The organism is Adhaeribacter aerolatus (genome assembly GCF_007991635.1).
GTDB classification, from domain to species: domain Bacteria; phylum Bacteroidota; class Bacteroidia; order Cytophagales; family Hymenobacteraceae; genus Adhaeribacter; species Adhaeribacter aerolatus.
In genome coordinates, this window is record NZ_BJYS01000031.1 from 1 (window position 1) to 101,723 (window position 101,723).

The window sequence follows — 101,723 nt, forward strand, 5'->3', positions numbered from 1 at the left end:
TATTAAAAAGATAACCCTGTACTTTACTAGTACAGGGTTATCTTTTTATTTTTAAGGCTGAAATTAAATAAACAGGATTAACCACTTATCATAAGAACCTTATGCACAAAGGAATGTATAATAAAAGCGGGTACTCTTAGGTAATATTCTTTAATATGTTAGGCTATATTGAGTTAGATATTCCTATTGGCTTCTAAAATACACCTCCGTCATTCAGGAATTAACTATTTGGCAATCTGCCACATAGATTCCTTCTGAATAACAGCGGTGAGCTACTTACATCTATCCGGCTTTTACAGCTTATCAGTTATTAAATAAGTCTGGATAGGGATACCTCATTTTTAAATATAGAACGGATAGCAATATTTTTAAACGATTAAGTAAAATGAAAAAAATAGGTTTCGTATTAATCATTTCTATTCTTTCGGCGATTTTAGCCATTGCCGGATACCGGTACCTGGATAACCGGGAGCCCCAAAACTTTTACACCGAGGGCGATAACCAGCGCGTACGCTTTGTTAATAATGTTACCGACTCAAACGGGACCGTGATTACCCCGGACTTTGTAAAAGCATCGGCCATGGTTTCGCCGGCAGTGGTGCATATTAAAACAACTTACAACAACGTGGCGGCCGGCCCGCGCAATCCCCTCGAAGAACTTTTTGGCGCTCCGCAATCGGGCGGTCAGGCCCGGGCTTCCGGCTCCGGGGTCCTCATTACTCCCGATGGCTATATTGTTACAAACAACCACGTTATCGAAAATGCCTCCGAAATAGAAGTGGTATTACCGGACAAACGGGCTTTTAAAGGCAAGCTAATTGGCCGCGATCCCAGCACCGACCTGGCGCTGGTAAAAGTAGCGGGTACTAACCTGCCAATTGTGGCAATGGGCAACTCCGATAACGTACAGGTTGGCGAATGGGTATTGGCCGTGGGCTATCCTTTGTCTTTAAACTCCACTGTTACGGCGGGTATTGTTAGCGCCAAAGGCCGCAGCATCGGTATTCTCGACCGCCCTAGTCAGGAGAATTATGGCCAGGGCGCTCAACCTCCTGCCGGTTCGGCCATAGAATCATTTATCCAGACGGATGCCGCCATTAACCCCGGCAACAGCGGCGGGGCCCTGGTTAATAGCGCCGGCCTGTTAATTGGTATAAATGCCGCTATTGCCTCCCAAACGGGTAGCTATGCTGGCTACGGCTTTGCCATACCCGTAAACCTAGTAAAGAAAATAGTAACCGATTTTAGAAAATATGGCGAGGTAAAACGTGGTTATCTGGGCGTGAGTTTCCCGGCACCTACCGTAGAAGACCAGATGCTTCGCGAACAGGGCATTAACCCGGCCAACATAGAAGGGGTTTATATTACCGGTATTCAGCCGGGTAGTGGCGCGGAGTCGGCCGGTTTAAAAGCCGGCGATATTATTCAAAGCATCAACGGGGTGCCGGTAACCTCTTCGGCAGAATTTTCGGAGCGGATTGCACGGCAACGGCCCGGCGACAAGGTAGAGTTAACTTACTTGCGAAATAAAAAATCCGGTCAGGTTACGGTAACCCTGCAAGGCGAAGAAGCTACCCGCGTAGCCTCCGGCACTACCCCTTCCGGTCAGGGCTTACACACCAAGCTCGGAGCGGCCTTTGCACCGCTCCCCGCCGATGTAAAACAACGCTATCGCCTCAGATCCGGGGTGGTGGTAACCGATGTGGCAGATGGCGGCTTTTTTGATATGGCCGGCGTACCCCGCGGCACCATTATTATCAGCGTAAATGGCCGTCCGGTTAACACCCTGCAGGAGTTGGATCAGGCGCTGGGCTCCTCTAAAACCAGTATGGCCCGCATCGATGGTATTACGCCGGACGGTACCGGCTTTGTGTTTAATTTCCCGCTGGGCGCATAATCCAATAGGAGTAAGTAAACCCACGACGATTAAAACGGCTTTCTCTTAAGTAAAAAGAGGAGGCCGTTTTATTTTATACACTTATACAGAAGCAGGCGCCCTGAAGCGTACACGTTTATATTATCCAGAACTTACTATTACAGTTGAATAAAGTTAGTTTGATATCAGTAGAAATGGATCAAGGCACTAAAAAGCAGCTACCAGCTGTACCCACCTTTGCTGTCCTTTTGTAGTATTCTAGCAATTCCGAAAGAAATTGCTGCTTTTAGGAGTAACCCAAGGTAATACACCAGGAATTTAGTTATGGGTAAGTTGTTCTCAACAGAAGCTGCCTGCTGGGAATGAAAAAGAAGATTGTAAATTTTACTTCTGCGGAGCAATTTCAGGCAAATTGCCGAGTTTTAACACTTTAAACCAGGTAGCTTTAAAAATAAAAGTAAATACCCAAGGCTATCAGCAAAAGAAAAATTACGGTAATTGCCAGGTAAGTCAGAAACCGGGATTTGGTATGAGATTCTTTTCGCATAAAATAAAGCTAAAATTAAACCAGAACAGCAGGATTTAACTTTTAATTGTGGCCAAAACATGCAGGATTTTCTGCGCCGCAAATACCACCAACTATTATTGAACAAAAAAGACTGGCAGCAAAACGCTACCAGCCTGTATTTCTAATATTACTTTTTGTTTAAGATCCGATAATTCAGTATGTCAGGTTTCCAAAGTAATTTGGTTTACGAGAATTAACTAATTGCAGACAAACTATTTAAGAGAAAACACCTAAACTTAATGAGCCGCAGTGTTTTTATGAATAAAGTTTTTGCCGCTGTTGGTTAACAAATAAGCTTTGTGATCGGGTGTATTACTAATATAAATCAGGTTTTGCTTTAACGCATACGCAATTAACTCTCCAAAATCTTCGGCTTTAATTTTCTCGGTAAGTTGTTCGCGCAAAACCAAATTATTATGCGGTGCAGGCTCGTTTAATAAGTGGGATAATAAAATACAGGTAAGGTCGAGGTAATTTTCCGGTAATTTCATGGAGGTAATATTTAAGTTAAATTTCAGTTAGGTATATCCCAAACTTTGGCTCTAAAAAAGAAGAAGTAAGGGCTTATGGCTACTTAAGCTTAACTTAAAACATTCCAGATTAAATGGTTAAAACCAAATCACCAGCACTAGAGTGAAGCGGCTTTGCCAGGCTTTTGCAAGGAACAGTCTGCTAATCTAGCAAAATTTATCTAAAAAAGGTCATTCTTTTTCCAATACCTACCGGAAGGTAACCCACAGTTTGTTCTTACGACTTACTTTGGTAGAACTTAAATTCTTAATTTTAATCGGGTAAGAACATAAAAAAATTATGATGCAGTTGCAAACAGTTGATACGGAATAATACATACGCCAAGTGCTTGAGATCTCCGCTTGCTGGGTCTTTTGCCCACCCAGGTGCGAGTTAGCACAGGTCGGTACTGCAACCAGAGTATGGGTAGTTATATCAGAAGGCGTGTAAGCTTCGGTAGAAAAAATCCAGGATGTTAATTTGGCGGCTTTTCCGTAATGAAAAGATTTATGCTGGTTAATACCTATTGATAATTTAGGTTCAGGATTATTTCGAGGCCGGCATGGGCAGGCGCACAAATATCTTTTAAAGCGTTGCGGGTTTTGCGGGCCTTGTTATAGGACGCATAAAAAATATCTATCTCGGTTAGCGCCTTGTGTAAATACTGGATGCTGTGCCGGGTAGCTAATTGCACGTGTGGCGAACTATCGTTAAAGCTTAACTGCTTTATTAACACCAAGGCTTCCAAACATTTATCTTTAACGCTTTCTACCCCATTCGGACCATCGTTTACTTCGCAATCCAGCGTATTTTTCAGAGCTCTTAAATTTGTAAATATTTCACTATTCATAGTAGCGCTTTTCCGATACGGAGTTAAGACTATAGCCCGGGGGCATTTTCCGGCAAACATTACAGGCAATATACAACCGCCACCAATGCTAATAAGTTTAATAATTATGAGTAATCATACTGAATCTTGGTTAATTAGGTAGATTATTTAGGCAATGAATGAACTGTTGTAGTCGATTATATGTAGAAGGTATATAACAAATTACAAAATGATAAAAGGAACAGTAAAATTCTTTAATGATCTGAAAGGATTCGGTTTTATTAAAGAAACAAATTCAGAAAACGAATACTTTGTGCATGTATCTGGCTTAGTTGATGAAATCAGACAAAATGATGAAGTATCGTTTGATGTTAAACAAGGACAAAAAGGACCGAATGCAGTTAATGTTAAGCTAGTTTAGTTTTAATATCTATATAAGCAATTTTTTACTTTTAAGCCTTACCCTCGGTAAGGCTTTTTTGTTTTGTCCGGTCATTTTGTCTTAAATACCGTAATTATTAAAATTAACGAAAACACTCCGCTGCATAGAATCCTATTTTAGGTCGGGCTAATCCGGATAAATGAAAAAGCAGATTTTTCCGGACCTGATTATTAACCTTAAATTTACCTGATATGGCAAGATCACAAAACAGTTTCCTAAAAAAACAACTCCAACAAGTAAAACAAAAAAAGAAAAAAGATAAAGAAGAACGCAAACAGCAACGTCACGAACAGGCATCAACTGGTAAACTAGAAGACATGCTGGCTTACGTGAATGCCGACGGCAGTATTTCTACCACACCTCCTAAATCAGAAGATGAAGCGGCAGATAAAGAAGAAAAATCTTAAGCGCACTTCTCTATTTTATTTGTAACCAGGGTATAATCTAAAATTAGTCATTATTTAATATTGCTAAAGTGAATATTAGATAATGACTCCTAACCGGTCCTACGTTTGTATAAATACAAAACTCCCACAAGAGCGGAATATTATCAGCAAAATTTGGTTTTAGGATTATAACTTAAACCATAATTTAACTCTCCCCGCCAACTGGTATAAACCAATATTTATACAAGAGATAATATTCTCTGGATAAGGCTTATACCTGCTGCTAAACCGCCATCAATACTTATTTTTTCCTGCACCTCTATTTACACCTGCCGCAGCCAGGCTAAAAAATAAATCAAGGAATATTTGTTCCGAATTAGAATCTAATCTTATATTTATAAGTGTATTTTATACATCTATTAAATACCTAAGTTTTATTTGCTGCATCTATTTAGAAGAAAACCTGTATTAAAGAATATTACCAATCCAACCACCCCATGAAAATAAAATTTCTACTGTCCCTGTTCCTGGTTTGCAGTTTTACCTCCTTTGCCCAAAATACCGGTGAATTGTCGGTACAAACCAGTCCCAGCAAAACTATTAACCGCCATATTTATGGTCACTTTGCCGAACATTTGGGCCGTTGTATTTACGGCGGCTTTTACGTGGGCGAAAACAATTCCAAAATACCCAATACCCAAGGTATTCGGAACGACGTGGTAGACGCTCTTAAAAAATTAAAAATACCCAACCTGCGCTGGCCGGGTGGCTGCTTTGCCGATACCTACCACTGGAAAGACGGCATTGGGCCGAAAAATCAGCGGCCAACTATTGTAAATAGCTGGTGGGGCGGCGTTACCGAAAACAACAGCTTTGGTACGCATGATTTCCTGAATATGTGCGAACTGCTGGGCACAGAACCCTACCTGGCGGGCAATATGGGCAGCGGTGCGGTGCAGGAACTAGCCGATTGGGTACAATATGTAAACTTCAGCGGCGAAGGTCCCATGTCGAAACTGCGGCGGCAGCACGGCCGCCAGGAACCCTGGAAAGTTAAATTCTGGGGTATCGGCAACGAAGCCTGGGGCTGCGGCGGTAACATGACTGCGGATTATTACGCCAACGAATACCGTAAATACGCCACCTTTGTATCGGACTGGAACAATTCCGGCGGGCTTTTCCGGATTGCTTCCGGCGCCAACTCCGCCGATTATAACTGGACTGAGGTGCTCATGAAAAATATTCCTAAAAACCTAATCGAAGGCGTGGCGCTGCACCACTATTCCGTAATTGACTGGGATAAAAAAGGCCCTTCTACCACTTTTAACGAGCAGCAATATTTTACCACCATGCAGCGCGCTTTGTTTATGGATGAACTGATTCAGAAGCATACCGCCATTATGGACAAGTACGACCCGCAGAAAAAAGTGGCTTTGGTAGTAGACGAATGGGGCGGCTGGTACGAAGTAGAGCCAGGTACCAACCCAGGATTTTTGTATCAGCAAAACACCATGCGCGATGCCATGATTGCCGGCACCACCTTGAATATTTTCCATAAATACTGCGACCGCGTGCGGATGGCGAACCTGGCCCAGGCTGTAAACGTGCTGCAAGCAGTTATTTTAACCGAAGACGAAAAAATGCTCCTGACGCCTACTTACCACGTGATGGAAATGTATAACGTACACCAGGATGCATCTTTGCTGCCTTTAACCCTAAAAAGCAACGATTATAATGTAGGGAATGCCAAATTGCCGGCGGTTTCGGCTTCCGCTTCCCGCGATAAAAACGGGCTGGTACATGTTTCGCTCGTAAATATCGATGCTAAAAAAGACCAGGAAGTAACTTTAGATATTAAAGACGCTAAGTTTAAATCAGTATCGGGCCGCATACTTTCTTCAAAAACGTTGCAGGACCACAATACCTTCGATAATCCGAATAAAATTAAGCCGGCCAACTTTAAAGGTGCTAACCTCCGAGGTAACTCGCTAAAAGTGAAAATCCCACCTTTTTCGGTAGTTGTACTGGAACTGAAATCGTAATAATATAAAAACGGCCCTGGCCTTAACTACTAAAAAGCCTCGCAGAATCTTATTCGGCGAGGCTTTTTAGTAGTTAAGACAAGCTTCCCTGAAAGCTTATATTTAAATAAAGTCTTCATAAACCTATTTATATCCGGAATACTAAACGTACCAAATGAAAATATTTAAGCTAAACGGCAAAAAATACCCTCGCTGTTGTGGCTGATTTTAGTTTTAGCGGCGGCTACCGTGCAGGCCAGGCTATACCCAAACCAGCCGGTTGAAACTACTTCCGGTTTACTGTTTACCACCACGACGGTTTGACGATCCTTCTGCCTCGATTACCAACTATCCTAACAGCGGCACCCCGAAGCGGGTACAAACGCCCTCAATGGCATTAAACCGGCTAAAAAAATATGTCCTTCTAAGTTCGAGATTGTCATTTTTCGAAGTTGATATTTAGACTTTTGCCCATTAAGCCATTATTCATTTTTCAAGCAACGGTTTCTTTATTATTTATCTAAAATATTTTATATTTACCCTTCATAAAACACAGAAAATCCTTCACTACAAGGGCGGGTAGAGCGAAAAACCCGGAATTTGCAAGAATTTTGCTGCGCAATATCAGCTATCGGTAGTGATTAAAGTCATTAACCATTTACCCTTGTTTATCTACTTTTGTTAAAAATCGCGCAAGATTGAAAAGTGGTATAACCATATTGCTCCTGTTTGTGATGCTGATGCAAATTCTCAGCCGGGCATTTATTGTACTCGATTACCAACTGAATAAAGATTATATCGGGGAATTTCTTTGCATTAACCAAAGTAAACCCGAGCTAAACTGCGAAGGACATTGTTACCTGCAAAAAAACTTAAAAAAAGCAGAGCAGTCCGAAAACAAATCTACCCAGCAAACCTTGAAAATAGATTTCCCGCTGTCTTTGCCGGTTAATTTCACCTGTAGCTTTAGCCAGGTAACCCCAATTCAAACCTTTATTTTCCGGTATCTGGTTGGGCATCCTGTTCGCTATTTAGCGGCCATCTTTCACCCGCCCTCTTACAGTTAAGCTAATCTTTTTTGCCGCAAGCTTTAGTTATTCTGGCGGCAACGGCAGCCTTACGCAAGCTTTCCGGGCTGCCCGGTAGTTCTAACTGTTATTTCAATTTTTATGAAAAATATATTCATGAGCATCCTGCTGGTGCTGATGTTCAGCGTTGTTACCTATGCCCAGATGCCGGTAAAAGGCCAGGTGGTTGATGCTTTAACCAAAGAAGCATTGCCTGGTGTTAACTTACGCTTTGCCGGTTCGCCGGCGGGTGGCACTTCCAACGCCGATGGCAGCTTTGCCTTATCGGCCACTTCTCCGGGCGATTCTATTACGGTGTCTTTTATTGGGTATAACAGCCAGAAGGTGGCGGTAAAGCGCGATATGCTTTTAATTCAGCTTCATCCGGCTTTCAGTGAGTTAAACCAGGTAATTGTATCGGCTAGCCGCGAGGCACAGAGTCGCACCGAAGCACCCATTGCCATCAGCACTATTTCTAAACAGGTACTACTCGAAACCAAGGCCGTAACCCTGGACCAGGTATTAAATAAAGTAAGCGGCGTTTACATGGTGAACCTGGGCAACGAGCAGCATACCATGGCCATCCGGCAACCCATTGGGTACCGCAGTCTTTTTCTGTACCTCGAAGACGGCATTCCGATCCGGCCAACCGGCGACTTTAACCACAATGCCCTGATTGAAATAAACATGGCGGCCCTGAAAACCATGGAAATAATCCGGGGTCCCTCTTCCTCGCTTTACGGCAGCGAAGCCATTGGCGGCGCAATAAATTTTATTACGCAGGCTCCTTCCCAAATATTAACCGCCAAATTACAAGCCGAAAGCAGTAACCTGGGTTACAAAAGAACCGACTTCGCGGTTTCGAACACCTTTGGAAAATTGGGAATATTTGCCGGCGGCTATTACGCCAACCAGCGTAATGGTATCATCAGCCACAGCGATTTTAATAAATTGGCCTTTACCCTGCGGGGCGATTATAATATTAGCGATAAAAGCAAGCTCATTACTACCGCCAGCTTAATCGACTACCACACCGACCAGACCGGTGGCCTGGACAGCACCAAGTTTTACGGAAAAAAATACGAAAGCCTGCAAACCTTTACTTATCGCAAAGTAAATGCGCTGCGGGTCCGGAGCACGCTCGATCACCAATGGAATGCCAAGAATAATACCACGGTAAATGCATTTTTCCGGCGCAATGCCATTGGCCAGAACCCGTTTTATGCCATAAGAAATATGGCCGGCAACGCTGCTAAAGCCAGCGGCGAAATGAACACCGATGCTTTTAAAAGTTACGGGTTAGTAGCGCAACACAAAAAAGACTTTAATTTTCTGGATGCCCGCATCATCGGCGGCCTCAGCCTGGATTACAGCCCCGCCACTTACGAAGCTTATTTTATAAACATAGATCGGAACCAGGCCGGCGTATACACCAATTTTACCCGTACCGATTCGCTGCTAACCGATTATTCGGTAAACCTGCTGAACACGGCTGCTTACGGACAACTGGAAATATCGCCGTTGCCGAAGGCCAAAGTAGTAGCGGCGCTGCGTTACGATCGGCTGGATTTCAATTTCGATAATAAATTAACCCCCAATGCTTTTACCGGCGCCCCCGATGAACGGAATAATTTTACAAGTTTATCGCCCAAATTGGGTTTTACCTATTTCATAAACACCAACATGGGTACGTATGCCAACTACAGCGTGGGTTTTGCGCCGCCCCAAATTACCGATTTGTACCGGGGGGTGAAAGTACCGACTTTAAAGCCATCTACCTATGGCAATTACGAAGCCGGTGGCTGGCTCAGCTTTAACCAGAACAAAGGCTACCTGGATGTGAGTATTTACCAGCTTAACGGCACCAACGAAATCATTTCGGTGCGTTTGCCCGACGGCTCCTACCAAAACCAGAATGCCGGTAAAACCAAACACCAGGGCGTAGAATATACCCTAAAATATGCGCCTGTTAAAAGCCTGAACCTGCGGATAAGCGGCACCAACGCCCGCCACGTTTTTACCGATTATGTGGAAAGAGGCAATATTTATAACCATAACGAAATGGCTACCGCGCCGCGGTTTATTTCGAACTCCGAAGTTACCTACAAACCCGATTTTTTACCGGGCCTGCGCCTGGGTCTGGAATGGCAGCACCTGGGCAAATATTACATGGATGCCGGCAACACCGAATATTACGAAGGTTATAACTTGTTTAACTTCCGGACCGGCTATACCATAAAAGGCGTTGAAGTTTGGCTGAATGCCCTGAACCTGACAGATAAGCTATATGCCACCACCGTAGATAAATTTAGTTACGGCAAAAGTTACCGCCAGGGCATACCCCGCACCTTTAACCTCGGCATTGCCTATAATTTTTCGGCCAAAGCCCCGCAATAACTTACATAAAGGCTTTTTTGGTTTTAACTTTTGCCATTTTGCTCCGATATGAAACCCTTTTTAAAATATTCTTTTTTCGTTCTTCTCAGCGTTTATGTTTTGGGTTGTATTCAAAGGCCCCAACCCCAGGAGCCGGCCGCAGCCAGCATATCTTCGCCAGGATTAAAAAGCGCCTGCCCCTACTTAACGTTGGATAACGAAGGCCGGGCCGTGCTTTGCTGGGTGCAGGCCCAGGATACGGCCGATAATTTTTTAATGGCTTATGCGGTGTCGCCGGACGGAGGCAAAACTTTTAACAAAACCAGATTTATTCCCACTACCGCCGGCGTATACCCGCACGACGAAAATCTATCGAAAATACTTTTCCGGAAAAACGGCGACATTATAGCTATGTTCGCCGTGAGCAATCCGAATCCCGAAAACGACTACGCCGGGTTGGTAAAGTACACGCAGTCTTTTGATGGTGGCAAAACCTGGACCGCTGCCAAACAAATAGCCGAAGATATAACCGGCAGCATAGATGAACGCTATTTTGATATGACATTATTACCCAACGGCGAAGTAGCGGCTATCTGGCTCGACTCCCGGAAAGAAATGCCCGCCGAAGGCTCCTCTTTGTACTACGCCAGCACCCAGGGCCGCGCAGGATTTAAGAACGAGAAAATAATAGACCGGCAGCTTTGCCAGTGCTGCCGCACCAAATTATTTGTAGATGAAGCCGGCAATCTGCATGCCGTTTACCGGGCTATTCTCAACGGCACTGTCCGCGACATGATGCACCTGGTATCGGGTGATAATGGTAAAAGCTTTTCAAAACCCGAACGTATCAGCGCCGATAACTGGGCCATAGACGGCTGTCCGCATACCGGTCCGGCCATGACTGCTACAGGCACCGGCCTGCATTTTGTGTGGTATACCATGGGCGGCGGCAGCGGGGTTTATTATTGTCGCAAACCCAATAACCAAGGCTTCTCCCAACGCGAAACCGTCAGCAATTTGCCTTCGGCCCGGCACCCCCAGCTTTGCACCATAAAAAACGGAGAACTGGTTATCGTGTGGGATGAGCAGGCGCAGCAGGCCGGTAACCTGAATAACCGCATTGGTCTGCAAATCCGCGACAACAATGGACAAATTACCCAGAATACGCATCTTTCTCCGGATAGTATTTCGGCCACGCACCCGGTAATTATAAAAGTAGCCGAATCGGCAGTACTGGTAGCTTATACCAACAAATCTGCCAAAGACAGCCAGGTATGGTACAAACACATTAATCTGTAAATCACTTCCACAATATTTATTCCGTCCTTGCTATAAATTATTTAGAAGAATTCTTGATAAGTAAATTTAGGCTTGTAGCTTTGTGCTTATTTATAAAAATTCTAAATAATGAAAGAATATTTACTGACCTTCCATGTTGTTTGCTGTTTTAGTTTTTCGGTATTGGCTCAGGGTACCAATATTATCAGTGGCCAGGTTCTCGACGAAAAAGGTACACCTCTGGAAGGCAGTGTAGTCAGAATATTAAATTCTTCGATAGTAGCACCGGCTGCGAAGAACGGTGATTATAATATTTTCAACCTGCAAGACGGCACCTATACCCTACAGGCAAATGCAGTAGGCTACGAAACTGCCTCGGCCCAGGTAACGGTAAGCAACAATGCCAGCGTTACCCAGGTTTTTAATCTAAAACCCGGTTACAGCCAGTTAAACGAAGTTATTATTTCGTCGAGCCGCGCCAAAGAAACGTTAGGCGAAACACCCGTATCGGTTACCATTTTAAATTCCCGCGAAATTCAAACGCAGGCCAGTATTAACCCCAACCTCAGCAATATGCTTACGTGGGCGGTACCAGGGTTGGGCTTTGCGAATAATACTACTTCCAATGTGGGCCAGACCTTAAGAGGCCGTAACCTGCTGGTGTTAATCGATGGCATTCCGCAATCAACGCCGTTGCGGGCCGGCAGCCGCGATATCCGGAGCATCGACCCAGCTGTAATCGACCGCATTGAAGTTATAAAAGGCTCGACCTCTATCTTCGGGAACGGAGCCGATGGTGGTTTAATTAACTACATTACCAAACGGCCCGAAACCGGTAAAAAATTCGGTTCAACCACTACCGTCGGCAGTACGGGCAATCTGGTGGGCATGAAAAACTCGTTGGGTGGCCGGTTTTCGCAGCAGTTTTACGGGCAGGTAAATAAAGTTGATTACATAGTTTCGGGCTTGTACGACAAAACCGGGGTGTTTAAAGATGCCGCCGGCGAAGTAATCTCGCCGTATTACGGCCTCGGCGAAACCAAAACGTATAACGGCTTCGCCAAAGTAGGTTACAACATCAACCCGGATCACCGTCTTGAAGTGATGTACAATTATTTCAGCTCCCGGCAGAATTCCGATTACATAGCCCAGGTTGGTAAATACGGCGAAACACCAACCATTGGGATAAAAGGCGAGGTACTGGGCGAAAAACAGGGCACCCGCTACAACCACAACGGCCGGCTGGCCTACACCGCCAAAGGTATTTTCGGAAAAACCGACTTGGAAGCCAATGCTTACTTCCAGAAATTTAAAACCATTTACGACTTTGTCGACTCTTTTTACGAAGGCGGCCAATCCGTAATAGAATCCGATAAAAAAGGCTTACGCGCTAATTTTATTACGCCCCTTACCCTGCCCAACGTAGATGCCACTATTACTTACGGCGTGGATATACTAAATGATATTACCGCCCAATCTCTGGTAGATGGCCGGGTGTGGGTGCCCGAGATGAATATGCAGAACCAGGCCCCGTATGCGCAACTAAATACTACATTGTTTAACAATTTAGTATTTAAAGGCGGCGTGCGTTACGAAAATATTTCGATTGATGTGGACGATTACCGGACCCTGGCCACCGGTCCGAATAATAAAGGTTCGATTGCGGTAAAAGGCGGCGAACTGAATTACAATGCTTTAACTTTTAATTCGGGTCTGCGCTACATCAAATACAATTATTTTAAACCATATGTGAGTTACTCCCAAGGGTTCTCGGTATTTGAACTGGGCCGCATTTTAAGAACCGCCAAAGAAAATACCATTCAACAGTTAAATCTTGAACCGGTAATTGTAAACAACTACGAAGCCGGCTTTAATACCGATATTCAAAAACTTAATTTTGAAGCAGTATATTACCTAAGTACGTCGCGGCTGGGTGCCAATTTAGTAGAGCAGGATGGCATTTTTGTTACCCAACGCCTGCCCGAACGCATCCACGGCTACGAACTGGCCTTGAATTATAATGCGCTGTCGTTTTTATCGGTGGGCGGTAGCTACACTTTTGTAGAAGGCAAAACCGACAGCAACAACGATGGCGATACCCAGGACGGTGAAGACAAATATTTAAATTCTACCCGTATTGCACCGCCCAAACTTACATCCTACATCAAAATAACACCTTTAAAACCGCTCGATTTGCGGGTAGATTATATATTCTCCGGCACCCGCGACCGGTTTAATCCGGGTACCAATGGCCGCTATGCTTTCGGCGAAGGTAAGATAACTGGCTTTAATTTATTTAATCTAAGTTCGGCTTACCGCTTAAGCGAAACTACCCGCCTGAACCTGGGTATTGAGAACTTATTTAACACCCGTTACTACAACCCGGTGGCGCAGTTTTACGGTCGCGATAGAGATTATACCCGGGGCAATGGTATCCGGTACAATTTAAGCTTCACTTTTAGTTTATAATATTTTAGCCAGCCGCTGCTGGTTCGGCAGCGGCTTTTACCTTATGCGGAACCCCATCGGCAAAAAAGTTTACAAAATACACAAGTGGTGCGGCCTGCTGGCCGGACTATTCATTTTGGTGATGGGGCTTACCGGATCCGTACTGGTTTTTAACCACGAATTGGAAGCCTGGGAACACCGCGCCTACTGGGAAGTAAATAACCAGGCACCCGTAAATATTGATAAAGCTTACCGCACTATCACCAGCCAATATCAGAACTGGGAAATCCGGCTGCAACGCTTTTCAGATAATCCGCAGGAGACTCTAATATTCAGTTTACGCCGGCCAGAAGAGCGTTTAATGGTGTTCGCCCATCCAGCCAACGGCACTATTCTGACCGCCTTAGATTCGCATAAAACCATTACCACCTGGCTCCTGACACTGCATTATTCATTACACGCTGATCTTACGGGTAAAATTCTGGTATTTATTACGGGCCTGATATTTCTGATTTCGCTCCTAACCGGCGTGATTACCTACCGGAAAGTGATCTTTAGAATGCTGTTATTCCGGGTAAGTTTCAGTCGTAAAACCAAAAGGTCTTTTGCTTCTTCGCTGCACCGGTTTGTGGGCGTATGGGCCTTGCTCCTGAATTTACTCATGGTTATCACGGGTGCCTGGATCAGCTACGGTATTATGGTTAACGGGTTTAAAGCTGTTGGTGCCCCTAATAAGCCAATTGCCAGTCCGCCCCTGGCTATTTCCATTGATCAGGCTTTAAGCACTTTAAGAGAGCAGCATCCGGATTTCCAGCCAACCTACATGCGTTTCCCCAAAGCGGAAGACCAGCCATTAACCATTAACGGCTTTGTAACCGGACAGCCTTTTTACTACAGCCAATTTTATAATGCGGTTACTTTTGATGCAAAAACCGGTGCATTACTGGATGTTAAGTTAAACCCTGCCGCTGAAACCACTACCAAACTCGACAGCATCTCCCATTCTATTCATTTCCTGGAATTTGGCAATTGGTTAATTAAATTATTGTTCTGCTTTGTCGGTATCAGCGCGCCCCTGCTTTCGATTACCGGTTTCCTGCTCTGGAAGTGGAAAATAAAAGCGACCAAAGAAACCCACCAGCGCCTCCGGCCAGGTTCTCCCAAAATGGTGAGCGCAAAATAAAACTCCCACCATTAGCCTAGGTTGCTTTTCCTGAATTTATCTGAATAATATTCAGTTTTGTAAACCTTGCCGCTCTAAAAACCTGTGAGTTTTGAGAATGTCCGCCTTTATAAGTGCAGGCTCTAAACTATACCATTTCTCGTAAGGCTTAGTCCCTAGAAAATTCTGCATAAGCGTACGTAGGGAGTTTTATAACATCTGCTACTTAAAACAATCCGTTCTTCTAACTGAATGGTAGATGAGCCGACAGCCCTAACTTATTATTTCGCTGCCATATTTCTACTCCTGTAATATTCATTTATAGAACGCTCCTTTTTATCTTCCACTGCTTTGTGGAACTTGCTTATCAGTTTATTTCCCTGCTAATACTCATTGCTCAACTTACTAAAATTAATTTTTATACTGATAAACAGGACACTACAGGATAGTTCTAACCAGAATCATTAGTATATTACGTGAATGTGCAGTTGTATTTTAGACACTTTTAAATACATCTGGCGGTTCACCCATTATTTCTTTAATAAAGTTTCCATTTATTTATGAATTTAATTTACTCTTATGCACAAAAAAATTAACCGGTATTATTGGGGCGCATTTTTATCCTTAATCATGCTGTTATTAGCAGCACCTTTTGTCTTCGCCCAGACACCTATTACAGGTAAAGTTTCCGATGAGCAAGGCGGTGGCCTGCCCGGCGTTACGGTTTTGGTAAAAGGTACTTCTACCGGTACGGCTACCGATGCCGAAGGCAATTATTCGTTGAACGTGCCTAACGGTAGTGCCTCGCTGGTTTTTTCTTTTATTGGTTTCCAGACCAAAGAAGTGGCCATTAACAACCGCACCACCGTTAACGTAACACTCGCCACAGATGCCAAAGCTTTAGAAGAAGTGGTAGTGGTGGGTTACGGTACCATGAAAAAGAGCGATGTAACCGGCGCCATTACTTCGGTAAAAACCGAAGAGTTACTCGCTATTCCTTCCACCAATGCCCTTCGTTCGTTACAGGGTAAAGTTTCGGGGCTCGATGTAACCCAGAGTTCGGGGCAGCCGGGCGCCAACGTAAATATTGTTTTGCGGGGCAACCGGTCTTTACGCGCCGATAACCAGCCCCTGGTGCTGGTAGATGGTATCCAATACGGATCGTTTGTAGATATTAACCCCAGCGATATTGCTTCGGTAGAAGTTTTAAAAGATGTAGCCTCCACGGCCATTTATGGTACCCGGGGAGCCAACGGTGTTATTATCATTACCACCAAAAGAGGTAGTGCCGGCCGCACCAGCATTACTTTTAACTCTTATGTATCGAGCTACCAGAAGGGCAAATACCCGCGCATGATGAACGGCGACGAGTATGCCCAGTTGAAACGCGAAGCCTACCGCACCACCAACAACGGCGTTTACCGCGACGATAAAGATATTTTTCAGGTAACGGAGCTGGAATATTTACAGAACAAGCAGTTTGAGGACTGGCAAAGCTATATTTTCCACAACGGCTTGCTGCAAAACTACGAGCTGAACCTGACCGGCGGCAACGAGAAAACTTCTTTCTCGGTGTCGGGTGGCTACCAGCGCGACCGGGGCTTACTGCTGGACGATATTTTCCGGCGGGTAAACGGTAAAGTAAGCGTCGATCACAAAATATCAAATGTTTTCAGGGTAGGCGTATCGGCTATTTACACGTTCAAAAACCAGGATAAGCGCGACAACCCGCTGAACATGGCCAACAAAATATTACCCATTGCCAAAGCTTTCGACGAAACCGGTAAATTAATCTTGAACCCGGCGCCGGGTTACAGCGCTCAGTTTAACCCGTTGGCCGACGAGCAACCTGGCGTTTTCGAAAACAATATTCTGGATAAGCGCCTTTTTTCTTCGGCTTACCTCGATGTACAACTGCACAAAGATTTATTATTTAAATCTACGATTGGCCTCGATATCCGGGACTATCGGAACGGCTTTTACCGCGGCCACAACACCATTGCCAACGTAGGTCGTAATTCCAGATCCGGCGTTAACATCAGCAATACTTTTAATTACACCTGGGAAAACACCTTAAATTATAACAAAACTTTTGGCGAACACGCTTTTCAGGGATTATTAGGAACCAGTTCTATTGGTACCAACTACGAAGAATATGATGCTTCCGGCAACAACCAGGCCTCTCCTATTACTTCGTTTTACGACATTAATTCCAACACGGCTTCTAAAGCCATCGGCAGCCGCCTGCGCGAAACCCAGATTGCCTCTTTCTTCGGCCGTATCAATTATAAGTTTAAAGACCGTTATATTCTGCAAGGTTCGCTGCGGGCCGATGGTTCGTCGGTGTTAGCGAAAGGAAGCAAATGGGGCTATTTCCCATCGGCCTCTGTGGCGTGGCGTGTAATTGAAGAGCCGTTTATGAAAGATATTACCGCACTGGATAACCTGAAACTGCGGGTTAGCTGGGGTAAATCCGGTAACAGCGCTATCGATCCGTACGCAACTTTAGGCGGTTTATCTTTATCGGCGTATGCTTTTGGTACCACGGCGGCTTACGGCTACTGGCCCAGCGTTATTCCTAACCCCAACCTTACCTGGGAAACAACGGCCACTTACAATGCCGGGGTAGATTTTGGATTCCTAGGTAACCGGATTGCTGGTAGCGTTGATGCGTACCTGTCGCGTACTTCCGATTTATTGTTGCCTAGCCTCTTGCCGCCGGCCACCGGTTATTCCGAAATAATGGAAAATATTGGCCAAACCGAAAATAAAGGCGTGGAGCTTTCCTTAAATACGCAAAATATTACCGGCCCGGGCTTTAACTGGTCTACCGATTATACCTTCCAGTTGAACCGCGAAAAAATTGTAGCTCTGAATAACGGCGTAACCCGCAACGAAGCCAACAGTTGGTTTGTTGGCTCGCCAACCCGGGTATTTTACGACTATAAAAAAATTGGTATCTGGCAATTAGGTGAAGAAGATGCGGCTACCGCTATGGGCGGGTACAAGCCCGGCGACGTAAAAGTGGCCGACTTAAACAACAACGGCAAAATTGACCCCGCCGACCGGACTACTTTTTCGCGGGTACCTAAATATTCGTTCGGGTTTAACAACAACTTTTCGTACCGAAATTTTGATTTAGGCGTGTTTGTGTACGGCCGCGTGGGGCAATTTATTAATTACGAGTACAATGCCGGCGGTTACAAACCGAGTGCCCTCGAAAACGGTTCCAATATTGATTACTGGACCCCCGAAAACCCCACCAACGCTTTTCCGCGGCCCAACAGCTCTTACTCTACCACCAATTATTTGTTCCAGTCAACGCTGGGTTATGTAGATGGCTCTTTTGTGAAAATCCGGGATGTTTCGCTGGGTTATAATTTACCGGCGGCGCTGCTGAAAAGAGCCGGCGTGGGCAAAATACGGGTGTACAGCACTTTGCAAAACTACTTTGTTTTCAGCAACATGAAAGATTACGATCCGGAACGCGGTGGTGATTTAAGTTTTCCGTTGCCGAAGCAAATAATATTTGGGGTTAATGTTGGCTTATAATAAGCCGCATATTCCCCTGTTTATTACCTATTAATTTTAATCAGAAATAAAATGAAAAATAAAATATTAGCTTTAATGCTGGCGGTAGCAAGCTTAGGTTTAACTTCCTGTGAAGATTATCTGGCGGAAGAAAACAAAAGCGGTTTAACCCAGGACCCTTATTTTAATACCGAATTAGGCATTACCAGCGCCGTAAATGCATGCTATTCCGGCACCCGCCTGTGGTACGGCAAAGAACATGGCTTTGGCTTAACCGAATCCGGCACCGACCTGTTTTTGCGCGGGGGCGATAACAAAGCCAACCAGATTTCCGATTATTCCGTGGATTTAAACGGGGCCCAGCCGAATGTAAAAGATTACTGGGGCCATTTGTACAAAGCCCTGAATACCACCAACACGGCTTTATCCTTGCTGCCCAGCAATATATTAAGCGAAAGCCAGAATAAACAATACGAAGGCGAAGTGAGATTTTTGCGGGCTTTGTATTTATCGCTGATAACCGAAACCTGGGGCGATGCGGTTTTATACACCGAGCCAACCGTAGGGGCCGTAACCACCGCCCAGCGAACACCGTCCGAAGAATTTTACAAAACCATATTCGCTGATTTAGATGTGGCCATTGCCAATTTAGCCGCTAAAAAATCGACGGATGGTCGGATTACGCAGGATGTGGTCAAAGCTTTTAAAGCGCGCATGTGCCTGACCCGCGCCAGCGAAACCAAAAATGCTGCCCTTTACGCCGAAGCTGCCACCTTGGCCAAAGATTTAATTAACAGCGGCCGTTACACCTTGTTTAGCGATTACGCCTCGTTGTGGGACATGAAAAACAGCGAAGGCGGTACTAATTCCGAAGTGGTGTACTACGTAAATTACACCAACGACGATACCATGAACGGTGATTACGATGCCACCGCCGGCAAAGGCAATAACGGTCATTTGTTTTATATTATGGTGTACGACAAGCAGCCCGGTATGGAACGTTCGATTGCCTACGGCCGCCCTTACCAGCGATTTATGCCTACTTTGCATTTGCTGGATTTATACAACGAAAAAGCCGATCAGCGGTATAACGGCAGCTTCCAGACCGCCTGGATTGCTAATATTCCGAACCTGAAAGATGGCGCGGTTAACGGCTATCCGCAGATGAGCGTGGGCGATACATCCATGGTATTTTACAAAAATGCCGCGACCGCCAGCCAAACTGCCCGGGCCGCCGGCCGCTACAAAATATTCGACCGGAATTTGATGTACCGGGCCGATGGTTCGCCGTTGCTGCGGTCGCAGTTTATTCAGTTAAAGAAATTCATGGACCCTACCCGCCTGACGGCTAACCAGGAATGGAGTGCGCGCGATGCTTTTGTAATTAGGTTAGCAGAACTTTACCTGATTGCCGCCGAAGCCCAGATGCAAACCAACCCGGCCGAAGCCGTACAGCTCATCAATACTTTACGTACCAAACGCGCCATTGCCGGCAAAGAAGCGGAAATGAGAATTACCACCGCCGACCTGAACCTGGATTTTATACTGGATGAACGGGCGCGGGAGTTTGCCGGCGAACAAATGCGGTGGTACGATCTGAAACGGACTGGCAAACTGGTAGAATACGTGCAGAAATATAACCCGGATGCCAAAAACAATATCAAGGCTTTCCATACCGTACGCCCCATTCCGCAGGTACAACTAGATGCGATTACCAACAAAGCCGAGTTTACCCAGAATCCTGGTTATAATTAATCCTGACACCAATTAGGACCTAAAAAAACGCCTGCTGATTGTGTTCAGCAGGCGTTTTCTTTTGGTTTTATTAATTAATGTTATCAAAAGTTTAGCTAAGCGGCGACATCTAATTAAAAGCTGTTACTCAGGAGGAACCTTGTTAGCAGGTCACGAACAAGTTTCCTTCTGAATGACAATAATTTACCGCTATATAAGCTTCTTTTATTAGCTTCATTCAACCAGAACTTCGTTTTGCGTTACAGTAGCAAGTTTTATTAACGGGTGGCAGCTTTTAGTTGCAAGGAGCTGTCGTTTATTTCAAAAGCTTCTTTTTTCAACAGATTAATTACTTCGGCACCGGCCAGCAGTACGGGACCATAGCCGTGGGCCGCGTATACATTAATAGGGCGGTAATAATAAAAAGCCGGGTCGAAACCCATGCCGGTTCCTACGCAGGTTCCTTCTACCCCTCCGCTTTGGTTTACTTTCGTAGCCACGGCGTTCCAGGCCAGTAGCGTCATGGGGGCATAAGCTAGTTTATCTACGTAGCCTTGGTTAATGGCCCGCGCAATAGAATAAGCGTAAATGGCCGTAGCCGAAGTTTCGAGGTAAGTATCGTTGCGGTCGAGGAGCTGGTGCCAGAAACCAGTGCCATCCTGGTAAGCTGCTAACCCTTTTATATGCGCCTGCAGTTGTGCTAATACGCCTTGGTAACCCGGATGGTCTTTCGGCAGCACGTCCAATAACTCTACCATTGTCATAACGCCCCAGCCATTGGCCCGTGCCCAATGAAACTGCGGGTGTTCGTCCATGGCCTGAACCCAACCGTGCATATACACCCCTTTCTCTTTGTTAAACATGCGCTGCGAAAACTGCTGTACCTGCTTCACGGCATCGTCGTAATATTTCCGCTCGCCGGTGAGTTTGCCCATCTGGGCCAGCGCCGGCACGCTCATAAATAAATCGTCGAGCCAGAGGGTATTGGGTTGCGGCCGGTTGCGGGCCAGCGTACCATCGGGTAAGCGAAATTCTTTGTTGCTGATATAGTTAATATAATTATCAATCACCGGCCGTAAATCGGCTTTTAAACCAGACCGCGAAGCTTTGATCATAGCAGCACAAACGGCTCCGGCATCGTCGAGGGCGTCCGGGGTCAGCACCGATTTAATGGGCGAAGGTGCCTGGGGATTAGTTTTCAGTTGGGCCAGGTAATGGGGCGCCAAATCGGCTATTAGTTTCAGGCGTTTGTTGGTGTATTCGGTAAAGCGCTTATCGCCGGTAGCTTCGCCGGCCAGCAGCATACCCGCATACGTTACACCCCATTCGTAACTCGTCAGCCGGAAATCGCCCGGCGCAAAAATAGCATCAGCGTTTAGCTTTTTAAAATCTATTATTTCGGCTTTGGTTTTGCTGTTTATTACTTTGGCGGGCGTGACCGCTTCCAAATAGGTATACACCCGGTTCAGCACTTTGGTCACTTCCTCTACCGCCGGTTTGCCGTAGGGTGTAGGGTATTCGGGTTGAAGCAAGTGCAGCGGGGTGGTTATATCGTTGGCCTTAGCCGGCTTGGTTTGAGCCATTGCCGGTAAGCTCGCACTCAACAATAAGCCCATGGTTAGTACTTTTAATTTATTCCCCAAATATTCTTTTTTAGTCACGATGGCTATTTCTCGCATAGGCTTTTCCGGCAAATTGTTTTGGTTATAATACTTACTTAAACAATATTAAAGATAGCTTGTCAGAAATAAGAAATTATCCTGTTGTGTCATGCTGAGAGCAGCTATTTTTTATAACCTTCACCGGGCCGCACGTTAAATATTACGGAAATTATAATCCCGGACTTTGTGCCAAGGCCCGCCGCGGTATTCCCACAAACTTAACCCAACTCCTTTTGCAGTGAATGGGCTGAATGCGGCCGCAAGCTCTTCGTATAATTGATTAGCAGTTTCGACTTCCACTTTGTTCTGGATGGTAATGTGCGGACGAAAACCTTGCCTGTTTTGTGGGGTAAGCCACGGCTGCCATTGCTGCTTCAAATATTCCTGCAAAGCCGTTAAAGCCGGACTCTGCATTTTATAAGCGACGCCCCGTCCCAATTTTATTACTGCCGATACTTCCAGCGAAATAATAGATTGCCTAACTGCTACCTCCTCCAGCAAACCGGATACCGCCGGGGTATTAGGCAGATGATGAAACAGGGTTAAATGCGCGTCCAGGTAATTTATATTTGCCGGAAAATGCGCTTGGCGTAAGGCGTTGAAATAAGCGAAAGCCGGCTCATCTAGTTGTAAAGTCAAAATTAAGGGTGGTTGTTCGGCCATGCCCGTTTCTACGCACTTTACTGCGTTAAGATAAAGTACAGCTTATTTCCAGACCTTATCTAAAGGAAATATCCGGAAATTTGGCTTCGGGTTTATTATTGGAGGAACACAGAACTTAAAGGACAGCGGGTAATTCAGGTGAAAAGGAAATAATTTAAGCCGGTAGTTAACGTATTAAATGCAACTACTTGCTCTCATTCAGGGTCATGATTTTGAACGCGGATAACCCGAAAATTATTCCGGGCCGCTTAAAAGGAGTATTTTATTATTAAAAGACCATGAAAAATACCACCCTCAAAACTGCATTATTAGGTATGACAGCAGCATTTTTGTTTCTTTCCTGCCAGAAAGATTTAACCAACAGCCCAAAATATAACACGACTGACTTGCGACCTTTAACGGCCCAGGAAGCAAAAACTGTTAGTAGTTCTAACGATTTTGCGTTCCGGCTTTTGCAAAAGCTGCAGCCGCAACAGCCAAACCAGAACCTGTTTGTTTCGCCTTTGAGCATATCATCGGCCCTGACGATGGCCCTGAACGGTGCCGACGGCACCACCAAAGAAGCCATGCAGCAAACCTTGGGATTTGCGCTCCAAACCGACAAAGAAATTAATCAATCGTTTAAGAGCCTGCAGGATCTGTTGACTGGTTTAGATAACCAGGTTAACTTTACTACAGCCAATTCCATCTGGTATGCCCAGCAATACGAATTACAGGCTCCTTTTGTGCAGCAAAACCAAACCTACTTCAATGCTACGGTACAAAAGCTAAATTTCAGTTCGCCCACGGCTAAAAACACGATTAACGATTGGGTAAAGGAAAAGACCCAGGGTAAAATTCCCGACATCGTGCAGGAAATCAGGCCCGACCATGTGCTGTTTCTGGTGAATGCCCTTTATTTTAAAGGCACTTGGACTTACCCGTTCGATAAAAAGTTAACCCAAAAAGCGCCGTTCCGCCAGGAAGATGGCAGCACCGCCCAGGTAGATTTCATGACCCTGAAAAATGGCGAATACCTCTATTTTAACGATGCCAGCAAGCAAGTAATTGATTTACCTTACGGCAACCGGCAGTTCAGTATGACCATAATTGTACCCAATGGGCAGGAAACGGTAAGCAACTTAACCCGGCAACTAAATGCCGACCAGTTAGCCACCTGGCTGGGCAAAGCCAATACCACCAAATTAGACCTGCGCCTACCTAAGTTTAAGCTGGAATATAAAAAAGAGCTTAAGGAAACGCTGAAACAATTGGGTATGGGAGAAGCTTTTTCTAACCAGGCCAACTTCAGCCGGATGGTGGCCGGCAGTACTGGTGGTTTAGCCATTAGTGAAGTGATGCACAAAACGTTTGTGGAAGTTAACGAAGAAGGTACCGAAGCCGCAGCGGCTACTTCGGTTGGGGTGGTATTAACCTCCTTGCCCCCCACTATTCAGGTAGATCGTCCTTTTATATTTCTTATCCGCGAGAAATCTTCCAACGCCATCTTATTTATTGGCCAGTTAATGAACCCCTGATAAAGCAGAACAGATTAATTTAAACCCAAAGCGCCTGCTCTATAAATACTGGCGCAGGCGCTTTGGGTTCAAGACGAAATCTTTTGCTATTCCGCTGCGGTTTAACTCTAGAAAATATGCTGGAACTATCGGCCCTAAAATATTTTGAACCATCTTCCAGCAGAACTATGGTTATACCGGTTGCACAAACCTCACAGGCCTTAAAGACCTGTGAGGTTTAATTAATGGCAGCTAGTTTATACTATCTGGCATTATTCCTTTAATATTTTAAACTTGGTTGTGGCTGCCTGGCTCTTTAATTAGGCGCCACGCAGGCGGCTACCTCCTGAACAATTTGACTATACAGTTCTTTTAATTCATCCCACCGATCGTGCTTAATTAATTCGGCCGGAAACAGGCCACTGCCAATACCAACGCCCTGCGCACCCGCTTTAAAATATTCCCGGAAATTCTGCAGGTTAATGCCGCCGGTCGGTAACAGTTTCAGGTAATTGAGTGGGGCCAGCAGCTCTTTTATAAACTCGGGTCCTAACTTAGACGCCGGAAAAACTTTCACCATACTGGCTCCTAACCGCCAAGCTTTAAATATTTCGGTAGGTGTATAGGCACCCGGGAAGACCGGAATATGCGCCGCCACACACGCCCGGATAACTGCTTCGTCGAGAATGGGCGTTACAATAAAGCTGGCACCGGCCTTCAGCGCTTTGTCTAAATCCTGCAAATCGCAAACCGTACCGGCTCCAATATTTAAGCGGTCGCCGTAATCTTGCGCTAGCCGGGTAATGGTTTCAGCGGCACCCGCCGAATTCATGGTTATTTCCAAAGTAGTTAAGCCGGCCGAGGCATAACAATCTGCCAAAGCTTCGGTTTGATGGGGTGGCATGTTGCGCATAATGCCTATTACCGGCACTTTATGGAAGTGGTCCCAGGAAAAATTCTGACTCATCTTTTTCTGTTTACAGATTAGTTAAACGCTGGTATATTTTGTATTGCCCATGCACCACGGCTTCGTCTACCACCTGGGCCGGAAAAGTTTGTACCTGGTTTGTAAGCCCTAGGGCCTGCAGAGCGGTGGTATAGTATCTTTGCAACTGTTGCCCGGCCACTAAGCTAATCGGAATATTTTTATTTTGAAGTAAATCCTGTAGCTCCGTTCCAATTAATAACCCACTCAGGTAATTAAAATTTTCCGGCGGGGTAAACTTCCCGAATAAATTATTGGTCCTGACCCGGAATGCCGCGTGCAGCAGATTAACGCTGCCCGCCGCCTGCACACCCCGAATAAAGCTGTTTTGCAGGGCCGGTTCATCAAAATTGTTGGTGGGTTCTACGGTGGCGCTTAAAATACTCTTTTGGGATAATAAGGCGAAAAATTCCCCGGTCATGTAGGTTTTAAAAGCAACGGCCCGGTTGTTTTTTATACTGATATGCTTGGAGTGGGTACCCGGGAAAATAAAAACCTGCTCCTGCCCGCCCCCCGGCTGTTCTGGTACCAAACCAATTAACTGGGTTTCCTCGCCGCGCATCACATCGTGTTCGCTCTTTACCCCCGATATGAGGACAACTACGTGCGGAAAGCTTGCATTGGCTTTTATAATTTCGGCTTTTATATCCGAGCCATCTAACGCAAAAGGCAAGTCTTGGTACGGCAGTTCCAGCATACCAATAGAAGACGATGCCATTCCCGAAATCAAGACCGGCACGTTCTCCAGATTCAGGCTTAACCTTTTCTCCAGTTTTTGAATGTGCTCGGCAATAATGCTCAAATAAAATGCCGTCCGATCTGGATTTTGGGTTTCGCGCCACTTTTGAAAAGTAGCGGCTATGCCTTTATCAGAAGTTTCTTCGGCGTCAACTTTTAAATGATTGGTGTTCACCAACCGTAACCGAAAAGCCGAGGTACCCCAATCACAACTTAGGAAATATGCCATTAATTAAAGTTTGACGCTAAAAATAAGGAAGAATTTGTAAGCAACACTTCAATAATTAATTCATTTACCATTCAGGTATCAATTTAGATAGCACCAATCAGTGGTTTGTGCCCCCAAAAACCGAAAGAAGCCCAAGGCTACTCTTCAGGGCTATGTAGGGCACAGACCGTGGAAAGGAAAATACACTTCCAGCGCTGTAATTGCTAGTGATAGTTGTTTCAATTTCTTACTGATTCCGGGTGCTGTAAGCCGTTAAGGTTACCGGACCCATTAACCCCGACGGCATGGGTCTCCAGACCGAAGCATCGAACGGTTTGTAGTTGATATTCACAAAATTTATTTCGTGGTAGCGGCGCCATTCAATTTTGTGCTGGTCCATGTACCGGATGCGGTTGGCCATTAAATTGGCTACTTCTACTTTCAGGGTATTTTTACCGGGTTTTAAATATTGGCCCACCCGCGCCCGGAACGGAATACTCCACAAAATACCTACCTCCTGGCCGTTCAGCCAGACCCGTGCACTTTCGTTTACCTTGCCCAAGTCCAGCACGTATTCGCCGGCCTTTTTAGCGGGCAGGTTAAAGGTAATGGTATATTCGCCCGTGCCGGAGAAATATTCAGCTTTTTTATCCGGCAGTTCGGTCCAGGATAGAAGTTGCTTCAGTCTCTGATCGGCAGGCAAATCCGGGCCACCCTGCGTAAAATGCAGCGCCCACGTGCCACTTATTTCCTGGGTTTGGTCCGGATTGTCGAGGTACTGCCAGGCAATTACCCCTGCAGTTGGCGCATTGGTTGCTTTAAGTATAAGCGCTTCGCCGGATTGCAATTGTATCCTGACACTTGTTTTATTCTGGGCTTTTGTTGTAGCCGCTAAGCCGGCCCGGCCACTCTGCGGGTCCATTATTACGACGGAAGTGGCCTCCATATTTAGCGGTATGGTTGTATCAATGGCTTTGGCCGTGTGGTTTACCAGGTAGTAATATTTGCCCTCCGGAATTTCCCGACGGATAAACTTTAAACCCGTATCGGCCAAGGTTTCGCGGTTTACACCTACTGCTGTCAGCGCCCCGGGAACATCTTGCGTGAGCAGGATTTGCCCGGAGCCGGTTTTAAGTTGCCGGATGCCGTTACCGGCATCGGTAAAGGCGAGCGAACCGGTTAACTGTTTTAGTTTTTGTCGCTGATTAGATAAATCGTGCAGCCCGGGTACATTGGTAGGCAGTTGTTCAATTATTACGGTGGCACCGGCATTGGCTAGTTTCAGAATATTCTGAAGTGTTGCTACGGGCATGTATTTGGCCTGCGGCACGAGCAAAACATTATGGGCCGGGGCAGCCGGAGAAGTACGGATGGCACCGTTGCTTACGTCGGCGGCAGCCAGCATTTTATCTGAAACAAAATCCAGCGAGTACCCGGTAGCCATTAAATTTTTCACCTGTTTGTAAAACGGGGTGGGATGCAGCCATTCGTCGATGGAATGCACCGTAATGAGGCGTTCCCGGCCTTCGGGCTGGTTCCAGAAATCGTACACCGGCCAATAAATGGCTAATTCGTTATCGGGTTTACCCGCCTGCAACACCGATTGGGTACGGGTGATGTAATCATTCAGACCCCGGAAATGCGGCCATAAACTATTGGCCGGAGTAAGGTTAAGCGAGGCATAAAACAACCACCCCGGCCAGGCCACATCTTCCGGCGAGTACGTTACGCCGTGGTAAAAAACGTGGTTTACGCCCGCTAAAAACACCTGCTCTACTTCGGGCTTGCCCTGCGAAAAGGAAGTTTTAAAATGTTCGCCCAACCAGGTAAAGGTTTCGGAAGAAATCAGGTTTTTACCGGATGCGTGCGCCCCCGACGACGCAAATTTCAGCATGATTGGGTCCGGATCAACGTTACGGATATCGGCGCTGTCGCGGCGCAAACCCGGAATGGGAAAGTAGCTGGAACCAAAGGTTTCCCCTTCCGGAATATCGACGGCGGCGTACAAATCGAGTAAATTACCCGGCGAGCCGTGGGCCTGATTCTTGGTAATGCTGTTGCGTTGGTGGGCCCAGGCTGTCCAGGGACGTGTAAAATTTTCCAGCACCATTTCGCTCATGGTTTCGCGGTAATCGGCTTTGAGGCGGGCAATATTCTCGGTTTTTTCTTCGCTTACCAGTTCCCGCAAATAAGGCCGCAGATCGTAGCCCCGGCGCTTCTGAAATTCCTCTAAAAATGAAGGTGTCCAATCGGCCCCGTATACTTCGTAGCTATCGTTGTAAAAGGCCCGCACACCGTAATTTTTATTCCCGAAAGCCTGGCTAAAGCGTTCCAGGTAAGCGGTCACGGCATCTTTATTCAGGTGATCTAGGGTATAGCCAACGCCGCCGGGGGCCGCCCGCTTTACCATTTGGCGGGTTTTGCCGTTAAAAGCGGCGTAGATTTGCCAGTTGCCGGTTTTGGGCGTCCAGTCTAGTTTTCCAGCCGCGTTCACCCTATCCGTAATATTTAAAATTTCGCCTTTGTCGCCGTAGGCCATTACGGCTTGCAGTATTGGCCCCAGTTCCTGCTGTTTTGCATCCTTCACCAGGATATTCTCCGTTAACGATTGCCCTGCTTTTAAGGAATATTGCTGAATAATTAGCTTGGAAGCGGCGTACTCGGGTTTTACCTGCGGACCGCCAAAGGGCCAGCCGGTGCCTTGGGTCATGTCTACGCCCATGCCTAAGTTGCCGGCTTGCTTTACCGTAAAATCCAGCATATTCATCCACTGCGGCGATAAAAATTCAATGTATCGGCTCTCGTGGCCCATAGCTCCGTAAATAGGGGCTATCTCTACGCCGCCCAAACCCGCCCGGGAATATTCGCCTAACAACCGGCCGATATTTTTCTCATCCACGGCACTGCCCATCCACCACCAGCGGGTCCAGGGGCGGTTTTCTTTTTTTACTTCGGGCCAAATATTGGCGGTTGCAGCAGTTGGGCCGGCATTGGCAGTAACACTGTTGTTTTGCGGCTTTTGGCAATTGGTTAATAAGGTGCCGCAAAGCGCCAGCGCCAGGAATATTTTAAAATTGGAAGTCATTAAAGTAAAATAATAAGCAGTAATTTTTGTGGTAGCGAATAGGGCAGCGCCTGCTTCGGAAGTTAAGGTAAATAAAATACTTCTTTTAAAGGCACAGATACCGGCGAATTATCCGGGTTGGCATCCATGATGTCAGCCATATATGCCCACCATTTCTGCACAATGGCGGTACTGCCCAAATCCTGCGACGATTGGCCGGCTTGTTTCTGTACGGCAAAGAGGGTATTGGTCTCTTCATCCAGGAAAATTGAATAATCGCTTACGCCGGCTTCTTTTAACAATTGGGCCAGTTCGGGCCAGATTTCACTGTGCCGTTTCTGGTATTCGGCTGCAAAACCGGGTTTTAGTTTCATTTTAAAAGCAAATCGCTGCATGACGTATATCTATAAAGTAATTACAATACTTAACTAAAAGTAGAAGGTTTGTGAACCCACACTTGTCATTCAGCAGGAAACTTTTTGGCTACCTGCTAAAAAGGTCTCTCCCGGAAGACAAGCGTGGACGTATTTTATTAAGGAATTAAAGATGTGCAGTATTTTTCGCCATAGACATTAAGTGTTCTATTTCTTCTTTTCCTTATCCATCTGTACCAGCTGGGCAAACGGAACCACCCCGGCCCGGCTGGCCCAGGCATCGTAGAGGCTGGCTAGCGCTTTCACTTTCTCCGGTTGGCTTTGGCTTAAATCGTGCAGTTCGGTCCGGTCGGTTTTCAGGTTGTAGAGTTCCCATTTGTTTTCGGGGTAACTCGATAAAAGTTTCCAGTCGCCTTGCCGAACGGCGCGGTTACCTTCGTGCTCGAAATAGATTGCTTTATGCCCAGCCCATTGCTGCCCTTTAAATAAAGGCATTAAGCTGATACCTTCGAGGGGTTTGATGACATTGCCCTGGTAAGTTTCGGGATATTTTACGCCGGCTAGTTCCAGGCAGGTAGCCATGAGGTCGGTAATGTGAGCCGGCTGGTGGTTTAAACTACCGCCTTTAATTACTCCCGGGTAATAAGCGATAAAAGGCGTGGCAATGCCGCCTTCGTGTTCCAGGTGTTTGTATTTGCGGAAAGGCGTATTGCTAAGATTAGCGCCTTCGTATTCGTAAGCGGTAAAAGAGGTGGGATCACTGGCGGGTTTATTATTCGCGGCTCTGATTTCCGGGGTAAAGCTGGTACCCCCAATATCTTCGTGGCTGCCGCCATTATCCGATAAAAACATAATAATGGTGTTTTTATCCGCCCCTATTTGGGTTAAAGTTTGCCGGAGCTTGCCAATATTCTGGTCCATTCTGTCAACCATGGCGGCGTATACGGCCATTTTTTCGTCCCAGGCTTTTTTTCCCGCTGCCGATAAAGTTTCCCAGGCCGGCACTTCTTCGTCGCGCGGCGATAGCTTCGTGGATTTATCTATAATACCCATACTGAGCAGGCGCTGGTAACGCTCCTCGCGCAGTTTATCCCAGCCTTTTAAATATTTGCCTTTGTATTTGGCAATATCGGCGGGTAAGGCGTGCAAGGGCCAGTGTGGCGCGGTGTAGGCCAGGTACAAAAAGAAAGGCTGGCTTTTAGTTTTGTTTTCCTGAATAAACTGGATGGCGTAATGGGTATAGGCATCGGAAGAATAAAAATTTGGACCGGGGGTATATTCGGTATCGTCCAGCAAGTAAGTGAGTTTTTGGTTGGGCCGGTACGGCCGGTTGCCAAAGTGGCTGTTGGCCCCATCGAGCAAACCAAAATAACGGTCGAAGCCCCGTTTGCGGGGCCATTGTTCCGGGCGGGCGTTCAGGTGCCATTTACCGGCCATAAAGGTGCTATAAACACCGGCTTTTAAGGCTTCGGCAATGGTTACGCAATTTTTATTCAGCATGCCCCGGTACGACGGGTGTTCTCTTTCGTTTACCATGTGCCCGACGCCGGCCTGGTGGGGGTACAGGCCGGTTAACAAAGCGGCGCGGGATGGGCAACAACGGGAGGCATTGTAAAACTGAGTCATGCGCAAACCGTCTTTCGCTAAGGCATCCAGGTTAGGCGTTTTTATTTCCGAACCAAAGCAGCCAATATCCGAGTAGCCCATGTCATCGGCCATAATAATGATAATATTTGGTTTGGGATTAGCCGGGGCCCAGCTCAACAAGAGTCCGGTAGCTAAAAGCAAAGAAAGGTTAAGTAAACGTTTTATTTGCATGACCAAAGTGTGTTTATGGATTATTGGTTTCAAGTAGCAGGTATCAGGATATTCGTATAATTTTCTCTTTACTATCTTCTTTTCTCCCCACTCGCGCCAGAGATACATTAAATAAATATGTAACTACAACGCTACCGTAAGCTTAATATCGGCATTGTTGGTGCGGTTGGTTTTTACCCATAATATTCGGTAAGTTTTATTATAGTACCAGCCTCCCCTTTTCCCCAACGAAGCCAGATTGTTAAAAGGCGGCACTTTGCGGCCGTTTTCGTTAATTGCTACGGGTACCCGATCAGTATCAAGGTGAATTTTGGCCATATAATTATGCCGGCTTGGTTTATATCGTCCTTTTGGTTTGGAAATATTTAACGTAAACAGAGAATCAGATAAATCAGAAGTGATGCGGGTGATAGCCTGCTGATCTCTCTGGTAATTCAGACTGCGACCGTCGTCTTCGTATAATTCAAAGGCCGAAGAACCGTGCGGAAATACATCCAGGGTAATGGTACTAACCGGTTTCTCGCCGATATATTTCATTTCGGGCTGCATTGGGATAATGGCGCCGCCTTTGGCAAATATTGGAATGGTATCGAGCGGGGTGAGCACGTGGACGTATTTTTTACCGGTATATTTCTGGCCGGTCCAGTAGTCGAACCAAGTGCCTTCGGGTAAATATACCGTGCGGGTTTTGGCACCTTTGGTGGTTACCGGGTTTACCAGCAGGTTGTCGCCCAAGTAATATTGGTCGGCAATGTCGTACACGTTCGGATCGTTCTGGTGGTTCAGAACCAGTGCCCGCATCAGTGGCATACCGGTGGTGTGGTTCTGGTAAGCGGTACTGTACAAATAAGGAATTAAGCGGTAGCGGAGTAAATCGTATTTTTTAAAGTTACGCAGCGCATCTTCGCCGTAGTTCCAGGGTTCTTTGTACTGCGGGTGCTCCATACCAAACAAATGGGCAATGGGGCTGAGCAAACCAAACTGGCACCACCTAATGTACAGCTCCGGGTCGGCAACGTGTTCGAAACCGCCCATGCAGTGCGCCCAATAGCCCACGCCCGACAGACCAATATTTAAACCGGCTTTAATTACCGGGGCAAAATATTGCCACTCGCTGGGCCAGTCGCCGGCAAAAATAAACGGGTACCGCTGAATGCCGGCGTAACCTTCGCGGGTGTGGTTCATGCCCCGCATTTTGTTGTACTGCTGAAACTTTTCGTAGGGCGCTTTGGCGTATACCAGTGGAAATATATTGTGCTTCCATTTAATGTCTTCGCCGGTAGGGCCTACTTTATCGCTTTCGTTGGCCGGGGCCCCGAAAGCACTGCCTTCGTCGGTTTTCAAAAACATGGCCCCCAGGTCGGCAATCCGTTTTACGCCGTTTTGCCACCACCAATCCACGGCCTTCCGGTCGAAGAAATTCACAAATTCGCCGGCACTGCTATCGGCTTCCGGATACACAAAGCCCTGCTCCCGGGCCTGGTCCAGCAAATTCAGTTTTTCGCCGTTATCGAACCGGGGACGCAGGTGCAGGCCTACCATTTTGTAGTTCATGCCATAAAGGCTCTTAAACATGGCAGCCGGGTTTTTAAAAGTATCGCGCCACTCAAAAGAGGTAGCCCCCTTGCCGCCAACTTTCCCAAAAATACGCCACGTCGAGTCCAGGTGCAGCACATCGGCCGGAATGCCCAAATCCCGGAATTTACGGCCCAGTTCTACCACGTATTCATCGGAAGTTAGTTCTTCGTAGCCCCAGGTGCCGCCGCTGTAGGTACCCACGTGTAGGCCCAACGCAAACATAGGTAAGAGCGGCGCTTTGCCGGTGAGGCTGGTATAACTATCGAGCAGTTGCGGAAATTGGGGTCCGTAAATAAAATAATAATCCAGCTCCCCGCCTTCCGCCGCAAAGCTATACGTTTCAGGATTTGCGTGGCCCATATCCCAGTCCGAAGGGTAAGCCGTATGGAAAAATATACCGTAACCTTGGGTGCTCATGAAAAACGGCACCGGCGAATAATTTGCTTCCAGAATATTATAAGCACCAACGTGGTGCGGCAGCCCTTTGCCCCGACCCACGTTTAAATTCAGTTGTTTACCCCGTTGGTCCAGAAAGTCCATACGCTCGCCAAAGCCAAAAAAGTGCTCTCCGGGCGCTAAGGTTTTTACACCCGTAACCGTCTGTCCGTTTAACGTTACTCCTTCCTGCGCATCCGCATTTATTAGTTCTCCGGTGGCCGAATAAACCTCTATTTTAAAAGGTGCTTTGGTAATTTTAATATTTAATTTGGGCGTATTAACCTGAAAATGATCTTTCTGCTCGGTTACCTGCATGGGTACCGTAGCCCACCTGTATTTTATTACCATGTACGGCTCGTTTTCGGCGAATCCGCGGGTCCAGGAGGTGCGAACCCGAAACATTTCGGGCGTACAGAACTCAATTTTTATATCGGCGTTGGTTAAGGAAAAGAATAAATCGTTACCCTTGCGTTCATAACCCGATTGGTAGTTACCCGCATTGGTTTGGGCCAGGGCCGAAAAGGCTGGTAAAAAAATTAAAAGAACCAGAATAGTAAATAAAGTCCGGAGCATAGTTTAAGGTAAAAGGGTGAATAGGCGAACGTTTAGCCGCCGAAAAGCTAACCTTTTTGTATACGATAGAACCAACCTGTTATAGTAATCTTAAAGATATAATTCATCAGCTTTTCACCTATCCTGCTGTATCCTGTAAAAACTACCTCCTGCCCGCCTATCAGACAGAAAAGGAAAATATTTAATTTGAAGCAGGGCACAAATATTCTCTACCTCTGTTGTTCGCCCTCTCTGTAGCCAACCGCGTGGATAATTACTGGCCGAAAGGCCATTTTTATTCATTCTCCGGTGCGCTGAAATAAGCTTTTTAGCTGTTTATTTTTCCTTTAAATTATTAAATTGTTTTCAACTCCTGATTATATTGGCTTAGATGAAGGTAAATAGGAATATCTGGTTGTGGATGCTAGCCCTGCTTAGTTTGGCCGCCTGTCAGCAGGAAGTAAAGCATTTAAAAGGGCGTGGCTATAAAGTTACCGGGGCGGTGGCTAACTGCGAAGGCTGCGAAGTAAAATTACAACTGTACGATTATAACCAATATAAATATGTTCAGCAAACGCCCATCCGGGTCGATTCGGTAAAGAATAATCATTTTACGATAAAAGGCCGTACCACCCGGGCCGGCTTTTACGAAGTACACATCAAAGATAAAGCAACCGGCCAGCCCATGGTAGCCATTATTTATTTACCCGCCACCGCGGTGCACCTGACGGCGGATACGAAAGGACTGGTGCCCGGCGAATGGCAGCCGGTCCAGAGCGAGCTACACGCCGCCGGACGACCGGGCTCTTTTGACAACATTAGCATTACTTCTAATTCGCCGGTACAGGCCGAAATAACCAAATATTTTTTATTGCAGGACAGCCTGGTAGTAGAATATTTGAAAAAGGAAAAAAAGACTTATGCGGCTTACCGATCTACTTATGACTCCGGCAACCCCAAACTCATTAACGCCTGGGCCGATTCGGTGCGGGATTTGCCGAATAAACTACCACTGTACAAGGCCTATGCAGCTGATTTGTTTATCCGGCAGCACCCGCAATCGGAAGTGGCAATCCTGGCCATGCTGGAAAACTACCACGAAAAAACAACCAATTACCGCTTTTACCGCTATTTTAATGCGCTGCCTTTAAGCCGCCAGCTAACTTTTTACGGACAAGCTTTAGCCCGGAAACTCAATTTATCCAATAAACCGGCTCGGTCGAAGCAACACTGGGTGGGCAGCAGCATTACTTATTTAAAAGGTAAAACCCCGGCTAAAGCAGAACTGGACGTTAAGAAAATATTTAGTCAGAATAAATATACCTTACTTACTTTCTGGGCCTCCTGGAACGTTCCTTCCCGGGCGCAGATGCCCGAATACCAGAGACTTTACCAGCAACACCAAAAACAGGGCTTCGAGATAATTGCGGTTTCCTTCGACCAGGATTATAAAGCCTGGACCCAGGCCATTGCGGATGAAGCGCTCACTTTCCAGCACGTGTCGGAGTTGAAAGGCGAGGATGCTTTTGAGTATCGAAGATTCCGGATCCGGGATATTCCTTTTAATATTTTATTCGATAACCGGGGCACCATGGTAGCCGTAGATTTAACGCCGCAGGAAGTTGCCCGGAAATTAAAACAAAACTTATAAATAAACAGGAAAGGAAACAGGGTGTTTATGCCTGCTCTCCTTTCCCCTCCTTGCTTAAACGTTTAATACCCCGGATTCTGTTCGTACAAACCTTCTTTCACATCCATTTCGGAAGTAGGTATTGGGTAAATAATATGGTTAGCCGTAATGGGTTTGCGTATCTGGTTCCGGATATCTTCCTGAGGTGCCCAGGCGTTCATCACCTCCAGCACCAAACCCGACCGTACCAAATCGTGCCAACGTAAACCTTCGGCCGCAAACTCCCGCCGCCGCTCCTCCATTAGCTGCCGGAGGTCAACATTAGTGAGTGGGGTAGTTAAGCCAGCCCGGCTTCTTACCTGGTTTACCAGATTATCTACTTCGGCCCGTGTACCGGCAGCACCCTGTAAAATGGCTTCGGCTTTCATCAGCAAAACATCGGCGTAACGTAACTCTATGTAATTAATCGGCCAATCGAAACGGTCCTGGCCGCGCCCGGTTTCATTTAAATATTTCCGGAAAAAAGCGCGCGGCTCAAACACCCTGTTAACATAGGTATAATTTGGATGAATGGTAAATGATTTGCGTACATCGCCGGCCGGATAAGAGTTAAGTAAATTATTAGAAACCGGAATAATTTCGAGGTTACCGGCAAACGGGATGCCCGCCGCCGAAAAATAAGTGGTGGGCGCCATGGTACCCGGAAAAGTGGCACCAATGCCCAGGCCACCACTCCGGTACTGCACATCAAATATTACCTCGGCGTTGTTCTCGTTGTCGTATGCAAAAATGCGGCTGTAAGGGCTTACCAGCGAATGCCGGTTACTGGCGATTATATCGTTGAGCAATGGTAAGGCCTTGCTATATTCGCCGGAGGCCATGCCGGGGCCTTCGATGCCGTAATTAGGGCCGGAACGCGTTAAATATACGCGAGCCAGGATACCGCGGGCGGCATTTTTTGTGGCCCGCCCCCGGTTAACCACCGCGTAGGTTTCGTCGAGGTTCTGAATCGCAAATTCTAAATCCGAAATAACCAGGTTGTACACCTCGGCTACCGGGCTGCGGGGTACCAGCAAGACTTCTTCGGGGGTTAACGTGTGCTCAATCAACGGCACCTTGCCAAAGGTTCGGATCAGGTCGAAATAAAAGAAGGCTCTTAAGAAGCGGGCTTCGGCCTCTAAGCGATTCTCCAGGTTCTCGTCCGTAATAACATCCGGCCGCGCCACCAATTGGTCGAGCACGGTATTAGCCCGGAAAATGCCTTGGTAGTTAGAATCCCAGGCATCTTTTACAATAGGGTTGGTGGCCAGTGTGGCAGCAAAATTATTAATGGGTTCCCAATCCCGCACGCCGGCTTCCCCCACACCGTAAACATTATCAGACCGCACTTCCGATAAGTAAAAGGCCCGGTCAGGGTAGCCGCGTAAAGTACTGTAAACGCCGTTTACGGCTTGTTCAAAATCGGTAGCATTGCGGTAAAAAGAAGCCGTACTGGCATCTGAAATGGGTACCTGGTTCAGTTCATCTTCGCAGGCTCCTAAACCTAGCAGCAAAAAGCCGGATATTATATAATATATCTTTTTCATGAGTCGTCAGCGTTAGAAGGTGAAATTAAGGCCCAGTACCAGTGATTTGGCCAGCGGGAAAGCGCCGTAATCTTCGCCGTTGGTATTCAGCGCTTCGGGGTTAAATCCACCCAGGTACCAGTCTTTGCCAAAGAAATTTTCGGCGGTAGCGTATACCCGCGCCCCCTGCACAAAGCTGCCTTTGAGTAAATCGCCCAGGTTATAACCCAGTGTAATATTCCGGACGCGGATGTAATCGGAGCGGTAAAGCCAGTCGGTATTTTTAATACGGCCAAAGGTAGAATACGCTTTGCCCCGCTTTCCTTCGCCGGGATCTTCCGGCGAACGCCAGCGATCGCGGTAGAAGCCCAATGCGTTATCAACAAAACCCTGCCCGGTACGGTCCACGGCCCGGCCAAACAGCGAATAAATGTGGCCGCCCCATTGGCCCTGCACCAGCACGTTTAAATCAAAACCTTTGTACCGGAAATTATTCGTAATGCCCCAGATATAATCCGGATTGGGATGCCCTACAATTACCCGGTCATCGGCGGTTATCCGGCCATCGCCGTTATTATCCAGGTATTTGGGATCGCCTACTGTTTGGGTACCGTATAAGGGCACTTTCTGGTCAATATCGGCCTGGGTTAAAATGCCTATTTGCCGGACTACCCAGATGCTGTACAACGGCTGGCCCACTTGTAAAATACTGTTCGGAATATCAAACTCCGAAGGTACCGGCATGGGCGCATTGTTGGGCCCCAGCTGTTTTATTTCGTTTACATTGTGGGTTAAATTAATATTGGTATCCCAGCTAAAATCGCCGGTAAGGTTGCGGGTGCTCAGTTCCAGTTCCCAGCCTTTGTTCTGCACTTTGCCAATATTGGTAAGCGCCGTGGCAAAACCCGAAGCGGTGGGTACCGCCACATTTATCAGCAGGCTGCGGTTGGTTTTTACGTAATAATCGAACGAGGTAAAAATGCGGTTCTCCCACAAACCCAAATCAAAGCCCAAGTCCACGGTTTCAGACTCTTCCCAACTCAAAAACGGATAAGCCGAATTGGCCGGCACCTGCCCGGTAGCCAGATTGTTGCCGAAAGTATAATTGGCAAACGCCAAACGCGGAATATGGCCGTAATCGCTGCCCAAACCATTGTTACCCGCTATGCCCCAACTGGCCCGCAGTTTCAGGTCGTTAATGGGGGCCACTCCTTGCATGAAACCTTCCTGCGATACCCGCCAGCCCACCGAAGCCGATGGAAACACGCCCCATTTGGTTTCGTTGCCGAACCGGGAAGAACCATCGCGCCGAATACTGGCCGAAGCTAAATACCGGTCGCGGAAATTATATTGCACCCGGCCAAAGTAAGATAAGAGTATGCTTTGGGTCTCGCGGGTAAAATTATTGCCGGTGCCCGAAATATTAGCGGCGGCGTTTAAAGTGGTAACAATATCATTCTGGAAACCACCCGCACTGCGCAGCTGCACATTATTAAACCGGCTGAAATTATAGGAAAACCCAGCCAGAACCGAAAAATTATGGGCGTCGGCTAGTGTGCGGTTATAATTCAGGGTATTTTCGTTCACAAACGTTTGCTTCCGGTACCCGTTATAACCGCCGGCCGCCTGCCGGTTGGTAGGGGTAGTGCCACTTACAAAAGCCGGGGTATACGTTTTAATATTTGTATCAATATTATCGAGGTTTAAAGAGGTTCTAACCGCCAGGCCTTCCAGCACGGTGTACTCGGCAAACAAAGTACCCAGGGTCCGGAATATTTCGGTATTACCAATCGAGTTTTCTACTACCCGGATGGGACTGTTGCGGGTACCACCCCAGCGGTAAGACGTATTCGGTCCCACGTTTACATCCAGGTCCACGTTTTCTTCCGAAACGGGTGTTAAAGAAACGGCAATATGCATCTGCTGGTCTTTGCCTTCTACGCCCGGGTCTTTGGCTACCGAAAACGATGGCGCAATATTTAAACCGAATTTTAATTTATCGTTGGCTTTTACTTCTACGTTGGCCCGGCCGGTATACCGCCGGTAACCTACACCAATGGCAATCCCTTCCTGGTCCAGGTAATCGCCGGATACATAATAATTTACGTTTTCGGTACCGCCGTTGGCAGTGAGCTGGTAGCTTTGCACGTAACCCCGCCGGAACATTTCGTCCTGCCAGTCGATGTACGCCAGGCCGGGGTGCCCGGGTTGCAGCCACCGGTCATCAATCATCCAGTTGGGGTTTACGCCTCCGGGTGGTAGGTCGCCTCTTTGCACAAGAATTTGCCGGCGTTGTTCGGTGGTCTGGGTGGCCGACCGGTTCGGACCCGACGCTACCCAGGCGGCGTTTATCATTTCCACAGCCCGGTCTACCCATTCTTCGGGGCTGAGCATATCCAGCTTTTTGGCCGTTTGGTTAACGCCGGCATAAGTATTAAAATTAATTTTTGGTTTGCCGGTTTTACCCCGTTTGGTGGTAATAATAACCACCCCGTTAGAAGCCCGCGAACCGTAAATAGCCCCGGCTGAAGCATCTTTCAACACCTGGATAGACTCAATATCGTTCGGGTTAATATTATCGAGTGGGTTACCCGTAGTAAAACCACCACCAGCATTTTGGGCCGAAACTTCCAGCGGAAAGCCGTCTATCACGTACAGCGGCTCGTTGTTGGCCCCGATAGAGCCCGTCCCCCGCACCTGAATACTGAAGCCCCGGCCAGGCACGCCGCTGGTTTGCCGCACCCGCACCCCGCTCATTTGCCCCACCAAAGCCTGGTCCACGCGGGCAATGGGCCGTTCGGTTAGTTTCTCGGCGCTCATGGTAGCCACGGCATTGGTTATTTCGGCCTTTTTCTGAGTACCGTAGCCAATTACCACCACCTCTTCCAACGATTTGGCATCATCGGAGAGGGTTATGTTAATAGTACCAGGACCCGAAAACGTTTTTTCCTGCGAAGAAAAGCCGATAAACGAAAATATTAAGGTGCCGGCCGCTTCGGGTACCGAAATAGAATAAGTACCGTCGGCCGTGGTAGTAGCACCAGTGGTTGTTCCTTTGAGCAGCACCGTTACGCCTGGCAAAGCATCGCCGTTGGCGGAAGTTACTTTACCGGTTATTTGCCATTCTATGGGTTTAATAATAACCGGTCCGGATTCTGCGGCCACCGCGCGTGGCGCTATTACTTCCGCCAACGGCAGAAATAAAAGGCAGCCTTTCAGCCACCATAAGGAAGTAAAACTTTTCATAAGCAAAGGCAGATTTATTTAAAAAGCAATGAAGTAGATATGGCAGTGCGCAGCGCACATTTACGTGCGGAATATTTCGGATGGTGAAGGACTCCTGGTAATTTCGGTTGGAAGCGCCGATTTCTTTAAATTCATTCATAGCGAAGAAATTTAAACACCTTTTGTAAGTCGCAGGGCAGCAATTGGCTTGCAAATATTTACTACGAGTATTATCAGCTATTGGCTTTCAGAATATTATTATTTTAAATGCCGATTAGCTTAAAGATAGGCGCAGAAATATTTTCCATTTTCAGACAGTTATTACTCAATTGGTTAATCAACCATGAAAGGGCGCTATCTGCAAGCAGAAGGTGCAGCCCATCGGAACAAGCAAGCGTCCATTTATAAACCACGGAGACCGGGATATTTAGGGTGAGGTAGGTATTTCGTCCTTTCAGGACTTTGTATTATCTTAATTTGTTAACCAGGGCTGCACCCTGGGCTATTTTATTGCGCCCTTTCAGGGCTTTGTATTATCTTGATCTTTCCTGCTTTCCTGGGTTTTATCTTCCTGTACTAATGGCTGGGATGAAGAGAATGGTAGAAACTAAGTAAAGAAACGTTAGCTGTGATATTCTAAAGGAAATAGCCGATACAGAACAGTAATAAATTAAATGATGGACGGATGTAAAGTATTAAAACTACCCAGATAAAATTAAAAAGCCCCGCCGTTGTAAAACGGCGGGGCAGGTGACTTTAAAATAAATATTCTCCCGCTAATTCAATAAAAATTAAAGAGAGTTGCGGCGGATAAGGGTAAATGGGTTGCGGATCTTTCCTTTTCTTTTATTCATAATCATGTAAGCGGCGGTTTCACCCATTTTTTCGTGATCGGTCGAAATAACGGTAATGCCGTTGGCCAATATTTCTTTCAGCGGGGTATCGTTGTACGATATAATGCCCAGGTCTTGGCCTAGTTCCAGGTTATTAACCCGGGCAAATTTTATCAGATCTACCAAATCCGATTCTTCCAGCACAATAAAAGCCGACCTTTCGGTGATGGCTTCCTCGTCTATGCCATCTACTACGCTGCATTCAAAAGAAGTCTCCTGGCAAAAGCGCTGAAAACCTTTTACAATCTCAATGGGGTAATGAATATCCTTGGGATAAACCAGAATCAATTTTTCGTATTTATATAGCAAATCAATGCCCGAATGCAGTGCATTATTGATATCCTGTTCAAAATCCTGGTAAATGGCAGCGCAATCGCCGGCGTACCGTTCCAGATTTTTATCGAGCAGGATTAGTTTATTAGAAGGTATTTTGCCGATGGTTTGCATAATAGTATCGGCGTGCTCGTAGAAATGAGGCATAATAACGTAATAGTTATATTTGCCTAAATTCTCCTGAATCAGGGTTTCACAAACCTTACCATCGTTGTGGTGCACATGCAAATCTACAATGGCATCCTCGCCCAAAGTGCGCAGCAGCGCGTAATACATGTTTTTCTTGTAAGTGCTTAATTTATTAAATATTAAAAGCACCCGAATTTTGTTTACCGAAAACTTTTGGCAAATGTAATTTCCTTTGCCCCTTACAGAATTGATAATTCCGCGTTCGCGCAGTTCTTTATAAGCCTTCTCCACCGTATCGCGCGATAAATAATACATCTCGCTGGTTTCGTTGATAGAAGGAATGCGTTGCCCATGCTTTAGTATACCTTCATCAATATCGGCAATAATAGCGTTCACTACCTGCAGATATTTAGGAATAGTAGAAGACTCATCAATACGGTCCAGAAGCTCCATAAAACAACATTAGCTATTAATTTAGCATTGCTTATTACTTTCTAATATAATAAACTTTTTCAAAAAATATTAATACAGGGCCTATAAAAATGATATTTTACGGTAAATAAAGACTTTATTAGGGACCATTATTTTACAATATTTATAATATTTCAAAATATTAAACTTGCCTGTTTTAATAAAACCCGTACAGCTTTAAATATTTTCTAAGAGATGTTATCTATTATTAAATCAAGAACTATTCAGATTAAAATAAGGTAAGAACAGGTCATACAGAGCCGAAAGTTTAACTACTGCCGTCTTCGAAAGCTTTTTGCAGCATCTAAAATATTACCCAGGTTAAACCGGTAAAACTAAAATATGGACTACGCCAGAAGTTATCGGAGACCCGTCTGAGTAAAACAAATAATCTCACTCCGCTAAGGCGGGAACGAAATTACTTTTTCCGCAATCGTTACTATTAATAAAGGCGACCTTCTCTATATTCTTTTTCCGGTGGTTTAGCGGTACATGCGGGCATAGCCTTGGGGTGTCAGGCCGGTAATATTTTTAAAATAGCGGTTGAAATTAGAGAAATTACCAAAGCCGCTTTCGAGGCAAATCTGGCCAATACTTAACCGGTCTTCCATTAATAACTTACAGGCGTGGCCAATCCGGATTTCGAGCAGAAACTGGGAATAGGTTTTGCGGGTGTGGGTTTTAAAATAACGGCAAAAAGCATTCGGGCTCAGGTGCACGGTAGCGGCCACTTCTTCGAGTTTAATTTTCTGGGCAAAGTTGGCCAGCGTAAAGGCATGAATTTTGGCAATGCGGCGGGTATCCTGGTCGTTTAGCGGAATATTAAAACCGTCGCTGGAAAGGAAATTTATATCGGTGGAGGTGGCAATTTGTTGTAATATTTGTAATAGGGCCATAATCCGGTTTACCCCTTTGGTGCCTGCTAATTCCTGCATCAGATTAGCTACTCCTTGCCGCGTTTCGCCTCTAATGTGAATGCCCCGCCGCGCTTTGCCGAGTAACTCTTTTATAATACTAAGTTCCGGTAAATCCAGGAAGGTTTCGCCCCAAAAATTGGCATTAAACTGCACCACCATGGCCTGGCACTCCGTGGATGCATTAGCCGCCGTCTGGTTTTCGCCACGCCAGAAATGGGGTAAATTAGAACCCAGTAAGATTAAATCGCCGGCCTGAAAGTTTTGGATACTATCGCCTACAAACCGGATACCGCTGCCCTCCTGTACGTAAGTTAGTTCCAGTTCTTCGTGGTAGTGCCATTGGTTATAAAACAACGGGTTTACCTGCTGCCGTACCGCAAACGACTGCTCCGGCGCCACTTCCACTTTGAGTAAAAACGGTTTCATTACCTAAATTCTACCTTAACTATTCAACAAGTTATTTAATTTAAGTTAAAATAATATCAAACCTGGCAAATATTTAACATTTTACCTAAGTAGTAATTCTGTTTATTTGTAAAACTGGGGTTTTAGATGCATACGCAGGTTAAATAAAAATTAATAATTTAAATACGGCTTAAGAAATCCATTCTGGTTATTCAGCAGGAAACTTGTTAGCAGTTCACCAACAAGTTTCCTGCTGAATGACAGAGGTCGGCTTTGGATACCGAATTAATTAATTTTATGTTGCTGCTAAAAATCCAGCTTTTATGTATTATCGCCGGGTGACAGATTGTTTTAAACGGCTTATTTTTCCACCACTGTATCAATTAAAAATTCTATGAAAATCGGATTGTTTATTCCGTGTTATGTAGACCAGTTTTACCCGCAGGTGGCTATTGCTACCCTGCAATTATTGGAAAAACTGGGGCTGGATGTAGATTACCCGCTGAATCAAACCTGTTGCGGTCAGCCCATGGCCAATTCAGGTTTTGAAAAGTATGCCAAAGGCTGCGATGCGTTGTTTACGAAAAACTTTGCCCAGTACGACTACATTGTATCGCCTTCCGGCAGTTGCGTGCTGCACGTAAAAGAGCACCTGCACGATGACAAAAATCCGGCAGCTGCCGAACACATCCGGGGCCGGGTTTACGAGTTATGCGAATTCCTGACCGATATATTAAAAGTGAAGGATTTAGAGGCCCGTTTTCCGCATAAAGTAGGTTTTCATATTAGTTGCCACGGACAGCGCGGGTTGCACTTAAGCCAGATGTCGGAACTCGTAGCCGAAGATTTTTCGAAGCCCGGCTACCTGCTGAACATGGTAAAAGATTTGGAATTGATTCCGCTAAACCGGAAAGACGAGTGCTGCGGTTTTGGCGGTACTTTCTGCGTATCGGAAGAAGCGGTTTCGGTGAAGATGGGGAAAGACCGGGTGCAGGACCATTTGCAGCACCAGGCCGAATATATTACGGGCGGCGATATGTCGTGTTTAATGCACCTGGAAGGCATTTTAAGACGCCAGAAAAGCCCGGTTAAAGTAGTTCATATTGCCGAAATATTAAACGGAAGTTATGCATAACGAATACATCATACCTACGGACCACGCCACTGCGGCCGAGGTATTTTTGCAGGACGAAGAACGCGCCAACTGGCACGACAAAGCTTTGTGGTTTATCCGGGAAAAACGCGATGTCGCCACCAAGCAAATACCCGATTGGGAATTGCTCCGCGAAACGGCCTCGCAGATAAAGCAAAATGTGCTGGGTAACCTGGATAATTACCTAGAGATGTTTGAGCAGAACGCCCTGCAAAACGGCATCAAGGTACACTGGGCCGCCGATGCCGCCGAACACAACCAGATTGTCCTGAATATTATTCAGCAGCACGGCATTCAGAAACTGGTAAAAAGCAAATCGATGCTGACCGAAGAATGCCACCTGAATGATTATTTACTGGAGAACGGCATTGATGTGATTGATACGGATTTGGGCGAACGCGTGGTACAACTGGCCAAAGAACCGCCCAGCCACATTGTGCTGCCGTGTATTCATAAGCGCAAAGAAGAAGTAGGCGAATTATTTCACATCCATTTGGGTACCGAAAAAGGCGCCAGCGACCCGGCTTACCTTACCGAAGCTGCCCGCCAGCATTTGCGCGAAAAATTCCTGACTTCCGATTTAGCTATTACCGGCGTAAACTTTGCCATTGCCGAAACCGGCGGTTTTGTGGTATGCACCAACGAAGGCAACGCCGATATGGGCGCGCATTTGGCCAAAGTACACATTGCCTGCATGGGCATCGAGAAAATAATACCCAAAGCTGAAAATCTGGGCGTGTTTTTACGTTTGCTCGCCCGCAGCGCTACCGGTCAGCCCATAACTACTTACTCCAGCCATTTTCACCGGCCGGCCAAAGGCCAGGAAATGCACCTGGTGCTGGTAGATAACGGCCGCAGCGTGCAGTTGGGCCTCAAAGATTTTTACAACTCGCTTAAGTGTATTCGTTGCGGAGCCTGTATCAATACTTGTCCGGTATACCGCCGCAGCGGCGGGCACAGCTACCATTACGCTATTTCGGGGCCAATTGGCGCTATTCTGGCGCCCAACATGGATATGCGTAAAAATGCCGATTTGCCTTTTGCCTCTACCCTTTGCGGTTCCTGCACCAATGTTTGTCCCGTTAAAATCGATATCCATAATCAGTTATACAAATGGCGGCAGGTATTGGGCGAAGAAGGTTATGTGCCCGCCACCAAAAAGCAAAGCATGAAAGCCATGGGTTCCTTACTTAGTAATCCTACCCTCTACCGCATAGCCGGCAAATCGGGTCGTACCATGATGCGCCTGCTACCGGGATTGGCCAACAACAAAGCCCTAAACCCCTGGGCCAAACAGCGCGACATGCCCGCGCCGCCGAAAGAAAGTTTCCGGGATTGGTATCTTAAAAACAAAAAGCAACATGACTAGCCGCGAAAAAATATTAAGCCAGGTACGCCAGAATAAACCCGTAGCTGTGCCTTTGCCCGAAAATATTTCTTTTGCCACCGTAACAGCACCCGAACGGCTGCCGGCTTTTGTGAAGAGCTTTACCGGCGCCGGTGGCGTGGTAGGAATAGTTTCTGATTTGGCAAGTATTGGCCGGGAGTTGCAGGTCCTTTTTGATAAGCCAGAACGGGTGATGAACACCTTACCCGCAATAGGTTACGGGTTGGCACCGGATGAGGCCATAGCCCAAGGACACGTATTGGCTAACCTCGAAGTTGCGGTGGTTTTGGGCTCGCTGGGCGTGGCGGAGAACGGCGCTATCTGGGTATCGGCCGAAAACATTCCGACGCGGGTACTGCCCTTTATTTGTGAGCACCTGGTATTGGTTTTGCCCCAAAGCCAAATAGTTGGCACCATGCACGAGGCCTACGCGGTACTACCAAAATCATTCCCGGATTACGGCGTATTCATTGCCGGCCCTTCCCGCACCGCCGATATCGAACAATCGCTGGTAATTGGCGCGCATGGCCCTAAAAGAGCCCACGTGTTTATTCTGGAAAAAGAATAATCTTCCGGAAATTCCCCTTAAAGGGGTTAGTTGAAATAGCGGAACCTATTTTTAATGATGATAATAGATTCTTCCATAAGCTTAGAATGACAAACCGTGTTCACTTATGCGCTATAGCCAAATAATAATACCAGAATACTTTAGTTAACCTTTTTTACAATCGGTTTACCTCGGCAAAAATCATTTAAGGGCAACAAAAAAAGCCGCCCCGTTTCAAGAGCGGCTTTTTTATTTGTCCACCTATCATTTACCGCAAAACCAAAGCTTTGCTGTTCAGGTCTTTGCCTTTAACAACCTGGGTAGCGGGGTTCTGAAAATCTTCTTTTTCCAGTTTTACGTTCTGGGTTTTGGGGCCCAGCACCTGCACCACCGGCGCTTTTATGTCCGGATACGTCAGCCCTTTAATATCTATATTTTTGCTGTTGTAAAGCGTAACCGCCGGACCCTTTTCCGGAATTACCTTTACATTTTTCAGGGTAATGCCATCCACATCCACCGCCGAAATTCCTTGCTTGGCCTTTAAGGTAGCGTTTTCCAGGCTTACGTTTTGTAAGTTCATTTCGGGTAAACCCTGTAGAACCAAAGCTTTGTCGGCACCGGCTACGGTAATATTTTTCATGTAAATATTCTTGAACGAGGGCGTTTCTTCGGTAACGGGTACCAGCTTTTCGCTGCGGGCTTCGGTGCTGGCTTTCTGGTCGGCTTCGAGTACCGGGGAGTTGCCGCCGTAAAACAAATTAAAACTAATGGCTTCGGTCGGAATATTTACCATATCGATGTTCGAAATCCAGATATTTTCGACTACGCCTCCCCGGCCGCGGGTACTCTTAAAGCGCAGCCCGATATCGGTACCCATAAACAAACAGTTAGATACGTGCACGTTTTTAACGCCGCCCGACATTTCGCTGCCCACCACAAAGCCGCCGTGGCCGTGGTACACCACGTTGTTTTTCACAATCACGTTTTCGGTGGGTATGCCGCGGTCGCGGCCGTCTTTGTCTTTGCCCGATTTAAAGCAGATGGCATCGTCGCCGACATCAAAAATATTATCGTGGATAACGGCGTTTTTGCACGATTCCAAATCCAGACCGTCGCCGTTCTGCGAGAACCAGGGATTCCGCACGTTTAGGTTACGCAAGGTTACGTCTTCGCACATCAGCGGGTGTAAATTCCAGGCCGGCGAATTCTGGAAAGTAGGACCATCGAGTAATACTTTTTTGCAACTAATCAGGCTTACCATTACCGGCCGCATAAAATTTTTCACGGCTTCAAACTGCTCTTTGCGGGTAAAGTTGGGCACGTTAAAATTATCTTTCGTATCGCCTTTTTTAGAGTTAGCCGTGGGGTACCATACGTTGCTGTCGTCGCTCAACACACCACCCGATTTAACCAGGGTATTCCACTGGGCCGCCGTTAGCTTGCTTTTTTTAACCGGCCGCCAGGCTTCACCCGACCCGTCGAAAGTTCCCTTGCCCGTAATCGCGACGTTTTCCAAATTCCGGCCCGAAATCGGTGATTGGCAGCGGTAGGTGTTCAAACCCTCGAAACTAGTTTGGACCAGCGGGTAATCGTCGAAATCTTTGCTGAAAATAACCATGGCCCCCGCCTCGGCGTGCAAATTAATATTGCTGCGGAGCACAATGGGCCCGGTAAGCCACATACCCCGCGGAATAACCACTTTGCCCCCACCCTTCGCGGAAGCAGCTGCAATGGCTTTTTCAAAGGCCTGGGTATTTTTCGTAAGTCCATCGCCAACAGCCCCAAAGTCGGTAATAATTACAGTGTTATCTGGTATCCGGGGTTCCTGTACCCGGGGCATGTTAAATTCCAGGCCGGTATATAAATCGGTGGTAGATGCCTTATTTACCGGAACGGCCGGTGTGGCGGGGGAAGAGGACATTGCCGGCGTGGCGGCAGTTGAACTGTTGGGTTGGGGCTGGCAGGCCGAAAGGAATAAGCCGGTGAGGCCCATAAAAAGGCCCAGCCGGCCCCAAATATTAATGTTAGTATTCATAAGCGTATTGGTTAACTATTTAGAATATGGCAAAATTATTTAGTACCCGGTACACCGGCCTGGGTGGCAGCGCCAATGGGTTCTACCCGAAACCAGTCAAAATCGGCATAACCCGAATCGTTCGTCTGGGTTTCGCGGGTGCAAAACAGGCCTACTTTGGCGCCTTTCCAGCGGGCTACTTCGGCTTGAAATGCCTCCCCTATCTGGGTAAACTGTTGTCCATCGAGGCTGTAGCTGAAGCGGCATTTGGCGCCTTCCGTTACCTGCACCCGGAAGTAGACGGTGGGGTTATTTACTTTGGTTATTTCTTTCTCCTGTTCGGGCTGGCCTTTTACGGCATCTTTACCCAGGGTGTAAACCAGGTACAGTCCGTCTTTTTTACTTTTCAGGGCCAGATTAGCGTAACTAAAGCCCATCATGACTAAACCGGCTTTTTCGTTTTCGAGTTTGGTATTGGGTTTAAAGGTAAGTCTGGTAGTAACCATAAAGACCTCAGCGGGCAGTTTCTGCAACAGCACATTCGGAGCATCCCACAAACTTTTCGCCCCTTCGGGTAATTTATCGGAATAGAGGCGCAAGGTACCGGCCGCCGGATTTACAAAAGCCCAGGTGGCTTTAGGATTGGCTTGCCACTGCCATTGCAAACCCAAACCGGGGCCGTTAAATTCATCGGATTCTGGCGGCGTCCGGATGGGGTAGGTTTTCTTTACATCAGGCTTTTTATAGGTAAGTACCGGCTGGCCTTTGCCATCGCCGTCTTTGTCTTCGCCAATTACGGGCCAGTCGTTTACCCAACGCATGGGCTGCAGGTGCACCACCCGGCCGTATTGCTCTTTGTCCTGGAAATGCAGAAACCAGTCTTCCCCGGTTGGGGTGGTTACCCAGGCGCCCTGGTGCGGTCCGTTTACCGGCGTAGCCCCCTGGTCCATGACTACTTGCCGCTCGTAAGGCCCGTACACGTTTTTACTGCGCAGCACCAATTGCCAGCCGGTTGGTACGCCACCCGCCGGGGCAAAAATATAGTAGTAACCGTTGCGCTTGTAAAATTTAGGGCCTTCAATAGTAGGGTCGAGTTCATGGCCGTCGTACACAATTTTGCCTTCGTCTAAGGTTTTGGTGCCTGCGGCATTCAGCTTTTTAACGGCTAGTATACTTTTAATGCCCGCCCGGCTGCCGGCGTAAGCATACACCAGGTACACCTGTCCGTCTTCGTCCCACAAAGGGCAAGGGTCAATTAAGCCTTTGCCGGCGGCCACTAAAACGGGTTCACTCCAGGGGCCGGCCGGGTGTTTGGCCTTGGTTAAGTAAATACCAAAATCCGGGTCGGGGTAATAAATTAAATATTCTTTGTTATGGTACCGGATGGCGGGTGCCCAAACGCCTTCGCCGTGACGCGGTACGGCAAAATGGTCGAAGGGCGGCTGTCGCGGCAAAGCATGGCCAATGAGCTGCCAGTTTACCAAATCCTTGGAGTGCAGCACCGGTAAGCCAGGCACATCTTCGAACGAAGAAGATATCAGGTAATAATCTTCCCCCACCCGAATGGCATCGGGGTCGGAGTAGTCGGCGTTCAGAACAGGGTTTTTGTAAGTACCGTTGCCCTGGTCGGCTACCCACACCTTCGATACGTAAGGCACATTTTGCGCTACATTTGGTTGTTTTCCGCTTTTTTTCTGGGCTAAAGCACTAAATCCGAAACAGGCTATAAAAGCAGGTATTAGCAGAATTTTCATAAGCTTAACTTATCGGGTCCAGTATTTTTATACGATTTTACTTTTGGGTAATAACCGGACGCCAGGAAATTTCGCCCCGGAAAATATTATCTAAGGTGTACTTTTTTATTTCTTTGGCCGATAAAGTTTTTGCCCATTTAACCCGGCCCATGACATTGGCACCGATGCTTTTGTACTCGGCGTAAAAGGCCGTTTTTTCGTTTTCGGGGTTGCGCCAGTTATCCCAGCCCGCCGGCACAATGTGGTTGCCCATCCGGGTCCGGATAAAAACGGTTTTGGCGTAAGGCCGCCAGGGCCGCCCCAGAAAAACTTTTTGGGCTTCGGGCGCCGCGGTTAGTTCGCAATCGAAAAAAACGTAGCCAAAGGCTTGCTCCGGCGTAGTGGAGGCCGCCGTGATGTAAGAATTAGTTAAACTGTGGATGGTACAGTTCTGAAATACCGCCGTGGCTTCGCCGAAAATAAAATCGGTGGTGCCCTCGATGTAACAATCCTGGTAATATTGCCGGCTATCAGCGGTAGCAGTATACAAGGTATCCTGGTTACCCAGCAGGCGGCAATTCCGGATAATTACCCGGTCGCCTTCTACGTGTAAAGCCACCGCCTGCCCCACCCGCCCGGCCGTATTCCGAATGGTTAAATTTTCGGCCACAAAATCATCGCCTTGTACCAGCACCGTGTAAGAAGTAAAAGTCATGTACTTGTCGCGGCCGGATGGGTCTTTACCGCCCGGAAAAGGTTTGCCGGTGTGGTCGTTGTTCGTGATTACCGTGTTTTCCCGGCTTTCGCCGCGCAGGGTTATTTTCTTTTTCCAGGAAGGAATAATTACTTTCTCGTTATAAATGCCGCTTTTAATATAGATAATTACTTGCTGCTGCGAAAGGTCGCGCACGGCATTTACTGCCTCCTGGATGGTTTTAAACTGGCCGCTGCCATCCTGGGCCACCGTAAAAGAACTGGGGTAAGTGGTGGGCTGGGCATACAAAGAGCAAGCCGAGAGTAAAGTCCAGAATAAAAGAATTAATTTTTTCATGTTGTTGTGGTAGTTACGCCCAATCGGTTAAAGTTAACGGGCTGGTGCTTTGTATTCGGTGCCTGGCCGCCAGTCGCCGAGTACTGTTTCGGGGGTAAACGCGCTGGCGGCGGTATCGGTGAGTTGTTTGGCCCACTTTACCCGGTTTTGGGGGTTAGCACCCGGCCCGGTGCTTTTGTACTCGGCGTAAAAAGTGGTTTTCTCGGCTTCGGGTTTATCCCAGTTGTGCCAGCCTTCGGGTTTAATTTGTTTACCTAATTGGCAGTTCAAAAAAACTGTTTTGGCATACAGGCGCCAGGGCCGGCCCAGGTAAAAAGAATGTTCGGGCGCGCTGCCGGTAATCGTACAGTTCCGGAAAACGTAACCGTATTTCGTTTCAGGCAGCGTGGAGGCCGCGGTGATGTAGCCGTTCTGCTTGCAAAATATTTCGCAATTATCGAAATAAGCCGTAGACCAGCCGAAGATGAAATCGACGGTGCCTTCGATGTAACAATTCTGGTAATACTGGCGGCTTTTTTCGCCGTAGGTATAGAGCGTATCCTGATTACCCAAGAAGCGGCAATTTTTAAAATATATCCGGTCACCTTCTATGCGTACGGCTACGGCCTGCCCCACTGGTCCGGCGCTGTTGGCAAACGTAATATTTTCGGCAATGAAATCGCTGCCAAATATAAAAAAGCTGGAAGACCCGGTAGTACCCATTTCTTCGCCGAACCGGTTCTTTTTCTGGGCATAATCATCGTAGGTGAGTATGGTTTTCTTTACATCTTCGCCGATAAAGGTAACCAGGTTTTTAGAAGCGGGCAGAACCAGTTTTTCTTTGTAGGTGCCGTTTTTAATAAAAATAGTAGTCCGGGTTTTACGAAAATCCGGCACGGCGTTAATCGCTTCCTGAACGGTTTTAAAATGACCGCTGCCATCCTGGGCCACTACAAAATCGTATTGCTGCTGCGCCCATAGGGGCAAAACGCTCAGCCAGCCTAAGCAAAGCCAGATAAAATATAGCCGAATGGTTTTAATATTTATTTTTTCTGAAGCTTTCATGGGAGTTACGCGGGGGCTGGGTTAAACTAGGATTTAAGTTTGGTTTTGGTTGATGTAGGTGCAGTTTTGGTTTTTACCGGATCCTGGCCATTCAGAAATTCCTCCAGGTTGGTATAGCCATTGTTGTTCCCATCTTTATTGCCATCGGTGGCATCCTGCGGATTAAGGCCGTATTTCTGCTCCCAGGCATCGGGTAGGCCATCCTGGTCTGAATCGGCAGGGGCAGCCGCGGTTTTATGAGCTGGCCAGCCACCCACGGCAGCCGGAGCATCAATAATGCCGGGTTTGCCCGATGACCCCGTTCCCGAAGTAGTTTTGTTTTTAGTTTCCCGGATAATGCGATTATCGACGTCATCCCGCATGGGTAATTTAGCCCCGGCATCGGCTAACACGGCACTATAAGCCGCTTCGGCGGTTTGAACCGGCAACATTACCTTTACCGGAAAAGCCTCCTGGGATTTGGCGGCTGCCTGGTCTGTTTGGGGTAAACGGCTTAAATCTACCCCGGCCCAATTATTCCGGCTTAGTGCGGGTGCACCTTCGATTTTATTGCCGGCTACATACCACTGGCCAATGCCTTTGGCTTTTTCGGGGGTATAACTGGCCTGAAAAAACAAAAGCTGTTTGGCGGTACCGGGTCCGGGTTTGTAGTAATTGTTTACCACATTTACCTGCGATTTTCCGTTCGGGATTTCTACCTCACCCCCGTAGGCCGCATTGGCATTGCCCCAGTTGTAAACAACATTGTTCCGGTAATCTACCACGGCCAGCGTATCGTGGGCCCGGGCGCCGTTAAACCGGATGGCCCGGCTGTTGAGGTGCGCCAGCAGGTTGTGGTGGTAAGAGGCATTCTGGCCGCCCCACACGCCGCCGTAACCCCGTACGCCCTTCGCATGGCCGGCATTATATAACCCTTCGCTGATAATCGACCACTGGACCGTAACATTTTTGGTATCGTACATGGCGGCTACTTCCTCGTTCGCCCAGCTAAAAGAACAATGGTCTACGATTACAGTGTGGCAGTTTTCCATATCGAACCCGTACAAACCGGAAGCCAGGGTGCCACCGGGCCGGGAACGCAAATACCGGATAATAATATTACCATGGTTTCCGCCTTGCCTAGCCGACCGCGCGCCGTTTATCATAAACGAATGCCCCCGGAGTGTAATACCATCGCTGGGTGCCGTCTGGCCCGCCACCGTTACGTTGGAGCGCTTAATCCGAACCGGTGATTTTAAATCGATGATGCCGGCCACCCGGAAAATAATCGTAATCGGCTCTTCGGGAAACTGGTTAAAGGCCTGCCGGAAACTACCGGGGCCGTCGTCGTTCAGGTTGGTAACGGCTACTACTTTACCGCCCCGGCCCCCGGAAGCATATTTTCCAAAACCTTCGGCACCCGGAAAAGCCAGTTGCTGCGCCTGCACCCCGCCTGCCCCCAACAATAATATTAATAAACTGCTTTGAATTAAGGTTGTAAGTTTTTGCATGTACTTTTTTATGACTTAGCGCTGCGCTTACCAGATTATTTGCTGCTCTCTTTTTTCACAAACCGGCTGGCCAGTTCCAGATTCAGGTTTTTTAGTTCGGCATAAACCAGTTGGGCCATTAAGCGCGCGCCTAGTTCATTAAAGTGGGTGTTGTCGTCTTTGCCTTCGGGGTAGTTGGGGTGTTCGCCGGGCGCCAGTTGCAGAAACAATAATTTAGAAGTCTCGGGCCCAAATTGCTGGAGCAAGGCCTGGCTTTTCCCATCCATATCAATTAAAGGTACTTTCTCGGTTTTGGCTACTTTGCGCACCAGTTCGGCATATACCTCGTGGGTGCCTTCAACTTTACCACTTTCGTTAAATTTGCGGCGGGCCACGGGTGTTAGCAGAATAGGAACAGCTTTTTTGCGGCGGGTTTCGGTTACGTAGCGTTTGAGGTTGGCCTGGAATTCTTCTTCCGTGGAATAACTTTTTTTAGTTTTAACCTCGTCGTTGTGGCCAAACTGAATAAGCACGTAATCGCCTTCTTTTAAATTATCGGCTACCGGTTGCCAAAGCCCTTCGGCGATAAAGGTTTTGGTGCTGCGGCCGTTCTTCGCCCGGTTATCTACTTCTACCGACGAATCGAAGAAGTAAACAAAAGGCATGCCCCAACCGGTTTCGGGATATGCTTTGGGGTCTTTAATGGCCATGGTCGAATCGCCGATTAAATAAACCTTAAACTTTTTCTTCTCCTGCGGAAAAGCAAAAGCCATTAAAAGCAAAAGCGTAAAGAAGCAGAAGAATTTTAAGAAGGTCGTTTTCATCAGAAGAAAAATATTTAAAATAAACCGGTGCGCTATGCAGGTAAGCGGCTGAATTTTGCCAAAATCCGGGCAATTTAGTTTAATCAACAGCGGCCAATTTCAATTTTACAGAATAGCAGACAAATAACGGCCGGGGCAGAAACATTTTTTTATGCAATCGATGCCGGTATCGTTTGCAGACAGCCACAGTAAACCCGGGTACAACCACAAAATGAAAATGCTTTTTAGGTTTGTTCTGCTTAATTATACCTATATTTAGGTTAAAAATAACCTGTTTAAGATTCTTCCGGCTGGATGTATAAACCTACCACCATTAAAGATATTGCCAAAGCTTTAGGATTATCTACTTCTACTGTATCGCGGGCCCTCCGCGACAGCTACGAAATAAGCGAAGACACAAAGCGGCTGGTAATGGATTATGCCGAAAAGATAAACTACAAGCCTAACCCGATTGCGCTAAGCTTAAAAGAAAGAAGGAGTTACTCTATTGGGGTAATTGTGTGCGAAGTTGCCAATAGTTTCTTTTCGCAGGCCATAAATGGGATTGAATCGGTAGCTTATAAAAAAGGTTACCACGTTATTATTTCCCAAAGCCACGATTCTTACGAAAGGGAGGTAATAAATGTGCAGCATTTGGCCAACCGCTCCGTCGATGGTTTGCTGGTTTCAATGTCGGCCGAAACAACCGACACTTCGCATTTAAAACAACTACACGAACAGGGCCTGCCCCTGGTATTTTTCGACCGGGTAATTGAAGGTATTAAAACCCATAAAGTAACCGCTAATAACAAAAAAGGCGCTTTTGAAGCCACGGCACTTTTAATTAAGGAAGGCCACACCAAAATTGCCCACCTGGCCAATGCACCCCATCTTTCAATTACGCCCGAGCGGCTGGAAGGCTACAAAGCAGCGCTGCAGGCGCATAATCTGCCTTTTAATGAAGATTATGTGCAATATTGCCACCACGGCGGCATGATTTACGAAGAGGTAGAAGAAGCGGTAAGACGCATCTTGCAGATGCCGGATAAACCCGATGCGATATTTGTAGCCAGCGACCGTTTAAGCACCGGCTGCCTGACGGCCTTAAAAAAGTTTAACCCGGGCAATATGCAGGAAATAGCCATTGCCGGTTTTTCCAATTCCGACGTTATTAACCTGCTGCAACCTTCTATCAGTTACGTGCGTCAGCCCGCTTACGAAATGGGGCAGATTGCCACCGAAATGCTCATTGAATTAATCGAGAGCAATAAACCCATTCGGGAATTCAGCAATGTAGTTCTGAATACCCAGCTCTTTCCACATGATGCTCCGCCGGTTTTAAAAGTATCCGGATAAAGCTTTTATGTGTAATTTTCCGGGTACATATATTATCTAAAGTCCTTTTCGAAGGGGGATGGATTAAACTGTTGGTTAGAGCAAATCAATCCAATATCCTCCTAAAGTTATTTTATTCCTGTTTCAATGAAAGAGTAAAGTGTTCATAACAAATCCTCCCCTGCCCACACCAATAGTGGGATAAGCCATGATGCAGGTTTGCACTAATATTATTCTAAAATTATTAACCCCGGATTAAGGTAAGTTGGGTAATAAAACAGAAGGGGTGCCGGAATATTCCGGCCCCCCTTCTGTTTTATTACCCTGGATTATTGCTGCCTGATTTTAAAAAATAAGGAATCAAATACCTGGGTAATCAACCTTTAAACTTTAAAACAATCAGCAATTAGCCATTATTTCCTCTTCTGAACCGGCCGTTGTTATCGCCGTCGCGGTTATTGCGGTTTTCGCGCTGGGCTTGCATTTGCTTGCGTTCTTCCTGGTATTTGGCGTATTGCTTTTTGTTCAGAATGTCTTTCAACTCTTTATCATAGCTGGCGTGCAGGCGTTTCATCCCTTCCCGGTTATTTTGGTTACGGGTGCCCGGTTGGTTGTTACGGCCACGGAAACTTTCCATTTCCTGGACCTGCTTCAGGTTTAAGGCTTGTAATTTTTTTTTCTGCTTGGTGCTCAAATCCAGGCGTTGGCTCAATTTCTCAGTTTGGCGGGTAGCTCTTTCTTCCGGAGAAATATTATCCCGGCGATCGGCGTTCCGGCGAAATTCACCTTTTTGCTTTCTTTCACCCCGGTTTTGGTCGTTCCGGTTTTCGTAATTATTCCGGTTATCTTTTTGGGGAACTTGCTGGGCATTGGCGGTTCCGGCCAGCGTGGCTAAACCCAAGGCAATCATGGCTGCGTACTTTTTCATCTTTTCTGGTTTTTAAATATTCATTTATCTTTCGTTTACCAGGTTATGCAACCTGGTTGCTTACCTTTATTCAAATCAAGTGCCGAAAAAAATTTAACCGCCCAACAAAGCCAAATTAAAACCTACCAATCGACGGATTGCCGGAATGAATCGATGAATCCGGAATATTTAAACCTTTAAAATTTAGAAATGTGAAATTCTTAAAGAGCTTTCATTTCTTTTAGTTTTGTTACTTCGGCATAATGTATTGTAATGAAGGTAAAAGCAGGAGTTTAACTTAAATGAATGCTGGTTTATAAATAGCCCAGACCCAGGATCAGTTATCCGGAAAATCCTGAATTGGTGCTCATCAATCTTAAAGAGCAGTTTGAACTTCCGCCGGAACAGTTGTAGGAAGACTAAATTCTGTTGAATATTTACTAAATTATTAAGAAGAACCCATTAAATTTAGGGTATCTATTCGGATTATAGGGGCCGGTTAATGTTTATTTAAGCCGTATATAAAATCCTTTACTTTTAAAAAACAGCATTATAACACATAAGTTTGAAAATAAAATTACCTAAGAGCCCTTTGCCCGCAAGCATTATTGTAACCTGATTTGTCAGCATATTTATTTACTTCATCCTTCCTCAGTTAATAATTACCTAGTCCACCATGAAAAAAGGTTTTACCATTTTTAGTAAAAACAAAAAACGTTACTGGGCAGCGGCCCTGCTGCCGGCCCTCTTACTGGCCGGCTTTACCTACGACGATCCCGTAGGCAAGCGTATCAAGCGCATGGTACCGGCAGAAGCGGTTGCGCTGGCCAAATCTATTGAAGCAGTGGTTACGCCCGAACTGGCCGAAGGGCTTACCTTGAAAATTTGGGGCGTTGACTCGCTCGTGGCCGACCCGATTGGCATTCATTTAAATGATTTGGGCCATTTATATTATACCCGCACCAACCGCCAGAAAAATTCAGAGTTCGATATCCGGGGCCACCAGGATTGGGAAATCCCTTCTATTCAACTCCAAACCATTGAAGACAAACGGGCCTTTCTGCGCAGTGTTTTATCGCCGGCCAACAGCCTGAAAAACCAATGGCTGAAAGACCTGAACAGCGACGGCTCGCACGACTGGCGCGACATGACCGTAGAAAAGGAACACATTTACCGCCTGGAAGACACGAATAACGACGGCGTAGCCGATTTGAGCCAGTTGGTGGTAGAAGATTTCCACGAAGAGGTTACCGATGTGGTGGGCTCGGTTATGACCTACAACGGCGATATTTTTGTGGCGGTAGCCCCAGATTTATGGCGCCTGAAAGATAAAAACGGCGATGGCATTGCCGATGAAAAAACTTCTATTTCGCACGGTTACGGCATTCACATTGGGTTTGGCGGCCACGGCATGTCGGGCCTGGAAATGGGACCGGACGGCAAAATTTACTGGCAGATTGGCGATATTGGTTTTAACGGCAAAGGACCCGACGGGCAGAAATGGGAATACCCCAACAGCGGTGTAATTGTGCGATCTAACCCCGATGGCAGCGATTTTGAAGTGTTTGCCCACGGCGTACGCAATACCCACGAGTTTGCTTTCGACGAATACGGCAACCTGATTAGCGAAGACAACGACGGTGACCACCCCGGCGAAAAAGAGCGGCTGGTTTACATTGTAAACGGCTCCGATACCGGATGGCGCAGCAACTGGCAATACGGCAAATACCGCGACCCGGAAAATAATATTTACAAAGTCTGGATGGATGAACAGTTGTTTAAACCTCGTTTTGAAGGACAGGCCGCTTACATTACCCCGCCCATTATCAACTACGTAAGCGGACCCTCCGGCTTTTTATATAACCCCGGCACCGCCTTGAGCCCGCAATACAAAAACACTTTTTTTGTATCCGAGTTTGTGGGCAGCCCGGCCCGTTCGGGCATTCATGCGTTTAAGCTTAAGCCCAAAGGCGCTACTTTTGAGTTAGGCGAAACAAAAAAAATAATGGGGGGGGTGCTGGCTACCGGCATGGATTTCGGCCCGGACGGTGCCATGTACCTGGCCGACTGGATCGACGGCTGGGATACGAAAGAATACGGCCGCATCTGGAAACTCGACGATAAAGCCGGTGCTAACTGGCCCGAACGGCAGCAAACCAAAAAATTACTCGCCGAGGACTTAACAAAACAATCGGAAAATTATTTAAGCAATTTGCTGCAGAACGCAGACATGCGGGTGCGCCAGAAAGCCCAGTTTGAGTTAGCCAAGCGCGGCGCCAAGGGTGCGGATATATTCCGGAAGAATATTAAACAAACTAAAAACCAGTTGGCCCGGGTGCACGGCATCTGGGGCATTAGCCAGTTAGCCCGCCAGGATAAAAGTTATGCCAAAACCTTATTGCCATTATTAAAAGACAAAGATCCGGAAATCCGCGCGCAGGCCGCTAAATGGATGGGCGATGTACGTTACGCAGAAGCCGGCAAAGCGTTGCTGCCGGTGTTAAAAGATAACAACAGCCGGGCCCGGTTCTTTGCCGCCGAAGCCTTGGGCCGGATAGCTTACGAACCGGCCATCAATCCTTTGATTCAGTTGGTGATTGCCAACAACGACGAAGATACTTATATCCGGCATGCGGGTAGTTTGGCCCTCGCGCGGATTGGCAAAGCCGAACCAATCGTGGCTTTATCGAACCACTCGTCGCGGGCTTTGCGCCTTGCCGCCGTGGTGGCGCTGCGCCGGATGAGCCACCCGGGAGTAGCCAACTTCCTTTCGGACCAGGACGAATATATTGTAACCGAAGCTGCTCGTGCCATTAACGACGACTTATCTATTAAAGAAGCATTACCCGCTTTAGGCAACGTTTTACAGAACACCCGCTTTACAAACGAGCCGCTTTTACGGCGGGCTATAAATGCCAACCTGCGGGTGGGCACGCCCGAAGCGATGCAAAACCTAATTAATTATGCTAAAAAAGAAGGTAGCCCGGTTGCTATGCGGGCCGAAGCCCTGGATGCTCTGAGCACCTGGGCCAAACCATCGGTACTGGACCGGGTAGATGGCCGGTACCGCGGAGTTATTCAGCGGGATGCGCAGGCCGTGCGAAAAGCAACTGCCGAACCATTAATCTCCTTAGCGGCACATCAGGAACAGCCCTTACGCATGAGTGCCGTTAAAGCCATCAGCAAACTCCGGCTGGATCAGGCCTCTACCGCTTTATTTGCCCGGTTAAAAGAAGACAAAGATCCCAAAGTGCGGGTTGAAGCCTTGCGGGCCTTAGCTACTTTAGAAGACAAGCAAATTGGCAAAGCCATTGAGCAAGCTTTATCGGACCAGGAAAAATCGGTAAGGGTAGCTGCCCTGGATTTACTGGCTAAAACCAATATGTCGAAAGACCTCATGGTTTCTTTACTAACCGATGTAATTAATACCCGCACCACCGAAGAAAAGCAGGCTGCCCTGGTAACCTTGGGTAAACTGCCGGTAAAAAATACCCAAAAAGTATTTACCGGTTTGTTGCAGCAAATGGAAACCGGTAAGCTGGCTCCGGAAATTCACCTGGAACTGGCTGAGGCCATCGACAGCACTCGCTCGCCGCAGTTAATCGCACGGCACAAAGCTATTACCGCCAAATTATCGCCGGATGCTTCGGCCGCTTCTTTTAAAGGCTCTTTATTTGGCGGCGAGGCAGATTTAGGCCGAAGAATATTTTTCCGGCACCAAACCGCCCAATGTATCCGTTGCCATTCTTACGACGACCTGGGCGGCAATGCCGGCCCGCGGTTAAATGGCGTAGCCAGCCGTTTAAGTCGCGAACAGTTACTGGAAGCCCTGATAAACCCCAGCGCCCGGTTAGCGCCCGGCTTTGGGATGGTTAACCTGACGCTGAAAAACGGAAAAACCGTTAGTGGGGTACTGCAAGGAGAAACCGATAACGAACTAACCGTAAAAGTGGGCGACCAGCCGAATACCGTTGTCCGGAAAGACCAGGTGGCCAAACGGACCAACGCGCCTTCGAGTATGCCCAATATGCAATATTTGCTTACCAAACGGGAAATCCGGGATGTAGTTAGTTTCCTGGCTACGTTGCAGGAAAATAATTAAATACTATAGGCTTACACTAAAAAACCACTTCCCTGAATTTAGAGAAGTGGTTTTTTATTTCTTGTAAAATAAAAAATATTTTTTTGAAGATAGCAGTAATACCAATATAAGGAGGTTTATGCGCTTAAAATATTGCGGTGATGTTGCGCTTGTCGAAATAGCTGAATCTATTTTTCAAAAGTGTAATAGATCCTTCGGCAAGCTCAACATGACCAATAGTATACTTTTAAGCGCAGGCCCTGTTTTGTAATGGTATAAATATTAGCTTTCTGAGCTGAACCTTTTTACTCGGCTGCAAACTGTTTTGTTGATTTAATTTTTCTTTCCGGAACGATTAGTTCCGGTTCTGCATTATCGGCTGTTAATTGATCTGGTACTAAATCTTTTACAGCCGAAGTAAGTTTATCGACCATAGAACGACCTCTTTCGGTGCCAAAAGCAGAAGCCAAAGCCACGCCAACACCTACTGCTCCCAAAATAGAATACAATACCCGGTTATCCTGAATAAATGGTTTCACCGATTTGTAAAAAGATTTATTCTTGTTTTTCTTTTTCTTCCCTTTGCCCATAGTTTTTTCTTTTTTTAGTTTATACAGGAGCTAAATATATTTGTAGCTTAATATAATACGTAGCTAAGCGCTCATTGTTAGCTTAAATATATTTGAAATCAAAAAGATGCTACTTATACTTTGCGCTTAATTCTTTATGTATAATAGCATCTACCTTATTAATCTCATTTCGACTATAATCAGGAAAAAAATCTATGGCACAAACCGATAACCGCAAGTCCAGCATGCGTGCGAAATGAATGCTGAATAGCTGGTCTTTTTCGTTTACGTAATAATCCACTTTTTCTGTTCCGGCCGAAGTGGCACAAAGTTCAAGCGTTTTACACCGAACAGAATTTTCGTCCGTTACATAGCCACCGATTACTACTTCTACATTTTGCATCAGGGGCTTTAAATCGGTTAGGAGGGTATTAAATTTTATAGTTTCCATAGCACCTTCATTTTAGATAAAGATACCATGCTTACTAGCTTTTAAATGTTATTAAATTGTTACCATTTAAAGGCCTTACCCCAACAAACAATAAGAAAATAAAAAAAGCCTGCCAGAATCTGGCAGGCTCCACAGACAGAGCAGGAGACTAAGCTGCTAAGCTGTGTTATTGCAACATCCTATTCTCACCCTTCGGATGTGCAATATATTATCTTAAATATTAGTAGTCGGTGTTCTGTGGGTCAAAGTTGGCCCAACCTTCGGTCCAGTTGGCATTACCAAATGCACCCCGGTAATTGGTATTCTCGAAGCCATTTACGTTGGCCCCTCCGGTTAATAGTAGCGAACCGGTAGCCGGCAGAAAAGGCGCCGCCTTACCTAAACCTAACTCCGTTTGGGTTTTAACCTGGTTGTTGAAAGCGGCGGTAGTAAACCAGGCATTCGCATCAAAATCGGAAGAACCGGTTTTACCCACGGTACCTACTGCTACCGTATTTTTAATATTTAACTTACCGTTGGTAGCATAGCCTTCCGAAGAAGTACCATCGATGGTAATGGCTTTGGCCCAGCCGGAGATAACCGAATTATAAATCGATAAGCTGGTACCTTTTTTCAAATGCGCGCCCTGTCCAAATTTTTGACCAGAACCCGGCGTGATTGGTCCAACCAGGGTAACGTTGGAGAAAGCCCCTGTGGTTAAAGGCTGATTCGTAGAACCGGCGGCATCGTTGTCGGATTCAAAACCGTTAGAAGCACCGGCCAGGTCAGACAGGTTCGGGTCGCTGATACCCAGCGCATACTGCACTTTGCCGGTAAAGCCAAAGTCGGTATCGAACATATCGTCGGTGGTTTTGTAAGCAATTAAATGTTTGGGGCTAACGGTACCGCCAAACCACTCAAAAGCATCATCGCCGCCGTAAGAAACCTGCACGTAATCGATTTGGGTACCGGAACCTACGGCACCCATCGTCAGGCCATTAATTTCTTTATCTTGTTCCAGGGCCACGCCGGCGAACTCAATGCGTACATATTTCAGAACACCAGAATTATCGTCGTCGTTGGTTCCGCCGTAGCGGGCATCGGGGCCGCCTTCAATTACCGGATCTGAAGCCTGGTTATGGCGGGCTTTACCGGTAATTACCAAGCCACCCCAATCGCCGGGTGCCCGGCTGCCTTTGGGCTGCGAAGAAGTGAAAACAATGGGTTTTTCTTTCGTGCCTTCGGCCATTATTTTGGCGCCTCTTTTAATAATGAGGGTACCTTTTCCGGCTTTCGGGCCACCTTTAATTAAAGTGCCGGGCTCAATGGTTAAAGTAGCGCCATCTTCTACATAAACAAATCCGCTTAGGGAATAAGTGGTATTGGCTTTTAAGGTGGTATTCTGGGTAATAGAGCCTTTTAATTCCTGCTCCGATTTGGTTACCGGTTGTGGGTCCGTGGAAGAATTGTCGTCGCAGCTAAACGCGATAACAGCCAGGAAACCAAAAAATAGATTGCTTAATTTTTTCATAATTAGTTTTAAAAAATTTGTTTTGGTGTGTGTTAGAAATTGTAGTTGATGCCCAGCGTGGTATAGGTTCCTCTGTTAAAATTGCGGATGGGATCGTCGAAGCCAGTAATTTTGCCGTTCTGGTCCGTATCTTGCATAAACCGGAAGCTTTGGTTGAAAATATCCTGCACACCGGCTTTTAACTGAATGCCGTTTTGGAAGCTTTTGGTAACGCTGAAGTCAATTACGTTGCGGGGCATTTCGTAAACGGTGGGGTTGGTATCGGCGGAACCTACCCGGTAAATGCGCTTACCCAATACGTTGTATAACAAAGCATACTGCCAGCCATTGTCGTCGTTCTGGTAGTACAAACCACCGTTTAAAATATAAGGCGATTGTCCCATCAAAGCTCTTTTGCGGTCCTGCAAGGCTACGTCGGCATTGGCGCCTAAATCTACCCGGCTATGGATGTAAGAAGCGTTTAATACCAGCGAGTGGTTTTGGATAAATTCTTTCTCCGAAATATCGCGCAATGATTTCCGCACTTCTGCTTCAACTCCCACGTTGGTGGCTTCGGCGGCATTGGCAAAACTGTAGATAGGCGTAGAACCGGAACCCGACTGAATAATGGTTTCGATGGGGTTAAAGAACTTTTTGTAAAACACACCTACCGATAATAACTCGGACGGGCTCGGGTAAAACTCATAACGCATATCCAGGTTATGTACCGTAGCGGTTTTAAGGGCGCTGTTACCCCGGATAGAAGCATTCTCGATGAAGTCGTAGAAGCTGAAGCTGGCCTGCTCCCGGAACTCCGGCCGGTTAATGGTCATGCCGTAAGCTAAACGCAGCAACGAGCGATCGTTAAAATTATAAGCGGTGTTAAGTGAGGGCAACAGGTAGAACTGCGGGTCGTTTACATTGGCATTGCCCGAAAAATCTTCGGCGGTTAGTTGCCGGTAATTGTATTCGCCACGCAAGCCGCCGTACAGATTAAAGTTATTTATTTTTTTTGCGAGCGAGAAATAACCCGCCCCCAAGGTATTAGCCGCGCTGTAGCGGTCGTTTACCCGGGTAAGCTCATCCAGGATAATACCGTTTTCCGCATCCAGGTTTGCTGGGGCAAAAGTCTGTTCCAATGGCTGCCGGGTAACGGCTTCGCGGTCGGCGGTGCTGCCAAACGGGAAAATATACCCGAAGTAACGGCTGTTAAAAGCTCGGTCTTTCCTTTCGCCGTAGAAACCAACTTTCAGGCGCAGATTATTTTCGGTTTCTGTGGAGTCCGGCGCACCAAAGATGTGCTCCAGTTCCCCACTTGCAATAAATCCTTTTTCGGACAAATCGGAGTAAAAGCGGCCGGCGTTGGCGGCGGAACTGGAAGCGGTAGGAATTACCGGTTCGTAAGGGCCTTCGCTGCCTACTTCGCGGGTAGTTCTAACGCGTCTTAAATCTGGTTCCTGGCGGCCAATGTAGTTAAAGCCGGTGTTCCAGGTAAAAATATTCTTATCGTTGCCCGAGGTATGCGTGCCCTGCAACTGGCTCGTAAAGATGCTGCGGCTCTCGTACCTTAAAAAGTAGTTTTTCTCTTCTTCGTTAAAATAATCGCGTTGCTGACCGGTCCGGATGGTGGCTTCTTCTATCCCGATTTGGTTAAATAAATTGCGGAATTCGAGTTTGCTTCTGGGGTTTAAACTTAAAGAGAAGTTCTGCAGCAAACCTACGCGGGCGGTCTGGCTCGATAAATCATCCTGGTACGACCAGTTTACCTCTTTGCCCCGCTCCGGCACGTACCGGGTATAATTGTTGCGGGTAATAAATAAGTTCTGCCGGGAATTGGTATACGAAAGGGCCGTAATGCTGCTTAACTTTTTATCGCCTAACCGGAACAAACGGTTCATCCCAAAATTTAAACGCAAATCCGGCGCTGCGGCAATGGTATTAATTTTCCAGATATTTGGTAATTGCTTTCCGAGTTGGGCTTTCTGGGCATTGGAAGAATTATTCTGAAAAGCTGATATAGTGGGGAAGCTGGCCGGAAGTTTTCTGGTACCGTTGTCGAAACCAAGAAAATCGGTTTTGCTGCCCGCGTAAGTATTAAAGTCTTCGAAGGTGGTGCCACCCCGGTAAGAAGTAGAAAAACCAAAGGTGGTGGCATTCTGGTTAACGGTATTCTTGGTGTATATTTTTATAGCGCCGCCGGCAAAATCGCCCGGCAACTCCGGCGCCGGCGATTTATAGATTAATACCCGATCGATAACGCTGGTAGGTAAAATATCAAAAGAGAAAGCGCGTACATCTACTTCGGAGCTGGGCGATAAAGCATCGTTCAGCATTACCGAGTTATAGCGTTCGCTTAAGCCGCGCACCACAATAAAGCGGTTATCCATAATGGTAATACCGGGGATGCGTTTTACCACTTCGGCCGCATCGCGGTCCTGGGCCCGCACAATCTGCTCCGCCGACATACCGCTTACCACCACGTTGCTGCTCTTTAATTCACTTATTAAAGCTACTTCGGTATTGGTTTGGCGGGCGGCGGTAACAGTTACCGCTTCCAGGGTAGTGGCTGCTTCTTCCAGGGTAATATTCAGGTTAGTCGGTTGGCCGGCGCTTACTTGCACCTGCTCAAATACCTGGGGTTTGTAAGAAACATAAGTAACCGATACTTTATAAGTACCGGGTGCCAGTGAAATGGTATAATTCCCCTCAACATTAGTGGTAGCACCCTGCGAGGTGTTGGTAATGGCTACCGTAGCGCCAATAATGGGTTCGCCGGTGGTTTTGTCTTTTACTTTACCGGATAAAGTGCCTTGCTGGGCAAAAGCAGAAATAGCACCGGTTAAAAAGGTGAGAAACAATAAAATAGCTTTCATGCAACATTGGTTTTAGTCTCGGTGCAAAACTAAACCCGCTATTTTACCTCAAAATTAAGCCCGTGTTATGAATACGTTAAGTTAACCCGGCGAATGTTACGTTTATGTTAAAAGTCAACCTGATTGGGTCCGGATATATAAAAACCTTTTGGTTTATCTGCAATTAATTGGCAGCAGGGATACTAAATAATTCCTGTATTTGCATTTAGGTTAATTTTCCCGCTTAAATGCTTCCAGCTAAAATACTACCTGATTCAGATGCTTGTATAACCGGCTATTTCTCAATGGCTAGAATCTTACAACAACAAATATTCTGTTTATTTATAGCCGTCTTAAGAATTAAAACAAAGGTTTAGCCTATATTAAATGAAAAGCCATAATAAAACACCTGATTTCGTACTGAAATTTTGTCAAACAATACGCTTTTTACCACCTCTATTTTAATTAATATTAATTTTATTAGTAATATTTTCAATATTATCGAATTTTTATTGAATTATTTGCAACAGAAATAATTAGCTGGTACTTTAATGAAATGAAAAGCACCAATAATATTTCGCTGGAACACTTCAAGTATTTTATCCTGCAGAATAATCACCGGAACGCAGTTGGCATCTTATCTGAAAATGCGGAGAAGGTTACTTACTGCAACTTAACCCTCCTGCCCTATTTGCACGAACTAACCGGCCAGATTAAATTTAGATTAGATATTTGTCCGGAAAGCGCCATCCGCATCTGCCCCAATCCGGATTTCCGGAATAATATTCAAATTGGCCTGGTGCGCTCCCTGATAGATATTACCAAAGATATACAGGAAGTAGAACGGGTTTTAAGACTGAATAAGCGCGTAAAAGAAGTTAAAACACTAACCCGGTTCGATTCGCAGCCGCAGTAAGGCGGGCATTAACTGCATTATTAACCCTGCTTTATGCCCGGTTAATATATTTGTTCCAGGCTGGTACTATCAGGCTGCAGAACGAATATCCGCTGTAATCTGTTCAACGGCGCCAGCTCCGGCACTTTTGACCCGTTCGGATTAGGTCTTAACTTGCCCGGAAAATGCGTGCGGGCGGTTTAAACCGGTAAAAACATCCCTCCGGATTTTCCGTTAAGTTTTCTTTACAGATGAACACAGAACGGATAAATCTAGGGCAACTTAATAAAATACTGCTGTCGGTATTTTTGGTGTCGGTGATGCTTTACCTGGGGCAGTTGTTTCTTATTCCGGTGGCTGTTGCTATTTTTTTTGCGATGCTGCTGTACCCAATGGCTAAAAAGCTGCAGCACTATGGCCTGGAAAAATCAAAGGCGGCGTTGCTGGCCATTCTACTCCTGCTAACGGTAATGGGTTTGGTAAGCGTAGTAGTCTATGAAAAAATAGAAGACCTGCAAGCCGATTTGCCCGAATTAGAAGGGAAAATAAAAGAAAAAACCGAGCGGCTCCAGTGGCTGCTTTTCCAAACCACCAATATATCGGCGTATGAGCAGGAAGCCATTATAGCAGAGAAAAAGCCGGATATTTTTAAAGCCATCGGCAAAGCGTTAAAAAACTTTCTGGTGCAAAGCCTTTATCTGTTGGTGGTGGTATTTATAGTGCTTACCTATACCTTCTTTTTGCTCGTTTACCGGCACCGTATCCGCAGCTTTTTCATTAAGGTAAACTGGTTTCACGATCATAAAGAATCAAAGGTTATACTTTTCCGGATTACCCGCATTGTGCACGATTATCTCAAAGGCACTTTTACCGTTATTTCTATTTTAGCCGTTGTTTACGCGCTGGGTTTCTGGGCTATCGGCATGGAACATGCTATTTTGTTTGCTTTAATCACGGCCCTGTTGCGCATTGTACCTTATTTCGGGTCTTTTTTGGGCATTGCCTTACCCATTGCTTTTGCTTTCCTGGTAAAGGATTCGATGTGGTACCCGGTTTTGATATTGCTGTTTTTTATGGTTACCCAACTGCTCGAAGCCAACTTGCTTACGCCGTATATTACCGGCTCGCGGGTTAAACTAAATCCGTTGGCTACCATTATGGTTATTTTATTGGGTAACTTGCTTTGGGGCGTGCCCGGCATGATTCTATTTGTACCCTTGTTCGCCATCCTGAAAGTGATTTTTGACGAAATACCCCAACTGCAGCCGTACGGATTTATTCTGGGCAACGAAAAAGAGGAAACCGCATGAACCGCTTTCTTTCGCGCGAAGATTCCTTCCGTTTAGTCCGGCAGATCCAGCAAAGTGCCCATCCCTGGGTCTATGATCAGGAGAAGCACCGGGTAATTATTCAGGACCAACACCAGAACGACCTGGTGTATTTCCGGCTACCCATTACGCTCCCATCCCCAATAACCGCTGGGGCAGCAAATCAGGTAAATTATATTGTTCTTCTGATTCAGTCGGGTAGCTGTGCTATGGGGTATTTTGAGAACGGCGTTAACCTGCACCACAAGGTTTTTAGGGCCTACATGGTGCGCATGAAACAAGGCAAAAGCCAGATAAAACACCTGAAAACCAAAGGCAAGTCCCGGGCCGGCTCCCGCGTACGCCTCGGTGAAACATTGGAGTTTTTCGAGAATATCAACGAACGCCTGCAGGAATATTTTGCCCAGCACCAAATCCACCGCATTGCCCTGAGCTGTTCTAAAATATTAATTCCCTACCTCTTTAACGCCAAAATACCCACCCCCTTCGATAAACGCGACGAGCGCATCTATAAAATACCCAAGCATATTCATTTGCCTATTTATGATGTGCTCCTGGATACGCATAAATTCCTGCTTAAAGGGGAGCTTATTTATGAGGAGCCTTATCAGGATTTGGTGCGTGAGTTGCTGGGAGTAGATAATGCCGTAGCGTAGTACCCGCTTAGCCGCAATGGTATATAATTATTTCCCGCAGCCGTAACTTTTCGTTCTTATGTTGATGTCCTGGTGAGGCTATGGTTATATTTATCCATCTAGCGGCTAATACCTTGGTAAGATATTACACCGTCCGAAGCCGGGCTTACATAAATATGCTGGCATTCTATTTTCGCCATCATCTTTCGATATAAATATTATAAAGTGCTTTGCCATCCATACTGATACAGGCAGACGCACTTTTCAGGTAATTTATTTACTCATTACAAGTGAACTGATTGCTTGGTCGCTATTCACGATCTCAGGCTTACCATGCTTTACCACCGCTTACCGGAGCGGCTGTTGTTATCAATTATAGTTGGTAGATACTTAAATTCTTTTGCCATGGGAACATAAGTAATAGCTATTACTCACACTTGGTTTACCCGCTCTACTTGTAAGTTTCTGAGCAAGCAAGTATTCATGCAGTCACATGCTTATAAGCAGCCATCAAGTCGTTATTTTTTGCCTAAAAAATCCACATTCGTAAAGGTAAATTTAGAAGCATCGTTTTTCTCGGTTTTGTAGTACGGCGAATACATCTTGCCCGAAATGGTTTTGGCTTTGCGGTCTATTTCCAACAACCGGATGTAGCCCCCACCGGAGTCTATGGATTGATAGTTTTGCAATATTTGGTAAATATTATTACCGTGTTCGCCTTTGTCTACGCGGGTAGCCGAAGTTACCACGTGCCCGCTTAAAACCATCCGGACGTTTTTATGCTTCCGGATCATTTTATCATAAATGGCTTGCGTGGTTAAGTCGCCGTAGCCGGCATTATTTTGGTTAATTTCTCCTTTTGAATTCAGATGGAAATGGGTTAAAATAATAACGTTGTGCTTGGGGTTGGCCGCAATTATTTTGTTGGCCCAATCTACCGGACCCTGGCGGGCGCAAAACTCTAAGGTTAATACCAGCCATTTTAATTTACCGGCTTTAAACGTATAAAAGGCATTATCGCTTTTATTCTCTTCGTACCGCCCCTTTTGCATGGTAAAACGGCTAACCGGAAAGTACGAGTTGAATTTGGTGGTTTTACGTAAGTTCTGGTTTACATTACCCGGAGCCGCGCTGCCGCTGTTTACACCTACGGCCTCGGTATCGTGGTTACCCACGGCCAAGGCATAACCTACCCGGGCACTGTCTAATATTTTAAAACCTTTGCTGGCCGTTTCGTAATGCGTAATATTATCATAATCAACAATATCGCCGACATGCAGCACCATGGGCATTTTTAAAGAATCTTTCTTCTGCACCAGCCAGTTTAACTGGCTGTAAAACATCTCGGGTCTAGCCCGCACTTCTACCTGGGTATCCGGCAGCACGGGTAATACAAATTTTTGAGCCGTTGCAACTTGGGTGCCGGCAAAAAAAGATACCACCGGCAAGATGATGCCGGCGGTTAAGTTTCTTTTAAATATTTTCATTTTTAATTTAAAGCAATGCCTGATTATAAATATTCAATTTTAAGGAGCAGCATAAACCTAAGTAACCCTAATTAGTATTGATTAAATTTTAGCTTTGATGAAATACCAAGGTACAGCTACCAAGTAAGGCTACCATCCCGGATTCTGCTTTAAAGCCGGATTCAGACCTAATTCATTAACCGGAATAGGCCACAAATAATCTCTTTTTGGATCGAAACGCCGGAACGAGGCATTGTGCGCGATGATAAAACCTTCTGCGTTCACCACGACGGGGGTTTGCACGCCAAATTCGGCACTGAAAAAATAATTTCCCAGCACTGTTTTGGGCAATTCAGTTTCGGCGGTTTTCCAACGAATCAAATCCCAGTACCGCATATTTTCCAGAGCCAACTCCACCCGGCGCTCCCGCCGGATTTCCTCCCGCATATTCAGTTCATTTTCCTGGACAAAGGCGTTGGTTAATTTGGCTATTTTGGCCCGGTTACGCAGTAAATTAATGGTCAAATCCAGGTTTTCATCCGAAATATTTTCGTTTAATTCAAACTGGGCTTCGGCGTTTATTAACAAAACTTCGGCATACCGGATCAGCACCAAATCCAGCAAAGCCTGGCGGGTGGTAAAATCTGTCGCGTTGAAATATTTCTTCGGCCCAAACCCGGTTTTGTGATAATTTAATGGCGTATTAAAAGTAGCACCGGTATTGTAGGGCTCGCCTTGCCTAAATACTGAAGCAGCTAATCGTTCATCCCGGTTGGTAAAAACTTCGACAGAGGTGTTGGGCTTTTTATACAACGGCGATTTGGTAAAAGGCAAACCATCTTTCATTAAATAGCTATCTACGAGGCTCTTGGTAGGGTTAGCGCCACCGGTATACAAGTTTTCGGAGAAATTATGGTTCAGCACTAAATTAGATGGCGCGGTACCATATTGTTTTACCAGAATATTCTCTTTGTTCTGAAAGCCTTCGCCGGCGTATTGAAAAAGACTGGCGTAGCTCGGGTACAAGCTATGTTGCTTACTGTCCATTACTTCTTTAGAGGCACTAACGGCAATGGTCAGGTGTTTTACCGGGTCGCCATCGTTGTGAAATTTAGCACGCGTACCTTCAAAAAGCGCAATTCTGGCTTTTAAAGCTAACGCGGCCGTTTTAGAAACCCTGCCGTAACCGGCTCCGCCCAAACTACTAAAGCTTGGTAAATTAACTGCAGCATAGTCCAGGTCTTCATAAATTTGATCCATGATTGCCTGTCGGGGAGCGGCGCCTTCGCTTAACTCCGGCGAATCTTCTTGCAGGGTTTTAAGAATAAGCGGCACGCTGCCGTACTTCTGCACTAATTGTACATAAGCGAAAGCTCGGAAAAATCTGGCTTCGGCCAGGTACCGGTTTTTAATATCGTCGGTAACCGGCGCTGGCGGTACTTTCTCTAAAATATTATTTGCGGCCCTGATTAATTGGTAGGGCGTAGAATAATCAGTAGCCGTGGCCGGCGCTAAACGGGTACCATCGCTGATAGGGTCAGGAGAAACACCAAAAGCATTATCAGACCAAACTTCGTCGCGGGTAAATCCTGGCAGAAAGGTGTATAAATAATTCGTAGCCGCTTTTATATCGTTCTCGGATTTCCAGAAAGAAAGGTCACTGATCTGGGTTTCGGGTATGCGTTCTACCTCGCAGCCCAAAAAGCAAAAAGATAAAATAATGAGGGGTATTTTAAATATGGTAGTTTTCATGTTTATGCTTATAAAAGATGAACAGTCTCTTTAGAAAGTAATATTTATACCCAAGGCGCCCGTGGCAAAGAAGGGGTAATCGGCGGCTACGCCATCGCGCTGTTCGGGGTCGAAGTAGCCCTGAAACTTGCCTAAACCAGAAAAGGTAAGCAAATCCTGACCGGTGAAATAAATCCGGGCCCGCGCTATTTTAACTTTACTAACCAAAAGCTGGGGTAAGGTATAGCCGAGTTGAATATTTTTTAACCGGATATAGCTACCATCCAGTATCCATTTATCGGACGTGAGGAAATTATGGGTGGCATTTATAAACGGCCGGGGAAACAAGGCATCCGGGTTCTCAGGCGTCCAGTAATCGCGGTGAATGGCTAAAGCCTGGTAGAAAGTGGCAATATTGCCGTCTAAGGCTTGGCGGGTGGGCAGGAAATTACGTTTGCCAACGCCCTGGAAAAAAGCGGTAAAATCGAAGTTCTTCCATTGGGTATTCAGGTTTACCCCAAACAAATACCGAGGCTGCGTGGTGCCCTGGTAAACCAGATCACCGTGGTCTTCGACGCTGCCGGAACCAACAGTTATTCGTTTATCGCCGTTTAAATCTAAATATTTAACATCGCCGGCCGCAGTACGGCTATCCTGGAAAGCCCAGGTTTTCACTTCGTCGTTCGTGGCAAAATAACCATCGGTCTTGTAGCCCCAAATGGAGTTAATGGGGTAGCCTTCCAGGGTTCCGACTGTACCAGCCGAGATAACCCGGCGACCGGAAAAATTAATCAGTTCGTTCTGGTTATCGGACACGTTTAAAGCCACCGAAAACAATAAATTTTCGCCGATTTTATCGCGGTATCTCAGTTCCGTTTCCCAACCCCACGATTTTAGTTCGCCGTTATTTATGCGGGGTGTGCCGGTGCCAAAAGTAGCCGGCAACTGAACGGCTGTCAGCATATTGCGATTATACTTGATATAATAATCGAAACTCGCCTGAATTTTATTCTGGAAAAATCCCAGGTCAATGCCGGCATTACTGGTTTCGATGGTTTCCCAGGAAAGATTCGCAGAAGGAACTACGGTTTGGGCAAAATAAGTGGTTTTAACTTCCGGCGAACCCAGTACCAAATTAGCGTTTCGGCTCATTAGTGCTAAATAATCGTAAAGACCAATGCCGGAGGCTGCGCCTAAAGTACCCCAGGAACCCCTGAATTTTAACTCCGAAATAACCGGTAAGGAAAACCAAGATTCGCGGTGCAAGTTCCAGCCGGCAGAAAGCGAAGGGAAAACTTTTGTTCTTAAACCGGGAGCCAGCCGGGAGCTTTCATCTACCCGCAGGGTTCCTTCAAATAAATATTTATCGGCGAAGCTATAATTAAAACGCCCGAAATAAGATTGAAAAGCGTAGGTATTAATGCGCTGGTTGTTCGTTTTGGTGGTTTCGTCGCCTAAGCCCAACGCCGGCAAATCGTTACTGACCATAGCCGTAACGCCCGTAGAGAGTTCTTCGAAACGGCTATCTTCCCACTGGTAACCGCCCAGAATATGAAACTTGTGGTTTGTACCCAGCTCGTAATTATAATCTACCAGAAACTGCAGGTTGTTGTTTTGGGTTAAATCCTGGGTTACATTATAAGAGTTGGAAGGGTTAATAATATCGCCGGGAGCGGTACGGTACCACCTTTGTACGGTGCGCCGGAAAAGATCCCGATCGCCGCGCCGGTATTGCACGCCGTAAATTCCCCTTATTTCTAAACCTTTAACCACATCGGCTACTCTGGCGGTAAAAACCCCATCAAAAAAATTGCGGTTATAGTTGTTGTAGCCACCGGCATCCATAATGGCGTAAGCCGTTGCGCCAGATGTGGTGTTATAGCGGCCATCGGGTGTTAGCAAAGGATTAATGCTGGAATAACGGTAAATATTATACAATAAAAGCCCGTTGCCGTTGGTACTAACCGAGGGAGCTTCCTGTTTTTGCAACGTATACGTTAACCGGGTATCGAGGGAAAGGTGTTTGGTAAGCTGGGTTCCCAGGTTTAGCCGGGCGTTATAGCGTTCATTTTTATCTGGTCCTACTTTAAAAACACCCTGCTTGTCGTAAAATCCCATCGAAACCAGAAAGTTGAGTTTTTCGGTACCGCCCCTAGCCGATATATTGTGGGTTTGCATCATAGAATATTTCCGCAACATTTGATCAACAATGCTTTTACTGCCAAAATATTGATAGCGGGTAGTATCGTTCGGATTAATCCGGTATTCCATGGTGCCTTCTTTTAATATCTGAATGGTTTCGGCGCTATGGGCCGCAGCAGCACCGGAATTTAATCGGGCGAGGTTATTATTTTCCAGTTCTTCCCAGGTAGACATTCTTTCGGGCACATTTAAAGCCCAATCGGCGCCCACAATTGATGAATATTCAAATATGGTTTTTCCGGCAGCTCCTTTTTTAGAAGTAACCAGAATAACGCCACCCGCGGCTTGCGCACCGTAAATAGCGGCCGCTGCTGCATCTTTTAACACCGTAATACTGGCAATATCATTGGGGTTGAGGGTTTGCAACGTTACGCCGGGGCTCGATACGCCATCGACAACTAACAGTGGTTCTACGTTGCCGTTGGCAGAGGTAGCCCCGCGAATTTGTAACCCCACGCCCTCATCGCCGGGTTGACCGGTGGCCCGGGTTATGGCTAAACCTGGCGATAATCCTTGCAAAGCCATGGCAACGCTGGATACCGGGCGGCTTTCAATTTCTTTACTATTAATGGTAGAAACCGCACCTGTCAGGTTTTCTTTCTTTTGGGTACCATAGCCCACCACCACTACTTCCTCCAGGTTTTTCGCGTCTACCTGCAGCGTTACGTTCACGGTAGTTTGTCCGGCCGAAACAGCCACCTCGCGGGTAATAAAACCAATGTAAGAAAATATGAGTGTACCTGTTGCCTGCGGCATGGTTAAAGCATAAGTACCGTTAGGGCCCGTGGTAGTACCACTATTAGAACCTTTAAGCACCACGGTTACGCCTGGCAGCGGCTCCCCTTTTTCGTCGCTTACCCTTCCGGTTATGGGCGAATCTTGCGGGGTTGCAGTATTAAGTACCTCAGAATTAACAGCTTCAGAAGTAGCTGGGATAACCAATTTCCGGCGCAGCGAAATCTGGCCATTTACCACTTCATAAGTAATATTTAGTGGCTTTAATAAATCATCCAATACTTTCCTTAAATTCTTGTTATTGGTTTTAATGGATACCAGTTTATCGCTGTTTATAAACTCCCGGCTATAAACAAATTTAACCGCCGTTTGCTTTTCTATTTGGGCTAAAACTGTACTTAAACTGGTATTAGAAATATTCAGGCTAACCGATTTGTTTAAGATAGCCTGTGCTTTTATATCGCTGGCCTGTACGAGGCTGGCAAATAAAACAATTGCTAATAATTGCGTAAGGGTTACCTTCATGATTTTACCAATATCCGGATAGGAATTCAGGTTAATGTTCATACATTTGTGTGTTTTGTTTTCGTGAAAAATAAGACAGTAGAAATCTGGCCTAGCGTTTTCATAGCGCTAAGAAGCGGGTTTTGTAAGAATAGGCGTGGTCGCAACACGCCTATTCTTTTTTCAGAAAATATGGAAGCGTATTTATTTATCCATGCTTTTTTATTTAAGGTAAAGGTTTATTTAAAGGGCAGCCGGCACCGGTAATAATTATTTCATCTTTGTATAATGTATATTCGGCTTCAATAGAATTACAGATTATTTCCAATATTTCGGGTAAATTCTGGTTGGTAAAATCGCCGTAGATAGAACAATTATTTAAATCTTCGTTGGAAAGCTTAATATTGGCATTAAACCGCGCATTAAGCATTTGAATGGCTTGCCCGATAGCGGTATTTTCAAAGGAAAGTGAAGCTTTAGAAAACACTGTTTTAAGCTCATGCGCGGCCACTTTATTTTTAACCAAATTATGCGTACTTTTTACAAAAGTTGCTTTTTGATTAGGCACTAAAACTACGGCCTTAGTTGCATTTTCCGAATTGTCTACTGCGTTTGATTTGGTATTTAAGCTTTCGGTTTTAAATACCGAAACCTTGCCCGTAACTACCTGAACCTCTACGTTAGGGTCCTTTTCATACGCTTTAATATTAAAACTAGTACCTAACACGCGGGTAATTACACCATTCGTTTTAATTACAAAAGGCCGGTTTGTATCTTTAGCCACTTCAAAAAAAGCTTCGCCGGTTAAGGTTACCGCTCTTTTTATCTGGCCAAAGTTATCGGCTACTGCCAAACTGCTGTTTTCCTGTAACCATATCTTGCTGCCATCTGGCAGCATTATTTTTTTTATCTGCTTTTGATTATTGCTGAAAACTGTTGCTGCTGTAACGGTGCTACCAGATTTTTGCTCCGCCCAATATTTATAACCCATAAATGCCAGTCCGCAGGCTAACACCAATATAGCCGCTATTTTAGAAGCATAAAAAGCAATTTTGTTTGGCTTTTCTGTAACTGGTAGCTTCAATACTTTTGCTTCAGGTATAGCAACCTGGTTAATCCCGGCTTCCTGAATATTGCTTTTTATCTGGGCTAACAGGTTACTTTTTAGTTGTTCCTGCTCTTTATCCGGCAAATCGCTGATAAAATCTTCTGCCTGCTCAAAGCCGGCAAACCAATCATCCACTATTCTTTTTTCCGTTTCGGAGCAGTTACCTGCTAAATATTTTTTTATAAGTTCGCTCGAAATATCTTTTCTCATCCCCAAAATTAAAGGCCGTGCGTGGGCACGTCTATTAGTAAGTCAGGTAAGTCGTGCTTACCCCCTACGCTGTTTTATAATATTTTAAAATATTTTTTGAAAAATGGTTTGATTAAACCAAATAGAAGAAAGAATCAATAAATAATATGATTCTTCAATGCAGATAAAATGGCGCTAAACCAGGGAACTCAGCAAAATAATTACTGAAGTGAGGGATTCTTTTAAACCAGTTCTTAAAAGCTTAATAGCTTTGGTAATTTGATTTTCAACGGTCTTTTCAGAAATATTTAATTCCTGCGCAATTTCTTTATTTGAATACTGATTAAAGCGGCTTAAAACAAATACAGATTTACATTTTGGCGCTAATTTCGCTACTTCCTGCGCCACCAAACCTTCTAATTCCTGCGAAATAATGGTTTCTTCTGTTAAGTTAGTATGGGCTACCAATGCTTGCTTTTGCGCCACCGCAAACCGCGTTCTTACTGCTTCTTTTGCAACTTGATTTAAAACTAAATATTTTACAGACACAGCTAAGTAAGCACCTAAAGAACTGGTTACTGTAATTTGATGTCGGTTAATCCACAACTTCGTAAATAAATCCTGGAGCAACTCTTCTGTATTTTCTTTATTGGCTAATCTTTTATAAGCCTGACTAAATAAGGTGGCCCAGTAGCGGTTATAAATTTCATCAAAGGCAAACTCATTATTCTCTTTTAAGAAAACCAGTAATTGTTCATCCGTAAAGTTTTTGAGATTTACTGCCATTGAGAATAAAGGAACCAATGAAGATTGTATGGAAAATATTCTGATTGCTAATATAATTTTTTAATTAGAATAATCAATAAAGGCACCATACCGGATGCTTTTACATTATTGAATTATTTATCCTAATAAGAGATATAATTTTGTTCAAAGTTGCTGTATTTTTAAAAATTTAAATACATTTAAATATTATCATTGTATTAATTTAAAATCTCATTCATTAAGAATTTATCATCTTAAAAAATCTGTACTTAAATGTACCGGCCCAACTTTAAGGGTGAGTTAAATTCTTGATTACACAATATTAAATTTTTCGGTTAATACCTGAAGGGCTAAATCGTATTGTTTATCTACTTTGGCTACGGCATTTTTTACATTATTAAGCGCCGCTTTATAATTGCCCTGAACCTGCATCAGGCGTTCTGTAATTTGCTGGCCGGTGGTTTCGTTTATTTCAAAAGTCCAATCTTTTAAACCCAGATCGTAATACATTTGGCCTTTAATGGTATCTTCTGGCTGTCGGAGGTAAAAGCTGGGAGTGCCGTTTGCCGCCGCTATTATTGGCGAATGGCACTCGAAACTGAGCACGGCGGTAGCCCGGGCGTATAAAGAAGCAGCTTCGTCGGGGAGCCAGTAGCCGTGCTTTACGATATAGGGTTTTACATCGGCGGGCAATGGATTAATTAACAGTTCATCCATAATATCTACCTGGTAAGTCATTTCGGGGCACACCACTACTTTGTTTTTAGTTTTCCGCACCCAGGCAACCATAGCTTCCCGCAACTTGGCGTGGTCGATCTCTTTGTATTTATCGTTCAGCTCGTTTACTTCCCTAATTGTTTTTTCGGACCAGCCGGCATTATTGGGTTTAATTTTATAATAAGGGGTGCGGCGCAGGCGGGGTATTACACAAATAAATTTGCGTTGCTCCAGTTTGTTCGCCTGCATAAATTGCTTTGCTTTTGGTTCATCGTGAATGGCCAAAACAAAAGTAGCATCCGGCGCAAAAGCTATGTGCGAACCGGCTAATCCGGCTTTTTTCAATACTTCTATCGAAGCGGTTTCGCGGGTAAATATAAAAGCCGCCTGCTGCAAGGTATTTTTTAACGAAGCGGAAACGTCGCCAATGGTTACTCCGAAAATACCGAAAGGCTTTTGGGTTTCTTTGTGCCAGGAGGCCAGAAAATCAGCTGCAATAACGGAAGGCCCGGAACCGTGAATAAAAAAGTCTGCTTCCTGGTAAGCTCTTTTAACCTCGTTATCAGTATCAAACTTGCCGTTAATTATCCGGAGTTCCGGATAATGCTTATGCATCAGGTCTTCTACGAGCTGGCTTTTACTCCGCTTCCACAAGATTAACCGGGCTTTGGGCAAACGCTTTTTTAGCAGGGCAATTAAACCGGGCGTATGCGCAATGTCGCCAATATTTACATCCTGCCAGCCCGAAACAATCAGAATAGTCGGATTTTCTTTACCGGTAGCTTTTAAGATAATAGGCGTAAATAAGGCTGCTACTGAGAACAGCCCGGCATTTTCTATGAATTTTCTGCGGTTCATATAATAGAATATTTTACTTAAATAGCCTGAAATTTATACCACTACCTTGCGAATGGTTTGCACCGTATCTTGCTGCCGTTGTTTTACAAAGGCCATACCCTGGAATGCTTTTTGCCGCGTGGCTTTATAATCTTTATGAATGGCCAGCAACGTGTTAATAATATCTTCTTTGGGCGCTTTATCAATATCGAATAGCCAGTCGCCTAAGCCAATATCTTTAAACATCCAGCCTTTTTTGCCATAGGTAAACGGACAAGTATGGATTACCGGCACACCCACGGCTAAGGCCATAATCAGGGAGTGTGGCTCCATGCCCACTACCGTATGCGCCCTCTTGTAGACCGATAAAGCTTCATCGGCATTCCAGAAAGTATCCCGGACTACAATATATTTTTGCACATCGGCTGGTTGTTGGTCGAACACCATGGTTTTAGCGGCCGCCATTTCTTTAAAAACTTCGGGTGCAATTAATACCTTCTTGCGGGTTTGCCGCACCCAGGCGGTAATCAGGGCGTTCATCTTCTCAAACCTTACCTGGTCCTGGGCTTTTTGCTCCGGGGTGGCTTGTGGCGGATTAAGCTTGTCTTTGGTATCGGGCGATGTATTAGGCTTTGGCGTGTGGCTCCGGATAATAACCGTTAAGAATTCTTTTTCTTTTAACCCGTTCGCTTTTAAATAAGCTAGGCCTTTTGGTTCGTCCAGCGTGTCAATACCAAAGCAGCCATCCGGGCCAAATTCCATTATAGGCGCTTTTACCCCATGTTCTTTTAAATAAACCAAGGAGGCAGAATCGCGGCAATAAATAAAAGCGGCTTTATTTAATACCTGCCGGAAAATAATGGGGCTGGGTTCCGCAAATTTATCGAAAGAATGGCCGTAGAGTCCGTAAGGTTTACCTAGTTCCTGGCAAAGTAAAAATTGCGTTACCAAGCCTATTTTGCTGTTCCAGTCGTAATTAAACAAACCGAAGTTAAAGTGCATACCGGAGTTATAGATGAATAAATCGGTGTCTTGGAATTCTTTTAATATTACCGGATTATAGGGTTCCCCCTCCCCTTGTTGCAAGTTGCCTTTTACAATTCTTACTTTGGGAAAGCGTTTGCGCAACATGGCTTCTACCTCGGCGTTCACAACAGATGGCCACAAGGTTACTTCGGCCTCCGGGTAATGTTCTTCTAAAATCCGTAAGGTGCCGGGCGTATGGCCTATATCCCCAATATTTGAAGTAGCCCAAGCCGATTTCAGGAATATTTTTTTGGGTGCTAATTGTTTTATGGGTTGGGCAAAGGCAGCGCCTACGGTTGGCAATAATAAACTGCCAGCAACCAGTTTGCTACTATTTTTTATAAATTCTCGTCTGTTGGATGTCATTTAAATTTCAGTTGGTTAAAGTGTTTTTAAACTTTATTTGTGCTGGTTTAAGCTTATACCATAGCAACCACTACACGCACCTTTGTCCAATCGCCTGGCTTTAATTTGCCCCTGACTTTAGTCAGGGGTACGGAATATTTCTTAAAACCCGGGGCTAAAGCACCCGGGCAATACAATGTTGCGCTTAACCTGATGGCTATGGTATTATCACCGCCAATTCTAAAGCCGCTGCCTGGCTACTTGCTGGTGCATAATACACGGTAAGGGCGCTTGCTTATCCAGTTCTAAAATGCTAAACCGGTCCTTATTTTACCTAAACTTAAACCAGCATAAAGGCGATTTTTAATAGCCAGGGTTTTGTTCCAGTTGCACACTAAAGTTAGCATCAATGGCGCTCTGCGGTATCGGAAAAAACAAGTGTTTGTCCTGAATGCTCGTGCGGGAATCTTCCCGGATATTATATTTTCTTACCCGTTCCACCAGGTTCCCCATGCGCACCAAAGTCCGGCGGCGGGGTTCTTCCACGGTTAACTCCCGGGCGCGTTCATCCAGAATATAATCCAGACTCATATCGGCCGGCGAAGCTGGTTTGGCATTGGCGCGGCTGCGCACCACATTAATATCTTCGGCGGCTTTCTGGGCGTTGCCACTTCTGAAATAGGCCTCGGCCCGCAATAAATAAGTTTCGGCTAAGCGGTAAACATACAAATCGGTAAATATGCGTCCGGTAGAATTATCACCACTCTTCGGTACGTTGCCCTCAATTTTTCTAATGGTAGGATATATCATGTACAAAGTATCGATTTTACTCGTGCGTTTTTCTACTGTAGTGTTAAAGTAAGCCGACGCTTTGTTGTTGTATTTATAAGCCCGGCGGATGTTAAACCGGGAATTGCGGATATCATTTGTGAAATTATTTTGCCAGATAGTATAATTAAAATAATTATTCGGCCGCACCCAACCAACCCCACGGCCCAGGCTATCCGAAACCACAAAGCCATTTTTGCCAGCCGGATCTTTCAGGGTAGAAATAAAGGGTCCCCAGGCTCTTAAATTATTGTTGCCGCCGGTTCCTCCCTGGCCACCCGGCGTTTGGTCTTCAATCTGCAGCACATAAATACTTTCGCGATTACCCGAACTCCGGTTTTGATTGCCGTTGCGGAACAAATCGGAGAAAACATCGCCGGCTTTATCTTTCTCGGAGCCAAAGCGCGTAGTCATTAAATTATATAATCCCGAATTAATGACCCGCGAAGCAGCTTCTATTGATTTATTATAATCGCCCAGGCTCATATACACTTCGCTGAGTAAATGATCAGCGGCAGCTCTTACGATATGACCTTCTTTACTTTTGTCTACCGTAGCCGGCAACCATTGGGCAGCAAATTCTAAATCGTTTTTAGCAAATTCGTAAACTTCTTTCCGGGAGCTCCGCACGAAATCGGTTTTAGGAACGGCATAAACCTGGTCCACGATGGGCACTCCGCCGTACAAATTAGCCAAAACATTATAAGCATAAGCCCGGAAGAATCTGGCTTCAGCCAATACGGCATTGCGGCTGGCTTCTTTTTTATAATAGCCGGCCGCCTCCGGTCTGGCCAGGTACTCAATAATGGTGTTGGCCCGTAAAATCATTTTCTGATAGGCCCAGGTCCAGTAAAAGTTAACCACCACCTGGTTCGGGGTCAGGTAAGTCTGGTGGTTCCGGAAAGGCGCAATAGTTTCGCTGCCGGTGGTGGCAATATCGGTACCATAGTGCATATTAAAATTATGGTTGATGCCGTCGGTATTAGTAAATTCATCGCGGGCAGCCTGGTGTAAGCCGGTAATATAAGCGTCAAAACCAATGGAATCTTTCAGCACGCCTTCGTTGGAAAGGTCCGAAACTGGGATTTCCTCCAGTTGGTTTTCGCAAGCCTGAAATGCCAGCAAACCTACCAGGAATCCTATTTGTATTATATATTTTTTCATCTTAATCTCTTTTTTATTTTATTAATAAAATATGCTATAACCTTAAAAACCAATATTTAAGCCCACGGTAAAGGTTTTGGCGGTAGGATAATAGTTATTCTGGTTGTTGTAGCCGCTTTCGGGGTCCGGCCCAATCCAGTTGGTGATGGTATACAGGTTTTTGCCGCTTAAATAAAGGCGCAGGTTATTCACCCGCAACGTATTCAGAACTGATTCGGGAAAAGCGTAAGCAACGGAGACATCCTGTAAACGCACAAAGTCGCGGCTAACGTAATAATTATGTAAAAACGGGTTGGTATAAACCAGCGACGGTCGGGTATTCGATTTATTATCGGGTGTCCACCAACCAGCATCCAGCATATTTACCGGGCGACCCGGATAATTTTGACCTAAAGAACTGCCCGTAAAATCTAAATTATTGATACTGCTTACCCAACCGGTCATGGCATTTACAAAGGCTGTCAGGGTAAAATTGCCGTATTTAAAGGTGTTGGTCAGGCCCCAGCGATATTTAGGATCTAATTGCCCGATTACGGCCCGGTCGTTGGCCGCATCAATTTTACCGTCGTTGTTTAAATCTTTCAGTTTTACAAAACCTGGTTTATAGCCGGCAGGCAAATCTTCGCCTTCCTGGTAAATGCCGTCGAATACAAAATCGTAGGCCACACTTACGGGTCTGCCAATAATCCATTTATTACCCAAGTCATCGTCTTCCCGGCCATCGCCGTTGGTATCGGAATTATACAAATGCACAATTTTGCTTTTGTTCGAAGAGAACGCTAGGTTACTGGACCACTCGAATTTTCCGGCCGATAGGTTTAAGGTATTTAAACTTAATTCAACGCCTTTGTTATTCGTAGCGCCTAAATTTGAATAAACCCGGCTGAAACCTGTCATCACTGGAATTAACCGATTTACGATTAAATCCTCGGTATCCATGTTATAAACTTCGATGGTACCGCCTAGCCGGTTTTTAAATAAATCGAAGTCGATGGCGGCATTGGCCGTTTTAGTGGTTTCCCATTTTAAATCCGGATTAGCCATGCTGGCCGGGAACACGCCCGTAGAAGTAGAACCACCATCCCCGAAAACGTATTGCGTGGTGTTGGCTAAACTAAGCGATTGGTATGGCGAAATGGCCTGGTTGCCTACCGCCCCGTAAGACAGCCTTACTTTTAGGTTATCGATGAAATTAATATTTTGCAGGAAAGGCTCTTCGGAGGCAATCCAGGCAAGGGCGGCCGAAGGGAAAGTGGCATATTTGTTATTTTTGGCAAAAACCGAGCTGCCGTCCCGGCGAACGGTAAAGGTGGCCAGGTACTTATCTTTTAAGCGATAATTTAACCGGAACATAGAAGAAAGGCCGTCTACGGCTTGCCCCGTGGAAGTTACAGTTTGTAAAAGACCCAAGCCTAAATCGTTCCAGCCGTTGGTGGCATTGGCTAGCTGGCTGGCATTGGCCGTGGTGCTTTCGTATTCCGAATGGTTTTGGCCGTATAATAAGGTAACATCAAAGGCATGGTTACTATTGATCTGTTTATTATACGTAACAATATTTTCCCAAACCCAGCTATAATCCTGGCGGTTCAGTTTACTGGCCTGGGTGTTGTTAAAATCCAGGTTTATATCTTGTTTTATGAAATCATAGGCGTTATTCCAGCGATAATTGGGAGAGAAATTAACGCGATAGCTGAGTCCTTCTAAAAACGGCGCATTCAGAATGGCATAAAAGTTAGCAAAGAGGTTATTATATATTTCCTCGTTCTGATTTAAGAAGGCCCTACGAACTGGGTTTTCCGATAAAGTTTCTTCCGGTACCATGTAACGGGTGGGCGTGCCATCGGGGTAATACAAAGTGCCGTAAGGGCTGGTTTTGTAGGCCTGGGAAATATTGGCTTCGGTACCCGAAAGGTCCCGGCGAATATAATTGGCGTGCGTACCAATTGTTAGCCAGTTGGTTATCGTGTTTTCAATATTAGAACGAAGCGTTAACCGCTGAAAATTATCGTTTAAAACTAATCCCTTCTCGTCGGCAAAAGCGCCTGAAAGAAAATAATTGGTTTTTTCGGTCCGGCCCGAAATACTTAAATCGTAAGAGGCAATATGGGCTTTCTGCGAGATAGCATCCCAGGGATCCACGGTGCGGTTATTCCGGTAATTTTCAACTTCGGAAACCTGTAAATATTCCTCTATTTTGGCCGGATCGGCGGTTTGTCCGGATTGCTGACGCCAATCCAGTAATAATTGATTATAACGCTCGGGGCTTAATAATTTAACTTTATAACTCCAATCCGATACGCCATAAAAAGTATTGGCGCGGATATTAGGCTTTTCGGTTTTACCTTTTTTAGAAGTAATTAAAATTACGCCATTGGCTGCCCGGGAACCGTAAATGGCAGCGGCACTCGCATCTTTTAGCACCTCCATCGATTCAATATCGTTCGGGTTGATATCGGATAAATTACCGCCGAAAATAATTCCATCCAGCACCACCAAGGGGTTATTACCCGCCGTTAAAGAGCGGCTGCCCCTTACCACAATATTGCCGCCCTGGCCCGGCCGACCATTATCTACAAATTGCACACCGGCCACCCGGCCCCGCATGGCCTGCGCTACGTTGGTATTGGTAAAGCTTTCGGTTTGCTGCAGATCTACTTTGGTTACCGCTCCCGTTACATTCCGCTTAGACTGGGTACCATACCCTACTACCACTACTTCCTGCAAAGCTTTTGCATCGTCTTCCAGGGTAATATTTAAACTACCCGATTTAGGTACGGCTACTTCCTGGGTGGTATAGCCAATAAAAGAAATAACCAACGTACCCGTGGCGTCCGGCAACTTTAAGGAAAAAGTACCATCGGTGCCGGTGGCAGTACCAACCGTGGTACCTTTTAGCAGCACGGTTACCCCCGGTAAAGCCTCGCCTTTTTTATCGGTAACCTTTCCCGAAACCACTAACTCAACGGCATTATTAATATTAACTGGCTTTTCCTGGGCAACGCTAGTCGGCATGGGCACAATGATGTACGAATTAACATCGGCTTTAATAAAAGTAAGCTTTAACGGTTTTAACAACTGCTCCAGGGCTAGGTCCAGGTTTTGTTTATCAGATTCCAGTACAAAAGCTTCTGCTTCTTTGGGGTTTAACAAATCACTGTCGTAATGAAAGTTTACCTGGTACTGCTCTTTTATTTGGGACAGAATGGAAACCAGGGATTTTACCTGTTCTTTTTTGCCGGCGGTTTTGTTTTGCTTCTGGTTCCGGTGGAAAGCAGTCATTTGCTGTCCGTGAACCCCGGACAAACTACTGGTTAATAATATGGCCGATAGCAGCCATTTAAATTGGTGTAAGAAATTTGGCATATTTTAATGGGTTTGTGGTAGAATAATTAGTTATAGATTATACCGGAGCCAAACTGAACCAGCGGCTGGTAACCGGGCTTTGTTTATTTGGTTTGAATAGTCAGGTGCTTTCCTTTTTGAATTACCTGCAGGTTAAAAGATTTTTCCAGCGCAAAAAACAGTAAATCTAAGCGGTTGCTTGGGTTGGAACTGGTAAACCATTTATTAGCCAGCGAGGCCGGTAAAAAAGTTACTTTATAGCCATAATTATCCTGCAGCACCCTGGCCACTTCCGACAGCGGCGAATTATTAAATTCTATTTTATTTTGAATAAAGGCCGCATATTGTTCCGGATTTTGAACTTTATTTTTAGAGAGCGTTCCCTGCAAATAGTCTATCTGAACTAAATCGCCGGGGGCCATTATGGTTGCGCGGAGCTGGTTACCGGCTGATGGTAAGTTAGGCTTACTACCTACTTTCACTTTTACCTTGCCCTGGCTTAGCACCACCCGCGACAAAGTTGGCCGGTTGGTGACGGTAAATTCGGTTCCCAGCACTTCTACCTGGGCGCCTTTTTGGAGGTTAACTTTAAACTTCTGGTCGTTTTGGGTGTGCACCACCGAGAAAAAGGCTTCACCAGCTAATTTAACTTCCCGATCTTTATCAGAAGGCCAATATTTGGCAGTGGTTAACTGCGAGTTGGCGTTCAGGAATATTTTTGAGTTATCGGGTAAGGTAATCTTTTTGGTTTCCCCGAAAGTTGTACGGTAAGTAATTTCTTCTGCAACTGGCGTGCGTGTTTCTTTTAGCCAGAAGATGGCACCCACGGCACATATTAATAAAATAGATGCGGCAATTTTCGTCCACTTATTAAAAGCGAAAAGCGGGATAACTTTGGTAGTTACTTTAGTTCGGTCGGTGGTTTGTTCGGCAGGTGGTGCTTTTATCGCCTCCGTAATGTTTTGCCAGGCAATATTCATTTCGGCGGGAGTAGCTGGTACCGCCAAAACTGATTTCAGTTTGGTAAATGCCTGCTCTTTCCGGAGGCCGGCAAAGTATAATTCCTGAATAGCGGCTTTGGCTTTGGCTATTTCTAATTGTTTATCCGGATGGTTCTGTAAATAATTTATCCAGAATAAATTAGCATCTGAATCCGGATTTAACACCCATTGCTGGAATTCCTCATCCAGCATAAAGTCTTTAAAACGATAGTTCTGATAGTTCATCTAGGGTATTCATATAAGCAGACTCCAAAATATTCCTGTCTTACCTATATGACTCCCCTACTTTTGAAACTTCACCAATATTTGTGAATATTATTCAAATATTTAAAATTCATCAATTACCTAAATATTACTTTGCATTATATATATCTTTTTTGCCAAACTATAGCAATATTCACAATAATATAACCCATATTATTTCAGCGGAATAAAACCACAGCAGTTTTAGCTGTACTAGTAAGCCTATTTGTTCGATTGCAAATTTATCGAAGGTAATATGAGCGGTATTAGGAAATGGAGAAATTATGAATGGTGGACAATGCAACCAATAAAGTAATTGTTTGTAAAGTTTCTGAACCGTTTAGCTCCTGGTAAAGAGCTTCTAATGATTTCGAAATTAAATTATATACCGAGCGTACATTTAAATCCATTATTTCGGCTATTTCTTCGTAGCTCAATTTACCGTAAAACTTTAGGTGTATGGCATCCCGCTGGCGCTTCGTTAATTTTTGTAAGGCCTTTTCTAATTGTTTCAACCTTTCCTCCGAAATTTGAATATCAATTAACTGTAGTTCGTGCGAAAGGACAACTTCAAAATAATAGTCGTCGGAAAGGTCGGCGGTAAGTTTATACTTTTTCTTGGCTAATTCTTTCAGGATTGTTCTTTTTAAAGATTCGTATAAATAATTGCGGACAGAAACAGGTTGACTTAAATTTTCTTTGGTGCGCCAAATTTTTATAAATAATTCCTGGATGCAATCTTTAACCAGACTCGGATCTGGGTGAATACTGAGGCCATGCTGGTATAATTTATTAAAATAAGCCTGGAACAGGTACGCATACGCCTTCTCATCGCCTGCCTGGAAATTAAGCCAAGTAATTCTTTCATCAACTGGTTCGTCAGGCTGCATGCAATCCCCATCTAAGTAAAGGGCGTATAAATAAGGACAAAAATTTATTAATTAAAAATTCATAGCTCGATTATTAATGATACTATGGACAAACTTACTTTTTGCTTATACTATAAGTTAAAAGAAATTCCAGGTCCTCTCCTGCTGCTTATTTTAAGCGTAATAAATTTTACAAGAGATTTGAATAAAGCAGTGTAAGAACATTTTGCTAACTGATAGTAAAATACCCGGTTACCATTGAGATGGTCCCAAAATCGGCCCAAAGAATCTTTCCCATCTGCCCTCTATTCGGTAACTTAGAAAACCAGCAGTTGAAAGAAACGCGCTTAATTAGGGGCTTACGTAAAAGACAAAGCACACTAGATTTAATTGCGCAATTAGATGGGGTAGGCAATATGCCTCAATTTGCCTTATACCTGCACCTACACTTACAACCGGGATGGCTACCCGGATACTTTTACGCGTAAAATGTTAGACGGCAGTAATGTAAAAGGATATATGGTTTATAGAACGGAATTAAAAAGTTCGGCTGAAGTGGCGGCGGCGCATTAAGCTTTTTGGGAATAAATCCGGGCAGGTAAGTTTAAAAAGTAAAATCCGGCTTAACCAATAGCATGCTTAACCTTAAGGCGTCAGGAGCTTCGCATTCCCGAGACCACTAGCCATTTTACCAGCAAAATTATATTCCTAAAATACCAAAAGATTAATAAACTTTCACCTTAAACAACAACCATGAAACGCGCAAAGTTTATTTCGACTGTGCTCGCTCTTTTTCCGCTGGGTATCATAACCAGCCTCAAAGCTTTCGGTAAGCGAACAGAAAAAGGTTTTAAAGTAGCCGCAGGTGAAAGCAGGTTTGGTGAACAATTTAGGATGAAGGGCGTGACCCTGAATGTGCTGGATCTGAAAGTCTCGGCCAAAGATACAAATGGGGCTTTAGCCATTTTTGAATAAACTGGCTTTACGCCTAAAGGTGGCCCACCTTTGCATATACATCCTTTTCAAGACCAAACGTTTTATGTTATCGATGGGGAATACCTTTTTCAGGTGGGGGAAGAGAGATTTAGATTGCAAGCAGGCGATACTATTTTTTTACCCAGAAAAGTTCAGCATGCTTTTGTTCAGTTAACCGAAAAAGGGAAATTAATTGTAACCTATCAGCCGTCCGGCAAAATGGAAGATTTTTTCAGGAGAACCAATGCCTGGACTTCACCGCCAACCAAAGAAGAGATAGCCAATGTTTTTGAAGCCTGCGACATGAAAGTGGTGGGGATTCCTTTACAAGCAGATTAACTTAAATCATGCAACCAGACTGTACAATGGTTTTTGCTTACCATGGGCGAATACTGTAAAATTGTTATGTAGCGCTGTAGAAAAAACTTATATCTTTAACCGGAGAGCACGCTTTCTACCGCCACTCTATCGCAAACACTTCAACGCCTTATGAAATTTAAAACCACACCCCAGAAAGTTAGGGTTGCTTTTGCCCTAATTAACGCTGTCTTTTTTTCCTGTGAGGCAGAAAATAGAAACACCAAAACAGCGGCAGTCTCCAAGCCCGTAGTAGGAACCTGGCAACTCCTTAGCGGAACCCTTATAGAACAGGGCGATACCACAGTTACGGATTACACCAAAAATGTATCTTTTATCAAAATCATTAATGATACTCATTTTGCCTTTTTACAACACGATTTAAAGAAAGGCCAGGATTCCGCAGCTGTCTTTGTAGCAGGGGGTGGCACTTATTCGCTTACCGATAGTTTGTACACGGAACGTTTGACGTATTGCAGCGCCCGGGAGTGGGAGAATAATGATTTTACGTTTTCCATTACAATCAAGAGCGATACCCTTATTCAGCGCGGTATAGAAAAAGTGGAAAGCGCCGGCGTAAATAGGGTAAATATTGAAAAATACGTTAGGGTGAGAATTTAATTTCTAATAACAGAATCTTCACAAGGTGTATAAGTACTAAATTTCGGTAGAAGACAGAATAATGGCATTACTGGATAAAAGGTATCTACTCAAAAATATCCGTTTTTGAGAGGGTGAGAGTAAGGAGCTAGAAATAGGAATGAAGCTTATTAGCATTTTATAAATTGTTTGATACCGCTATCGCTGTGGTGATACCAGTGGTCAGGCAGAAGCATTTGGCTTGGCAGTAACAATACCACTAATACCAACATTCTATGTTCGAAACTATAATACCAAACAATTCTTTATTTAATCTGCATAATATTACGCAAATACTGAACCCTAAAATTCAGCTTACTTCCTTGGCTGGGAACTCCCTGGTTACCGGCATCCAGTATACTTTCAGCAAAAGAAATTATATCAGGTAATATCATAGGCTAACAATTGCACTACTTATCCCTATATATCTGAGATATATCAGGAGTAAAAAATATTATTAATATTTATATATAATATTATACCGTACCTTTTATATTAGCCCGATTCGTTATGTATTGTTCCATTAACTCTTAATACCGGCTATTCCGCAGTTACTTTATGCAAAAATGTCTACTCCTGTTGTTAATTATTGTTATTCCTGTAGTGAGTTTTGCTCAGGCTAATTATAAGAGCGGAATTGTAATTACGCTTCAAGGTGATACCCTGAAGGGTTATATAAATTATAAAGAATGGATAAATAACCCAAAAGAGGTAGATTATAAGCCTTCTTTAACCGAAAGCGCTCAAACCTTTACTCCAAAAAATATTAAATCTTTTGCAATAGCAGGCTTAGAATCTTATGAAGCTTTTGAAGTGTCGGTTAGTATGGATAATTTAAATGCTAATGGCATCAGGGAAATAGAAGACACATTAAATGTTACCAATAGCTTTTTTCTAAAAGCATTATTAAAAGGGGATAAAGTACATGTTTATAGCTATAAGGATAAAATAAAAGAGCGGTACTACTTCTTAGAAAATGACAATACCAATCCGGTTGAATTAAGAAATCAAGTTTTTTTAACAACCAGCAATGTGGTTACACCTGTTTTTAAACAGCAGCTTTCGGCCTTGGCTATTAAATATAAAAACTTTCCCCTCAGTCAGCAAATTGCTTCCCTTGCATATAATAAAACCGATTTGTTAAATACCCTTAAGCAGCTTAATACCGTTAATGCCGCCGTTGTAGCTTATAACCGTGAAAAGAAACCCAAAGCCAGGTTTTTCCTGGGTACCGGACTAGCTTATAATACCATTACCTACTCGGGAGAAAACCTGTTCACCATCGACCGTAAGAATGCCAATGGCTTTGATAAATATAAAGATAAAGTTATCAGCCAATCTTATCAGCCAAGATTTGCCGGCGGAATCGATATTTTTATAAATCCGGAGGTTAAACGAACAATCTTAAGAGGTGAAATATTGGTAACCCCGTTACAATCTGAGGTTGTATCTTATCTTCAGTACAATAGTGTTTCGGATAGAGAGCAGCGAAATACTTATAATTTATCGATGGTTATTGTTTCTGCCATGCCGCAGGTTATTTATAACCTATACAATAAGGAAAACTTTCAGTTTTACTTAGGAACCGGGGCAGCCTACTCCTACTACCGTACAAACCAGAATATTTTAAACAGAATACCCACCGACGACCCTGATAACCCGGATGCTATCATAGAAGATTATGTTATTATTAAAAAAAGAGGCTTAAATGTAGTCTTACGTTCAGGTATTGTTTTGAAGAAGAAAATTGACTTAGGAATAGTGTACTTTAATCCTACCGAAATAACCAACTATACATCTGCGAAGGGTAGTTCGGTAAAAGCAAATAATCTGCAGCTAAGTTTAAATTACCTTTTTAATTAATTTTACCTATTTCAGAAAGCTTTATAGGCGCAATAAGCTTTTCATCATTTACTGCATTCTCCTAATCAATATTTAACAGCACAAAAAAAGAGGCTAAACTTTTTAAGTCTAACCTCCCTTTATTTGCTATCACTTTCGTGTCAGCTTACAATCTCTTATACGGGTCAAACCCGATTAGGTTTAAAGTATTTAATTTTTATTTGTACGCTTTAACCAGTTACTAGGCCATTATGCGGCGGAGATAAACTGAATTAAATCCTGGTTCAGTTTTTCTTTGTGGGTATAAAATAAGCCATGTGGGGCACCCTCATACACCAAATATTGGTTACCCGGAATCATTTTGGCTGTCCGGTCGCCGCTGGCCTTAATGGGTACCGTTTGGTCGGCATCGCCGTGAATAATCAGGGTCGGTACGTTTATCTGTTGCACATCTTTCCGGAAGTCGGTTTGGGCAAAGGCAATGGCGCACTGTTCGGTAGCCCGCGACGAAGCCACCGAGGCCAGCATGCGGTAATATTCGAGTAAAGGCGTACTTACCGGATGGCTGATTAAGTTTACGCCAAAGAACTTTTTGCCAAAATCATCCAGAAAACCAATCCGGTCTTTTTTGATATTGGCTAATATTTCTTCGAATACGCTTTGGTCTACACCATCGGGGTTATCGGCAGTTTTACCTAAGAAAGGCGTTACCGCACTGATTAAAACCAGCTTCGAAACCCGGTCATTGCCATACCGGCTCAGGTACCGGACCGCTTCGCCGCCACCCATCGAAAAGCCAACCAAAACTGCATCCCGTAAATCCAATTGTTCTATTATGGCGTGTAAATCATCGGTCAATGAATCATAGTCGTAATTATCCCAAGGCTTAGCCGAATGGCCAAAGCCCCGCCGGTCGTATTTAATTACCCGTAAACCGGCGTTTACCAAATCATCTACCTGGTATTCCCACATTTCTTTACTAAGGGGCCAGCCGTGGATCAATATAACCGGGCGACCTTTCCCATAATCAGCATAAGCCAGTTGAATGTCCTCGCCGGTGCCCGCATCTCGTTTTTGAATAAATTTCATAGTTTAAATTAACGGTTAAAAGGTTCGTTTTCAGATTTACAACCCAAAGCTTTTTATTTTGTTTGCGCGCATTAACTTTATTAGCACTAGGGTTTGTTGGCAGTAATATTTCAGAAAAGTATTAACGCTCTTTTTTGTTACGCCGGAATATTCTATTCTGGAATCTAATCTTTTGGAAATATTATTGCAAAGCAGGTCTGCTCAAAAGTTAGGATTAACGTAAGGCGATTGGTTTAAATATCTTCCTAATAAAACCAAAACTTTTGCTTTCTCAGAAATCTAAAAAACTTAAATTAGGGTTCACAAACCCCTTTTTGCGGTATGAGCACTTTAACCCCCGAAGCATTAAAGCTTTACCGGCAGCACCTGGAAGCATTTGTATCGTTTACCGACCCGGAATGGGCGCTCTTTTCCGCCCAACTTTACCGCCGTGATATCCGGAAACGGGAAGTACTGGTAGAACACGGTAAAGTTTGCCACGAAGTTTGTTTTATTCTGTCGGGGTCCTTTCGGTTTTTCTTTATTAAAGATGGGGTGGAGATTAGCAATTATTTTTGCTTCTCCGGCGAACTCATCAGTGCCTACCAAAGCTTTCTGAAACAAGCGCCGAGTTTTCCTACCATCCAGGCCATGGAAGATGCTTCGCTTATTTGCTTTACGTACCAATCGCTGCAAGCCCTGCTGCAAAACCCAACCGTGGCACTTAAAATGGAGCGTTTCGGGCGATTGGTGGCGGAGTACCTGATTTGCTGCTACGAAGAAAGAGTGGTCTCTTTTGTAACCCAAACGCCCGAAGAACGCTACCTGGATTTACTGCAAAAACAGCCCGATTTGTTGCAGCGCGTCCCGCAGCATTACGTAGCCAATTACCTGGGCATCACCCCGGTTTCGCTGTCGCGCATTCGCAAACGCCTGGCCGCTGCCGCCGCTCCCAAGCACCTGACTTTAGTAGCCTGATAAGTGCGCCATTTCTTATCTTTTGTTAACGCTTTAAGGTAGTTGCATGGTTTAACTTTGTAAAAAATAAAGCTACCCAGAGATGATACATACCATATTAGGAGCCGGCGGACCAGTCGGCAATGCCTTAACCAAAGAACTTTTAGAAAACGGCGAAAACGTGCGATTGGTGAGTCGTCGCCCCATCCAAACTACCGGCAATACCACCTGGGTAAATGCCGATCTGAAAAATTATCAGCAGGTAGTAGCAGCCGTGCAGGGCGCCAAAATAATTTATATGTGTGCCGGGCTGCGCTACGATAAAAAAGTGTGGGCAACCGAATGGCCGATGATTATGCAAAACCTGATTAATGCGGCTAAAACTACGGGTGCCCGGCTGATCTTTTTTGATAACGTGTATATGTACGGCCACGTGCCAGGCCCTATGACGGAAGAAACGCCTTACAACCCCAGCAGCAAAAAAGGAGAAGTAAGGGCCCGGATTGCCGAGAACCTGATGGGAGAAGCCAAAGCAGGAAATATTAACGCTTCCATTGCGCGGGCTGCCGATTTTTACGGAGCTGAAAGCCTGAATAGTTTCTACGACGCGATGGTATTGGCAAAATATGCAAAAAAACAAAAAGCCATGTGGCTGGGCAACCCCGGGAGCCTGCATAGTTTTACCTACGTGCCCGATGCCGGCAAAGCCCTGTATTGCCTCGGCCAACACTCCGAAAGCGGTAACCAAATTTGGCATGTACCTACCGCCCCGGCCCTTACCGGCCACCAGTTTATACAATTGGCCGCCAAGGCCTTTAATGTCCCGCCTAAATTTACCAAGGTTAATAAACTGATGCTGCAAGCGCTGGGTTTATTTAACAAAAGCATTGGTGAAACGGCCGAACTATATTACCAATACCAGTACGATTATAATTTCACCTCCAGTAAGTTCGAGAAAGCTTTTGGCCTAAAACCCACTACTTATGCTGACGGCGTGCAGCAACTTTCGCAAACGCTTTTCAAGCCGGTTTAAATCGCCGGCTTGCTGCAGCCGTTTATGGCGTTAATTTGGCCCAGGTCTGGCTTATTTATATATTAGGTGCTGCTATTATCACCGGCCTTATTCTCTGTCTCGGGGTTAATACCACCTATTACGTTGCCACCTGTAATGCCAATGCCTTGCGTATTTTCGGCGCTGTTTTCTTCAATCATGGATTGGCCGCTGATACCGGCTTTGCTGGCAGCACCCCGCAATTTATTCTTTTCAGTGCTATTATTCTCCTCATTTCCCGAAGCAGGAGATGAATTTTGCTGCTCTTTGTTGTCTTCCATCATTATCTGGTTATACTGTTTTGTTTTATGTACAGTTTACGTGATTTATCAGCAGTTTGGGTTCGAAAAATCAATATATTAAACTGGACCTGAAAATTCATTTCCCATCAGGTAATCTCCTACTATAATAAAATTATTGGTATGTCTATTTAAGGCTATCGCCAGCGTCCCGCTGGTGATAATTTCTGCCGGCCTCTACTTCTATACGGGCTATGAGTTTCTGGAAGAGCTGCAACGGCTGAAAGGGAGTGAGATAAAAGAAATTCCTTTGGAATACTGTACGCTGCACCTGATTCCTTTGGATAAAACCACCATGCGGTTCTATGACCGCTTAGAAGTAAAAAATAAACAAACCTTAAAATCTTTAAATCAAAATTAATATGTCAATCGCTAGAAGAATAAAAAGAAATAAAAATAAGCCAAAGAATAACAACAACTTATATAAACAGCTTAACCTAAGAAAGAAAATGATTTTTTCTTTGATTACTCCGAATGAATGCCGGAACTGTGACGGGCCAAGAAAAGAGCTTTCCTTCGAACAATTGCCAGAAATAGAGAAAAAGCCTTTAATAGATAGCAATATATTAGAAAGAATAGATTACTTCCTTTACTGCCCAGAAAGCAAAGAATACAACGCTCTTTTAAAGTAAGTAGGATATTAAAACAGAAGAACCGGGTAATACCGGTTTTTTTGTTTTTCAATTGCTTACCTATAGTAAGTTTAATATATTGTAAAAAGCAAAGTATTTTGTTTCACGGTAATTAATTGGCTAACCATTATGAAATTTGTATGAGGCATTATAGAGAACTTACATTAGAAATTAACAATGAACAGGAAATACGTTCTATTCTTAAGCAAATGGAGACCTTAAAAGCTGAGGGTTGGAAGGTTCAGAAGTCTCTTAAAAAAGAGTATGCGAAAGACAACAAAATAAATGAAGACGAACTTGTTTCCTTTATTTCTCCATATTACAAGAACACTAAACCAAAATCTGAAAAAGAGGTATTTGCAGGAGTAGTTTATCTAGGGTTTGTTGACAATTCTATTAAAATACTTGATATAAAAAGTGTTTTAAAAGGAGAAAAGCTTCCAGTACACCTGTACAATCTTATTTTCCATCAATTTATAAAAGATGTTATAAAGCCTAATGCCAACCTATTTAGAAATTTATTAGGAACAATAAAGTTAAATAAAAAAAAACCTGAAATACAATTAAGTAAAGCCGATAAAAAAAGTGGTAAAAAATTACTTTGTATTGCTGTTTCCACAGAAGGATTTAACGTTTTTAATAAACGCCTGAAAAGGCCTATTCACTTTATTGAGCGAGATGGAACTGGCGAAGGGTTATTCCAAGAAGGAGATGAATTAAAAATCGGCCAAAAGAAGATTGAATATTTTAGCCCCAATAATATCGGGATACTTTTGTCAATTGCTACCAAATCGCAATTGGAGGCGAGAAACCTCCTTCATAAAATTAAACGAAGGCAGAATTTAGCTAATCCCTTAGATAATATTAAAGAAAGTTCTGAAGATATCTGTAATTATATAGAGCAAATTCAAACATCCATTGTTTTTACTTACACTACTATTGAAGCTTTCGTAAATTTAAGTATTCCAGATTATTACGAGTGTTTCGAAATTAAAAAAGAATCAGGAGTTTATTATGAGAGGAAGTATACTCGAGATGCCATAGAGAGGCTCATTCCTCTCAAAACAAAAATCAAAGAAATTCTTCCTGATATTTACGATACAAGTGCAATAGAAAATGAAAAGTTTTTCACAAACTTTGCGCTTTTGGAAGAGTTAAGAAACAAGATTATTCACCAGAAATCAATTGAGCACACTGACTTATATAAAGAATATTTCAGAGAATCTATATTTAAAATATGTAATGTATCAAACGAGCTAATTTCATTTTTTTATGAGAATTGTGAGAAAGATTTTACAACGAATCCAATTTGGCCGTGGATAGATGGAAAAGAAAATATATTGCCTAAATCCACTTTTAATTCAAAAGACTTTCAAGTTGTAGGTTCTATATATGATTAACCTTAAATAGTATATTATTTTATATTGCCATTCTAAAAAAGATTTAGGTGTACTTCACAAAATAAAAAAATGCATAAAGAAAATTTATTCAAACTAATAAGAAGTGAGGAAGTAGTATTATGGGCAGGTGCTGGGCTATCATTATATGCTGGTTTCCCATCAGGAGAAAAATTGGGAACAATTTTGTACAACAGCTTATCTGATAGTGAAAAGAAGGAAATTAGACCTGATTTATTATTACCAGATTTAGCTGAAGCTATTTATAGAATAAAAGGGAATAATAAGAACTCTATAATTAGAATATTAAGCAAACAGTTTGTTGATTTCATTCCAGAATCTACACTTTACCATGATAAATTAGCTTCAATTCCGCATTTTAAAACAATTATTACTACAAACTACGATAAATTAATTGAAAATGCATATGGTCAAAGAGGCCAATTACTCTTAGCCTCTAGACATATTCCCTATATTGAGAAGGAAAAAGTAAGTATTTTCAAAGTTCATGGTGACTTATCTGAACCAGATAGCATAATATTAACCAAAACAGACTTTAACAACTTCTTTAAGAATTCTAGTGAATCAGAAGTTTATTGGACTGTAATCAAGGAGAAACTAGCAACAAAGAATGTTTTGTTTATAGGTTATAATCTTGAAGACCCAAATGTGTCAGTTATATTTGACAGAATTTCAGAAGTTTTAGGTACTCATCGAAGAGAATGTTTCTTTATTTCTCCTAATCTAACTTTTAATAAAATATTAGAATTAGATAGGAAAGGTATTCATTACATTGATTCAACTGGTGAAGCTTTTATAGATGAGCTAGATTTAGATATTAAACAAAACATAACTAAAGACTTAGAAAAAGGAATGACATCAGCAAATACTTTTAGAGATTTTCTTTATAATAATAAACTAATAGCAGAAGTAAAAAGTAATAAAGACTCATTTAAACTAGTTTCTTTAAATGGTATTGATGGTAAGATAGAAGGTAAATTAAATTTTAGTTTGAAAAATGATGAAGAATTTAATGCTAAATTGAATGACTTTATTAAAGGTTACAAATTTGGAGATTTTGAAATTCCAGAGGGAAGACTTTTAAAATCTGACTTTACTGTAAATGGCATTAAACTTCCAGGCTCAGATGAAGTTGCTTGGTTAAAGTTCCAAAGTGTTCCATCAATAACTTCAATTATAGATATTCGCTTTGATGACGGTTCTGAATTTAACGAAATTCCAGTAAAAATTTATCGTTCACCATTCTTAATTGAAATTCATGTACAATTAAAAAGTGCGTTTTTAAAAATTAATTTTGAACCTGTCGCCCAAGGAAGGAATAAAACGAATTTCCATTATGAACATGAGGAAAATTGTTTAAGAGTTAAAGATGAAATTGAACTGTTTTTGCTTTTGAATAATTTTGCTTCAGGAAAGCAATTCAAAATTTATACTCAAACTGGAATACCTTATACCCCAACAACTTTAAAAAAATTACCGCCTTTACTAAAAGTAACACAATATTATCTAGCATACTTCAGCAACCTAAAAATATTAGAACAACATTATGATGTTCGGTTTTCCAATATAAATATAAAATCTATAAACAAGGAAGCATACGAGTTTGTAATGCTAGCTGTTGCAGTAACTAAGGGAGAAACTTTAATTGTTAATTTTAATAAGGAATTTCAAGTAGAATTAAATGATGTATCTGACCGAATAATATCTCAGTTGAAAAAAGTTAATAAAGATGGTGTTCCCTTTGTGGCCTTATTCCAAGAAGAAGTACTTGAAATACATGGGCAGAAAATCAATTTAGGTTTCAAAAGAGTTGAATACTTAAAGCCTAAAATATTGAACCTTGATTCTGTTCTTAAGGGTGCAGAACAGAAACTTAAGTTTAAAAGTAAAAGAGCTAGAGTAAAATATTCTTACAATGAAGATTTCAAAGAGGGATTATAAAATTTATTGAATGCTTTCCTAGAAAATATAAGGTTTTATAAGAATGTAGACTGCAATGCTATATAGTATTTAATTGTACCTAGAACTGAAGTTAGCCCATAGAAATCAGATAGGCTAAACATCTTTATAAATGGTCCCCTATCCCGTCCCCTAAGAATTGAAATACATGTTAATCAATTGATATATAATAATATATGACATATGTTAATCCTCTGGCCGCATTACTTGGCTAATGAGTGGCCAGCGGACGCAAAAAGAAAACAAGAGCGAGGACGCCCGCGCCATATACCTCCCCGTACTTCATCACCTCCATCATAGAACTGAAGAAATGGGGGTAATAGCCATATAAAAGAAAAAAGCTCCTGAGAATTTGCAGGCGCTTTCATCTTATTAAATTAAACTGTTACCAAATGGCAGCCTTCTTATACCAGCAACCTCAATTTGGAACAACTATATCCGGAGCCATTTATTATACACCAGCACCTGTTCCGGGGTAGCATTGGGCAGTTTTTCTAATTTATAACTTACTGTAGGATTATTTGTGAGCGTTACCTCTAAATCGAGCAGCCGGCCAGCGCGGGCTACGGTTACTTTAACTTTATCGTTGGGCCGGTACATCTGCACCAGGGCATTCAGGTCGGTACCTACTCTGAAACCATTCAAAGCCAGGATTTCATCGTTAACGTTAATACCGTGCTGCCAGGCCGGCGAATCGCGCCGGACCGAGGTAACCAATAATTTGCCGGTGGCAGCCGAGGTGTTCGCGCCCAGGAAGGCTTCAGTTTTACCTTCCTGCTGATTTACCAGTTTTAAGCCAGCATAGCCGAAATATTTATTGTAATCAAAAGTTTTAGTTCCGGCTACATGTTCTTTAAAAAAAGCATCCAGGTTATGGCCTGCTACCCGTTCCACTGCCCGCTTAAATTCTTCGTCGGTGTAACCCCGTTTTTGCTTTTTATAATATTCGGTCCATAAATAACGGAATACATCATCGAGGGTTTTCTGGCCGCGGGTGGCGCCCATTATTTCTAAATCCAGGAGATTACCGATAACCGCTCCGCGGCTGTAATAAGAAATGGTTGCATTGGCGGAGTTCTCGTTGGGGCGGTAATTTTTAATCCAGGCATCAAAGCTGGCTTCCGTAGCCGATTGTACTTTATTACCGGGCGTATTTTCGATGCCCGTAATACTCCCGGCAGCTATTTCCAGGTACTGCTCGGGTGTATAAATGCCCTGGCGGCGCATGAATAAATCGTCGTAATAACTGGTAATCCCCTCCGACACCCACAGCATGTTGCTGTAATTTTCGTTTTCGTAATCAAACGGCCCTAACGCAATCGGGCGAATGCGTTTTACATTCCAGAGGTGAAAATATTCGTGGGAAATTAAACCCAGGAAACCTTTATACGTTTTTTCGGTGGTGGCAAAAAAGAGTGAGGTTTGCACCGTAGTAGAATTTAAATGCTCTAACCCGCCGCCAATACCCGGCCCGCAATGGACAATAAAGGTATAATTCCGGTTCGGGTTTTCGCCGGTAACAGCGGTAGCCGCCTCCACTATTTTTATCATATCCGCTTTTAGGCGTTGCTGGTTATAAAGCGGTTTTCCGTAAATGGCTACGCTATGCGGCACGCCGGCCGCCTCAAACGTAAATATTTCCTGGTTTCCGATTTCAATCGGCGAGTCGGCCAGCACATCAAAGTTTGGGGCCTGTAACACCCATTTATTCCCTCCTACCGACTGTAAACCGGTAGAAATTTCTTTCCACTGGTGGTAAGGCTTTATGGTAACCGTAGAGGCCAGATTGAGTTTTTTATCGGGATACAGAAACAAGGCCGCCCCATTGAGGTAGCCGTGCGATTGGTCCAGGAAGTTGGTTCTTACGGTAAGGTCAAAGGCGTACACCTTGTATTTTACTTTTACCTGGTTGGCATTATTCGCGTAAACCCGCCAGGTATTTTTATTTATTTTTTCGGCTCTTAAATTTTGGTTACCGGCTGAGGCTTCGAAACCTTCTACATGGCGGGCATATTCCCGGATTAAATACGAACCCGGCGTCCAGGTAGCCATTTTCAGGTCCAGGTACCGTTGCTTCATATCGGTCAGGGTCATTTCAACCTGGAAATAATGGGTCTGCGGCTCTTCCATCGAAACGGTATAAGCCAGTTTGGGGGCGGCTTGGATTATTAAAGCCGCTTGTAAAAACAAAAAAAGGGAAGAAAACAGAAACTTGGAATGGATTAATTTAAGCATTATAAAAGTTGAAGATTTAGTATTAAGGTAGCCCGCGTTAAATAGTGGCTATAAATATAAGCAATATTTTATGCTACCACTTCCTGACCTACAACCAAGGATTGA

At 44.9% G+C, this 101,723-nt stretch carries 69 protein-coding genes and 1 pseudogene; 31 read left to right on the forward strand and 39 right to left on the reverse strand.

Annotated elements, in window-relative coordinates; genetic code table 11:
* Positions 1-385: 385 nt before the first annotated feature.
* Positions 386-1,897 carry a trypsin-like peptidase domain-containing protein gene (locus tag AAE02nite_RS18810; protein ID WP_146901371.1) on the forward strand — a complete coding sequence of 504 codons (1,512 nt, stop codon included), beginning with the start codon at positions 386-388 and terminating at the stop codon, positions 1,895-1,897.
* Positions 1,898-2,680: 783 nt separating this feature from the next.
* Here the strand turns inward: AAE02nite_RS18810 and AAE02nite_RS18815 are convergent.
* Together AAE02nite_RS18815 and AAE02nite_RS18820 are read right to left on the reverse strand one after the other, a co-directional pair.
* Positions 2,681-2,935, reverse strand: coding sequence for a hypothetical protein (locus tag AAE02nite_RS18815; protein ID WP_146901372.1), 255 nt, complete (start codon positions 2,933-2,935; stop codon positions 2,681-2,683).
* A gap of 542 nt (positions 2,936-3,477) precedes the next feature.
* Complete coding sequence (locus AAE02nite_RS18820; RefSeq protein WP_146901374.1) at positions 3,478-3,804, reverse strand: hypothetical protein; 327 nt, start codon at positions 3,802-3,804, stop codon at positions 3,478-3,480.
* A 208-nt stretch (positions 3,805-4,012) separates the two neighbouring features.
* On the opposite strand from AAE02nite_RS18820, the gene AAE02nite_RS18825 reads away from it, so the two are divergent.
* The 10 genes from AAE02nite_RS18825 (at position 4,013) to AAE02nite_RS18870 (ending at position 20,249) form a co-directional block, all read left to right on the forward strand.
* Positions 4,013-4,204 carry a cold-shock protein gene (locus AAE02nite_RS18825; protein ID WP_146901376.1) on the forward strand — a complete coding sequence of 64 codons (192 nt, stop codon included), beginning with the start codon at positions 4,013-4,015 and terminating at the stop codon, positions 4,202-4,204.
* Positions 4,205-4,416: 212 nt separating this feature from the next.
* Positions 4,417-4,632 carry a hypothetical protein gene (locus AAE02nite_RS18830; RefSeq protein WP_146901379.1) on the forward strand — a complete coding sequence of 72 codons (216 nt, stop codon included), beginning with the start codon at positions 4,417-4,419 and terminating at the stop codon, positions 4,630-4,632.
* Positions 4,633-5,108: 476 nt separating this feature from the next.
* Positions 5,109-6,653, forward strand: a complete 1,545-nt coding sequence (locus AAE02nite_RS18835; RefSeq protein ID WP_146901382.1) for an alpha-N-arabinofuranosidase — start codon at positions 5,109-5,111, stop codon at positions 6,651-6,653.
* Positions 6,654-7,330: 677 nt separating this feature from the next.
* Complete coding sequence (locus tag AAE02nite_RS18840; protein ID WP_146901385.1) at positions 7,331-7,699, forward strand: hypothetical protein; 369 nt, start codon at positions 7,331-7,333, stop codon at positions 7,697-7,699.
* A gap of 102 nt (positions 7,700-7,801) precedes the next feature.
* A complete protein-coding gene (locus AAE02nite_RS18845; RefSeq protein WP_146901388.1) occupies positions 7,802-10,096 on the forward strand; it encodes a TonB-dependent receptor in 2,295 nt (764 codons plus the stop codon).
* Positions 10,097-10,144: 48 nt separating this feature from the next.
* Positions 10,145-11,374 carry a sialidase family protein gene (locus AAE02nite_RS18850; RefSeq protein WP_146901390.1) on the forward strand — a complete coding sequence of 410 codons (1,230 nt, stop codon included), beginning with the start codon at positions 10,145-10,147 and terminating at the stop codon, positions 11,372-11,374.
* A 108-nt stretch (positions 11,375-11,482) separates the two neighbouring features.
* Complete coding sequence (locus AAE02nite_RS18855) at positions 11,483-13,822, forward strand: TonB-dependent receptor (protein WP_146901393.1); 2,340 nt, start codon at positions 11,483-11,485, stop codon at positions 13,820-13,822.
* Positions 13,823-13,865: 43 nt separating this feature from the next.
* The gene (locus AAE02nite_RS18860) at positions 13,866-14,984 is read left to right on the forward strand and encodes a PepSY-associated TM helix domain-containing protein (protein WP_146901396.1); all 1,119 of its coding nucleotides are present in this window, start codon (positions 13,866-13,868) and stop codon (positions 14,982-14,984) included.
* Positions 14,985-15,542: 558 nt separating this feature from the next.
* Positions 15,543-18,515, forward strand: coding sequence for a SusC/RagA family TonB-linked outer membrane protein (locus AAE02nite_RS18865; RefSeq protein WP_146901399.1), 2,973 nt, complete (start codon positions 15,543-15,545; stop codon positions 18,513-18,515).
* A gap of 51 nt (positions 18,516-18,566) precedes the next feature.
* The gene (locus AAE02nite_RS18870; RefSeq protein WP_146901402.1) at positions 18,567-20,249 is read left to right on the forward strand and encodes a RagB/SusD family nutrient uptake outer membrane protein; all 1,683 of its coding nucleotides are present in this window, start codon (positions 18,567-18,569) and stop codon (positions 20,247-20,249) included.
* A gap of 257 nt (positions 20,250-20,506) precedes the next feature.
* On the opposite strand, the gene AAE02nite_RS18875 is transcribed toward AAE02nite_RS18870, so the two are convergent.
* Together AAE02nite_RS18875 and AAE02nite_RS18880 are read right to left on the reverse strand one after the other, a co-directional pair.
* Positions 20,507-21,844: a glycoside hydrolase family 88/105 protein gene (locus AAE02nite_RS18875; protein WP_146901562.1), complete on the reverse strand. Its 1,338-nt coding sequence runs from the start codon at positions 21,842-21,844 to the stop codon at positions 20,507-20,509.
* A 198-nt stretch (positions 21,845-22,042) separates the two neighbouring features.
* The gene (locus AAE02nite_RS18880) at positions 22,043-22,528 is read right to left on the reverse strand and encodes a 2'-5' RNA ligase family protein (protein WP_218033524.1); all 486 of its coding nucleotides are present in this window, start codon (positions 22,526-22,528) and stop codon (positions 22,043-22,045) included.
* A gap of 302 nt (positions 22,529-22,830) precedes the next feature.
* Here AAE02nite_RS18880 and AAE02nite_RS18885 point away from each other — a divergent pair, with 302 nt between their 5' ends.
* Positions 22,831-24,069: a serpin family protein gene (locus tag AAE02nite_RS18885; RefSeq protein WP_146901408.1), complete on the forward strand. Its 1,239-nt coding sequence runs from the start codon at positions 22,831-22,833 to the stop codon at positions 24,067-24,069.
* A 295-nt stretch (positions 24,070-24,364) separates the two neighbouring features.
* Here the strand turns inward: AAE02nite_RS18885 and AAE02nite_RS18890 are convergent, their stop codons facing one another.
* The 6 genes from AAE02nite_RS18890 to AAE02nite_RS18915 form a co-directional block, all read right to left on the reverse strand.
* Entirely contained in the window at positions 24,365-25,015 is a 651-nt protein-coding gene (locus tag AAE02nite_RS18890) for a bifunctional 4-hydroxy-2-oxoglutarate aldolase/2-dehydro-3-deoxy-phosphogluconate aldolase (RefSeq protein WP_146901413.1), read from the reverse strand.
* A gap of 10 nt (positions 25,016-25,025) precedes the next feature.
* Entirely contained in the window at positions 25,026-26,000 is a 975-nt protein-coding gene (locus tag AAE02nite_RS18895) for a 2-dehydro-3-deoxygalactonokinase (protein WP_146901416.1), read from the reverse strand.
* Positions 26,001-26,226: 226 nt separating this feature from the next.
* Positions 26,227-29,064, reverse strand: coding sequence for a glycosyl hydrolase (locus tag AAE02nite_RS18900; RefSeq protein WP_146901419.1), 2,838 nt, complete (start codon positions 29,062-29,064; stop codon positions 26,227-26,229).
* Between the two features lie 62 nt (positions 29,065-29,126).
* A complete protein-coding gene (rhaM, locus tag AAE02nite_RS18905; RefSeq protein ID WP_146901422.1) occupies positions 29,127-29,438 on the reverse strand; it encodes an L-rhamnose mutarotase in 312 nt (103 codons plus the stop codon).
* Positions 29,439-29,624: 186 nt separating this feature from the next.
* Positions 29,625-31,235, reverse strand: a complete 1,611-nt coding sequence (locus tag AAE02nite_RS18910) for an arylsulfatase (protein ID WP_146901425.1) — start codon at positions 31,233-31,235, stop codon at positions 29,625-29,627.
* A 123-nt stretch (positions 31,236-31,358) separates the two neighbouring features.
* Complete coding sequence (locus tag AAE02nite_RS18915) at positions 31,359-33,824, reverse strand: glycoside hydrolase family 31 protein (RefSeq protein WP_146901428.1); 2,466 nt, start codon at positions 33,822-33,824, stop codon at positions 31,359-31,361.
* Positions 33,825-34,194: 370 nt separating this feature from the next.
* On the opposite strand from AAE02nite_RS18915, the gene AAE02nite_RS18920 reads away from it, so the two are divergent.
* Positions 34,195-35,454, forward strand: coding sequence for a TlpA family protein disulfide reductase (locus tag AAE02nite_RS18920; RefSeq protein WP_146901431.1), 1,260 nt, complete (start codon positions 34,195-34,197; stop codon positions 35,452-35,454).
* 62 nt (positions 35,455-35,516) lie between these two features.
* Here the strand turns inward: AAE02nite_RS18920 and AAE02nite_RS18925 are convergent, their stop codons facing one another.
* From AAE02nite_RS18925 to AAE02nite_RS18940, 4 genes are all read right to left on the reverse strand, one after another.
* Positions 35,517-37,019, reverse strand: coding sequence for a RagB/SusD family nutrient uptake outer membrane protein (locus AAE02nite_RS18925; protein WP_146901434.1), 1,503 nt, complete (start codon positions 37,017-37,019; stop codon positions 35,517-35,519).
* A 12-nt stretch (positions 37,020-37,031) separates the two neighbouring features.
* A complete protein-coding gene (locus AAE02nite_RS18930) occupies positions 37,032-40,244 on the reverse strand; it encodes a SusC/RagA family TonB-linked outer membrane protein (protein ID WP_146901439.1) in 3,213 nt (1,070 codons plus the stop codon).
* Between the two features lie 770 nt (positions 40,245-41,014).
* A complete protein-coding gene (locus AAE02nite_RS18935) occupies positions 41,015-42,031 on the reverse strand; it encodes a GntR family transcriptional regulator (RefSeq protein ID WP_146901442.1) in 1,017 nt (338 codons plus the stop codon).
* A 500-nt stretch (positions 42,032-42,531) separates the two neighbouring features.
* Positions 42,532-43,392, reverse strand: a complete 861-nt coding sequence (locus tag AAE02nite_RS18940; RefSeq protein ID WP_146901445.1) for an AraC family transcriptional regulator — start codon at positions 43,390-43,392, stop codon at positions 42,532-42,534.
* Between the two features lie 373 nt (positions 43,393-43,765).
* On the opposite strand from AAE02nite_RS18940, the gene AAE02nite_RS18945 reads away from it, so the two are divergent.
* The 3 genes from AAE02nite_RS18945 to AAE02nite_RS18955 are packed head-to-tail and all read left to right on the forward strand — an operon-like array spanning position 43,766 to position 46,479.
* The gene (locus AAE02nite_RS18945; RefSeq protein WP_146901448.1) at positions 43,766-44,506 is read left to right on the forward strand and encodes a (Fe-S)-binding protein; all 741 of its coding nucleotides are present in this window, start codon (positions 43,766-43,768) and stop codon (positions 44,504-44,506) included.
* A complete protein-coding gene (locus AAE02nite_RS18950) occupies positions 44,499-45,893 on the forward strand; it encodes a lactate utilization protein B (protein ID WP_146901451.1) in 1,395 nt (464 codons plus the stop codon). Before AAE02nite_RS18945 ends, AAE02nite_RS18950 begins: the two co-directional genes overlap by 8 nt.
* A complete protein-coding gene (locus AAE02nite_RS18955; RefSeq protein ID WP_146901454.1) occupies positions 45,886-46,479 on the forward strand; it encodes a LutC/YkgG family protein in 594 nt (197 codons plus the stop codon). The genes AAE02nite_RS18950 and AAE02nite_RS18955 overlap by 8 nt, the downstream gene beginning before the upstream one ends.
* A gap of 247 nt (positions 46,480-46,726) precedes the next feature.
* Here the strand turns inward: AAE02nite_RS18955 and AAE02nite_RS18960 are convergent, their stop codons facing one another.
* From AAE02nite_RS18960 to AAE02nite_RS18985, 6 genes are read right to left on the reverse strand one after another with little or no spacing between them, the layout of a single operon-like run.
* A complete protein-coding gene (locus AAE02nite_RS18960; protein WP_371863491.1) occupies positions 46,727-48,493 on the reverse strand; it encodes a glycoside hydrolase family 28 protein in 1,767 nt (588 codons plus the stop codon).
* A 35-nt stretch (positions 48,494-48,528) separates the two neighbouring features.
* Complete coding sequence (locus tag AAE02nite_RS18965) at positions 48,529-50,226, reverse strand: glycoside hydrolase family 43 protein (RefSeq protein WP_146901457.1); 1,698 nt, start codon at positions 50,224-50,226, stop codon at positions 48,529-48,531.
* A 37-nt stretch (positions 50,227-50,263) separates the two neighbouring features.
* On the reverse strand, positions 50,264-51,256 hold the full coding sequence (locus tag AAE02nite_RS18970; RefSeq protein WP_146901460.1) for a pectinesterase family protein: 993 nt from the start codon (positions 51,254-51,256) through the stop codon (positions 50,264-50,266).
* 33 nt (positions 51,257-51,289) lie between these two features.
* Entirely contained in the window at positions 51,290-52,300 is a 1,011-nt protein-coding gene (locus AAE02nite_RS18975) for a pectinesterase family protein (RefSeq protein WP_146901462.1), read from the reverse strand.
* 26 nt (positions 52,301-52,326) lie between these two features.
* Positions 52,327-53,790: a pectate lyase family protein gene (locus AAE02nite_RS18980; protein WP_146901465.1), complete on the reverse strand. Its 1,464-nt coding sequence runs from the start codon at positions 53,788-53,790 to the stop codon at positions 52,327-52,329.
* A gap of 35 nt (positions 53,791-53,825) precedes the next feature.
* Positions 53,826-54,593, reverse strand: a complete 768-nt coding sequence (locus AAE02nite_RS18985; protein ID WP_146901468.1) for a rhamnogalacturonan acetylesterase — start codon at positions 54,591-54,593, stop codon at positions 53,826-53,828.
* Positions 54,594-54,887: 294 nt separating this feature from the next.
* On the opposite strand from AAE02nite_RS18985, the gene AAE02nite_RS18990 reads away from it, so the two are divergent.
* Positions 54,888-55,928 (forward strand): LacI family DNA-binding transcriptional regulator, encoded by a 1,041-nt coding sequence (locus AAE02nite_RS18990; RefSeq protein ID WP_146901471.1) that lies wholly within the window; start codon positions 54,888-54,890, stop codon positions 55,926-55,928.
* 385 nt (positions 55,929-56,313) lie between these two features.
* Here AAE02nite_RS18990 and AAE02nite_RS18995 read toward each other — a convergent pair whose 3' ends face one another.
* A complete protein-coding gene (locus tag AAE02nite_RS18995) occupies positions 56,314-56,835 on the reverse strand; it encodes a DUF4890 domain-containing protein (protein ID WP_146901473.1) in 522 nt (173 codons plus the stop codon).
* 655 nt (positions 56,836-57,490) lie between these two features.
* On the opposite strand from AAE02nite_RS18995, the gene AAE02nite_RS19000 reads away from it, so the two are divergent.
* On the forward strand, positions 57,491-60,916 hold the full coding sequence (locus AAE02nite_RS19000; protein WP_146901476.1) for a HEAT repeat domain-containing protein: 3,426 nt from the start codon (positions 57,491-57,493) through the stop codon (positions 60,914-60,916).
* 284 nt (positions 60,917-61,200) lie between these two features.
* Here AAE02nite_RS19000 and AAE02nite_RS19005 read toward each other — a convergent pair whose 3' ends face one another.
* The 4 genes from AAE02nite_RS19005 to AAE02nite_RS19020 all read right to left on the reverse strand — a co-directional run bounded on the left by AAE02nite_RS19005 (position 61,201) and on the right by AAE02nite_RS19020 (position 66,277).
* Complete coding sequence (locus AAE02nite_RS19005; protein ID WP_146901479.1) at positions 61,201-61,485, reverse strand: hypothetical protein; 285 nt, start codon at positions 61,483-61,485, stop codon at positions 61,201-61,203.
* Positions 61,486-61,594: 109 nt separating this feature from the next.
* Positions 61,595-61,915, reverse strand: coding sequence for a hypothetical protein (locus AAE02nite_RS19010; RefSeq protein ID WP_146901482.1), 321 nt, complete (start codon positions 61,913-61,915; stop codon positions 61,595-61,597).
* A gap of 220 nt (positions 61,916-62,135) precedes the next feature.
* Positions 62,136-63,425 (reverse strand): beta-helix domain-containing protein, encoded by a 1,290-nt coding sequence (locus tag AAE02nite_RS19015; protein ID WP_146901485.1) that lies wholly within the window; start codon positions 63,423-63,425, stop codon positions 62,136-62,138.
* Between the two features lie 32 nt (positions 63,426-63,457).
* Entirely contained in the window at positions 63,458-66,277 is a 2,820-nt protein-coding gene (locus tag AAE02nite_RS19020; RefSeq protein ID WP_146901488.1) for a TonB-dependent receptor, read from the reverse strand.
* Between the two features lie 535 nt (positions 66,278-66,812).
* On the opposite strand from AAE02nite_RS19020, the gene AAE02nite_RS19025 reads away from it, so the two are divergent.
* The 3 genes from AAE02nite_RS19025 to AAE02nite_RS19035 all read left to right on the forward strand — a co-directional run bounded on the left by AAE02nite_RS19025 (position 66,813) and on the right by AAE02nite_RS19035 (position 69,135).
* The gene (locus AAE02nite_RS19025; protein WP_146901491.1) at positions 66,813-67,172 is read left to right on the forward strand and encodes a hypothetical protein; all 360 of its coding nucleotides are present in this window, start codon (positions 66,813-66,815) and stop codon (positions 67,170-67,172) included.
* Between the two features lie 230 nt (positions 67,173-67,402).
* On the forward strand, positions 67,403-68,461 hold the full coding sequence (locus AAE02nite_RS19030; protein WP_146901495.1) for an AI-2E family transporter: 1,059 nt from the start codon (positions 67,403-67,405) through the stop codon (positions 68,459-68,461).
* Positions 68,458-69,135: a VLRF1 family release factor gene (locus AAE02nite_RS19035; RefSeq protein ID WP_146901498.1), complete on the forward strand. Its 678-nt coding sequence runs from the start codon at positions 68,458-68,460 to the stop codon at positions 69,133-69,135. The genes AAE02nite_RS19030 and AAE02nite_RS19035 overlap by 4 nt, the downstream gene beginning before the upstream one ends.
* Positions 69,136-69,632: 497 nt before the next feature.
* On the opposite strand, the gene AAE02nite_RS19040 is transcribed toward AAE02nite_RS19035, so the two are convergent.
* The 11 genes from AAE02nite_RS19040 to AAE02nite_RS19090 form a co-directional block, all read right to left on the reverse strand.
* On the reverse strand, positions 69,633-70,601 hold the full coding sequence (locus AAE02nite_RS19040) for a metallophosphoesterase (protein ID WP_146901501.1): 969 nt from the start codon (positions 70,599-70,601) through the stop codon (positions 69,633-69,635).
* A gap of 129 nt (positions 70,602-70,730) precedes the next feature.
* Entirely contained in the window at positions 70,731-72,332 is a 1,602-nt protein-coding gene (locus AAE02nite_RS19045; RefSeq protein ID WP_146901504.1) for a RagB/SusD family nutrient uptake outer membrane protein, read from the reverse strand.
* 30 nt (positions 72,333-72,362) lie between these two features.
* Positions 72,363-75,815: a TonB-dependent receptor gene (locus tag AAE02nite_RS19050; protein WP_246151157.1), complete on the reverse strand. Its 3,453-nt coding sequence runs from the start codon at positions 75,813-75,815 to the stop codon at positions 72,363-72,365.
* A gap of 163 nt (positions 75,816-75,978) precedes the next feature.
* Complete coding sequence (locus AAE02nite_RS19055; protein WP_146901507.1) at positions 75,979-77,070, reverse strand: FecR family protein; 1,092 nt, start codon at positions 77,068-77,070, stop codon at positions 75,979-75,981.
* Between the two features lie 174 nt (positions 77,071-77,244).
* Positions 77,245-77,835 carry an RNA polymerase sigma factor gene (locus AAE02nite_RS19060; protein WP_146901509.1) on the reverse strand — a complete coding sequence of 197 codons (591 nt, stop codon included), beginning with the start codon at positions 77,833-77,835 and terminating at the stop codon, positions 77,245-77,247.
* Positions 77,836-78,126: 291 nt separating this feature from the next.
* Positions 78,127-79,389: a polysaccharide pyruvyl transferase family protein gene (locus tag AAE02nite_RS19065; RefSeq protein WP_146901512.1), complete on the reverse strand. Its 1,263-nt coding sequence runs from the start codon at positions 79,387-79,389 to the stop codon at positions 78,127-78,129.
* 33 nt (positions 79,390-79,422) lie between these two features.
* On the reverse strand, positions 79,423-80,760 hold the full coding sequence (locus tag AAE02nite_RS19070) for a polysaccharide pyruvyl transferase family protein (RefSeq protein WP_146901515.1): 1,338 nt from the start codon (positions 80,758-80,760) through the stop codon (positions 79,423-79,425).
* 342 nt (positions 80,761-81,102) lie between these two features.
* Positions 81,103-82,731, reverse strand: coding sequence for a RagB/SusD family nutrient uptake outer membrane protein (locus tag AAE02nite_RS19075; RefSeq protein WP_146901519.1), 1,629 nt, complete (start codon positions 82,729-82,731; stop codon positions 81,103-81,105).
* A 42-nt stretch (positions 82,732-82,773) separates the two neighbouring features.
* Positions 82,774-86,094 carry a SusC/RagA family TonB-linked outer membrane protein gene (locus AAE02nite_RS19080; RefSeq protein WP_146901522.1) on the reverse strand — a complete coding sequence of 1,107 codons (3,321 nt, stop codon included), beginning with the start codon at positions 86,092-86,094 and terminating at the stop codon, positions 82,774-82,776.
* Positions 86,095-86,177: 83 nt separating this feature from the next.
* Positions 86,178-87,299 (reverse strand): FecR family protein, encoded by a 1,122-nt coding sequence (locus AAE02nite_RS19085; RefSeq protein ID WP_146901525.1) that lies wholly within the window; start codon positions 87,297-87,299, stop codon positions 86,178-86,180.
* A gap of 284 nt (positions 87,300-87,583) precedes the next feature.
* The gene (locus AAE02nite_RS19090; protein WP_146901528.1) at positions 87,584-88,207 is read right to left on the reverse strand and encodes an RNA polymerase sigma factor; all 624 of its coding nucleotides are present in this window, start codon (positions 88,205-88,207) and stop codon (positions 87,584-87,586) included.
* Between the two features lie 732 nt (positions 88,208-88,939).
* Here AAE02nite_RS19090 and AAE02nite_RS26745 point away from each other — a divergent pair.
* The 4 genes and pseudogenes from AAE02nite_RS26745 to AAE02nite_RS19105 all read left to right on the forward strand — a co-directional run bounded on the left by AAE02nite_RS26745 (position 88,940) and on the right by AAE02nite_RS19105 (position 92,020).
* The gene (locus tag AAE02nite_RS26745; RefSeq protein WP_246151158.1) at positions 88,940-89,161 is read left to right on the forward strand and encodes a hypothetical protein; all 222 of its coding nucleotides are present in this window, start codon (positions 88,940-88,942) and stop codon (positions 89,159-89,161) included.
* 21 nt (positions 89,162-89,182) lie between these two features.
* A pseudogene (locus AAE02nite_RS26750) lies at positions 89,183-89,500 on the forward strand (cupin domain-containing protein); the annotation flags it as partial.
* Between the two features lie 150 nt (positions 89,501-89,650).
* The gene (locus AAE02nite_RS19100; RefSeq protein ID WP_146901531.1) at positions 89,651-90,139 is read left to right on the forward strand and encodes a hypothetical protein; all 489 of its coding nucleotides are present in this window, start codon (positions 89,651-89,653) and stop codon (positions 90,137-90,139) included.
* Between the two features lie 576 nt (positions 90,140-90,715).
* Positions 90,716-92,020: a hypothetical protein gene (locus AAE02nite_RS19105; RefSeq protein ID WP_146901534.1), complete on the forward strand. Its 1,305-nt coding sequence runs from the start codon at positions 90,716-90,718 to the stop codon at positions 92,018-92,020.
* Positions 92,021-92,248: 228 nt separating this feature from the next.
* Here AAE02nite_RS19105 and AAE02nite_RS19110 read toward each other — a convergent pair whose 3' ends face one another.
* Positions 92,249-93,088 carry an alpha/beta fold hydrolase gene (locus AAE02nite_RS19110; RefSeq protein WP_146901537.1) on the reverse strand — a complete coding sequence of 280 codons (840 nt, stop codon included), beginning with the start codon at positions 93,086-93,088 and terminating at the stop codon, positions 92,249-92,251.
* 321 nt (positions 93,089-93,409) lie between these two features.
* Between AAE02nite_RS19110 and AAE02nite_RS19115 the strand changes: the two genes are divergently transcribed.
* Both AAE02nite_RS19115 and AAE02nite_RS19120 read left to right on the forward strand, forming a co-directional pair.
* Positions 93,410-94,045: a Crp/Fnr family transcriptional regulator gene (locus AAE02nite_RS19115; protein ID WP_146901540.1), complete on the forward strand. Its 636-nt coding sequence runs from the start codon at positions 93,410-93,412 to the stop codon at positions 94,043-94,045.
* Positions 94,046-94,127: 82 nt separating this feature from the next.
* The gene (locus AAE02nite_RS19120; RefSeq protein WP_146901543.1) at positions 94,128-95,057 is read left to right on the forward strand and encodes an NAD-dependent epimerase/dehydratase family protein; all 930 of its coding nucleotides are present in this window, start codon (positions 94,128-94,130) and stop codon (positions 95,055-95,057) included.
* Between the two features lie 62 nt (positions 95,058-95,119).
* On the opposite strand, the gene AAE02nite_RS19125 is transcribed toward AAE02nite_RS19120, so the two are convergent.
* The gene (locus AAE02nite_RS19125; RefSeq protein WP_146901546.1) at positions 95,120-95,359 is read right to left on the reverse strand and encodes a hypothetical protein; all 240 of its coding nucleotides are present in this window, start codon (positions 95,357-95,359) and stop codon (positions 95,120-95,122) included.
* 172 nt (positions 95,360-95,531) lie between these two features.
* On the opposite strand from AAE02nite_RS19125, the gene AAE02nite_RS19130 reads away from it, so the two are divergent.
* From AAE02nite_RS19130 to AAE02nite_RS19145, 4 genes are all read left to right on the forward strand, one after another.
* Complete coding sequence (locus AAE02nite_RS19130) at positions 95,532-95,735, forward strand: hypothetical protein (protein WP_146901549.1); 204 nt, start codon at positions 95,532-95,534, stop codon at positions 95,733-95,735.
* A gap of 1 nt (position 95,736) precedes the next feature.
* Entirely contained in the window at positions 95,737-96,006 is a 270-nt protein-coding gene (locus tag AAE02nite_RS19135; protein WP_146901552.1) for a hypothetical protein, read from the forward strand.
* A gap of 140 nt (positions 96,007-96,146) precedes the next feature.
* Entirely contained in the window at positions 96,147-97,406 is a 1,260-nt protein-coding gene (locus AAE02nite_RS19140; RefSeq protein ID WP_146901555.1) for a hypothetical protein, read from the forward strand.
* A 69-nt stretch (positions 97,407-97,475) separates the two neighbouring features.
* Positions 97,476-99,365, forward strand: a complete 1,890-nt coding sequence (locus tag AAE02nite_RS19145; RefSeq protein ID WP_146901558.1) for an SIR2 family NAD-dependent protein deacylase — start codon at positions 97,476-97,478, stop codon at positions 99,363-99,365.
* A 450-nt stretch (positions 99,366-99,815) separates the two neighbouring features.
* On the opposite strand, the gene AAE02nite_RS19150 is transcribed toward AAE02nite_RS19145, so the two are convergent.
* The gene (locus AAE02nite_RS19150; protein WP_246151160.1) at positions 99,816-101,618 is read right to left on the reverse strand and encodes a M61 family metallopeptidase; all 1,803 of its coding nucleotides are present in this window, start codon (positions 101,616-101,618) and stop codon (positions 99,816-99,818) included.
* Positions 101,619-101,723 lie beyond the last annotated feature (105 nt).

Excerpts from the sequence above, each read along its gene's own strand:
- AAE02nite_RS19110 (WP_146901537.1), bottom strand. The coding sequence starts at position 93,088 with ATGAAATTTATTCAAAAACGAGATGCGGGCACCGGCGAGGACATTCAA.
- AAE02nite_RS18965 (WP_146901457.1), bottom strand. The coding sequence starts at position 50,226 with ATGAAAATTCTGCTAATACCTGCTTTTATAGCCTGTTTCGGATTTAGT.
- AAE02nite_RS18815 (WP_146901372.1), bottom strand. The coding sequence starts at position 2,935 with ATGAAATTACCGGAAAATTACCTCGACCTTACCTGTATTTTATTATCC.
- AAE02nite_RS19015 (WP_146901485.1), bottom strand. The coding sequence starts at position 63,425 with ATGAAAAAATTAAGCAATCTATTTTTTGGTTTCCTGGCTGTTATCGCG.
- AAE02nite_RS18985 (WP_146901468.1), bottom strand. The coding sequence starts at position 54,593 with ATGAAAACGACCTTCTTAAAATTCTTCTGCTTCTTTACGCTTTTGCTT.
- AAE02nite_RS26745 (WP_246151158.1), top strand. The coding sequence starts at position 88,940 with ATGAAACGCGCAAAGTTTATTTCGACTGTGCTCGCTCTTTTTCCGCTG.
- AAE02nite_RS18990 (WP_146901471.1), top strand. The coding sequence starts at position 54,888 with ATGTATAAACCTACCACCATTAAAGATATTGCCAAAGCTTTAGGATTA.
- AAE02nite_RS19000 (WP_146901476.1), top strand. The coding sequence starts at position 57,491 with ATGAAAAAAGGTTTTACCATTTTTAGTAAAAACAAAAAACGTTACTGG.
- AAE02nite_RS18940 (WP_146901445.1), bottom strand. The coding sequence starts at position 43,392 with ATGAAACCGTTTTTACTCAAAGTGGAAGTGGCGCCGGAGCAGTCGTTT.
- AAE02nite_RS18830 (WP_146901379.1), top strand. The coding sequence starts at position 4,417 with ATGGCAAGATCACAAAACAGTTTCCTAAAAAAACAACTCCAACAAGTA.
- AAE02nite_RS19030 (WP_146901495.1), top strand. The coding sequence starts at position 67,403 with ATGAACACAGAACGGATAAATCTAGGGCAACTTAATAAAATACTGCTG.
- AAE02nite_RS18865 (WP_146901399.1), top strand. The coding sequence starts at position 15,543 with ATGCACAAAAAAATTAACCGGTATTATTGGGGCGCATTTTTATCCTTA.
- AAE02nite_RS18885 (WP_146901408.1), top strand. The coding sequence starts at position 22,831 with ATGAAAAATACCACCCTCAAAACTGCATTATTAGGTATGACAGCAGCA.
- AAE02nite_RS18870 (WP_146901402.1), top strand. The coding sequence starts at position 18,567 with ATGAAAAATAAAATATTAGCTTTAATGCTGGCGGTAGCAAGCTTAGGT.
- AAE02nite_RS18895 (WP_146901416.1), bottom strand. The coding sequence starts at position 26,000 with ATGGCATATTTCCTAAGTTGTGATTGGGGTACCTCGGCTTTTCGGTTA.
- AAE02nite_RS18875 (WP_146901562.1), bottom strand. The coding sequence starts at position 21,844 with ATGGGCTTATTGTTGAGTGCGAGCTTACCGGCAATGGCTCAAACCAAG.
- AAE02nite_RS19085 (WP_146901525.1), bottom strand. The coding sequence starts at position 87,299 with ATGAACTATCAGAACTATCGTTTTAAAGACTTTATGCTGGATGAGGAA.
- AAE02nite_RS19075 (WP_146901519.1), bottom strand. The coding sequence starts at position 82,731 with ATGAAAAAATATATAATACAAATAGGATTCCTGGTAGGTTTGCTGGCA.
- AAE02nite_RS19080 (WP_146901522.1), bottom strand. The coding sequence starts at position 86,094 with ATGCCAAATTTCTTACACCAATTTAAATGGCTGCTATCGGCCATATTA.
- AAE02nite_RS18890 (WP_146901413.1), bottom strand. The coding sequence starts at position 25,015 with ATGAGTCAGAATTTTTCCTGGGACCACTTCCATAAAGTGCCGGTAATA.
- AAE02nite_RS19145 (WP_146901558.1), top strand. The coding sequence starts at position 97,476 with ATGCATAAAGAAAATTTATTCAAACTAATAAGAAGTGAGGAAGTAGTA.
- AAE02nite_RS18810 (WP_146901371.1), top strand. The coding sequence starts at position 386 with ATGAAAAAAATAGGTTTCGTATTAATCATTTCTATTCTTTCGGCGATT.
- AAE02nite_RS18915 (WP_146901428.1), bottom strand. The coding sequence starts at position 33,824 with ATGCTCCGGACTTTATTTACTATTCTGGTTCTTTTAATTTTTTTACCA.
- AAE02nite_RS18925 (WP_146901434.1), bottom strand. The coding sequence starts at position 37,019 with ATGAAAAAGATATATTATATAATATCCGGCTTTTTGCTGCTAGGTTTA.
- AAE02nite_RS19070 (WP_146901515.1), bottom strand. The coding sequence starts at position 80,760 with ATGACATCCAACAGACGAGAATTTATAAAAAATAGTAGCAAACTGGTT.
- AAE02nite_RS19050 (WP_246151157.1), bottom strand. The coding sequence starts at position 75,815 with ATGAACATTAACCTGAATTCCTATCCGGATATTGGTAAAATCATGAAG.
- AAE02nite_RS18850 (WP_146901390.1), top strand. The coding sequence starts at position 10,145 with ATGAAACCCTTTTTAAAATATTCTTTTTTCGTTCTTCTCAGCGTTTAT.
- AAE02nite_RS18835 (WP_146901382.1), top strand. The coding sequence starts at position 5,109 with ATGAAAATAAAATTTCTACTGTCCCTGTTCCTGGTTTGCAGTTTTACC.
- AAE02nite_RS19115 (WP_146901540.1), top strand. The coding sequence starts at position 93,410 with ATGAGCACTTTAACCCCCGAAGCATTAAAGCTTTACCGGCAGCACCTG.
- AAE02nite_RS19045 (WP_146901504.1), bottom strand. The coding sequence starts at position 72,332 with ATGAAAACTACCATATTTAAAATACCCCTCATTATTTTATCTTTTTGC.
- AAE02nite_RS19150 (WP_246151160.1), bottom strand. The coding sequence starts at position 101,618 with ATGCTTAAATTAATCCATTCCAAGTTTCTGTTTTCTTCCCTTTTTTTG.
- AAE02nite_RS19125 (WP_146901546.1), bottom strand. The coding sequence starts at position 95,359 with ATGATGGAAGACAACAAAGAGCAGCAAAATTCATCTCCTGCTTCGGGA.
- AAE02nite_RS18975 (WP_146901462.1), bottom strand. The coding sequence starts at position 52,300 with ATGAAAGCTTCAGAAAAAATAAATATTAAAACCATTCGGCTATATTTT.
- AAE02nite_RS19140 (WP_146901555.1), top strand. The coding sequence starts at position 96,147 with ATGAGGCATTATAGAGAACTTACATTAGAAATTAACAATGAACAGGAA.
- AAE02nite_RS19105 (WP_146901534.1), top strand. The coding sequence starts at position 90,716 with ATGCAAAAATGTCTACTCCTGTTGTTAATTATTGTTATTCCTGTAGTG.
- AAE02nite_RS19025 (WP_146901491.1), top strand. The coding sequence starts at position 66,813 with ATGAAAAGCACCAATAATATTTCGCTGGAACACTTCAAGTATTTTATC.
- AAE02nite_RS19010 (WP_146901482.1), bottom strand. The coding sequence starts at position 61,915 with ATGGAAACTATAAAATTTAATACCCTCCTAACCGATTTAAAGCCCCTG.
- AAE02nite_RS19100 (WP_146901531.1), top strand. The coding sequence starts at position 89,651 with ATGAAATTTAAAACCACACCCCAGAAAGTTAGGGTTGCTTTTGCCCTA.
- AAE02nite_RS18855 (WP_146901393.1), top strand. The coding sequence starts at position 11,483 with ATGAAAGAATATTTACTGACCTTCCATGTTGTTTGCTGTTTTAGTTTT.
- AAE02nite_RS18920 (WP_146901431.1), top strand. The coding sequence starts at position 34,195 with ATGAAGGTAAATAGGAATATCTGGTTGTGGATGCTAGCCCTGCTTAGT.
- AAE02nite_RS19090 (WP_146901528.1), bottom strand. The coding sequence starts at position 88,207 with ATGCAGCCTGACGAACCAGTTGATGAAAGAATTACTTGGCTTAATTTC.
- AAE02nite_RS18910 (WP_146901425.1), bottom strand. The coding sequence starts at position 31,235 with ATGCAAATAAAACGTTTACTTAACCTTTCTTTGCTTTTAGCTACCGGA.
- AAE02nite_RS19135 (WP_146901552.1), top strand. The coding sequence starts at position 95,737 with ATGTCAATCGCTAGAAGAATAAAAAGAAATAAAAATAAGCCAAAGAAT.
- AAE02nite_RS18950 (WP_146901451.1), top strand. The coding sequence starts at position 44,499 with ATGCATAACGAATACATCATACCTACGGACCACGCCACTGCGGCCGAG.
- AAE02nite_RS19005 (WP_146901479.1), bottom strand. The coding sequence starts at position 61,485 with ATGGGCAAAGGGAAGAAAAAGAAAAACAAGAATAAATCTTTTTACAAA.
- AAE02nite_RS18945 (WP_146901448.1), top strand. The coding sequence starts at position 43,766 with ATGAAAATCGGATTGTTTATTCCGTGTTATGTAGACCAGTTTTACCCG.
- AAE02nite_RS18820 (WP_146901374.1), bottom strand. The coding sequence starts at position 3,804 with ATGAATAGTGAAATATTTACAAATTTAAGAGCTCTGAAAAATACGCTG.
- AAE02nite_RS18960 (WP_371863491.1), bottom strand. The coding sequence starts at position 48,493 with ATGAATACTAACATTAATATTTGGGGCCGGCTGGGCCTTTTTATGGGC.
- AAE02nite_RS18900 (WP_146901419.1), bottom strand. The coding sequence starts at position 29,064 with ATGACTTCCAATTTTAAAATATTCCTGGCGCTGGCGCTTTGCGGCACC.
- AAE02nite_RS18845 (WP_146901388.1), top strand. The coding sequence starts at position 7,802 with ATGAAAAATATATTCATGAGCATCCTGCTGGTGCTGATGTTCAGCGTT.
- AAE02nite_RS18995 (WP_146901473.1), bottom strand. The coding sequence starts at position 56,835 with ATGAAAAAGTACGCAGCCATGATTGCCTTGGGTTTAGCCACGCTGGCC.
- AAE02nite_RS18860 (WP_146901396.1), top strand. The coding sequence starts at position 13,866 with ATGCGGAACCCCATCGGCAAAAAAGTTTACAAAATACACAAGTGGTGC.
- AAE02nite_RS18970 (WP_146901460.1), bottom strand. The coding sequence starts at position 51,256 with ATGAAAAAATTAATTCTTTTATTCTGGACTTTACTCTCGGCTTGCTCT.
- AAE02nite_RS18955 (WP_146901454.1), top strand. The coding sequence starts at position 45,886 with ATGACTAGCCGCGAAAAAATATTAAGCCAGGTACGCCAGAATAAACCC.
- rhaM (WP_146901422.1), bottom strand. The coding sequence starts at position 29,438 with ATGCAGCGATTTGCTTTTAAAATGAAACTAAAACCCGGTTTTGCAGCC.
- AAE02nite_RS19060 (WP_146901509.1), bottom strand. The coding sequence starts at position 77,835 with ATGGCAGTAAATCTCAAAAACTTTACGGATGAACAATTACTGGTTTTC.
- AAE02nite_RS18980 (WP_146901465.1), bottom strand. The coding sequence starts at position 53,790 with ATGCAAAAACTTACAACCTTAATTCAAAGCAGTTTATTAATATTATTG.
- AAE02nite_RS19040 (WP_146901501.1), bottom strand. The coding sequence starts at position 70,601 with ATGAAAATATTTAAAAGAAACTTAACCGCCGGCATCATCTTGCCGGTG.
- AAE02nite_RS18930 (WP_146901439.1), bottom strand. The coding sequence starts at position 40,244 with ATGAAAAGTTTTACTTCCTTATGGTGGCTGAAAGGCTGCCTTTTATTT.
- AAE02nite_RS18935 (WP_146901442.1), bottom strand. The coding sequence starts at position 42,031 with ATGGAGCTTCTGGACCGTATTGATGAGTCTTCTACTATTCCTAAATAT.
- AAE02nite_RS19020 (WP_146901488.1), bottom strand. The coding sequence starts at position 66,277 with ATGAAAGCTATTTTATTGTTTCTCACCTTTTTAACCGGTGCTATTTCT.
- AAE02nite_RS19035 (WP_146901498.1), top strand. The coding sequence starts at position 68,458 with ATGAACCGCTTTCTTTCGCGCGAAGATTCCTTCCGTTTAGTCCGGCAG.
- AAE02nite_RS19055 (WP_146901507.1), bottom strand. The coding sequence starts at position 77,070 with ATGAGAAAAGATATTTCGAGCGAACTTATAAAAAAATATTTAGCAGGT.
- AAE02nite_RS19065 (WP_146901512.1), bottom strand. The coding sequence starts at position 79,389 with ATGAACCGCAGAAAATTCATAGAAAATGCCGGGCTGTTCTCAGTAGCA.
- AAE02nite_RS18825 (WP_146901376.1), top strand. The coding sequence starts at position 4,013 with ATGATAAAAGGAACAGTAAAATTCTTTAATGATCTGAAAGGATTCGGT.
- AAE02nite_RS19120 (WP_146901543.1), top strand. The coding sequence starts at position 94,128 with ATGATACATACCATATTAGGAGCCGGCGGACCAGTCGGCAATGCCTTA.